The sequence below is a fragment of the Pseudomonas sp. PDM21 genome, assembly GCF_014852505.2.
Lineage (GTDB): Bacteria > Pseudomonadota > Gammaproteobacteria > Pseudomonadales > Pseudomonadaceae > Pseudomonas.
In genome coordinates this window covers 5318742-5430839 of the sequence record NZ_CM181223.1, presented here as the reverse complement: position 1 = coordinate 5430839, position 112098 = coordinate 5318742, and the positions used below count along the sequence as shown (strand labels likewise).

104 protein-coding genes (2 of these 104 running past the window's edge) are annotated in these 112098 nt (G+C 66.0%); 52 read left to right on the top strand and 52 right to left on the bottom strand.

From position 1 onward, the window contains the following. The 4 genes from IB275_RS25050 to IB275_RS25035 all read left to right on the top strand — a co-directional run. Positions 1-377, top strand: partial view of a fatty acid--CoA ligase gene (locus IB275_RS25050; protein WP_192292104.1) — the 3' end only. Its footprint begins 1306 nt before the window's first position; the window shows 377 of its 1683 coding nt (coding positions 1307-1683); its start codon lies off the left edge, out of view; the stop codon is at positions 375-377. A gap of 207 nt (positions 378-584) precedes the next feature. Then, positions 585-2507 (top strand): DUF1302 domain-containing protein, encoded by a 1923-nt coding sequence (locus tag IB275_RS25045; protein ID WP_138216048.1) that lies wholly within the window; start codon positions 585-587, stop codon positions 2505-2507. Positions 2508-2673: 166 nt separating this feature from the next. Beyond that, complete coding sequence (locus IB275_RS25040) at positions 2674-4041, top strand: DUF1329 domain-containing protein (protein ID WP_192292101.1); 1368 nt, start codon at positions 2674-2676, stop codon at positions 4039-4041. A 232-nt stretch (positions 4042-4273) separates the two neighbouring features. Further along, positions 4274-7000, top strand: a complete 2727-nt coding sequence (locus tag IB275_RS25035) for a winged helix-turn-helix domain-containing protein (protein ID WP_192292099.1) — start codon at positions 4274-4276, stop codon at positions 6998-7000. Positions 7001-7130: 130 nt separating this feature from the next. Here IB275_RS25035 and IB275_RS25030 read toward each other — a convergent pair whose 3' ends face one another. Next, the gene (locus IB275_RS25030) at positions 7131-8003 is read right to left on the bottom strand and encodes a hypothetical protein (protein ID WP_138216051.1); all 873 of its coding nucleotides are present in this window, start codon (positions 8001-8003) and stop codon (positions 7131-7133) included. A gap of 163 nt (positions 8004-8166) precedes the next feature. Between IB275_RS25030 and IB275_RS25025 the strand changes: the two genes are divergently transcribed. Beyond that, positions 8167-9105 (top strand): alpha/beta fold hydrolase, encoded by a 939-nt coding sequence (locus IB275_RS25025; protein WP_192292096.1) that lies wholly within the window; start codon positions 8167-8169, stop codon positions 9103-9105. 314 nt (positions 9106-9419) lie between these two features. Here the strand turns inward: IB275_RS25025 and IB275_RS25020 are convergent, their stop codons facing one another. Beyond that, positions 9420-10259 (bottom strand): metal-dependent hydrolase, encoded by an 840-nt coding sequence (locus IB275_RS25020; protein ID WP_081516440.1) that lies wholly within the window; start codon positions 10257-10259, stop codon positions 9420-9422. Positions 10260-10380: 121 nt separating this feature from the next. Here IB275_RS25020 and IB275_RS25015 point away from each other — a divergent pair, with 121 nt between their 5' ends. Beyond that, on the top strand, positions 10381-11397 hold the full coding sequence (locus IB275_RS25015) for an AraC family transcriptional regulator (RefSeq protein ID WP_192292094.1): 1017 nt from the start codon (positions 10381-10383) through the stop codon (positions 11395-11397). A gap of 60 nt (positions 11398-11457) precedes the next feature. Here the strand turns inward: IB275_RS25015 and IB275_RS25010 are convergent, their stop codons facing one another. The 4 genes from IB275_RS25010 to IB275_RS24995 all read right to left on the bottom strand — a co-directional run bounded on the left by IB275_RS25010 (position 11458) and on the right by IB275_RS24995 (position 16191). Continuing rightward, on the bottom strand, positions 11458-12780 hold the full coding sequence (locus IB275_RS25010) for an alginate export family protein (RefSeq protein ID WP_192292091.1): 1323 nt from the start codon (positions 12778-12780) through the stop codon (positions 11458-11460). A 109-nt stretch (positions 12781-12889) separates the two neighbouring features. Continuing rightward, a complete protein-coding gene (locus tag IB275_RS25005; RefSeq protein WP_192292088.1) occupies positions 12890-14068 on the bottom strand; it encodes an MFS transporter in 1179 nt (392 codons plus the stop codon). Beyond that, positions 14065-15195, bottom strand: coding sequence for a class II histone deacetylase (locus IB275_RS25000; RefSeq protein ID WP_192292085.1), 1131 nt, complete (start codon positions 15193-15195; stop codon positions 14065-14067). The genes IB275_RS25005 and IB275_RS25000 overlap by 4 nt, the downstream gene beginning before the upstream one ends. Positions 15196-15378: 183 nt before the next feature. Next, on the bottom strand, positions 15379-16191 hold the full coding sequence (locus tag IB275_RS24995; protein ID WP_192292082.1) for a LuxR C-terminal-related transcriptional regulator: 813 nt from the start codon (positions 16189-16191) through the stop codon (positions 15379-15381). A gap of 119 nt (positions 16192-16310) precedes the next feature. Between IB275_RS24995 and IB275_RS24990 the strand changes: the two genes are divergently transcribed. Together IB275_RS24990 and IB275_RS24985 are read left to right on the top strand one after the other, a co-directional pair. Further along, positions 16311-16952, top strand: a complete 642-nt coding sequence (locus IB275_RS24990) for an MBL fold metallo-hydrolase (RefSeq protein WP_192292079.1) — start codon at positions 16311-16313, stop codon at positions 16950-16952. A gap of 85 nt (positions 16953-17037) precedes the next feature. Further along, positions 17038-17751 (top strand): YiaD family glycine zipper/OmpA-like lipoprotein, encoded by a 714-nt coding sequence (locus tag IB275_RS24985; RefSeq protein ID WP_081516270.1) that lies wholly within the window; start codon positions 17038-17040, stop codon positions 17749-17751. A gap of 65 nt (positions 17752-17816) precedes the next feature. Here the strand turns inward: IB275_RS24985 and yihG are convergent, their stop codons facing one another. The 4 genes from yihG to IB275_RS24965 form a co-directional block, all read right to left on the bottom strand. After that, on the bottom strand, positions 17817-18725 hold the full coding sequence (gene yihG, locus IB275_RS24980) for a 1-acylglycerol-3-phosphate O-acyltransferase, YihG family (RefSeq protein WP_192292076.1): 909 nt from the start codon (positions 18723-18725) through the stop codon (positions 17817-17819). 81 nt (positions 18726-18806) lie between these two features. After that, positions 18807-20933 (bottom strand): phosphate acetyltransferase, encoded by a 2127-nt coding sequence (gene pta, locus IB275_RS24975; protein WP_192292074.1) that lies wholly within the window; start codon positions 20931-20933, stop codon positions 18807-18809. A gap of 61 nt (positions 20934-20994) precedes the next feature. Then, positions 20995-22185 carry an acetate kinase gene (locus tag IB275_RS24970; protein ID WP_081516267.1) on the bottom strand — a complete coding sequence of 397 codons (1191 nt, stop codon included), beginning with the start codon at positions 22183-22185 and terminating at the stop codon, positions 20995-20997. A gap of 2 nt (positions 22186-22187) precedes the next feature. After that, positions 22188-22520: a DUF3565 domain-containing protein gene (locus tag IB275_RS24965; RefSeq protein WP_192292071.1), complete on the bottom strand. Its 333-nt coding sequence runs from the start codon at positions 22518-22520 to the stop codon at positions 22188-22190. Here IB275_RS24965 and IB275_RS24960 point away from each other — a divergent pair. From IB275_RS24960 to IB275_RS24950, 3 genes are all read left to right on the top strand, one after another. Beyond that, a complete protein-coding gene (locus IB275_RS24960; protein WP_192292068.1) occupies positions 22489-22974 on the top strand; it encodes an FKBP-type peptidyl-prolyl cis-trans isomerase in 486 nt (161 codons plus the stop codon). The genes IB275_RS24965 and IB275_RS24960 overlap by 32 nt on opposite strands. 218 nt (positions 22975-23192) lie before the next feature. Then, positions 23193-23678, top strand: coding sequence for a glutathione peroxidase (locus IB275_RS24955; protein WP_081516265.1), 486 nt, complete (start codon positions 23193-23195; stop codon positions 23676-23678). A 112-nt stretch (positions 23679-23790) separates the two neighbouring features. Beyond that, a complete protein-coding gene (locus IB275_RS24950; RefSeq protein WP_192292065.1) occupies positions 23791-24531 on the top strand; it encodes a nitroreductase family protein in 741 nt (246 codons plus the stop codon). Here IB275_RS24950 and IB275_RS24945 read toward each other — a convergent pair. After that, entirely contained in the window at positions 24518-24925 is a 408-nt protein-coding gene (locus tag IB275_RS24945) for a tautomerase family protein (RefSeq protein ID WP_192292062.1), read from the bottom strand. The two genes, IB275_RS24950 and IB275_RS24945, sit on opposite strands and share 14 nt — an antisense overlap. Positions 24926-25032: 107 nt before the next feature. Here IB275_RS24945 and IB275_RS24940 point away from each other — a divergent pair, with 107 nt between their 5' ends. The 4 genes from IB275_RS24940 (at position 25033) to IB275_RS24925 (ending at position 28975) form a co-directional block, all read left to right on the top strand. Further along, the gene (locus tag IB275_RS24940) at positions 25033-25923 is read left to right on the top strand and encodes a LysR substrate-binding domain-containing protein (protein ID WP_192292059.1); all 891 of its coding nucleotides are present in this window, start codon (positions 25033-25035) and stop codon (positions 25921-25923) included. A gap of 74 nt (positions 25924-25997) precedes the next feature. Continuing rightward, positions 25998-26588 (top strand): TetR/AcrR family transcriptional regulator, encoded by a 591-nt coding sequence (locus tag IB275_RS24935; protein WP_192292056.1) that lies wholly within the window; start codon positions 25998-26000, stop codon positions 26586-26588. 69 nt (positions 26589-26657) lie between these two features. Continuing rightward, positions 26658-27770, top strand: a complete 1113-nt coding sequence (locus IB275_RS24930; protein WP_192292053.1) for an NADH:flavin oxidoreductase — start codon at positions 26658-26660, stop codon at positions 27768-27770. A gap of 245 nt (positions 27771-28015) precedes the next feature. Next, positions 28016-28975 (top strand): DegV family protein, encoded by a 960-nt coding sequence (locus tag IB275_RS24925; protein WP_081516259.1) that lies wholly within the window; start codon positions 28016-28018, stop codon positions 28973-28975. 2 nt (positions 28976-28977) lie between these two features. Here the strand turns inward: IB275_RS24925 and IB275_RS24920 are convergent, their stop codons facing one another. From IB275_RS24920 to IB275_RS24910, 3 genes are all read right to left on the bottom strand, one after another. Beyond that, positions 28978-30174 carry a glycosyltransferase family 4 protein gene (locus IB275_RS24920; RefSeq protein ID WP_192292050.1) on the bottom strand — a complete coding sequence of 399 codons (1197 nt, stop codon included), beginning with the start codon at positions 30172-30174 and terminating at the stop codon, positions 28978-28980. 83 nt (positions 30175-30257) lie between these two features. Further along, complete coding sequence (gene cysZ / locus IB275_RS24915; RefSeq protein ID WP_192292047.1) at positions 30258-30998, bottom strand: sulfate transporter CysZ; 741 nt, start codon at positions 30996-30998, stop codon at positions 30258-30260. 97 nt (positions 30999-31095) lie between these two features. Then, on the bottom strand, positions 31096-33027 hold the full coding sequence (locus IB275_RS24910) for a sensor domain-containing diguanylate cyclase (RefSeq protein WP_192292044.1): 1932 nt from the start codon (positions 33025-33027) through the stop codon (positions 31096-31098). 420 nt (positions 33028-33447) lie between these two features. On the opposite strand from IB275_RS24910, the gene trxB reads away from it, so the two are divergent. Then, positions 33448-34392 carry a thioredoxin-disulfide reductase gene (gene trxB, locus IB275_RS24905; protein WP_192292027.1) on the top strand — a complete coding sequence of 315 codons (945 nt, stop codon included), beginning with the start codon at positions 33448-33450 and terminating at the stop codon, positions 34390-34392. 179 nt (positions 34393-34571) lie between these two features. Here the strand turns inward: trxB and IB275_RS24900 are convergent, their stop codons facing one another. From IB275_RS24900 to folM, 5 genes are all read right to left on the bottom strand, one after another. Beyond that, on the bottom strand, positions 34572-34910 hold the full coding sequence (locus tag IB275_RS24900) for a HopJ type III effector protein (RefSeq protein WP_081516253.1): 339 nt from the start codon (positions 34908-34910) through the stop codon (positions 34572-34574). Positions 34911-34922: 12 nt separating this feature from the next. Beyond that, the gene (locus tag IB275_RS24895; protein ID WP_081516252.1) at positions 34923-35234 is read right to left on the bottom strand and encodes a DUF1244 domain-containing protein; all 312 of its coding nucleotides are present in this window, start codon (positions 35232-35234) and stop codon (positions 34923-34925) included. A 125-nt stretch (positions 35235-35359) separates the two neighbouring features. Continuing rightward, positions 35360-35731, bottom strand: coding sequence for a dihydroneopterin triphosphate 2'-epimerase (gene folX / locus IB275_RS24890; RefSeq protein WP_081516251.1), 372 nt, complete (start codon positions 35729-35731; stop codon positions 35360-35362). 1 nt (position 35732) lies between these two features. After that, complete coding sequence (gene folE / locus IB275_RS24885) at positions 35733-36293, bottom strand: GTP cyclohydrolase I FolE (RefSeq protein WP_081516250.1); 561 nt, start codon at positions 36291-36293, stop codon at positions 35733-35735. Between the two features lie 32 nt (positions 36294-36325). Next, complete coding sequence (gene folM, locus IB275_RS24880; RefSeq protein ID WP_192292024.1) at positions 36326-37051, bottom strand: dihydromonapterin reductase; 726 nt, start codon at positions 37049-37051, stop codon at positions 36326-36328. A gap of 145 nt (positions 37052-37196) precedes the next feature. Between folM and IB275_RS24875 the strand changes: the two genes are divergently transcribed. Together IB275_RS24875 and IB275_RS24870 are read left to right on the top strand one after the other, a co-directional pair. Then, positions 37197-37652 carry a flavodoxin gene (locus IB275_RS24875; protein WP_081516248.1) on the top strand — a complete coding sequence of 152 codons (456 nt, stop codon included), beginning with the start codon at positions 37197-37199 and terminating at the stop codon, positions 37650-37652. Next, positions 37652-38122, top strand: a complete 471-nt coding sequence (locus IB275_RS24870; protein ID WP_192292021.1) for a cupin domain-containing protein — start codon at positions 37652-37654, stop codon at positions 38120-38122. Before IB275_RS24875 ends, IB275_RS24870 begins: the two co-directional genes overlap by 1 nt. 146 nt (positions 38123-38268) lie before the next feature. Here IB275_RS24870 and IB275_RS24865 read toward each other — a convergent pair whose 3' ends face one another. Then, positions 38269-39165, bottom strand: coding sequence for a LysR family transcriptional regulator (locus IB275_RS24865; RefSeq protein WP_151188225.1), 897 nt, complete (start codon positions 39163-39165; stop codon positions 38269-38271). 113 nt (positions 39166-39278) lie between these two features. Here IB275_RS24865 and IB275_RS24860 point away from each other — a divergent pair, with 113 nt between their 5' ends. Further along, positions 39279-39656, top strand: a complete 378-nt coding sequence (locus IB275_RS24860; protein ID WP_192292018.1) for a CidA/LrgA family protein — start codon at positions 39279-39281, stop codon at positions 39654-39656. Next, entirely contained in the window at positions 39643-40329 is a 687-nt protein-coding gene (locus IB275_RS24855) for an LrgB family protein (RefSeq protein WP_192292015.1), read from the top strand. Before IB275_RS24860 ends, IB275_RS24855 begins: the two co-directional genes overlap by 14 nt. 7 nt (positions 40330-40336) lie before the next feature. Here IB275_RS24855 and IB275_RS24850 read toward each other — a convergent pair whose 3' ends face one another. Beyond that, positions 40337-41050, bottom strand: a complete 714-nt coding sequence (locus IB275_RS24850) for a WbqC family protein (protein ID WP_285886880.1) — start codon at positions 41048-41050, stop codon at positions 40337-40339. A 421-nt stretch (positions 41051-41471) separates the two neighbouring features. Between IB275_RS24850 and IB275_RS24845 the strand changes: the two genes are divergently transcribed. The 5 genes from IB275_RS24845 to IB275_RS24825 all read left to right on the top strand — a co-directional run bounded on the left by IB275_RS24845 (position 41472) and on the right by IB275_RS24825 (position 45445). Further along, the gene (locus tag IB275_RS24845) at positions 41472-42254 is read left to right on the top strand and encodes a class II aldolase/adducin family protein (protein WP_192292012.1); all 783 of its coding nucleotides are present in this window, start codon (positions 41472-41474) and stop codon (positions 42252-42254) included. Then, entirely contained in the window at positions 42254-43135 is an 882-nt protein-coding gene (locus IB275_RS24840) for an alpha/beta fold hydrolase (RefSeq protein ID WP_192292009.1), read from the top strand. Before IB275_RS24845 ends, IB275_RS24840 begins: the two co-directional genes overlap by 1 nt. 99 nt (positions 43136-43234) lie before the next feature. Next, a complete protein-coding gene (locus IB275_RS24835; RefSeq protein ID WP_192292006.1) occupies positions 43235-43528 on the top strand; it encodes a hypothetical protein in 294 nt (97 codons plus the stop codon). Positions 43529-43640: 112 nt separating this feature from the next. Next, positions 43641-44552, top strand: a complete 912-nt coding sequence (locus tag IB275_RS24830; RefSeq protein ID WP_081516240.1) for an SDR family oxidoreductase — start codon at positions 43641-43643, stop codon at positions 44550-44552. A 125-nt stretch (positions 44553-44677) separates the two neighbouring features. Beyond that, positions 44678-45445, top strand: a complete 768-nt coding sequence (locus IB275_RS24825; RefSeq protein WP_192292004.1) for a crotonase/enoyl-CoA hydratase family protein — start codon at positions 44678-44680, stop codon at positions 45443-45445. 41 nt (positions 45446-45486) lie between these two features. Here the strand turns inward: IB275_RS24825 and IB275_RS24820 are convergent, their stop codons facing one another. From IB275_RS24820 to IB275_RS24810, 3 genes are all read right to left on the bottom strand, one after another. Continuing rightward, entirely contained in the window at positions 45487-45834 is a 348-nt protein-coding gene (locus IB275_RS24820; protein ID WP_081516238.1) for a cupin domain-containing protein, read from the bottom strand. Between the two features lie 74 nt (positions 45835-45908). Further along, complete coding sequence (locus IB275_RS24815) at positions 45909-47330, bottom strand: NAD(P)/FAD-dependent oxidoreductase (RefSeq protein WP_192292001.1); 1422 nt, start codon at positions 47328-47330, stop codon at positions 45909-45911. A gap of 113 nt (positions 47331-47443) precedes the next feature. Further along, positions 47444-48259, bottom strand: a complete 816-nt coding sequence (locus IB275_RS24810) for an AraC family transcriptional regulator (RefSeq protein ID WP_192291998.1) — start codon at positions 48257-48259, stop codon at positions 47444-47446. A 241-nt stretch (positions 48260-48500) separates the two neighbouring features. On the opposite strand from IB275_RS24810, the gene IB275_RS24805 reads away from it, so the two are divergent. The 3 genes from IB275_RS24805 (at position 48501) to IB275_RS24795 (ending at position 54426) form a co-directional block, all read left to right on the top strand. Beyond that, a complete protein-coding gene (locus IB275_RS24805; RefSeq protein WP_192291995.1) occupies positions 48501-50294 on the top strand; it encodes a DUF1302 domain-containing protein in 1794 nt (597 codons plus the stop codon). 22 nt (positions 50295-50316) lie between these two features. Next, positions 50317-51687, top strand: coding sequence for a DUF1329 domain-containing protein (locus IB275_RS24800; protein WP_081516234.1), 1371 nt, complete (start codon positions 50317-50319; stop codon positions 51685-51687). Positions 51688-51882: 195 nt separating this feature from the next. After that, a complete protein-coding gene (locus tag IB275_RS24795; protein WP_192291992.1) occupies positions 51883-54426 on the top strand; it encodes a LuxR C-terminal-related transcriptional regulator in 2544 nt (847 codons plus the stop codon). Between the two features lie 10 nt (positions 54427-54436). Here the strand turns inward: IB275_RS24795 and IB275_RS24790 are convergent, their stop codons facing one another. Further along, positions 54437-55246, bottom strand: coding sequence for a SirB1 family protein (locus IB275_RS24790; RefSeq protein ID WP_192291989.1), 810 nt, complete (start codon positions 55244-55246; stop codon positions 54437-54439). Positions 55247-55401: 155 nt separating this feature from the next. On the opposite strand from IB275_RS24790, the gene IB275_RS24785 reads away from it, so the two are divergent. Beyond that, a complete protein-coding gene (locus tag IB275_RS24785) occupies positions 55402-56436 on the top strand; it encodes a Leu/Phe/Val dehydrogenase (RefSeq protein WP_192291986.1) in 1035 nt (344 codons plus the stop codon). A gap of 60 nt (positions 56437-56496) precedes the next feature. Here the strand turns inward: IB275_RS24785 and IB275_RS24780 are convergent, their stop codons facing one another. Together IB275_RS24780 and IB275_RS24775 are read right to left on the bottom strand one after the other, a co-directional pair. Beyond that, the gene (locus tag IB275_RS24780; RefSeq protein ID WP_081516223.1) at positions 56497-56763 is read right to left on the bottom strand and encodes a YebG family protein; all 267 of its coding nucleotides are present in this window, start codon (positions 56761-56763) and stop codon (positions 56497-56499) included. A 270-nt stretch (positions 56764-57033) separates the two neighbouring features. Continuing rightward, a complete protein-coding gene (locus IB275_RS24775) occupies positions 57034-57315 on the bottom strand; it encodes a DUF3509 domain-containing protein (RefSeq protein ID WP_138216095.1) in 282 nt (93 codons plus the stop codon). Positions 57316-57484: 169 nt separating this feature from the next. Between IB275_RS24775 and IB275_RS24770 the strand changes: the two genes are divergently transcribed. The 5 genes from IB275_RS24770 (at position 57485) to IB275_RS24750 (ending at position 62165) form a co-directional block, all read left to right on the top strand. Continuing rightward, the gene (locus IB275_RS24770; protein ID WP_192291983.1) at positions 57485-57964 is read left to right on the top strand and encodes a phosphate-starvation-inducible protein PsiE; all 480 of its coding nucleotides are present in this window, start codon (positions 57485-57487) and stop codon (positions 57962-57964) included. An 85-nt stretch (positions 57965-58049) separates the two neighbouring features. Further along, positions 58050-59021 (top strand): HlyD family secretion protein, encoded by a 972-nt coding sequence (locus IB275_RS24765; RefSeq protein ID WP_192291980.1) that lies wholly within the window; start codon positions 58050-58052, stop codon positions 59019-59021. Beyond that, positions 59003-60175, top strand: coding sequence for an ABC transporter permease (locus tag IB275_RS24760; protein WP_192291977.1), 1173 nt, complete (start codon positions 59003-59005; stop codon positions 60173-60175). The genes IB275_RS24765 and IB275_RS24760 overlap by 19 nt, the downstream gene beginning before the upstream one ends. A 9-nt stretch (positions 60176-60184) precedes the next feature. Next, entirely contained in the window at positions 60185-61318 is a 1134-nt protein-coding gene (locus tag IB275_RS24755; protein WP_192291975.1) for an ABC transporter permease, read from the top strand. 61 nt (positions 61319-61379) lie between these two features. Continuing rightward, positions 61380-62165 (top strand): 3-hydroxybutyrate dehydrogenase, encoded by a 786-nt coding sequence (locus IB275_RS24750; protein WP_192291972.1) that lies wholly within the window; start codon positions 61380-61382, stop codon positions 62163-62165. A 448-nt stretch (positions 62166-62613) separates the two neighbouring features. Here IB275_RS24750 and IB275_RS24745 read toward each other — a convergent pair whose 3' ends face one another. Next, on the bottom strand, positions 62614-64995 hold the full coding sequence (locus tag IB275_RS24745; protein WP_494514419.1) for an SNF2-related protein: 2382 nt from the start codon (positions 64993-64995) through the stop codon (positions 62614-62616). 90 nt (positions 64996-65085) lie between these two features. Then, positions 65086-65973 (bottom strand): DMT family transporter, encoded by an 888-nt coding sequence (locus IB275_RS24740; protein WP_192291969.1) that lies wholly within the window; start codon positions 65971-65973, stop codon positions 65086-65088. A 137-nt stretch (positions 65974-66110) separates the two neighbouring features. On the opposite strand from IB275_RS24740, the gene IB275_RS24735 reads away from it, so the two are divergent. From IB275_RS24735 to IB275_RS24715, 5 genes are all read left to right on the top strand, one after another. After that, the gene (locus IB275_RS24735; protein WP_192291966.1) at positions 66111-67508 is read left to right on the top strand and encodes an aminotransferase-like domain-containing protein; all 1398 of its coding nucleotides are present in this window, start codon (positions 66111-66113) and stop codon (positions 67506-67508) included. A 295-nt stretch (positions 67509-67803) separates the two neighbouring features. Beyond that, positions 67804-68391, top strand: coding sequence for a hypothetical protein (locus tag IB275_RS24730; RefSeq protein ID WP_192291963.1), 588 nt, complete (start codon positions 67804-67806; stop codon positions 68389-68391). Between the two features lie 131 nt (positions 68392-68522). After that, positions 68523-68810, top strand: coding sequence for a DUF3649 domain-containing protein (locus tag IB275_RS24725; protein WP_192291961.1), 288 nt, complete (start codon positions 68523-68525; stop codon positions 68808-68810). Then, a complete protein-coding gene (locus IB275_RS24720) occupies positions 68807-70330 on the top strand; it encodes a PepSY-associated TM helix domain-containing protein (RefSeq protein ID WP_192291958.1) in 1524 nt (507 codons plus the stop codon). Before IB275_RS24725 ends, IB275_RS24720 begins: the two co-directional genes overlap by 4 nt. Then, on the top strand, positions 70330-70653 hold the full coding sequence (locus tag IB275_RS24715; protein ID WP_192291955.1) for a DUF3325 domain-containing protein: 324 nt from the start codon (positions 70330-70332) through the stop codon (positions 70651-70653). The genes IB275_RS24720 and IB275_RS24715 overlap by 1 nt, the downstream gene beginning before the upstream one ends. Before the next feature lie 295 nt (positions 70654-70948). Here the strand turns inward: IB275_RS24715 and IB275_RS24710 are convergent, their stop codons facing one another. Continuing rightward, complete coding sequence (locus IB275_RS24710; RefSeq protein ID WP_081516207.1) at positions 70949-71824, bottom strand: helix-turn-helix domain-containing protein; 876 nt, start codon at positions 71822-71824, stop codon at positions 70949-70951. 137 nt (positions 71825-71961) lie between these two features. On the opposite strand from IB275_RS24710, the gene IB275_RS24705 reads away from it, so the two are divergent. Then, positions 71962-72855, top strand: a complete 894-nt coding sequence (locus IB275_RS24705) for a DMT family transporter (RefSeq protein ID WP_081516206.1) — start codon at positions 71962-71964, stop codon at positions 72853-72855. 132 nt (positions 72856-72987) lie between these two features. Here IB275_RS24705 and IB275_RS24700 read toward each other — a convergent pair whose 3' ends face one another. Further along, positions 72988-73962 (bottom strand): 2-hydroxyacid dehydrogenase, encoded by a 975-nt coding sequence (locus IB275_RS24700; RefSeq protein ID WP_192291952.1) that lies wholly within the window; start codon positions 73960-73962, stop codon positions 72988-72990. Positions 73963-74168: 206 nt separating this feature from the next. Further along, positions 74169-75104: a LysR family transcriptional regulator gene (locus IB275_RS24695; RefSeq protein ID WP_081516204.1), complete on the bottom strand. Its 936-nt coding sequence runs from the start codon at positions 75102-75104 to the stop codon at positions 74169-74171. Positions 75105-75414: 310 nt separating this feature from the next. Here IB275_RS24695 and IB275_RS24690 point away from each other — a divergent pair, with 310 nt between their 5' ends. From IB275_RS24690 to IB275_RS24675, 4 genes are read left to right on the top strand one after another with little or no spacing between them, the layout of a single operon-like run. Next, positions 75415-76908, top strand: coding sequence for an efflux transporter outer membrane subunit (locus IB275_RS24690; RefSeq protein ID WP_192291949.1), 1494 nt, complete (start codon positions 75415-75417; stop codon positions 76906-76908). Between the two features lies 1 nt (position 76909). Continuing rightward, the gene (locus tag IB275_RS24685; protein ID WP_192291946.1) at positions 76910-79111 is read left to right on the top strand and encodes an FUSC family protein; all 2202 of its coding nucleotides are present in this window, start codon (positions 76910-76912) and stop codon (positions 79109-79111) included. Between the two features lies 1 nt (position 79112). Continuing rightward, on the top strand, positions 79113-79313 hold the full coding sequence (locus IB275_RS24680; RefSeq protein WP_081516439.1) for a DUF1656 domain-containing protein: 201 nt from the start codon (positions 79113-79115) through the stop codon (positions 79311-79313). Between the two features lie 13 nt (positions 79314-79326). Next, entirely contained in the window at positions 79327-80232 is a 906-nt protein-coding gene (locus tag IB275_RS24675; RefSeq protein WP_192291942.1) for an efflux RND transporter periplasmic adaptor subunit, read from the top strand. 60 nt (positions 80233-80292) lie between these two features. Here IB275_RS24675 and IB275_RS24670 read toward each other — a convergent pair whose 3' ends face one another. From IB275_RS24670 to yaaA, 20 genes are all read right to left on the bottom strand, one after another. Next, positions 80293-81981, bottom strand: coding sequence for a SulP family inorganic anion transporter (locus IB275_RS24670; RefSeq protein WP_192291939.1), 1689 nt, complete (start codon positions 81979-81981; stop codon positions 80293-80295). A 102-nt stretch (positions 81982-82083) separates the two neighbouring features. Then, positions 82084-82329, bottom strand: coding sequence for a hypothetical protein (locus tag IB275_RS24665; protein ID WP_192291936.1), 246 nt, complete (start codon positions 82327-82329; stop codon positions 82084-82086). 31 nt (positions 82330-82360) lie between these two features. Then, complete coding sequence (locus IB275_RS24660) at positions 82361-83248, bottom strand: TIGR01459 family HAD-type hydrolase (protein ID WP_192291933.1); 888 nt, start codon at positions 83246-83248, stop codon at positions 82361-82363. Between the two features lie 74 nt (positions 83249-83322). Continuing rightward, positions 83323-83979 carry a tyrosine-protein phosphatase gene (locus tag IB275_RS24655; RefSeq protein WP_192291930.1) on the bottom strand — a complete coding sequence of 219 codons (657 nt, stop codon included), beginning with the start codon at positions 83977-83979 and terminating at the stop codon, positions 83323-83325. An 85-nt stretch (positions 83980-84064) separates the two neighbouring features. Then, positions 84065-84451, bottom strand: coding sequence for a hypothetical protein (locus IB275_RS24650; protein WP_192291927.1), 387 nt, complete (start codon positions 84449-84451; stop codon positions 84065-84067). After that, complete coding sequence (locus IB275_RS24645; RefSeq protein WP_192291924.1) at positions 84451-85281, bottom strand: SDR family oxidoreductase; 831 nt, start codon at positions 85279-85281, stop codon at positions 84451-84453. The genes IB275_RS24650 and IB275_RS24645 overlap by 1 nt, the downstream gene beginning before the upstream one ends. 63 nt (positions 85282-85344) lie before the next feature. Then, positions 85345-85809, bottom strand: a complete 465-nt coding sequence (locus IB275_RS24640) for a multidrug transporter (RefSeq protein ID WP_192291921.1) — start codon at positions 85807-85809, stop codon at positions 85345-85347. A 266-nt stretch (positions 85810-86075) separates the two neighbouring features. Beyond that, positions 86076-87518, bottom strand: a complete 1443-nt coding sequence (locus tag IB275_RS24635; RefSeq protein ID WP_192291916.1) for a mannose-1-phosphate guanylyltransferase/mannose-6-phosphate isomerase — start codon at positions 87516-87518, stop codon at positions 86076-86078. A 325-nt stretch (positions 87519-87843) separates the two neighbouring features. Continuing rightward, complete coding sequence (algF, locus tag IB275_RS24630) at positions 87844-88494, bottom strand: alginate O-acetyltransferase AlgF (RefSeq protein WP_192291913.1); 651 nt, start codon at positions 88492-88494, stop codon at positions 87844-87846. Between the two features lie 80 nt (positions 88495-88574). Continuing rightward, on the bottom strand, positions 88575-89765 hold the full coding sequence (locus IB275_RS24625; protein WP_192291909.1) for an alginate O-acetyltransferase: 1191 nt from the start codon (positions 89763-89765) through the stop codon (positions 88575-88577). Positions 89766-89776: 11 nt separating this feature from the next. After that, positions 89777-91339 carry an MBOAT family O-acyltransferase gene (locus tag IB275_RS24620; RefSeq protein ID WP_192291905.1) on the bottom strand — a complete coding sequence of 521 codons (1563 nt, stop codon included), beginning with the start codon at positions 91337-91339 and terminating at the stop codon, positions 89777-89779. Between the two features lie 343 nt (positions 91340-91682). Further along, positions 91683-92798, bottom strand: coding sequence for a mannuronate-specific alginate lyase (locus IB275_RS24615; protein WP_192224501.1), 1116 nt, complete (start codon positions 92796-92798; stop codon positions 91683-91685). Positions 92799-92834: 36 nt separating this feature from the next. Continuing rightward, a complete protein-coding gene (locus tag IB275_RS24610) occupies positions 92835-94247 on the bottom strand; it encodes an alginate O-acetyltransferase (RefSeq protein ID WP_192291901.1) in 1413 nt (470 codons plus the stop codon). Positions 94248-94257: 10 nt separating this feature from the next. Continuing rightward, entirely contained in the window at positions 94258-95940 is a 1683-nt protein-coding gene (gene algG, locus IB275_RS24605) for a mannuronan 5-epimerase AlgG (RefSeq protein ID WP_192291897.1), read from the bottom strand. A 104-nt stretch (positions 95941-96044) separates the two neighbouring features. Continuing rightward, a complete protein-coding gene (locus tag IB275_RS24600; protein ID WP_192292545.1) occupies positions 96045-97478 on the bottom strand; it encodes an alginate export family protein in 1434 nt (477 codons plus the stop codon). Between the two features lie 101 nt (positions 97479-97579). Next, entirely contained in the window at positions 97580-98989 is a 1410-nt protein-coding gene (algK, locus tag IB275_RS24595) for an alginate biosynthesis TPR repeat lipoprotein AlgK (RefSeq protein ID WP_192291894.1), read from the bottom strand. Positions 98990-99002: 13 nt separating this feature from the next. Beyond that, positions 99003-100175, bottom strand: coding sequence for an alginate biosynthesis protein Alg44 (locus IB275_RS24590; RefSeq protein WP_192291891.1), 1173 nt, complete (start codon positions 100173-100175; stop codon positions 99003-99005). 49 nt (positions 100176-100224) lie between these two features. Then, positions 100225-101706, bottom strand: a complete 1482-nt coding sequence (gene alg8, locus IB275_RS24585) for a mannuronan synthase (protein ID WP_192291888.1) — start codon at positions 101704-101706, stop codon at positions 100225-100227. Between the two features lie 213 nt (positions 101707-101919). Beyond that, on the bottom strand, positions 101920-103230 hold the full coding sequence (gene algD, locus IB275_RS24580) for a GDP-mannose 6-dehydrogenase (protein WP_081516164.1): 1311 nt from the start codon (positions 103228-103230) through the stop codon (positions 101920-101922). Positions 103231-104417: 1187 nt separating this feature from the next. Continuing rightward, positions 104418-105197 carry a peroxide stress protein YaaA gene (yaaA, locus tag IB275_RS24575; RefSeq protein ID WP_192291885.1) on the bottom strand — a complete coding sequence of 260 codons (780 nt, stop codon included), beginning with the start codon at positions 105195-105197 and terminating at the stop codon, positions 104418-104420. 506 nt (positions 105198-105703) lie between these two features. Between yaaA and IB275_RS24570 the strand changes: the two genes are divergently transcribed. From IB275_RS24570 to IB275_RS24535, 8 genes are all read left to right on the top strand, one after another. Then, positions 105704-107095, top strand: coding sequence for a PhoH family protein (locus IB275_RS24570; protein ID WP_192291882.1), 1392 nt, complete (start codon positions 105704-105706; stop codon positions 107093-107095). A gap of 156 nt (positions 107096-107251) precedes the next feature. After that, positions 107252-107743: a cyclic pyranopterin monophosphate synthase MoaC gene (gene moaC / locus IB275_RS24565; protein WP_192291879.1), complete on the top strand. Its 492-nt coding sequence runs from the start codon at positions 107252-107254 to the stop codon at positions 107741-107743. Beyond that, a complete protein-coding gene (locus IB275_RS24560; protein ID WP_138216131.1) occupies positions 107740-107988 on the top strand; it encodes a MoaD/ThiS family protein in 249 nt (82 codons plus the stop codon). Before moaC ends, IB275_RS24560 begins: the two co-directional genes overlap by 4 nt. A gap of 4 nt (positions 107989-107992) precedes the next feature. Further along, positions 107993-108445 (top strand): molybdopterin synthase catalytic subunit MoaE, encoded by a 453-nt coding sequence (gene moaE, locus IB275_RS24555; RefSeq protein WP_192291876.1) that lies wholly within the window; start codon positions 107993-107995, stop codon positions 108443-108445. 227 nt (positions 108446-108672) lie between these two features. Beyond that, positions 108673-109227: a molybdenum cofactor biosynthesis protein B gene (moaB, locus tag IB275_RS24550; protein ID WP_081516155.1), complete on the top strand. Its 555-nt coding sequence runs from the start codon at positions 108673-108675 to the stop codon at positions 109225-109227. Next, positions 109224-110459 carry a molybdopterin molybdotransferase MoeA gene (locus IB275_RS24545; RefSeq protein ID WP_192291873.1) on the top strand — a complete coding sequence of 412 codons (1236 nt, stop codon included), beginning with the start codon at positions 109224-109226 and terminating at the stop codon, positions 110457-110459. Before moaB ends, IB275_RS24545 begins: the two co-directional genes overlap by 4 nt. 55 nt (positions 110460-110514) lie before the next feature. Then, positions 110515-111510: a ubiquinone anaerobic biosynthesis protein UbiU gene (gene ubiU / locus IB275_RS24540; RefSeq protein WP_138216134.1), complete on the top strand. Its 996-nt coding sequence runs from the start codon at positions 110515-110517 to the stop codon at positions 111508-111510. A gap of 10 nt (positions 111511-111520) precedes the next feature. Next, positions 111521-112098, top strand: partial view of a U32 family peptidase gene (locus tag IB275_RS24535; protein ID WP_192291870.1) — the 5' portion only. 313 nt of this gene lie beyond the right edge of the window; 578 of the gene's 891 nt are visible here — the first part of the coding sequence; its start codon is at positions 111521-111523; the stop codon falls past the right edge of the window.

Below are 112098 nucleotides of genomic sequence, written 5' to 3'. Positions count from 1 at the left end.
ATATCCGCGACCGTATCAAGGATGTGATCAAGACCGGCGGCGAGTGGCTGTCGTCCCTGGAGCTGGAAGACCTCATCAGCCGCCACCCGGCGGTGCGCGAGGTGGCCGTGGTTGGCGTGCCCGACCCGCAGTGGGGCGAGCGCCCGTTCGCCCTGCTGGTGCTGCGCGACGGCCAGGCGCTGGACGCCAGGGCGCTGCGCGAACACCTCAAGCCTTTCGTCGAGCAGGGCCACATCAACAAGTGGGCCATTCCCTCGCAGATCGCCGTTGTTACTGAAGTTCCCAAGACCAGTGTCGGCAAGCTTGACAAGAAGCGTATCCGGGTAGACATCGCCCAATGGCAGGAGGCTGGCAGCGCTTTCCTCTCCACGGTGTGACCGACGACCGGCAAGTCACGGTTTTCGGGCGCCGTGCCAAGCAAGCGCTTGGCACGGCGCAGCCCAGTGAACACGCCACCTCGGGGCCTGCGCAAGCGTCTAGTCAGGGCCTTTGTAAGACAAATCACACTTTAGAGCGATCAAGTGCCTTAGGACGCTGGATATAGTCGCCGCTACTCATAACAAAAAACACATGGAGTAGCGTCGATGAAAACCATGCAACATATCTGGCGCCTGGCACGGTTGCCGCTGGCAGTGAGCCTGGCATCCACGCTGGCGACGCCGGCTTCCGCCGTCAGCTTCAACATCGGGGAAATCGAAGGTTCGTTCGACTCGACGCTGTCCGTGGGGGCCAGCTGGTCGACGCAGAATCCGAACAGCAACCTCATCGGCATCAACAACGGCGGCAAGGGCCTGTCCCAGACCTCCGACGATGGCCACCTGAACTACAAGGCCGGCAAGACCTTCTCGAAGATCTTCAAGGGCATCCACGACCTCGAACTGAAATACCAGGACACCGGCGTCTTCGTCCGCGGCAAGTACTGGTATGACTTCGAGCAGAAGGACGAGAACACCGAGTTCAAGCCGCTCTCCGACCACAACCGCAAGGAAGCCGCCCAGGCCTCCGGCGCGGAAATCCTCGACGCCTTCATCTACCACAACTACAACATCGCCGACCTGCCGGGCACCGTGCGCCTGGGCAAGCAGGTGGTGAACTGGGGCGAGAGCACCTTCATCCAGAACGGCATCAGCGTAATCAACCCGTTCGACGTCACCGCCTTCCGCCGCCCGGGTTCCGAGATCAAGGAAGCCCTGGTGCCGGTGAACATGTTCTACCTGTCGCAGAACCTCACCGAGAACCTCTCCGCCGAAGGTTTCTACCAGCTGGAGTGGGACCAGACGGTAGTCGACAACTGCGGCACCTTCTTCTCCCAGCCGGACGTCGTGGCTGACGGCTGTACCCAGAACCTGGCGGTGCTGACCAATAACGCCGCTTCGATCCGCACTCTGAACGGCCTGCTCGGCCCGAACCTGGCGGTGACCCCGTCGCCGTGGAACGAAGGCCTGGTCGTACAGCGCGGCCCGGACCGCGACGCCCGCGACAGCGGCCAGTACGGCTTCTCCCTGAAGTACTTCGCCGACAGCCTGAACACCGAGTTCGGCGGCTACTACATGAACTACCACAGCCGCCTGCCGATCTTCTCCGGCCGTGGCGCCGATGCCTCCAAGGTTGCGCAGATCAACCAGCTGATCACCAACATCGCGGCGATCAGCCCGTCCCTGGCGGCCCAGGCCGGCGCGGCGGCGATGGCGGGCAACTCCAGCTACTTCATCGAGTACCCCGAAGACATCCGCCTGTACGGCCTGAGCTTCTCCACCACGCTGCCCACCGGCACCGCCTGGCAGGGCGAGATCAGCTACCGCCCGAACGCCCCGGTGCAGTTGAACACCACCGACATCCTGTATTCCGGCCTGGACCCGGTCTCCATCGGCGGCAACCACGTCTACGACAACGCCTCCGTGCTGACCGGCACCGCGGGTGAAGACCTGCACGGCTACCGCCGCAAGGAAGTCACCCAGCTGCAGACCACCTTCACCCACTTCTTCGACCAGGTCATGGGCGCCGAGCGTCTGACCCTGGTGGGCGAAGTCGGCTGGACCCACGTCGGCGGCCTGGAAAGCCAGAACAAGGCGCGCTATGGCCGCGACCCGATCTTCGGCCCCGGCCCGCTGAACGGCACCCTCAACGGCGCGCCGACCTGCCAGGCGCTCAACACTTCCACCCTGGGCACTGCCAACGCCAACAACGTCAGCCGCAACTGCGAAAGCGATGGCTTCACCACCGCTGACTCCTGGGGCTACCGCGCCCGTGCGATCTGGGACTACAACGACGTGTTCGCCGGCGTGAACCTGAAGCCCAACGTGGCCTGGTCCCACGACGTGGACGGCTACTCCCCCGGCCCCGGCGGCAACTTCGAGGAAGGCCGCAAGGCGGTCAGCCTGGGTGTCGATGCCGACTACCTGAACACCTACACCGCAAGCCTGGCCTACACCAACTACTTCGACGGCAAGTACTCCACCGTCGATGACCGTGACTTCGTCAGCTTGAGCTTCGGGGTGACCTTCTAAGCCGGCCGTTCAACCGGCAAGCGGCCCGCTCACGCGGCGGGCCATCCGCGCGGCCGGGTGACCCGGCCGCGCGGGGCAGCAGACAAAACCGCGCCCCGTCTTGGCGAAAGCATCCGGCAAGGGCGGCCAGCGCGGTGGGCAAAGACTCAACGAGGACGATAAACGAATGAGAACAACAAAGATCCTGCTGCACACGGGCGCCCTGGCGCTCAGCCTCATCGCCTCCCAGGTGATGGCGGCCGTCTCTGCCGATGAAGCGGCGAAGCTGGGCTCCACCCTGACTCCCATGGGCGCGGAAAAGGCCGGCAACGCCGACGGCAGCATTCCGGCCTGGACCGGTGGCCTGGCGAAGAACGCCGGCACCGCTGACAGCAAGGGCTTCCTCAGCGATCCGTTCGCCAGCGAGAAGCCGCTGTTCACCATCACCGCGCAGAACATGGACCAGTACAAGGACAAGCTGACCCCCGGCCAGCAGGCGATGTTCAAGCGCTACCCCGACACCTACAAGATGCCGGTCTACACCACCCACCGCACCGCCACCGTGCCGGAAAACGTGCTGGAGGCGACCAAGAAGAACGCCACCACGACCAAGCTGCTGCAGGGCGGCAACGGCCTGGAGAACTTCCAGGTAGCCAACCCCTTCCCGATTCCGAAGGACGGCCTGGAAGTCATCTGGAACCACATCACCCGCTACCGCGGCGGCCACGTGCGCCGTCTGGTGACCCAGGCGACCCCGCAGGTCAACGGCTCCTACTCGCTGGTGTACTTCCAGGACGAGTTCGTCTTCCGTACCGACCTGAAGGACTACGATGCCAGCAAGCCGAGCAACGTACTGTTCTACTTCAAGCAGCGTGTAACCGCTCCGGCGCGTCTGGCCGGTAACGTGCTGCTGGTGCACGAGACCCTCGACCAGGTGAAGGAACCGCGCCTGGCGTGGCTCTACAACGCCGGCCAGCGCCGCGTTCGCCGTGCTCCGCAGGTTTCCTACGACGGCCCGGGTACCGCCGCCGACGGCCTGCGCACCTCCGACAACCTGGACATGTACAACGGCGCGCCGGACCGCTACGACTGGAAGCTGGTGGGCAAGCAGGAGCTGTACATCCCGTACAACAACTACAAGATGGATGATCCGAAGCTGAAGTATTCGGACATCATCAAGCCCGGCCACCTGAACCAGGACCTGGCCCGCTACGAGCTGCACCGCGTGTGGCACGTGACCGCCACCCTGAAGCCGGGCGAGCGTCACATCTACGCCAAGCGTGACTTCTTCATCGACGAGGACACCTGGCAGGCCGTGGAGATCGACCACTACGACGGTCGTGGCACCCTGTGGCGCGTCGCCGAGGCGTTCAACCAGTACTACTACAACTACCAGGTACCGTGGTACACCGCGGAAACCCTGTATGACCTGCTGTCCGGCCGCTACCTGGTGCTGGGTCTGAAGAACGAGGAGAAATCCGCCTACGACTTCAACTACAGCGCTTCGGAAAGCGACTTCACCCCGGCAGCGCTTCGCCAGGAAGGCGTGCGCTGATCCCCCGATCCCCACGGGTGGTTCCGCGGTGAAAAAAGACCGGCCTTCGGGCCGGTTTTTTTATGGGAGATCATCTGTCAGATGAATGGAAGCCTGAATGTAGGACGCCTTCCGGTCATGTTGTGAGCAAAGGTAACAAAAACGACTTCTATTCCCGACCACGAGCGGCTAGGCTCGGACGGCAGTGTGACCTTCGTTGACCGCTATAAGAGCTAGAGCAAGAGCCAGGCCGATGACCGACTTCTCGACTCTGCCAAGTCTGACCGATGTACCCCCCAGCTCGGCCGGCAGCCGCTTCTTCCGACCGCCGCTGCCGCATGGCCACGTCGCCCGTTCGCGGCTGTGCCAGCGCATGGCCGCGGGGCTGCAGGGACGGCTGATACTGGTATCCGCCCCGGCCGGGTTCGGCAAGAGCTCGCTGGCCATCGAATTCTGTCAGACGCTGGAAGATCACTGGCGCAGCCTGTGGCTGGGGCTCAGTGCCAGGGACAGCGACCCCGGACGTTTCCTCGAACGCCTGCTCGAAGGCCTGCGCCTGCATTTCCCCACCCTCGGTGAGGAAGCCCTGGCCCTGCTGAAGATGCGCCAGCGCCATCAGCCGTTCGCCTTCGAAGCCTGGCTCGACGACCTGCTCGATGAGCTGGTGGACAGCCTGTCGGTCGACCGCCCGCTGCTGCTGGTGCTGGACGACTACCACCTGGCCCAGGGCGCGGTGCTCGACCGTTGCCTGCAATTCCTGCTCAATCACCAGCCCGCCGGCCTGGTCGTGCTGGTCACCAGCCGCCAGCGCCCGGACTGGCACCTGGCGCGCCTGCGCCTGTCGCGGCAACTGCTGGAGTTCACCGAACAGGACCTGCGCCTGACCGTCGAGGAAACCGCGCAGCTGGTCAGCGCCAACGGCGCGCAACTCGACGACAACGCCCTCGACAACCTGGTCGAGCGCAGCGAAGGCTGGATTGCCGGGCTGCGCCTGTGGCTGCTGGCCCATGGTGACGAGCTGGCGGCCAACGTGCCCGATCTGTCGGTGCATGGCGCCGAAGAGCTGATCCGCGACTACCTGCTGGAAGAGGTGATCGACAAGCAGTCGCCGGAGGTCCAGATGTTCCTGGCCCAGACCGCGCGCTTCGAACGCTTCTCCGCCCAACTGTGCGATGCGCTGCGCGATGCGCACGACAGCGCCTCGATCCTGCGGCACCTGCAGCAGCACCAGGTGTTCCTCGTGCCGCTGGACGAGCAGGGCCAGTGGTTCCGCTATCACCACCTGTTTTCCGACCTGCTGCTGGCGCGCCCACTGCCCGGCTCCGGGCCTTCGGCGGCGGCGCTGCACCTGCGCGCCTGCCGCTGGTTCAGCGCCCAGGGCCTGTTCGACGACGCGGTGGAGCAGGCCTTGCGCGCCGGCCACCCGGAGGTCGCGGCGAGCCTGGTGCAGAGCCTGTCCGAGGAACAACTGCTGGCCGAGCAGAACGTCGCCACGCTGCTGCGCTGGAAGATGGACCTGCCCGACAGCCTGCTGGCCAGCACGCCGCGTCTGATCGTGCTGTACAGCTGGGCGCTGGCGCTGGCCTGTCAGCTGGATGCAGCCGAAGAGCTGGCGGCGCAGCTGTCGCGCTTCCTGCCCGCCGCCGATGCCACCGCCCAGCGTGACCTGCTCGCGCAGTGGCAGGCGCTGGCGGGCGTGATCGCCCGTGGCCGCGGCGAGATCGAAGCGGCCGAGCGGCACTGCGAGGAAGCCATGCACGGCCTCGGCCCGGAGCGCTTCGGCCCGCGCCTGCTGTGCCTGTCGACCCTGAGCAACCTGGCCATCGTGCGCGACGACCTGTGGCGCGCCCGCGGGCTCAATCGCGAAGCCCTGGAACTGGCGCAGCGATTCGGTAATCCGCTGTTCGAAGCCATGGTGCATTACGACCGTGCCCGCGTTCTGCAGGCTCGCGGCGAGGTGCTGCGCGCCGAAGAAGAAGTGCGCCAGGGCCTGGCACGGCTGTCCGGCCTGTCTTCCCAGCGCCGCTATGCGGTACGTGGTCGCCTGATGCTTTACCAGGGCTACCTGCGCAGCCTCGCGCTGCAGCCCGACGAGGCGCGCAAATGCCTCAAGGCCGGCATCGAGGAAGCTCGCGCCTGTCGCGACATCAGCCTGGTGATCGGCTTCTGCGTGCTGGCCAGCCTGGAAGGGCGGCTGGGCAATTACACCCGCGCCTTCGCCCACCTCGCCGAGGTCGAGCGGATGATGCACGTGTGGGACGTGCCGCCGGTCTACTACCTGTCGGCCATTACCCTGATCAAGTGCGAACTCTGGCTCGGTCAGGGCCAGGTAGAACTGGCCACTGCGTGGCTGGAGCGTCTGCGTGAGACTTACACCGGGGACGAACCGGCCACTCCGCCGGAGTGCTCGCCGCAGCTGCCGCGCAACGTGGAGATGCTGCAGTCTCTGCTGGAGCGCCGCGAAGGCCGCATGGCCGACGCCGAGGTGCGGCTACGTACCGTGGCCAGCGGCGCCCTGCAAGGCGGTGCGCAGTTGCAGGCGCGCTTCGCCCAGGGACAGCTGGTCGCCCTGCTGCTGCAGGACGGTCGCGATCGCGAAGCTTCCTTCGAGCTGGGCGAGTGCCTGAACGGCCTGGCGGTCGGCCTGTTGATCCCATTGCAGGAAGTGCTTCTGCAGCATCCGGAATGGTTGCGCGAGCAGTTGGCCGTGCGGGCGTCAGCGCCGGCCATCGAAGCCCTGCGCGAACGCCTGCCGGCCGCGCCGGAGCGCGGGGTGGTGCTCAATGATTGCCTGAGCGGGCGCGAGCTGGCGGTGCTGGAACTGATCGCCCAGGGTTGCTCCAACCAGGAAATCAGCGAGCGCCTGTTCATCTCCCTGCACACCGTGAAGAGCCATGCCCGCCACATCAATGACAAGCTCGGCGTCGAACGCCGCACCCAGGCGGTGGCGCGGGCGAAAGAGATGGGGTTGTTGCGCTAGGGCGCTGGCGCGAATTTCAGATCGTAGGGCGGATCACGCGCCAGCGTTATCCGCCGCGAGGCAATCGGCGGATAACCCGTTCCGGGTTATGCGCCCTACGGTCCTGCAATCCTCTCGACTGGCGCCAGGATCACATCCCTTTCTTCTTCTCCGCCTCCGGCGGCGCACTCAGGTCCAGCCCCTTGGGCACAGGCTGTCCCTTGGCCGGGGCGGCCAGCTGCTTCTGCACGTCCGCCTGGATCGCCTGCAGCACCGGCAGCAGGTCGCGCATGTTCTCGCGGACTTCCGGGTAGGCGTGCTTCTGCGACAGCTCATCCACGCGCATCAGCAGTTGCACGCGCACTTCCGGCGGCAGGTGGATGAAGAGTTCGGGCAACTGCTTGGCCAGTTCGGCGCTGTAGAGCACCAGGTCCTGGCGGTCGAACTGCGCGGTGAGGCCGAGGTAGTCCAGCGCGCTGCTGGTCAGCATCGAGGCGGCGGCCTTGGCTTCCTGCATGCCCTGCAGGCGCACCGGGTTGCGCTGCTCGCTCTGCGCCAGGGTCATCCAGAATTCCACCGTCAGGTTGAACAGGATCGCCTGTTCGCGCAGCGAGTAGCTCATCAGGCCCAGCGCCTCGGCGCCGTAGGGTTGCTTGGCGGCGCGGAAGTTGAAGTACAGACGCATCAGCTCCTTGAGCTTGAACAGCACCTCGCGCGCCTCGTTCTGCCGCAGCTCCAGCGGGGCGTAGATGTTCAGCTGCGGGCGGAAGTTCTCCTCGCTGACCATGCGCTGGTAGATCGGCCCGGTGAACTCGCCGCTGCGGCGGGGCAGGCCGTTGACCTGGGTTTCGTCGATCTTCTTCAGTGCGTCGATCAGCACCTGGTAGTCGGCGCTGGTCCAGTTGCGCTGGATGTCGGGAATCTTCTGGCCCAGGTAATACAGGTCGGCGGACAGGGCAGGGCGGCACAGGAGCAGCAACAGCACGGCCAGCGGCCACAGCGAACGGCGAATGAGGATCGGCACGAACGGGCTTTCCTTGCGCGAGGGCGGGTCGGGCTAGGTTAACGGGGCGAAAGGTCTGCGTCATCCCGTGACGAGCCTCGACACTACCTAGGTTGGGCGCGGCGGCGCGGGCGCTGTGGTGTGATTCGGGCTTTAGAACAACAAGCACGGGAGTCACTCGTCCATGACCGCCACATTGTCTGTGCAACCGCCGCTGGCCGAGGGCCTGGCCCGCTATGGGTTCGGCCCCCTGCCGCTGGCCGCACTGAAGGCCCGCTACGCCTCGCCCGAATCCGGCTCGAAGTTCATCCACGTCGACGGTTTCGACATCCACTACCGCGACGAAGGCAGCCCGGACAAGCCGGTGCTGGTGATGGTCCACGGCGTGATGGCGTCGCTGCACACCTGGGACGGCTGGGTCGCCGAACTGTCCCGGCACTTCCGCATCATCCGCCTCGATGTGCCCGGCTTCGGCCTCACCGGCGGCGGCCAGGACCGCGAGTACGACGGCGAGCGCCTGGTCAAGGTGTTCGGCCTGTTCCTCGATCGCCTGGACCTCAAGCAGGTGTCCATCGCCGGCAACTCACTGGGCGGCTACATCGCCTGGAACTACGCGCTGGTCAACGCCCACCGTGTCGAGCGGCTGATCCTCATCGATCCGGCCGGCTACTACATGCAGAAGGTGCCGCTGATGATCGCCAGCGCGGTGCTGCCCGGCGCCGGCATCATGATGCCGATGTGGATGCCGCGCGCCCTGGTGGCCCAGGGCATCAAGGAAGTCTACGGCGATGCGCGCAACATCAAGCCGGGGGTGATCGACCGCTACTACGACATCAGCCGCCGGCCGGGTAACCGCCGCGCGATGATCGATATCTTCCGTGTCCTGGTGAAAGCCAACCGCGAGGAACTGCCCACCACGCCCAATCGAGTTGCCGCGCTGAAGGTGCCGACGATGCTGATGTGGGGCGAGCGCGACCGCTGGATTTCGCCGCGCCACGTGCCGATGTGGCAGCGTGACGTGCCGGGCATCGAGGTGAAGGTCTATCCGGGCGTGGGGCATATTCCGATGGAAGAAATCCCCGAGGAGTCGGCGGCGGATGCGTTGCGCTTCCTGCATGCTTGATTGCTCATCGCGCCACAAAAAAGCCCGGCCAAGCGCCGGGCTTTTTCATGGGCGTAAGAGCGGACTCCGTCCGCGATGGTTTTCCGTCGGCACGTCCTCCATCTGGGCGATGCCTATCGCGGATGAATCCGCTCCTACGTGAAGTCCCGCGCGGAGGCCTGCCCTCTCCCTAACCCTCTCCCTGAAGGGAGAGGGTTAGGGAGAGGGAAAGTCCAGGCACGGATTTTCAGAAGAAGACAGTTGCTCGCTCCTACAGGGGGACGGAAACGAAACCGCCCCGACAGAGCGGGGCGGTGTTCGAAGCGCAGCGCGAATCAGCCGGCGTGAGCCATCGGCTGCGCGTCGTACTCCTTGCGCACCTCGTAGAGCACATCGAGGTTGTTGTGCTGCCAGGGGTGGAAGTCGGACTTGAAGAAGTCCATGTACTCGCGCAGCAGCGGGCGGAACACGCCGTGCTTGCCCCAGGTCCACTTGATGCCGTCGCGCCAGACGCGCCAGTTCCATAGCAGGCCGTCGACCTTGAGCATGTGTACCAACCCGCGGAAGGTATCCAGCACGAAGAAGAAGGTCGCCATGCGCATCGCCCGGCGCAGCAGCTTGCGGCTGCCGCAGACCTGGTTGTAGACGTCGAAGGCCACCGCCTTGTGCTCGGTTTCCTCCAGCGCGTGCCAGCGCCACAGGCGCTGCATCACCGGGTCGGCGCCTTCCATGGTGCGCGGGTCGGTCAGCAGCCCGTTGGCCATGATCGCGGTGATGTGCTCCAGCGCGGCGGTCGCGGCCAGTTGGCGCTTGGCCGGGAATTTCTTCTGGGTGAAACGGATGCGCGCCTGGGCGCGCTTCTCGATGGCGGTGATGTCGTAGCCCTGGTCGCGCAGACGCTGGCTGTAGGTCAGGTGCTCGCGGCTGTGGTGGCCTTCTTGGCCGATGAAGCCACGGATCTGTTCCTTGAGCACCGGGTCGCTGATCTGGTCGCGGAACTGCCGCACCGAGTCGATGAAGAAGCGCTCGCCGTCGGGGAACAGCACCGACATGGCGTCGAACAGATGGGACTTGAAGGCGTCTCCACTGTGCCAATGACGTGGCAGCGGATCGGGCAGATCGAAGTCCATGTGCCGGGGCTTGATCTCCAGTCCTGCGGGGGTGGTGCTGGCCATGGCGGCTCCATTGTTGTGGTTGTCCATGGTCATTACTCTGGGCTTGTAGGGAAAGCGTCACAAGGTTATTGTCTGCCAACTTTCCGGTCATATCCGGCCAGCGGTCACTATAAGAAGAATGATGAAACAACCGCTCAATTTCACCGCCGAACTGGTGCCCGTCGCCTATGCGCAGGCGCTCCTGGACCTCGCCGAAGAGCTGGGCGTGCCGCGTGTGCGCCTGTTCGAACTGGCCCGCGTGCGCCCCGAGGTGCTGCAGAGCCCCAACGGCCGCCTGTCCTTCATTGACTTCCATCAGCTCTCCAGCACCGCCCTGGTGTACTGCAACGAGCCGGCTTTCGGCCTGTTGCTGGGGCAGCGGCTGAACGTCTCCACCCACGGCATCCTCGGCTATGCGGTGCTGTCCAGCGCCAACCTCGGGCGCGCTATCGGCTTCGCCCTGAAGTACTACCGCGTGCTCGGCCTGGCCTATGACCTGGAAATGGTGGAAGACGGCGGCGTGTCCTACCTGCGCGCCAGCGAGTCGATTCCGCTGGGCCCCACCAGCCGCTTCGCCGCCGAAGGCCTGATGACCAGCCTGCACACCATCGCCCGCTTCCTGGTGGGCGAACCCTTGCAGGGTGTCAGCGTCGGCTTCGCCCATGCCGAGCCGGATTACGCCGAACGCTACGCCGAGGTGTTTGGCTGCGAGGTGCTGTTCGACCAGCCGTTCCACTTCATCGGCCTGCCCAGCGAGTACCTGGCGCGGCCCATGGCACTGGCCAACCCGGCCACGGTGCAGATGTGCGAGCAGCAGTGCGAGGCGCTGCTGGCTACGCTGGACGTGCAGGAAGGCCTGCTGACCCGCATCCGCCGCCTGCTGCTGGCGCGCCCCGGCGAGTTCCCCGACCTGGAAAGCGTCGCCGCCGACCTGCACACCAGCGGGCGCAGCCTGCGCCGGCATCTCTCGAACCTGGGCACCACCTACCAGGAAGTGCTCGACGACGTGCGCAAGCGCCTGGCCTTGCAGTACCTCACCACGACCCACCTGCCGCTCTACGAGATCGCGCTGCTGCTGGGCTTCAACGACCCGTCGAACTTCCGCCGGGCGTTCCGCAAGTGGACCGGCAAGCTGCCCACCGACTACCGCGAGGATTGACCCCGGGACCGGCGCAGCTGCCGCCCGGCAGCTGCGCTGACCACTGGGGCTGCGTCGGCTTCAGAAGCGATAGCCGACGTAAAGTTGCAGGGCATCGAAGGTATCGTTGCCGAACACTTCGCGAGCGGCGGCCTTGGGTTTCACCCAGTTGTACGAGAGTGTCGCGAATAGCTGGCTGCTCGCCGCCCAGTCCAGGTACACCGCCGCCTCGTCGGCGAAGCGCCGGTCGCTGACCGGCTGGCCGTAATAGTTCTCCTCATCCAGCGAGAACTGGTAGTAGACCGTGCCCGCGCTCAGGCCGGGCGCGACCTGCCCGACCAGTCGCCACATGTGCACACGCTCGTTGCTGTCGTTGAGCAGGTAGTTGCCGACCACATCACCGATCACCCAGGAGCCGCGCTCGGTGTAGGCCTTGCTCAGCGGGTCCCAGCTCTTGCGGCGGTCGTCACTCGGGTCGTCGTCACCGGAGAACAGTGCATAACGGTAGGTCAGTTTCGGCTGAAGGGGCAGGTCGGCGAAGCCATAGTCCAGACGCACATACCAGGCGTGGCCGGAAAAGCTCACCTGTTCGCCCTCGCCGGTCTGCAGGCCGTATTCGGCGCTGATCGAAAGCTCCGGCAGGGCTTCGAAGCCGCCGTCCAGCCAGCGCAGGTTGTACACCTGCATGCCATTGCGCGGCGCTATCTGGTTGGCCTGGCTACCGACGTCGCTGACTTTCAGCGCCATCAGGCCGAGTTGGCCGCGCAGGAAGGGATAGTCGAGGTTGGCACCACTGAAGCGGGCACCGCCAAGGTCGTCGTCGTTGCGCACGCTGAACGCCTGGCCAGACAGTGCGCCGCCGCGATAGGCAAGGATGGCTCCATCGCGGAAGGCGGTGCGTGGGCCGGACCAGTACGCCCCTTCGCCGAGCAGGTCGAGGTTGCCGTCGGCGAGGATGAAGCCCGTGCCGACGCGGAAGTTCTGGTTGCCCAGCGTCAGGCGCCAGGGGCCACGCTCAATGCCGGCATAGAGTTCTTCCAGTGAGGTCTTGCCGTCCGAGTTGCGCGTGTAACCGCCGGCGTCGCCGTCGCCGAAGGTATGCGCGGCGACCAGCGAGGCGCCGCCGACCAGGCGCAGGTCCTGGTCCAGGGTGTAGCGGAAGCTGGCTTCCGGTTTGAGGAAGGCTTCCTGCCAGACGGCCCGCTCGCCCTTCACCTCGCCGCTGCGATAGTCGCGCTGGCCGGCGCCGAAGTTGACGTTGTGGCTGTCGATGAAAGTGGCGCCGCTGCTCAGGCTGAAGTCCGCCTGCAGGTCGCCGTTCTCGTAGTGACTGTCGGCGTGGGCGAGGCTCGTCAGGGAGGCGAGCAGGAGCGTGGATAAGGAACCCAGGTTCTGGTTGTTCATGTGGGAGCTCTGCGCTGTTGTTATTGGGATGGCAGGAGTTCAGGGCGCAACCGCTCGCGGCGTGCCCGAAGGCACACCGGAGGGAGGCGCGAGGTTGCGGTGGAGCGGGTCAGGCGCGGCGGCGGGCCAGTGGCAGGATCGCCAGGAACGACAGGGCGCAGATGGCTGCGGAGACCTGCAACAACAGGCTGAAGTTCTCCGTCTCGCCGAGCAGCCAGGCCGCCAGCGAAGGACCGACGGCGAGCCCGCCGCAGATCGCCAGGTTGGCCAGCACCACCAGCTTGCCGCCCTGGCGGTCGTAGTCGCTGATGGCTGCGAGGAGGAACGGCAGTGCGAAGGTCCAGGCGAACTTGAAGGCGCAGGCCGCCAGTACGTAGCGCAGCAGCGAGACGTCTCCCAGCAGGCCGATCAGGCTGGACGCCATGGCCAGGTAGCCCAGCGCGAGCAGCCACTCACGCCGGCCACGGATGCCGATCCAGCTGGCCAGCGAAGCGCCGACCACGCCCAGCAGGGAGGCGCTGGCCAGGGCGCTGGAGCTGTCCGTGGCGCTGATGCCCTGAGTCCGCGCCAGCTCGCCGACGAAGGTCCAGATGCCGGCGAGGCTGAGGTAGAACAGGAAGATCGCGCTCATGCCCAGGGCGATCTTCCCCAGCGCGGCGCGCGCCTGGCTGGGCGGCAGGGCTTCGGCCTGATTGTCGCTGCCCGCAGGCAGGGAGCGGATCAACGGCAGGCACGCGGCGGTGAACAAGGCGATCAGCAGGAAGAAGCTGGCGACGCGCCAATGGCTGAACAGCCACGGCATGAACTGCAGGCTCAGGGCTGCCAGCACCAGCTGGCCGGTGACCCACAGGCCGAATGCCCGCGCCGCGTTCGGCAAGGTGCCGGCGGTGCCCAGGCACACCAGCACCAGCGCCGCCTCGGAGAACGCGGTGAGGAAGCGCAGCGCTACCAGCAAGGGATAGGACGGTGCCGCCGTGCTCATCAGCACGGCGCTGAGCAGGTTGCCGAGAAGGAACACGGCAGCGGCGATCGCGGCGATCCGGCGCCAGTTGTAGCGGCGCATCCAGAAGTAGGTGGGGAGGGTGGAGATCGCCATGGCCCCCAGTTCCATGCTGAACAGGAAGCCGACCTGGCGGTTGTCCAGGCCCAGTTCGGCGATATAGCGACTGGCCAGGGCCGGTGCGGTGAGCAGCACCAGCGGGCCGATGGCGGAGAACAGCACCACCGCCAGCAGGCGCAGGCGTTGCTGCACCGGATTGAGCACCAGGGGAGCGGTGAGGGTGTTCATGCTTCCACCTTTTGCCGGCTGGCCGGGAGCAAGGGGCTGTCGTAGCGGGCGCGCAGGCTGGCGATCCACTGCCGCTGGTGCGCAGCCAGGGGCTGCCCGGAGAGGGCGCGCATCGCCTCCAGGTGCGGGTCCCGGATGTCAGTGGCAATGCCGCTGAGCGTCTCGATCACGGCCAGGCCGAAGTAGGGCACCGAGTTGGGCTCGTAGCCGCCTTCGTGGCACAGCACCAGACGGCCATCGCAGAGCTGGTCGGCCAGCGCCATCAACCTGGCGGTCAGCGCGCGGTAGGCATCGCCGTGGAGCATCATCCGCCCCAGCGGGTCGTGGGCGCCGGCGTCGAAGCCGCAGGGCACCAGGATCAGTTGCGGGCGATGGGCGCGCAGGGCCGGCAGCACGATCTCGTCGAAGGCATGCAGGTAGGCGCCTTCGCCACAGCCGGGCGGCAGCGGCACGTTGAGGTTGAAGCCGCGGCCGGCTCCAGCGCCCTGTTCGTCGACGAAGCCCGAGTCCTGGGGATAGTTGCCTTCCTGGTGCAGGGAGATGGTCAGCACGCGCGGGTCTTCCCAGAAAATGCTCTGCGAGCCGTTGCCGTGGTGCACGTCCCAGTCGACCACCGCGATGCGTTCCAGGCCGTGTTCGGCCATCGCCACATGGGCGGCCAGGGCGGCGTTGGCCAGCAGGCAGAAGCCGCGGCCGCGGTCCGCTTCGGCGTGATGGCCCGGCGGCCGCACCAGGGCATAGGCGTTGCGCGCGTCGCCGCGCAGCACGTGCTTGACCGCCTGGATCACACCGCCAGCGGACAGCCGGGCGATGTCGTAGCTGCCGTGGCCGAAAGGCGTGTTGTCGCCGGCGTCACCGCCACGCCCGGCGCTGAGTTCCTGCAGTTGCGCGAGGTAGCCGGGGGTGTGTACCCGCAGCAGTTGCTCCTCGGTCGCCGCCAGCGGCTTGACCGCCAGCAGGCGTTCGCCGAGGCCGCTGACGTCCAGCAGGTTTTTCAGCCGGCGCTTGGTTTCGGCGTTCTCGAAATGCAGGCCGGGCTGGATCCCCAGGCCGGGAGTGAACAGACCGGCGTAGTTGCCGGTGTCATGCCACATGTAGTGTTCGTGCCAGACGAATGCCGTGGTCATTGGCTTGATCCTTGTTGTTGTTCGGGATGTTGCAGCGTGCGCAGCGGGACTGGGCAAGGCACGGCGAGAGTAGGAAGGGGCCGGGGGAGGGTAAATACACCCGTGGGGGTAGGGCCCCCGCCGGACAGCAGGCAGCCGTGTTCCCGGCGGGAACACGGCTGATGTGGGGTGGGTAGGGGCGGATCAGCGCGGCAAGGGCAGCAGGCCGTTGGCGGAGTGGCGCAGGAACAGGTCGCAGAGTTGCAGTTCGGAGCGCACGCCGAGTCGCGTATAGAGATTGCGCCGATGCACCTTGACGGTGGCCTGGCTGATGTTCAGCTGGCGGGCGATCAGTTTGCTGGAGTTGCCCTGCAGCATCAGCCGGGCGATTTCCTGCTCGCGCGGCGTCAGCAGGCCGCCCGCGAAGGACGCCAGGGCCCGCGCGAGGCTGTCTTGCTCTTCCGGTTGGACGAGGGTTTCGCGGCTCTGTGCGAAGCCTCCCAGCAGGTACCGCAACAGCGGGTAGAGGTTGCGCAGGGCGCGCAGTTCGGCGGTGCTGGCGAGGTGGCGCTGGCGTCGGCCAATGGACATCACCAGCACGGTGTCGTCGCAGTCGTCGAAGAGAATGTCGATCTCGTCGTCCAGGCGCAGTTCGCGGTAGTAGTGCTTGTAGTAGTCGCTGCCGTGCAACTGGCTGGTGCGCTGGTTGATGCGCAGGATGCCGCTGCTCATGCCCTCGCGAATCGAGTTCGACACCGGGTCCAGGCGATACATGCCGTCGAGGTAGCGCTCGATGTACTCGGCGTGGAGCTGGTCCGGGTAGTCCTCGTAGAGAATGCGCGGGCAGCCGTCGCCGCGGTACGCCTTGATGATCACGTTGTCATGGGCCAGGACCGGTTGCAGGCTGTGCGACAGCAGCACCGGGAAATCCGGGTGGCCCTTGTGCTCCAGTAGCCGAGCCAGGTTCTGGTTCCAGTTGGCACTGGCCTGGGTCGCCAGCAGGTTGCTCAGTTGCATCGGCGTGCTCTCTGCATTCGATCTTGTTCTTTTCCGGGTGAGTTGCTGCAATATGGGTGCCATTCGGCCGCCGACTGCCATGCCGGCTTCGCTGGCCGCTCAACGCTCCGGAGTAACCGATGACCGATCAGCCTACCCTCATCCGCGAAACCTTCCCCGTCGGCCCCCTGCAATGCAACTGCAGCATCATCGGCGACCCGCTGACGAAGAAGGCCATCGTCGTCGATCCGGGCGGCGACCATGAGCTCATCCTGCAGCGTCTCGACGCGCTGGGGCTGAAGGTGGTCAGCATCATCCACACCCACGCGCACCTGGACCACTTCCTCGCTTCCGGGCAGATGAAGGAGAAGACCGGCGCGACCCTGCACCTGCACAAGGACGACCAGTTCCTCTGGGATAACTTGGAGATGCAATGCCGCATGTTCGGCGTCCCTTATACTCCGGTGCCTTCGCCGGACCAGTGGCTGGCCGATGACGAGGAACTGGCCTGCGGTTGCGGCGTGGCGCTGCACACGCCGGGGCACACGCCGGGCTCGATGAGCTTCTGGTTCCCCAGGGACAAGTTGCTGATCGCCGGCGACACGCTGTTCCGTCGCAGCATCGGCCGCACCGACCTGTGGGGCGGCGACTACGCCACCATCGAGCGCTCGATTCGCGAGCGCCTGTACTCGCTGGACGAAGACGCGACCGTGGTCACCGGCCACGGCCCGGATACCAACCTGGGCGACGAGATGAGGGAGAATCCCTTCATCCGAGCTTAAGGTTGCTACGGAATTATTTGCACGACCTAAGCTCTAACCTGCCGCCCGCTAATGGGTGTTTCGCTATTTCGAGGAGTCATCCGACATGTTCACCGCACGTAGTCTGTCCATGGTTGCGGCTGCCACCGCCTTTGCCCTCATGGCCGGTTGCGCCTCCCAGAACCCCTATGACCCCAACACCCAGGCCCCGCCGGCCGAAGGCGGCATGAGCAAGACTGCCAAGTACGGTGCGCTGGGCGCGCTGGCCGGTGCCGTCGCCGGTGCCGCGATCAACCATGACAACCGTGGCAAGGGCGCAATGATTGGCGCCGCCGCCATCGGTGCCGCCGCTGCCGGCTACGGCTACTACGCCGACAAGCAGGAAGCCAAGCTGCGCCAGCAGATGCAGGGCACCGGCGTGCAGGTCGAGCGCCAGGGTGATGACATCAAGCTGATCATGCCGGGCAACATCACCTTCGCCACCGATTCGGCGAACATCGCGCCGTCCTTCTACACCCCGCTGAACAACCTGGCCAACTCCTTCAAGGAGTTCAACCAGAACAGCGTCGAGATCGTCGGCTACACCGACAGCACTGGCAGTCGCCAGCACAACATGGACCTGTCCCAGCGCCGTGCGCAGTCCGTGGCCGCCTACCTGACCTCCCAGGGCGTCGACGCTTCCCGCGTCAGCACCCGTGGCATGGGTCCGGACCAGCCGATCGCGTCCAACGCCGACGTCAACGGCCGCGCGCAGAATCGTCGCGTGGAAGTGAACCTGAAGGCCCTGCCCAACGCGCAGACCCAGCAGTACCAGCAGTAAGCACTGCCCATGAAAAAGCCCGCCGATTGGCGGGCTTTTTCGTTCTTGCTGTTCTGCAAGGGCGGTCAGGCCTTGGCGGGGAATTCCCGGTGCAACTGGGTCAGCAACTGGTCCTTGCGTTCCCACAGCTGGTTCACCCACAGCTGGAACTCGGCGCGGTAGCCCTCGTCCTGGTCGTAGCTCTTGCCGATGAACTGGCGCGGGATTTCCAGCTCCTCGAAGCGCACCACCACCGAGCGCAGGCGTCCGGACAGCAGGCACCAGAAGGTCGGACGGCCGTCGGGGTAATGGATGGTCACGTTGACCAGGGTACGCAACTGCTCGCCCATGGCGTCGAGGACGAAGGCGATGCCGCCGGCCTTGGGCTTGAGCAGGTGCTGGAACTGCGAGTTCTGCTCGTCATGCTTGGCGGGGGTGAAGCGGGTGCCTTCGAGGAAGTTGAAGATCGCCACCGGGATGCGGCTGAACTTGGCGCACGCCTTGCGGGTGGTTTCCAGGTCCTTGCCTTTCTTCTCCGGGTGCTTGGCGAGGTAGGCCTTGGTGTAGCGCTTCATGAAGGGGAAATCGAGCGCCCACCAGCACAGGCCGATCACCGGGACCCAGATCAGCTCCTGCTTGAGGAAGAAGCGCAGCAGCGGAATGCGGCGGTTGAGCTGGTACTGCAGGACGAGGATGTCCACCCAGCTCTGGTGGTTGCTGGTGACCAGGTAGGAGTGGTCGTAGTGCAGGCCCTGCAGGCCCTGCACGTTCCAGCCGGTGTTGCGGACCAGGTCCATCCAGCCCTTGTTGCAGGTGATCCAGCTTTCGGCGATCACGCTCATGATCTTGCTCAGCGCCAGCTGCGCTGCCTTGAAGGGCAGCAGCAGCTTGATGATCGACATGCCCAGTAGCGGAATGCACCAGCACAGCGTGCTCGTCACCAGGATCAGGGTGGCGAGGATGCCGCGCAGGGTGTGCGGGAGGAAACTCAACATCGAGGAATGGTCCTTGTACGTAGGCGCCCGGTCGGCCGGGCGCGTGATGCGTTCTTGGGCACATCCCTCGTGCCGTGTCAGTCAGCCATCCTTGCTGCTGTCTGCCTGAATCGCCGTCAGCGCGATGGTATAGACGATGTCGTCCACCAGCGCCCCGCGCGACAGGTCGTTCACCGGTTTGCGCAGGCCCTGCAGCATCGGCCCGATGCTGACGCAGTCGGCACTGCGCTGGACCGCCTTGTAGGTGGTGTTCCCGGTGTTCAGGTCGGGGAACACATACACGTTGGCGCGTCCGGCCACCGGGCTGTCGGGCGCCTTCTGGCGGCCCACGCTGGCGATGGCGGCGGCATCATACTGCAAGGGGCCGTCAATCAACAGATCGGGGCGTTTTTCCTGCGCGATGCGCGTAGCTTCGCGGACTTTCTCGACATCTGCGCCGGTTCCGGAGTCGCCTGTGGAGTAGCTGATCATCGCCACCCGCGGGGTGATGCCGAAGGCCTGCGCCGAGGCGGCACTCTGCAGGGCGATTTCCGCCAGGTCACTGGCCGAAGGATCGGGATTCACCGCGCAGTCGCCATAGACCACCACCTGGTCGGGCAGCAGCATGAAGAACACCGAGGACACCAGGTTGTAGCCGGGCGCCGTCTTGATCAGCTGCAGGGCCGGGCGGATGGTGTTGGCGGTGGTGTGGATGGCGCCGGAGACCAGCCCGTCCACTTCGTCCAGGGCGAGCATCATGGTGCCCAGCACCACGTTGTCTTCCAGCTGCTGCTCGGCCATCGGCGCGTTCAGGCTCTTGCCCTTGCGCAGTTCCACCATGGGTTCGACGTAGCGGCTGCGCACCAGGTCCGGGTCGACCACTTCCAGGTCCTCGGGCAGCACGATGCCCAGCATCTGCGCCACGGCCTGTACGTCGTCGGGCTTGGCCAGCAGCACGCAGCGGGCGATGCCGCGGGCGTGGCAGATGGCGGCGGCCTGCACGGTGCGCGGCTCGCTGCCTTCGGGCAGGACGATGCGCTTGTCGGCGCGGTTGGCGCGCTGGGTCAGCTGGTAGCGGAATACCGGCGGCGACAGGCGCAGCTCATGGGGGGAGCCGCAGCGGTCCTTGAGCCACTCGAAGTCGATGTGTTCGGCGACGAACTCGGTGACGCGCTCGGCGCGCTCGCGGTCGTCCACCGGGATTTCCTTGTTCATCCGCGACAGGTCGCCGGCGGTGTCGAAGGAGCCGGTCTTCACCGTCAGCACCGGCAGGCCGCTCTGCAGCGCACTGCGGCACAGCTCCATGATCCGCGCGTCCGGCATCAGGCCCGAGCACAGCAGCAGGCCAGCCAGCGGCACGCCGTTCATGGCGGCCAGGCAGGCGGCGAGGATGATGTCGTCGCGGTCGCCCGGCACCACCACCAGCACGCCGGGTTTGAGCAGGTGCACGGTGTTGGGCGCCGAGGGTGCGCAGAGGATGATCTTCTGCACGCGGCGTTGTTCGTAGTCGCCGGCGTTGAGCACGCTGGCGTCCAGCAGGTCGGCCACGTCGCGGGTGCGCGGGGCGTTCATCTCGTCCTGCCAGGGGATGCAGCCGAGCAGGCGCACGTCGCCATCGCGCAGCAGCGGGGAATGCTCCTTCAGGCGTTCGCCGAACAGCCGTGCGGCTTCTTCGGCGTCACGCGGCAGGTCGTCGCTTTCGCCGCCGCGTACCTTGTTCACGATCAGGCCGGCCAGGTGCGGGTCGCGCGGGCCGCCGAACAGCTGGGCAAGGATCTCGATGCGGTCGGACAGCTCGCTCACCGTCTCGTTGTCCGGTGCGGAGACGAGGATCACCTCGGCGTCCACGCTGCGCGCCAGATGGCCGTTGATGCGCGCGGCGTAGCTGGCGTGCTTGGTCGGCACCATGCCCTCGACGATCATCACGTCCTTGTCGACGGCGGCGCTGTTGTACATCCCGACGATGTCCTCGAGCAGTTCGTCGAGCAGGCCGTCGCCGAGCATGCGTTCGACCTTGGACAGCGACAGCGGGGTAGGCGCGTTGAGGCCGTGGGTGCGCGCGACCAGTTCGCTGGAGCGCTCCGGGCCGTCATCCCCGGCGTGGGGCTGGGCGATGGGCTTGAAGAAGCCGACTTTCAGGCCGGCGCGTTGCAGGGCGCGGATCAGGCCCAGGCTGGTGGACGTCAGGCCGACACCGAAACCAGTGGGTGCGAGGAAGAAAGTGTGCATCCGGGCTCCTTAAGCCGTGCGGGAGTGGTCTGTGCCCTTGTGGGGCGCAACCGATGAATCTTCAGTCGAGCACGGCCAGGGTGTCGAGTGCGATCTGCTTTTCCTCGTTGGTGGGGATCACCAGCACGCGGGGGTGGCCGGGCAGGTGGATCGGCCCGCCGACGCCGCGCACGCAGCGGGCGTTGGCTTCGCCGTCGAGTTCGAGATTGAGCACGTGCAGGTGCTTGACCGTGAGGTTGCGCACCAGCGCGGAGTTCTCGCCGATGCCACCGGTGAAGATGATGCCGTCCAGGCGCGGCAGCGCACAGGTCAGCGAGGCCAGGGACTTGGCCAATCGGTAACAGAATACTTCGATGGCCAGCGCCGCATTGGCGTGGCCCTGCTCGCGGGCGTTCTCCAGGGTGCGCATGTCGTTGGACAGCCCCGACAGGCCGAGCAGGCCGCTGTCGTGGTTGAGCATGTGGTCGATCTTCTCCAGGCTCCAGCCCAGCGTGCGCGCCAGGTGGCTGTGCAGGTTAGGGTCGACGTCGCCGGAGCGGGTGCCCATCATCAGTCCTTCCAGCGGGGTCAGGCCCATGCTGGTGTCGCGGCTCTGGCCGTTGGCGATGGCGCAGGTGGAGCTGCCGTTGCCCAGGTGCGCGGACAGCCAGTAGCTGTCGCCCACGGCCAGCCCGCTCATTTCCGCGGCCTTGTGGCTGACGTAGCGGTGGCTGGTGCCGTGGAAGCCGTAGCGGCGCACGTGCTGCTCGCGGTACAGCGGCTCGGGGATGGCGTAACGGTAGGCGCGCTCGGGCAGGCTCTGGTGGAAGGCGGTGTCGAACACCGCGATGTGCGGCAGGTCCGGGTACAGCGCCATGGCGGCGTCGATGCCGACCAGGTTCGCCGGATTGTGCAGCGGCGCCAGGGGCGAGGTCTCGCGGATGGCGCTGAGCACTTCTTCGGTCAGGCGCGAGGCCTGGGTGAAACGCTCGCCGCCGTGCACCACGCGGTGGCCGATGGCGTGCAGTTCGCCCTGCGCGGCCTGGGCCACCAGCGGCAGAAGACGGGCGAGGGCGGCCTTGTGGTCGGCGCCGGGCAGCTCCAGAGTCTGTGGTTGCTCGTCGGTCTCGCCCTGCCAGCGCAGGCTGGCGCCGTTGGCGCCGAGGCGTTCGGCCAGGCCGTGGAGGATGAAATCATCGCGCCCCTCTCGAACCAGAGCGAACTTGATCGACGAACTACCGCAGTTGATCACCAGGATATTGCGAGCCGGCATGCCTACTCCTTGTTGCTGTCGGAATCCTTGGCGCACCAGCCGCAGGGGAACCAGCGGCCGATCTGCGCCATGCGCTGCTGCGGGTCCAGCACCCAGGGCCGCGACTGCCAGGGCGGCTGGTGGCGCAGGTGCTGGGTGTGACCGCAGGACAAGACTGCCACCCAGTGGCCGTCTTCGTCCTGATGAAAGTCAAGCAGGCGCGGCGAGACCGCGTGATCCCGTCCGTCCGTCTTCGGGTCGCATTCGGGGGCGTCGCCGCGTAAACTTACGCGCTCAACTTCTATATCAGATAGGTTTCGAACCATGCAGATCGCGGCCAACAAGGCGGTTTCCATCGACTATACCCTGACCAACGACGCGGGTGAGGTCATCGACAGCTCCGCCGGCGGCGCTCCGCTGGTCTACCTGCACGGTGCCCACAACATCATCGGCGGCCTGGAAAAGGCCCTGGAAGGCAAGCAGGTCGGTGACGAGCTGGACGTGACTGTCGAGCCGGCCGATGCCTACGGCGAATACAGCGCCGAGCTGGTTGCCACCCTGACCCGCGAAATGTTCGAAGGCGTGGACGAGCTGGAAGTCGGCATGCAGTTCCACGCTTCCGCTCCGGACGGCGGCATGCAGATCGTCACCATCCGCGACATCGAAGGCGATGACGTGATCGTCGACGGCAACCACCCGCTGGCCGGCCAGCGCCTGAACTTCAAGGTGAAAGTGGTCGACATCCGCGACGCTTCCTCCGAAGAAGTTGCCCATGGCCACGTCCATGGCGAAGGTGGTCACCACCACTGATTGTCGTCACCCGGTCGCCATCGACCGGGTGCAGCCATCATTGAGCTGCTACGCTCAATCGTGAAAGGCGCCTTCGGGCGCCTTTCTCATGCAAGTCGCTGTAACTGCAAAGAATGCCAGGGCATTTTTCCCGTATCGACTGGGATTGCGCAGCACGACGGACAGGTTGTCCGCTCCCTGCGCGGGCACTTTGTGCCTACCTCTTCAAGGAGCAAGCAATGAGCGCTTTTCACGATCTGACGCTGCATGGTCTCGACGGCCAGGATCTGCCGCTGGCCCCGCTCAAGGGCAAGGTCGTGCTGGTGGTCAACGTCGCCTCGAAATGCGGCCTGACTCCGCAGTACACCGGTCTGGAGCAGCTCTACCAGCAATACAAGGATCAGGGTTTCGTGGTACTGGGCCTGCCGTGCAACCAGTTCGCCGGGCAGGAGCCGGGCAGCGAATCCGAGATCCAGTCGTTCTGCTCGCTGAACTACGGGGTGAGCTTCCCGATGTCGGGCAAGCTCGAGGTCAACGGCTCCGAGCGCCACCCGCTGTACCGCTTGCTGGCGGGCGAGGGCGCCGAGTTCCCCGGCGACATCACCTGGAACTTCGAGAAGTTCCTCCTCGGCCCGGATGGCCGCGTGCTGGCCCGCTTCAGCCCGCGCACCACGCCGGATGATCCGGCGCTGATCCAGGCCATCGAGAAGGCGCTGGGCGCCTGATCCTGCCGGCGGGAGAGGGCGCAAGCGCCAATCCCGCCGGCATTTCTCCCTTTCGTCTTGCTCCACGCCAGGGGTGACGGCTTAATCGGGCGACCTGCTTCCGGAGCCCGCCATGAGCCGTTTCGCCGCTGAGTCCGCCTGTCTGCCCGCCACCCCCGATGCCTTGCGCGCCCTGATCGAACAGCGCCGCGCGGTGCGGCGATTCCTCGATGAGCCGGTGCCGGAAAGTGTGCTGCGCGACTGCCTGGAGCAGGCGGTGCTGGCGCCCAATGCGTGCAACCTGCAGCCGTGGAGCTTCCAGGTGATCCGCGACGCCGAACTGCGCCGCCAACTGACGCCGGTGTGCCTGGGGCAGAATGCGGCGCGCACGGCACCGGTGCTGATTGCCGTGCTGGCGCGGCCGGATACCTGGCGCGAGTCCTGCGCGGCCGTCCTCGACCAGTGGCCCGAGCCGCAGGTGCCGGAGAAGGTGCGCGACTTCTACCAGCGCACCGCGCCCTTCCAGTACAACCAGGGGGCGTTCGGCCTGCGCGGGCTGTTCAAGCGCGCGCTGTACGCGGTGGTCGGCCGTCGTCGCGCGCTGATGCGTCAGCCCAACAGCCACGCCGAGATGCGCCTGTGGGCGGTGAAGTCCACCGCGTTGGCGGCGCAGAACCTGATGCTCGCCCTGCAGAGCCACGGCTACGCCACCTGCCCCATGGAAGGCTTCGACGAGGTGCGGCTGCGCAAGGTGCTGCAGATTCCCCGTGGCGCGGTACCGATCATGCTGCTGGCCGCCGGGCGGGCTGCCGACAACGGCGTCTACAACCCGCGCCTGCGTTTCCCGCTGGAGCAGCGCGTCAGCTGGCACTGACCGCATCGGGACGCGTCAGCACACCCATGCGCCCGCCGCCGAAGGACCAGTCGTCTGCGTCGCTGTTGGTGATCTGCACCATCACGTCCTCGCTGGCTATGCCCAGCCGCTCGCCCAGCAGCACATTCAGCCGGCGGTAGAACGCCTGTCGGGTCTGCGAGTCCCGTGGCCGGCCGATGGTGATGGCGATCAGCACGAAGTCGTCGCTGCGCGGCCCGCCCAGGTAGTGGCGGTTGAAGACGAACTCTTCTGTCTCGTGCTGGTGGATCATCACGAACTGGTCGCCCTCCGGCACGTTGAAGGCCTCGTGCATGGCGTCGTAGACGGTGTTGGCGAGTTCGCGCAGGTACTCGGGTTGCTTGCCCTTGAGCAGGGAGATGCGGACGGTAGGCATGGCGCCGTTCCTCGGTGAGTGATTGACGAGTTCAGGCTAGCCCGGCAATTTTATTCGGAAAATCGGGAAATATTTGACCGATAGTTCGATTAATAAGGATGGTTGCCATGGCCCGCATCAATTTCGACCTGGACGTGCTGCGCACCTTCGTCACCGGCATCGAGCTGGGCAGCTTCGCCCGCGCGGCGGATCGCCTGGGGCGTTCCACTTCAGCCATCAGCGCGCAGTTGAAGAAGCTGGAAGAGCAGGCCGGCATCCCGGTGCTGCGCCGTGAAGGGCGCGGCATGGCGCTGACCGAGGCGGGCGAGACGCTGCTGGCCTACGCCCGCCGCCTGCTGGAGTTGAATGACGAAGCGGCAGGTGCCTTGCGCGGCGGCGTGCTGGAAGGTCGGGTGCGCCTCGGCCTGCAGGAAGACTTCGGCGAAACCCTGCTGCCGGCTGTGCTGGCGCGCTTCGCCCGCGCCCACCCCAAGGTGCGCATCGAGGTACGCACGGCACGCAATCAGCAGCTCATCGAAGGTGTGCGCAACGGTGAACTGGACCTGGCGCTGGCCTGGGAAACCGGCGAACGCACGCCGCACATGGAGCGCATCGGCGCCGTGACGCAATGCTGGATCGGTGCGCCGGACGCACTCCCATCTCCCGGTACGGAACCCTTGCCACTGGTGATGCTGGAGGCGCCGTGCCTGCTGCGCAGCGCGGCAACGGCGGCGCTGGATCGCGCCGGTATCCCCTGGCGCGTGGCATTCACCAGTGCCGGGTTGTCCGGAATCTGGGCGGCGGTCGGCGCGGGGCTGGGCGTCGGCCTGCGCACGCCGATCGGCCTGCCGGCCAGCGTCGAACGACTGGACGCCGAGCGCGCCGGGCTGCCGGTGATGGCGCCGCTGGGCCTGTGCCTGCACCGCAGCGAAGCCGAGCCGGAAGCAGTGGTGGAGCGCCTGCGCGAACTGCTGCAGGAAGGCGTGGCGGGGCTGCTGGAAAGCCCGGCGATTCGCTGATCTGCTTGTAGAGGAAAATCACTGCGATCAATGGTGCTGGAAAAAGCGAGACGACCGGTCATATTCTTGCGCCCATGAACAGCATCCGACTCGACAAGCGCGACCTGATCCTCGCCAAGGGCTCCCTGGCGATGACCCGCAGCGGCTACCACGGCACCGGCGTGCAGGACATCGTCCAGGCCGCCGGCATCCCCAAGGGTTCCTTCTATCACTATTTCGAGAGCAAGGAAGACTTCGCCCTGCAGGCCCTTGAGCACCTGTACGCACCGCGCCTGGCCCGTTACGCCGAAGCGCTGGGCAACCCGGCGCTGGGTCCGCGTGCGCGCATCCTCACCTATTACCGCGAACTGCTGGCGCACTTCGCCCGCCAGGAGAAGCTCGAATACCACTGCTTCATCGGCAGCCTGAGCTTCGAGATGGCCGAGCTGTCGCCGGCCATCGCCGAGCGCGTCGACGGCATCCTCCAGCAGTCCATCGACACCCTGCAGGGTTGCCTGGTCGACGCCCAGCGCGCCGGGGAGCTGCCGGCAGCGGAAGACGCCGAATCCCTCGCCGAGTTCATCGGCAACGCCTGGCAGGGCGTGCTGGCACGGATGAAAGTCAGTGCCTCGCTCAAACCGGTGGAGCGCTTTATCGAACGCCTGGAGCACCTGCTTCAGGCCTGATCTGCCTGAGTCATCATTTTCCTTTCCAAAAACGAGACGACCGGTCGCCTGGTCGTCATGGAGATCTCAATGACCGCATCCGTAGACACCCTGTTCTCGCCCTTCCGCCTGGGCGGCCTGGAACTGCCCACGCGCATCGTGATGGCGCCGATGACCCGCAACTTCACCCCGGGCGGCGTACCCCACGCCCAGGTGGTCGAGTACTACCGTCGCCGCGCCGCTGCTGGCGTCGGCCTGATCGTCACCGAAGGAACCACGGTCAACCACAAGGCTGCCAACGGCTACCCGAACGTGCCGCGCTTCTACGGTGAGGATGCCCTGGCTGGCTGGAAGCAGGTGGTCGACGCCGTGCACGCCGAAGGCGGCAAGATCGTCCCGCAACTGTGGCACGTCGGCGCCGTGCGCCGCCTGGGCACCGAGCCGGATGCCAGCGTTCCGGGCTATGGCCCCAGCGGCAAGGAAAAGGACGGCACCGTGCTGGTCCATGAGATGACCAAGCAGGACATCCAGGACGTCATCGCCGCCTTCGCCCAGGCCGCCGTCGACGCGAAGGCCATCGGCATGGACGGCGTGGAAATCCACGGCGCCCACGGCTACCTGATCGACCAGTTCTTCTGGGACGGCAGCAACAAGCGCACCGACGAATACGGTGGCAGCCTGGCCAACCGTTCGCGCTTCGCCATCGAGCTGATCCAGGCCGTGCGCGCGGCCGTCGGCCCCGACTACCCGATCATCTTCCGCTTCTCCCAGTGGAAGCAGCAGGACTACAGCGCCCGCCTGGTGCAGACCGCCGAAGAGCTGGAAGCCTTCCTCAAGCCGCTGTCGGATGCCGGCGTGGACATCTTCCACTGCTCCACCCGCCGCTTCTGGATTCCGGAATTCGAAGGCTCCGACCTCAACCTGGCCGGCTGGACCCGCCAGCTCACCGGCAAGCCGACCATCACCGTCGGCAACGTCGGCCTGGATGGCAGCGAGTTCCTCGCCTTCTTCGGCAACACCGAGGAAGTCGCGCAGCCGTCGGGTATCGACGGGTTGCTGGAGCGCCTGAACAAGGAAGAGTTCGACCTGGTAGCCGTCGGCCGCGCCCTGCTGGTCGACCCGGACTGGGCAGTGAAAGTGCGTGACGGCCGCCTGGAGGACATCAAGCCCTTCAGCCGCGATGCGCTGATGTCGCTGGCCTGATCCGCGCTTCGTTGAAATGAAAAGCCCCTGGCGCCGACGGTGCCAGGGGCTTTTTTGCTTTTCGCAGGAGCGTCTCGGTTATGGCGGGGTATTGATGGCCTGAATGGTCTGAAAGCACCGTCCTAGGCGTTTACAAATCTTTTCCGAGACCCACCTTTCCGCATGCTGACTTCCCAGTCCGAAACGGGCAGAGTATGACGGCGTTCACACAAAAATAGGCCGGGATACGGCCATAGGAGTAAGACATGCGGATCGGCTTGGTGGTCGATGCAACCTGTGACCTTCCCCCGGAATTCCTTGCTGCCAACAACATTCGCGTACTGCCCATCGGCATCCGTGTGGGCGAGCGGCGCATCGTCGATGACCGCGATCCCGATACCACCCTCAAATTCTATTCCCAGGACCTGCCCAAGGTTGGCCCGGAGGACGGCAGCGAACCGCTGACGCCGGCGCAGACCCACGACTGGTTCCTGGAGCAGTTGGTCACCGACTTCGACTACGTGATCTGCCTGACCGTGACCAGCCAGCGCAGCCCGATCTTCGAGCACGCCACCCAGGCCTCCTTCAGCCTGCTGCAGAGCTACAAAGAGCGCCGCGCCGCCGCCGGCATCGCCGGGCCGTTCGCGTTGCGGGTGATCGACAGCCAGACCGTGTTCGCCGGCCTTGCCGTGCTGGCCGCCGAAGGCGTGCGCCTGCTCGGTGAAGATCAGCATCCCAATGCCGTACGTACCCGCCTGGAACAGCTCAGCCAGCAGATGAACACCTTCCTGGTCGCCAGCGACCTGGGGCATATCCGTCGCCGGGGCTTCCAGAAGGGCGACCGCAGCAGCATCGGCGACCGCCTGCGCGGTGCCTTCCTCGGCCTGGGCTCGATGCTCGACATGAAACCGGTGCTGAGCCTGGTACAGGGCGAGGACAAGCCGGTATCGGTGTCGCCGAACTACGAGAAGTCCGCCGAGCGCCTGCTCAACTTCGCCCGTGCGCGGGTCGAGGCGGGCGAGCTGCTGGCGCCGCAGATGTGCCTGAGCTACGCCGGCGATCCTTCCGCCCTGCGCGACCTGCCCGGATTCGCGGCGCTGGAGGATGCCTGCGAGGCAAAAGGCATCCAGGTACACCTGGCGATGCTCAGCCCCACGGGTGGCATCAACCTCGGCGCGGGCGCCATGAGCCTGTCCTTCGCCGCCGAGCCCAAGCCCTTCACCTGATCCTATTTGTGGATTTCAGGGTGCCCCAGACCGCCGGGGTTCTTCCCCGGCAAGGCTGTGCGGCAGGCTGCCTGCAGATAGCCCTCGAAACGCTCGACCACCGTGTCCCACGCCTGATGGATGGCGTGGTGACGCGCATTGAGGCGCACCCGGCGCAGGCGCTCCGGGTCGCCCAGCAACCAGCTCGCTGCTTCGAAGAAGCTCTGGTCTTCCCCTGGCACGCCGAGTACGCCGTTGTGCCCGTGGCGAATGTGCTGGCCGGCGGCTGCCTGGTCGAAAGCCACCACACCCAGCCCTGACGCCAAGGCTTCCAGGACCACGTTGCCGAAGGTTTCCGACAGGCTGGGAAACAGGAACAGGTCGCCACTGGCGTAGTGCCGGGCCAGTTCTTCGCCGCGTTGCAGGCCGCAGAACACCGCTTCGGGCAATTCCTTCTGCAGCTGTGCGCGCTGTGGGCCGTCGCCGACTATCACCAGGCGCAGCTTGAGCTGCGGGTGCGCCGCGCACAGCGCGCGGAAGCTGCTGCCCAGCAGCGACAGATTCTTCTCCGCCGCCAGCCGTCCGACGTGCAGCACGGCGATGTCGCGTTCGCTCAAACCCCACTCGCGGCGCAACGATTCATCGCGCCGGGCGGGGTCGAACAGTTTGCTGTCGACACCGCGCGCTAGCTGCGCCAGGCGCTCGAAACCGCGCCGTTGCAGCTCCACGGACTGGCTGGCGCTGGGCACCAGGGTCTGCTGAGTGCGGTTGTGGAACCAGCGCAGGTACAGCGTCACCAGGCGCATCAGCGGGCCGAAGCCATAGTGCGCGCTGTACTGCTGGAAATTGGTGTGGAAGCCGCTGATCACCGGAATCCGCAGGCGCCGTGCGGCACGCAGGGCGGCGAGGCCGAGCGGGCCTTCGGTGGCGATGTAGAGCACGTCCGGGCGGGTACTGTTCCAGTGGCGCAGCAGCTTGTGCAGGCATGACTGGCCCCATTGCAGGCCGGGGTAGCCGGGCAGCGGCCAGCCCCGGGTGAGCACGAGGTCGCCATCGCTGTGACGGCCTTCATCGCCCTGCTGGCGCGGGCGCACGACCTGGATCTGGTGTCCGAGGCGCAACAGCCCCGAGGCCAACCGGCCAAGGGTGTTGGCAACGCCGTTGATTTCCGGCGGAAAGGTTTCGCTGATCAGCGCGATGCGCAGGGGAGTCGTGGTCATGCTTGCAGTGTCCCGGCGCGCGGTGGCGCGCCGATGACAGCGCGATGATCGATAGGTGACAGCGGCTCAGGCGGCGCCGGTGATTACTTCACCAGTGCCTGATCGCCGCCTTCACGCACCCAGAACAGCACCGCACCCGCCACGGCGGCGGGCATGATCACCAGGTTGACCACCGGAATCAGCAGCGCCAGGTAGGTGATGCCGCCAAAGCCCATGCACGCCCAGCGCTTGCTGCGCAGCCAGGCGAGCATCTCGTTCCAGCCCAGCTTGTGGTTGTCCGCGGGGTAGTCGATGTACTGCACGGCCATCATCCATACGCCGAAAATCAGCCACAGCGGCGCGGCAATCAGGTTCAGCCCGGGGATCAGGCTGAGGATGAACAGCGCGATGGCGCGCGGCAGGAAGTAGCCGAGCTTGCGCAGCTCGCGGCCGATGGTGCGCGGCACCATGGCCATCAGTTCGCCCCAGCTGAATTCGGGGAAGTCGTCGGTGCCTCGCACCACCACCTCGACCTTCTCCGCGAGGAAGCCGTTGAAGGGCGCGGCGATGATGTTGGCGATCATGGTGAAGGTAAAGAATACGATCAGCAGCACCAGTGCCACGAACAGCGGCCAGAGGATGAACTGCAGGAAGCTGAGCCAGTCCGGCAGGCTGGGCATCAGGGCATCGACCCAGTGGCTGAACTGGTTGATGGCGAAGCCGATCAGGCCGACGAACAGCAGGATGTTGATGCTCAGGGGCAGCAGGACGAACAGTCGCAGGCCGGGGCGCATCATCAGTTTCAGGCCTTCGCTGAGGTATTGCGGGCCGCTCAGGGTGGACATCGGATTCTCCAGGGTTGAACCGTAGGCGACCTTAGCAGACCGGGCGAACGGCCGGCGAGCCGTCTGTTTTGCCGGGTATGTGTTCGCGGGCCGGCGCTCAGGCTGCCGTGTAGCGATAGCAGCGGTTGCGTTCCTGCTTGGCCTGGTACATGGCGATGTCGGCGGCGCGGGTGAGGGCGTCGGCGTCACCGGCATCCTGCGGGTAGAAGGCGATGCCGATGCTGGGGGTGACGAAGTCGATCACCTGGCCGCCCAGGTCGTACTCGGCGCCCAGCACCGCCAGCAGGCGCAAGCCCAGGGCTTCGGCCTGATCCGGCTCGGCGTTCTCCAGCAGCACGGCGAATTCGTCGCCGCCCAGGCGGAAGGCCTGGTCCGGCTGGCGCAGGCTGCCGCGCATACGCTCGCCGACCGTGCTGAGCAGGGCATCGCCGAGGGCGTGGCCGAAGCGGTCGTTGACCTGCTTGAAGCGGTCCAGGTCGATGTACAGCAACGCGACCCGGTTGCTGTGCACGACGGCCTGCTGCAACTGTTCGTTGAACGCCTTGCGGTTGCCCAGCTCGGTGAGGGTGTCGCGGTAGGCCAGGTCGATCAACTGCTTCTGGTAGGCGACCTGGTCGCTGATGTCGCGCAGGATGCCGCGGAATCCCTGGAACTCGCCCTGGCCGTCGCGGATCGCCGAGAGCCGCGTCTCGCAGCTCACCAGCCGGCCGTCGCGGCGCTTGAAGGGCGCGGAGAAGGTAGTTTCCTGCTCGTCGTCGCGGGCCTGCTGGTAGAGGCTGCGAGCGCGGAGCAGGTCCTGCTCCTGCAGCAGGATGCTGAAGTGCTGGCCGCTGAGCTGCTCGGCGTCATAGCCGAGCATTCGGCACAGCGCCGGGTTGAGCGTGCGGATGATGCCCTGGGTGTCCATCTCGAAGTAGCCGTCGCGGATCGCGTCGAGGATCGCCCGGTCGCGCGCTTCACTCTGTTCCAGGCGGTCGAGGGTGCGGTTCATCTCGTTCGCCAGTTGGCCCAGTTCGTCCGTGCCCTGGGGGCTCAGGCGCGAGGGCGTGTCGTCCTGGCCGATGACCGCGACCTCGCGGTTCATGCTGGTGACGCGGCGGATGATGCGGAATTCCAGTGCCACGTAGGCCAGCAGGATGGCGCCGCCGAGCAGTGCCAGCGTCAGGTAGAGGAACAGCCGCACGGACTGCTGGCCCTGCTGGTAAAGCGGCCGCGGGCTGGTGAGCTCCAGGCGCAGTTGCGGCTTGCCGAGGGAGTCGAGGTAGAGCAGGGACATCTGCTGGCTGTTCTCGTCCAGCAGGCGTCGCGGGCTGAGCAGGGTGGCGCCGCGCCCTGTAGGGATGTTCAGGGTACGCCAGTCGTTGCCTTTCACCTCGTCCTGCACCAGGCGCAGGGTCGCGCCCATCTGGGTCTGCAGGTTGGACATGCGCGCATTGTCGAGCAGCACGCCGGCGATGACCGCGCCGGCCGGCTCGGCGGTGCCGGAGGTGTTGCTGATCGGGTAGCTGAGCAACAGCTGCGGGATGCCCTCTACCTGCAGCAACTGGTCGAGGCTGTGACGTGGGTCGCCGTCGATGTGCAGCGCGCCCAGGCGCAGCGCGGTGCTGAGAATGCTCTGGCGCAACTGGGCGGGGGCCGGTACCTGCTGGCCGGGGAAGCGCTGGGCCAGTTCGTCGAGCTTCCACTGCTGGGCGAGAATGCGCCCGTCGCGGTCGACGTAGAGCACGTAGTCGAAGCCGAGGATGCCGAGCAGGTCCTGATCCAGGTTGTCCTCGACGAAGCGTGTCTGCGGCAGGCGCATGAACTGGTAGCTGGCGTCCCACCAGGCATAGCTGTGGACGATATCGAGGTTGCGCTGCTTCTCGTAGGCGATGCGGTTGTGGACGATTCGCACCTCGTCGGCCAGGCGCTGGCGGTCCCCGCGGTCGAAGCGGTCGAGCAGGATCAAGTCCGACAGCAGCCAGACCCCGGCAAGGCTCGCGATGAACAGGGGCAGGCACAGCCATAGCAGGCGGGCGCGAAGGTTCATGGTGATACGGGTGACCTTTGGTTTCTTGAGTCTAGCCATCCAGGCAATGGGTGCCCGCTGCATAGGGGCAGCCTATGGAGGGCATTGATATTGGACATTTCAGCAGGACGCAGCGGCGGCGGTAAGCTGCGCGCCATCTGCTATCGAACAAGTTCGAGGGTCGATCCGCCGCTCCCTGACTTATCTCAAGGCGTTCGGGGCGACTGCGGAAATCCCTGACTTATCTCAAGGGATTCCCAGCGTTCTGCAGGACAATGCGAATTGTGACTTGGGTCACACCGCATTGCCCACGGTCTCCGGGCCATGCGGATCGCGCAAGAAACTTTTACGTGGAGCTGCCGCCCTCCCAACCTTCCCCCTGGTGCTTTGGCAGCTCCCTTTTCTTTGCCCGACTCATTCACCTGTGCACTGGAGGCTGTCATGTCCGATCGTCATGCGCGCGTCATCATTCTGGGTTCCGGGCCCGCCGGCTACAGCGCCGCGGTCTATGCCGCCCGTGCCAACCTCAAGCCGCTGCTGATCACCGGTATGCAGGCCGGCGGCCAGCTGACCACCACCACCGAGGTCGACAACTGGCCGGGCGACCCCCATGGCCTGACCGGCCCGGCGTTGATGCAGCGCATGCAGGAGCACGCCGAGCGCTTCGAGACCGAGATCGTCTTCGATCACATCCACGGCGTGGACCTGGCCGGCAAGCCCTTCGTGCTCAAGGGTGACAGCGGCACCTATACCGCCGATGCACTGATCATCGCCACCGGCGCCAGCGCGCGTTATCTGGGGTTGCCGTCGGAAGAGAGCTTCATGGGCAAAGGTGTGTCCGCCTGCGCCACCTGCGATGGTTTCTTTTACCGCAACCGCGAAGTGGCGGTGGTCGGCGGCGGCAACACTGCCGTGGAAGAGGCCCTGTACCTGGCCAACATCGCCAGCAAGGTGACCCTCGTGCACCGCCGCGAAAGCTTCCGCGCCGAGAAGATCCTGCAGGACAAGCTGCGTGCGCGCATCGCCGAAGGCAAGATCGAACTGCGCCTGAATGCCCAGGTGGAGGAAGTGCTGGGCGACGACATGGGCGTCACCGGTGTGCGCCTGCGCCACAACGACGGCGAGGATTCCGAACTGAAAGTGGATGGCCTGTTCGTCGCCATCGGCCACACGCCCAACACCTCGCTGTTCGAAGGCCAGCTTGCGCTGAAGGACGGCTACCTGGTGGTGAGCGGCAGCCGCGATGGCAATGCCACCGCGACCAGTATTCCCGGTGTCTTTGCTGCCGGCGACGTGGCTGACCACGTCTACCGCCAGGCGATCACCTCCGCCGGCGCCGGCTGCATGGCCGCGCTGGATGTGGAGCGTTACCTGGATTCCCTGTAACGGCCCGAAGAGCCGGCGTGCAGGAAGGGGCCCCGCTTGCGGGGCCTTTTTCTTGCCCACTCGGCGAGGTGGGCATTCTTCGTAGGGTGGATAAGGCGTCAGCGTTATCCGCCGTCGAGCATGATGCTCCATAAAAAAGCCCCGCTGATGCGGGGCTTTTTTTATGGAGCCGGATAACCTCAGCCGCGGCGCGACAGCGGCTGGCGCTCGAAGTTGACGCCGGCCAGGCCAGTGGTCTGCAGCGCACGGATGTTGGCGTGGTCGGTGCCTTCGGGATGCTCGCGCACGGCGCGGTAGTGCTCGCCGAATGCCAGCAGCGACTCTTCCTGGCTCAAACCTTCGAGGATCGCGAAACCCAGGGTCTTGCAGGAGCCTTCGTTCTGCCCGGCGGGGTTTTCCACGCTGCCGTTGGTGAAGGCGCTGGGGGTGTAGCTGTAGTGCTCGGCGATGTACGCCAGGGTATCGGTGAACAGGTGCTGTTCGCTGCGCAGGCGCGAGCGGAAATCAGTGAGGGTCATCAAGGCAAACTCTTAGTGTTTCTTCGCGTGGTCGAAGGCCGCCTGTTGCTCGGGCGAGGCTTCCGTCTGGTACTTGGCCTTCCATTCGGCGTAAGGCATGCCGTAGATCTCTTCGCGGGCCTGATCCGGGCTGACCGGCAGGCCCATGTCGTCCGCCGCGGCCTTGTACCACTTGGACAGGCAGTTGCGGCAGAACCCGGCAAGATTCATCAGATCGATGTTCTGCACGTCCTTGCGGGTACGCAGGTGCTGCACCAGGGTGCGGAACGCGGCGGCTTCGAGTTCGGTACGCTGCTCGTCGGTCAGGTTCATCGGCTCGGTCATGGCAGGTCTCTCAACTAAGGCGCATCGGAGGCGCATGGCGGGGCTGGCGAGATTCTAAGAGGCGGGCGATCTGCCAGCAACGCCCGTTGGCCGACTGGCACGCGCGTGCAAGTGCAGAGCGCGGCTCAGCGCTGGGCGGCCAGGGCGATCGATACCGACTCGGCGAAGCGCAGTGCGTGGGGTTTGTCCACTTCCACCTCGGCGTAGTGCACCGCCGGGTTGGCCATCACCAGGTCGAGCAGTTCCTGGGTCAGGCGCTCGAGCAGGGCGAAGCGGTTTTCCTCGACGTGGGCAATGATCGCCTTGGTGATGGTGCGGTAGTTCAGCGCGTGGTCGATGTCGTTGACCTGCACCGCATCACCGGCGGGGTAGAGGATGGTGAGGTTGATCAGCACATCCTGCTTGTTGAGGATTTCCTCTTCCTTGATGCCGATGTAGGTGCGCACGCGCAGGTCCTTGACCCGGATTCGCGCCATGCCCGGCTGCAATTGCGTCATTTCACTTGCTCCGTCCGATCAGTTGCAGGAATTCCTGGCGGGTATTGGTGGACGCGCGGAAGGCGCCAAGCATCACCGAGGTGTTCATCACCGAGTTCTGCTTCTCCACCCCGCGCATCATCATGCACATGTGCTGCGCCTCGATCACCACCGCCACGCCGGCGGCGCTGGTGACCTGCTGGACCGCCTCGGCGATCTGCCGGGTCAGGCTTTCCTGGATCTGCAGGCGCCGCGCGAACATGTCGACGATGCGCGCGACCTTCGACAGGCCCAGCACCTTGCCGGTGGGAATGTACGCCACATGGGCCTTGCCGATGAAGGGCAGCAGGTGATGTTCGCACAGCGAGTAGAGCTCGATGTCCTTCACGATCACCATTTCGTCATTGTCCGAGGCGAACAGCGCGCCGTTGACGATCTCGTCCAGCGTCTGCCCGTAGCCGTGGCAGAGGTACTGCATGGCCTTGGCCGCGCGCTTGGGGGTGTCCAGCAGGCCTTCTCGGGTCGGGTCTTCGCCGATCCCCTGGAGAATCTCACGGTAGTGGTGAGACAGGTCTTCGATCATGGTGGGAGTTCCTCGCGCCCGCGCCGGGCGGGTCATTTGAGGTGCCGGCCGCCGTTGACGGTCAGGGTAGTGCCGGTCACGTAGGGACTGTCGAGCAGGTAGCGCACGCTCTGGTAGATCACGTCCGGGCCGGGCTCGATGCCCATGGCGGATTTCGCCAGGGTGCGGGCGCGGTAGGCGTCGTCGTCGCCTTCGTTGAACAGGATCAGTGCCGGCGCGATGCCGTTGACCTTGATGCGCGGCGCGAGGCTCGCGGCGAAGGACAGGGTGAGGTTGTCCAGGCCGGCCTTGCTGGCGCAGTAGGCGATGCGGTTGGCGCTGCCCTTGCGGGCGACGTCGTCGGAGAGATGGATGATGTCCGCCGGGGCGCCGCGCTCGGCGGCGTCGCGCTCGAGCAGGGGCGTGCAGCGCAGGTTGATCAGGTAGGGCGCGAGCATGTGCAGGCGGAACAGCGATTCGAAGGCCTGGGCTTCCTCGCCGGGGGTGTCGCCGATCCACGCCGAGGCGTTGTGGATGATCGCGCGCAGCCGGTCGGTGCGGGACCTCAGTTCGTCGACGAAGGCCAGGATGCCGGTTTCATCGGCCAGTTCGGCGTGCAGGCAGGTGGCGCCCAGTTCGCGCAATTCGGCGATGCCGGGCTTGTCCTGGCGATGGGTCACGATGACCGGCTGGCCTTCGAGCAGCAGGCGTTTCGCGCAGTGCAGGCCGATGCGCTGGCTGGCGCCGGTGATCAGGATGGGGGCTGGGGTCTGGCCCATGCGCGCCTCGCGAAAATCCACTTCAGGGAGCGCCGCGGCGGACAATGTCCTAGCGGCCGGGTAGGGCAAAACTATACCAGCCCCGGCGCGGTGCGGCACGGATGGGGCATAATGGGCGGCCTTGTCTTGCCTTGTGGGAGTGAACATGAAAGTCGCCATCGTGTCCGGTTCGGTCTACGGCACCGCCGAAGAAGTCGCGCGCCACGCCAAGCGCCTGCTCGAAGCCGCCGGCTTCGAAGCCTGGTATGACCCGCGTGCCACCCTGGACGCCATGCTCGAGTTCGCTCCCGAGGCCTTCCTGGTAGTGACCGCCACCACCGGCATGGGCGACCTGCCGGACAGCTTCCAGCCCCTGTTCCATGCCATCCGCGACCGCCTGCCGGGAGAGTGGCGCGGTCGTCCGGGCGCCGTGCTGGCGCTGGGCGATTCCAGCTACGGCGATACCTACTGCGGTGGCGGCGAGCAGGTGCGCGAGCTGTACGCCGAGCTGGGCGTGCAGGAAGTGGTGCCGATGCTGCGCCTGGACGGCAGCGAGACGGTGGACCAGGAGACCGACTCCGAGCCGTGGCTGGCTGATTTCATCGCCGCGCTGAAGGCCTGATGCATCCCCGCGCCCGCTACCTGATCGACACCCTGCAGCTTGCCCCGCACCCCGAGGGCGGCTTCTATCGCCGGGTGTTCGAATCGAGACTGGTGGGCGCCGATGGCCGGCCGCAGTCGTCGGCCATCCTTTTCCTCCTGCCCGCCGGCACCGTCAGCCGCTGGCACCGCGTGGACGCCGACGAGCTCTGGCACTTTCACGAGGGCAGCGCGCTGGAGCTGCTGGTCGCCGAACGGCCGGATGCCGAGGTGCGCCGCGAGGTCCTCGGCCCGGTGGGCGAGGACAGCCTGCCGCAACGTGCCGTGCCGGCCCACGCCTGGCAGGCTGCACGTTGCCTGGGGGATTACGTGCTGGTGGGCTGCACCGTGTCGCCGGCTTTCGAATTCGCCGGCTTCCGGCTGCTGGCGGATGACAGAGAGGCGCAGCTGCAGTGGCCGCGGCTCGTCAGCGAGTTTCCTGTGCTGCTCTGAAAGGCTTCGTGCCGAGCTCTGGTAGGGCGAATAACGCGCCAGCGTTGTCCGCCGCCAAGTTGCCGTCGGATAACCCGTTCCGGGATATGCGCCCTACGATCTTGGTGGAATCGAGGGACGCCTGGCCCTTGCTCGCGAGCCTTGCTTCACTCCGCACCTTCTGGATGCAGCGGCATTTCCACCATCAGCGCCAGCCAGGCCTTCGCGGCATTCGACAGATAGGCGTCGCGCCGCCAGATGAAGCTGATGTCCCAGCGCAGGTCCGGCTGGCTCAGCAGCACGCGGACCAGTCCCGGCCGCTCCAGGTCCTTTGCCACCACCCGCGGCAGCAGCACCGCGCCTTGGCCGGCGGCGACCAGCGCGCCGAGGAAATCCGCCTGGCCGCTGCGGCCGCCTTCCTTCGGCTCGAAACCGGCCTCGCGGCAGGCGCGCAGCAGGCGGTCGTTGAGGGTGAAGCTCTGCTGGTAGAGCAGGAACGGCGTGTCCGAGAGTTCCGCCAGCTCCAGGCTGCCGCGCCCGGCCAGCGGGTGCGCGGCGGGCAGCAGAACGTCCAGCGGCTCGTTGCAGAAGGGCTGCCAGTCGAAGCCGGGGTCGTCCGGCGTGAGGCCTCCGCCCAGCTCCAGCTCGCCGCTGTGGACCATCTCTTCCATGGTCTTGCTGCCGCCCTCGATCAGGTGCACGTCGATGTTCGGGTAGCGCCGCCTGTATTCGGCGAAGCGCCCGGCGAACAGCGCATCCGCGCCCAGCAGCGGCAGGCCCAGGCGCAGTTCGCCGCGGTGCAGCTGGGTAAGGTCGTCCAGTTCGGTATGCAGCTCGCGGCGCAGGCGCAGCATGTCCTCGGCGCGGCGTAGCACCACCTCGCCCGCGGCGGTCAGGCGAATATGCGGGCCGCTGCGCTCCAGCAGCTGCACGCGCAGGCTCTGCTCCAGCTGCGCGACCTGCTTGCTCACTGCCGACTGGCTGGCGTTCAGGTACACCGCCGCCTGGGTGAAACTACCGTGGCGCACGACTTCGGCGAAGGTGCGCAGTTGCTTGAATTCCATTATGGAATGGCTCCGATTCGATCTATTCGCTTTGGGGATGATAGGCGTGGGAGTAGGCTTTGCGCCATTCCCAACCGATTCCCTCACCCGCCTAACGCATCGAGATCGCCGCCATGTTCCGCCGTGCCGCCCGCCTGACTTTCGAACTCGCCGTCCTCGCCGCCTTCTGGTGGGTGGGCGGCTGGATCGCCACCCTCACCGGGCTGCCGGTGCCGGGTAGCGTCGTCGGGCTGGCGCTGCTGCTGGTGCTGTTCGCCTGCGGGGTGATCCGCCCGGCCCTGCTGCAGGGCGGCGCCGGCCTGCTGCTGGCGGAGATGCTGCTGTTCTTCATCCCTGCGCTGATGAGCCTGCTCGACTATGGCCCGCTGCTGCGCAGCGAAGGCTGGAAGATTCTGCTGGTGATCACTGCCAGCACCGTACTGGTGATGCTCTCCACCGCCCTGGCGGTGGAGTGGATGTGCCGCTGGAGATCGCGCCATGAGCCTCGATAAGCAAGCCCTGTTCTGGTTGGCCGTGACCCTGGGCGGTTACCTGCTCAGCCGTACCCTCTACCGCCGGTTCCAGCAGTACTGGCTCTCGCCCATCGTCTTCGTGCCGGTGCTGCTGTTCGCCCTGGCGATCCCGTTGCAGGCCCGCTACGCCGACTACGCCCGTGACACCAGCTGGCTGGTGGCGCTGCTCGGCCCGGCCACTGTGGCCTTCGCCATCCCGATCTGGCAGCAGCGCGCCTTGCTCGCCCGCCACTGGCCGGCGCTGCTGACCGGCATGCTGGCCGGTTCGGGCATGGCCATCGGCAGCTCCTGGGCGCTGGCCCACGCGCTGGCGCTGGACGGCCAGGTGACCTTGTCGCTGATCCCGCGCTCGATCACCACCCCGTTCGCCATGGAAATGTCCCATGACCTGGGCGGCGTGCCGGCGCTGACGGCGGCCTTCGTGATGATCACCGGGGTATTCGGCGCCCTGATCGGCGGCGTGCTGATGAAGATGCTGCCACTGCGCTCCGCCCTGGCCCGTGGCGCACTGCTGGGTGTCGGCGCCCATGGGGCGGGGACCAGCCGGGCCTACGAGTTCGGTGGTGAAGAGGGTTCGGCGGCCGGCCTGCTGATGGTCCTGACCGGGCTGTTCAACCTGCTGCTGGCGCCGGTTCTGGTCTGGTGCCTGTAACGGGCATTCAGCTCAGCTCATAGGCATCGAGCATCTGTGAGGTATCGGCGGGGGAGTTGAACATCATCACGTCGATGATCGACAAGCCCGCCTCGAAGGTCGGGCGCTTCTGTTCATAGGGCGTGAGCTTCGGCTCCTGGAAGCGCAGCGTCAGCCCGGCGGCCTCGTACTTTCCACGGTCGAAGAAGCTCTGCCCGCCCGGCGGATTCCAGTACTCCTCCACGCCGCCCAGTGCCTTGCAGATGTTCAGCGCCCATTCGTCCGGCGCGGTGGGCCGCTCCATAGGCAGTTCCATGTGCGACAGCACCGGCATCTTCCGGGGGAAGCCGAGGTAGGCGCAGGTGGCCTCCAGGGTGGTCTTGTTCACCGAGACGATGTCCTCGAACGGATGGTCCAGGGACGCGGCGATCATTTCCCGCACGTCGCGGTAATAGGGCGCGACCTTGCGGTACACGTCCAGCTGGGAGAACAGGCTGCGCCGCCAGTCCTGGCGGTTGTCCAGGCGCACGTCCTTGATCAGCGTCTGGCGGTGGTGCTTGACCCGCGGCACGCGGATGTACGACCAGCCGGCCTGGTGATTGAGGATGCGGTTGCGCTCGATCCAGCCGTGGTGGATGTACTGCACGGTATCGAACAGGACGAACAGGTCGGTGTGCTTGATCAGGCTGAAGTAGCCCAGGTACGGAAAGAAGTAGGGCTGCATGATGGCGGTTCGTTTCACGTCGGCTGCCTCGTTGGCCGAACTGGAGTCTCCTCCCGACTCCCGGGTACTACTGAGGAATGTTGCGAAAGATATTGCGAAATGTTTCCAGATGACTCGGAGACGTCGCAAAGGACGCCGGGGCAGGGATGGAAATCGGGCACGCTTCCGCCAGCCCTGACGTGCGAGCTGGCTGCCGCACTGTCTGGATAGCGCTTTCGGAGGGAGTCGCCGGGCGCCGGGTCGATCAGGCGCCGCTGGTAGCGACTACCGCCACTATAGGTGGGCAAACCGCTGACGCAAGCTGAGTTATCCGCCTGCGCTTATAGGGGAACATTCGCCAGACGCTGCCAGATGAAACTGTCAGTTCCGTGACAGTCGCCAGGTTGCCGCGCTGACTAGACTGCGCCATCGAACAACAACAACGAAGAGGCTACCGACCATGCACGCCGCTCATCCGCTGCCCACCGTGAACGTCAAGGACCAGGTCTCCGCCGCCGAGTGGCAGACCCGCGTCGACCTCGCCGCCTGTTACCGGCTGATTGCCCTGCAGGGTTGGGACGACCTGATCTTCACCCACATCTCGGCCAAGGTCCCCGGCACCGAGGACTTCCTGATCAACCCCTACGGCATGATGTTCCACGAGATCACGGCGTCGAGCCTGGTGAAAGTGGACGCCTCGGGCAAGAAGCTGATGGACAGCCCCTATGACATCAACCCGGCGGGCTACACCATCCACAGCGCGATCCACGACGTGCGCCACGACGTCGAGTGCGTGCTGCACACCCACACCGCCGCCGGCATCGCCGTCTCCGCGCAGAAGCAGGGCCTGCTGCCGATTTCCCAGCAGTCGCTGTTCGTCCTCTCCAGCCTGGCCTACCACGGCTACGAGGGCGTGGCGCTGAACCATGACGAGAAGGCGCGCCTGCAGGCGGACCTGGGTGAAGCCAACTTCATGATCCTGCCCAACCACGGCCTGCTGACCTGCTCGGGCACCATCGCCGACACCTTCCTGATGATGTTCACCCTGCAGCGCGCCTGCGAGATCCAGGTGCTGGCCCAGGGCGGCGGCGCCGAACTGATCCTGATCCCGCAGCCGATCCTCGATGGCGCCCGCGCCATGGCTGCCGCCGTGACCAAGAGCAAGCAGGGCATGGGCGGCGCGCTGGCGTGGCCGGCGCTGCTGCGCAAGCTGGACTTGCAGAACCCCGGCTACCGCGACTGATGGCGCTGGCCGGCATCGCCCTGCGCGACTGGCGCGCGCGGGGCAGTGACTTCACCTTCCGTGGCCACGCAGTACGTTACTGGAGCGCCGGCAGCGGCGCTCCGTTGCTGCTGGTCCACGGTTTCCCCACCGCATCCTGGGACTGGCACTACCTCTGGCAACCGCTGGCCGAGCGCTACCGGCTGATCGCCTGCGATATGCTCGGCTTTGGCGATTCCGCCAAACCCAGGGGCCACGACTACCGCATTCTCGAACAGGCCGACCTGCAACAGGCGCTGCTGGAGCACCTGGGCGTGCGCGAGCCGGTGCACCTGCTGGTGCACGACTACGGCAACAGCGTTGGCCAGGAGCTGCTCGCGCGGCACGAGGAGGGCGGTTTCGCCCTGGCCTCGCTGGCCTTCCTCAACGGCGGGCTGTTCCCGGAGACCCACCGCGCGGTGCTTTCGCAGAAGCTGCTGCTGCTCGGCCCGTTCGGTTCCCTGTTCGGCCGGCTGTTCGACCGCAAGCGCCTGGCACAGAACTTCGCCAAGGTGTTCGGCCCGCAGACCCAGCCGTCCGAAGCAGAACTGGATGCCTTCTGGGAACTAATCCGCCACAACGACGGGCCGCGCGTCATGCACCGGCTGATCCACTACATCCTCGACCGTCGCCAGCATCGCGAACGCTGGGTCGGCACTATGCAGCGCACGGTGGTGCCGCTGCGCCTGATCGACGGGCCGGAAGACCCGATCTCCGGTGCGCACATGGTGGTGCGCTACCGGGAGCTGATCCCCCAACCGGACACCGTCGAACTGCCCGGCATCGGCCACTACCCGCAGGTCGAGGCGCCGGAACAGGTGCTACAGCACTATCTGGCGTTCCGACAGGAAAGAGTGTCGTAGCTACGGACCGATCTGGGCGAAGATTCGGAACTGACTGATAGATTGGCCCTGCGTGGCAGCGGTAGCTTCCCCGGCTTTGTCCAGCCGGAGGTCGCTGCCATGCCACTCAGATCCGTCATTCCCGTCCGCCAGCCGCAAGGGTCGCTGCTGTACCGGGCGCTGCTGCACCTGCGCCGTGACTTCGTCTTCGTCGCCATTCCGGTGCTGCTGGTACTGGGCGGAATCTGCGCGGCCGGCGGCTATTACGCCTGGCTTACCCAGGACTGGGTGCCCGCTGCCTTCGGCGCGCTGGCGCTGCTGCCGGCCTTCGGCCTGCTGCTGTTCTGGAGCGAGTACGACTGGTGGCTGTTCAAGCTCGGCCCGCGCTCGGAGCTGAACCTGCCGATGCGCTGACCGATCATCCCCTGGCCTTATCGAGCACCATTCAGCCTGGGTCGTCTTGGTTGTGACCGGATCGTGACTGCCGGACACTCGACGAAAAACCATCCTGCCTGGAGCCCCAATCATGAGTGATGCCCTGCGTTTCGACGGAAAAGTCGTGATCGTTACCGGAGCCGGTGGCGGTATCGGCCGCGCCCACGCCCTGCTGTTCGCCAAGCACGGCGCCAAGGTGGTGGTGAACGACCTGGGCGGCAGCACCCATGGCGAAGGCGCCAATGCCTCGGCTGCCGACCGCGTGGTCGCGGAAATCCGCGAAGCCGGCGGAACCGCCATCGCCAACCATGACTCGGTGACCGACGGCGAGAAGATCGTCCGCCAGGCCGTCGAGGAATTCGGTCGCATCGATGTGGTGGTGAACAACGCCGGCATCCTGCGCGACAAGACCTTCCACAAGATGGAAGATGCCGACTGGGACCTGGTCTACAAGGTCCACGTCGAAGGCGCCTACAAGGTGACCCGCGCCGCGTGGCCGTTCATGCGCGAGCAGGGCTACGGCCGGGTGATCTTCACCTCGTCCACCTCCGGCATCTACGGCAACTTTGGCCAGAGCAACTACGGCATGGCCAAGCTGGGCCTCTACGGCCTGACCCGCAACCTCGCCATCGAAGGCCGCAAGAACAACATCTTCGTCAACGCCATCGCCCCCACCGGCGGCACCCGCATGACCGAAGGCCTGATTCCGCCGCAGGTGTTCGAGGCGCTCAAGCCCGAACTGGTCAGCCCGCTGGTGGTGTACCTGGGCAGCGAAGCCTGCCAGGAAACCTCCGGCCTGTTCGAAGTCGGCGGCGGCTGGATCGGCAAGGTGCGCTGGGAGCGCAGCCTGGGCGTGGGCTTTGACCCGCGCGAAGGCTTCAGCGTTGAGGACGTGGCGGCCAACTTTGCGCAGATCTGCGACTTCGAGAACGCTGCACACCCCAAGGACAACGTCGAAGCGCTGCGCGAGATGATGGCCAACCTGCAGAAATACGCCGGTTGATCCGGCCAGCCTGACCGGTGGAACGGCCAGCAGGGCTGTTCCACGGCGGCGAACGCAGTAAGGTGAAAGGGCCGGCTCAATGCCGGCCCTTTTGCTTTTCCGCTTCCAGGCCCAAGGAGTTCGCCATGAGCGTGATAATCCAGAAGAACGGACCGGTGACCACCCTGGTCATCGCCCGACCTGCGGTGCGCAACGCCGTGGACTTGCCGACCGCCCAGGCGCTGGCCGATGCCCTGCGTGACTTCGAGCAGGACGAGGAAGCCCGTGTCGCCGTGCTCACCGGCGCCGGCGGGACCTTCTGCGCGGGCGCCGATCTGGCGGCGGTGGCCGAGGATGGCGAGCGGCGCAACCGTCTGGAAATGGAAGGCGATGGGCCCATGGGGCCGAGCCGTATGCAGCTGTCCAAACCACTGATCGCCGCCATCGAGGGCTATGCCGTGGCCGGCGGGCTGGAACTGGCGCTGCTGGCGGATCTGCGGGTGATGGCCGAGGACGCGGTTTGCGGGGTGTTCTGCCGTCGCTTCGGCGTGCCGCTGATCGACGGCGGCACCGTGCGCTTGCCGCGCATCGTCGGTCAGGGACGGGCGCTGGACCTGATCCTCACCGGTCGCCCGGTGGGCGCGCAGGAGGCATTGGCCATGGGCCTGGCCAATCGCGTGGTGCCCAGCGGGCAGGCGCTGGAGTCAGCGGAGGAGCTGGCGCGGGAGATTGCCGAGTTTCCGCAACGCTGCATGCTGGCCGATCGTGACAGTGTGTTCGCGCAGTGGAACCTGTCGTTCGACGTGGCGCTGGCCAACGAATTCCAGGGCGGGATGGCGGTGATCGAAAGCGGCGAGACGGTGGACGGGGCGAAGCGTTTCGCTGGCGGGGAAGGGCGGCACGGCCGCTTCTAGAAAGAGAAAAGCGGAGGCCTTGCGCCTCCGCTTTGCTTTGATCAGTCGCGCTCGATGATCACATAGGTCTTGCGCGTGGTTTCCTGGATGTCCCAGATGCCCAGGCTGTTCTGCGGCAGCAGGAAGGCGTCGCCTGCCTGGAAGGCGATCGGCTCGCCGCCGTCCGGAGTGAAGGTGCCGCGACCGGCGATGAAGTGGCAGAACTCCTGCTCGACGATCTGGCGGCGCCAGCGGCCGGGGGTGCATTCCCAGATGCCGGTTTCCACGCGGTCGGTGCGCTCGATGGATTCCACGCGGGTTTCCGAAATCGGCTCGCCCAGGGGCACGGCAACCGGGTTGGCTTCACCGAGTTCGGCGTGCAGGGTGTTCTTCAGGTGGGTCAGTTTCATACGGGGGGCTCCAGTGGGCTTTCTATTCGGGGCTGACTGTTCGGGGGCTGACTGTTCGCAAGCAGGTCAGCGTGTCAGCCGACCTTCCAGGTCATCAGGTTTTCCATGCTGGCGGCGACTTTCTCGGCCAGGCGGCGGCGCCAGGGCGCGCTGTGGGGGTTGGCCAGCACATCGTCCTCGTGCACGAAGCTGCGGATGATGGCGTTGTAGCCCAGCCAGCGGCAGGGTTCGGGTTCCCAGCCGCGCAGGCCGTCCTGCACGCTGCGATCATTGATGACCCAGGGCTGGCGGGTGAGGGCGCTGTCCTGGCCGAGGATCAGGTCGGCGAGGGTGCGGCCGCCCAGGTTGGTGGCGCCGACGCCTTCGCCACCGTAGCCGCCCGCGAGGGCGATGCCGTTGCGGCGGTCGATCAGCATGTGCGGGTGGAAGCGCCGCGACATGCCCAGGTTGCCGCCCCAGGTGTGGGTGATGCGCACGTCCTTGAGCTGCGGGAACAGTTCGCTGAACAGGTAGCGGCGCAGGCCGACTTCATCCTCGGTCAGGCTGAAGTCGTTACGCAGCTTGCCGCCGAAGCGGTAGCCGCCGCGGGCGCCGAAGGCCAGGCGGTTGTCCGGGGTGCGCTGGCCGTAGGTGACCTGGCGGCTGAATTCGCTGAAGGCCTGGCCCTTGTCGAGGCCGATTTCGGCCCACACCGATTCGGGTAGCGGCTCGGTGGCCACCAGCAGGCTCTGTACCGGCAGTTGGTAATTGCCCAGCGGCGGCAGGTCGGCGGCGTAGCCTTCGATGGCCGGCACCACCCAGTGAGCCTTCAGCTCTCCCCGGTCGGTGCGCAGCAGGCCGGGCGCCCAGTGGGTGACGCGGCTCTTCTCGAAAATCTGCGTACCCTGGCCTTCCACCGCGCGGGCCAGGCCACGGACCAGCTTGGCCGGGTCGATGGTGGCGCAGTGCGGGGTGTGGATGGCGCCCAGCGAGCTGGGAATGCGCAGCTGCTCGTCCAGCTCGCTCTTGCTCAGCCAGCGGTAGTCGTCCTCGGTCAGGCCTTCGGCGTGCAGGTGGGCGAGGTACTCGCGCAGGCGGGCTTCCTGCTCCGGGTAGCGCGCGGCGGTGTAGAGCACGCCGGCCTTGCGGTAGTCGCAGTCGATGCCTTCGCGGTCGAGCACGCGGGCCACTTCATCGGGGATGTCGTGCAGCAGGTCGTAGGACGCGCGGCGCTGATCGGGCGACACGCCGGCGAGCAGGCGATCCTCGCCGAGCATGTTGCCCATCAGCCAGCCGCCGTTGCGGCCCGAAGCGCCGAAGCCGGCGGTCTCGGCCTCGACGATGGCGATCTTCAGCTGCGGTGCGCGCAGCTTCAGGTAATAGGCGGTCCACAGGCCGGTGTAACCGGCGCCGGCGATGGCCACATCGACGTCCAGGGTGCCCTGCAGGGACGGCCGCGGGACGAGATCATCGTCCAGCTGGTTCATCCACAGACTGATATGACGCCATGCCGACATAGACGACTCCGAAAGGAAGAAGGGGGAATGTCGGCAAGCCTAGATTTGGCGCGGGGTTCTGTCGTGCGCGCGGGTACGCGAGGATTGCTCGCGTACCCGCCGGCAGGGGCGCATCAGGCCTCCTGCTGTTCCTCGCGCAGGCGCTTGAGGTACTCGCGGGGAGACTGGCCGGTCTGTTGGCGGAAGCAGCGATAGAAGGCCGACAGCGAGTTGAAGCCGGCGGAGAAGGCCAGTTCGTCGATGCGCGAAGGCAGCGGCGGGCGCAGCTGGCTGAGCAGGTGGGTCAGGCGCGTCTGGTTGACGTACTGGTAGAAGCTCAGCCCCATCACCTGGTTGAGCAGGTAGGAAATCTGGTTGCGCGTGTAGCCGGTGGCGGTGGCTACCTGGGTCAGGTCCAGGTCCGGCGCAAGGTAAGGCTGGCTCTTGCTGAAGTAGTCTTCCAGGTCGCTGGCCAGCTGGCTGAGCTGGCGTGGCGAGAGGCCCAGGCGGCTGGTGGCCGGTCGCGGGTCGATGGCCTGCGGGCGGCTTTCACCGCCTTCGCGGACCACCGAGGCGTACTCGTTGATGCGCCAGATCAGGCCTTCGCGCACGGTGATCGCTTCGCTGGAATGGAAGGTCGCCAGGCGGCCGCTCAAGGTGACCGCGATGCGGTACTGGATGAAGGCGGTGTCGCCGTCCACGCGGATGCGGTCGATGTGGTCGAGGAACTCTTCCGGGCGACTGGGCATGGTGCCCTGCACGTAGTCGCGCAGGTCGGTATAGCCCAGTGTGCGGTTCTGGAAGAAGTCGTTGTACTGCACCTGCGGATGATACAGCGCGAGCACCGCTTCGAGGTCGCGTTGCTTCCAGCACTGGTGGTAGCGCAGCACCACCTCGCGGGTCTGCTCGGTCAGGTGACTGTCGGTCGGGCGTTGGTCGATGGCTTGCATAGGAAGCTAAGGATGCCCCAGACAGCGCTTCTCGGGTAGTGGCAAAGCACCTGTCGGGCGCAAGGCACTATCCATCGTCTCGATGATCCGTCATCGCCTGCACCAATATCGCCCGCCAGAGCCCGTTCCAGAGGGGGGATTCACTCTTTCGGGCGACACGCCAAATACCACCTTGGAGCGCTTACTCCCTGTCAGGTCGCTCAGTAGGGTAAGGCCACCTAGACACCGTCAGGAGAGCCGCATGACAACAAAAACAAGGCGCGGATTCTTCCAACCGCAACTTCTCGCCACTGCTGTCGCCCTGGGATGCGCCACCCAGGCTCAGGCAATCAACTTCAATATCGGGGAGATCGAAGGGCAGTTCGATTCCAGCCTGTCCGTGGGGGCCAGCTGGAGTACCCAGAGTCCGAAAGAGGATCTGATCGGCGCCGCCAACGGCGGCCACGGCATGACCCAGACCAACGACGACGGCCGGCTGAACTTCCGCAAGGGGCATACCTTTTCGAAGATCTTCAAGGGCATCCACGACCTGGAGCTGAAGTATGGGGACTTCGGCGTCTTCACCCGTGGCAAGTACTGGTACGACTTCCGCCTGAAGGACGAGAGCACCGAGTGGAAGCAGATTTCCGACGATGGCCGCAAGGAAGGCGCCAAGTCCTCCGGCGCCCAGTTGCTGGATGCCTTCGGTTACTACAACTACTCCATCGCCGAACTGCCAGGTACCGTGCGTCTGGGCAAGCAGGTGGTGAGCTGGGGTGAAAGCACCTTCATCGGCAACAGCATCAACACCATCAACCCCATCGACGTATCCGCCTTCCGCCGGCCCGGTTCGGAAATCAAGGAAGGCCTGATCCCGGTGAACATGGTCTACCTGTCGCAGAGCGTCACCGATGCGCTGTCCGTGGAGGGCTTCTACCAGCTGGAGTGGGACCAGACGGTGCTCGACAACTGCGGCACCTTCTTCTCCACCACCGACGTCGCCGCCGACGGTTGCAACACCAACTACAACATCCTCGATCCGGCCACCATCAATACGCTGAACTCGCCGGGCATCCACTCGCTGCTCAACTCCATGGGAGTCACCGTCACCCAGGAAGGCCTGATGGTGCCGCGTGGCGCCGACCGCGATGCCCGCGACTCCGGTCAGTGGGGCCTGGCCCTGCGCTGGCTGGGCGACGATGTGGAATACGGCGCCTATGCCATGAATTACCACAGCCGTACGCCGATCGTGAGCATGAAGAATGCCGGCAGCGCCGACATCATCAACGCGCTGCGCGTCTCGGCGCTGGCCCAGCCAATCCTGCTGGGACGTGGCAACTACTTCCTCGAATACCCCGAGGACATCCGCCTGTATGGTCTGAGCTTCTCCACCACCCTGCCCACCGGCACTGCGTGGAACGGCGAGATCAGCTACCGGCCGAACATGCCGCTGCAGCTCAACACCACCGACCTTACCCCGCTGCTCGCCACCACCGTGGCCGGTGGGTACGCCAGCGGTGGGGTCGCGGGCGCGCTGGCCCAGGCCAACCAGATCAACCATGGCTACATCCGCAAGGAAGTGACCCAGGCGCAGACTACCTTCACTCACTTCTTCGACCAGACCATGGGCGCGGACCGCGTCACCCTGGTGGGTGAAGTCGGTGTGACCTACGTCGGTGGCATGACCAACGAGGTCGGCGAGCGTTACGGCCGTGACTCGGTGTACGGCGTGCCGGAGAACGCCACTGCCGACGCCGAGTACGGCGACGGCGGCTTCTACACCTCGTCCTCCTGGGGTTACCGCGCCCGCGCGATCTGGGACTACAACAACGTTTTCGCCGGGGTGAACCTCAAGCCGAACCTGGCCTGGTCCCACGACGTGCACGGCTACGGCCCGGTCTTCAACGAAGGCAGCAAGGCCGCCAGCATTGGTCTGGATGCGGAGTACCAGAACACCTACACCGCGAGCCTGAACTACACGAACTTCTTCGGCGGCGACTACAACACCATCGTTGACCGTGACTTCGTTTCGCTCAGCTTCGGCGTGAACTTCTGACCTGCCTGCTCAAGGAATCGACATGAGAACGACAAGAATCCTCCAATGCGGCGCGCTGGCCCTGAGCCTGCTGTCCTGCGGCGTAATGGCGGCGGTGTCCGCCGACGAAGTGGCCAAGCTGGGCACCAGCCTGACGCCCATGGGCTCGCAGAAGGAAGGCAACGCCGACGGCAGCATCCCGGCCTGGACCGGCGGTATCTCCCGCACCGCCGGCAAGCTGGACGCCAAGGGCTTCCTCTCCAACCCGTTCGCCGACGAGAAGCCGCTGTTCACCATCACCGCGCAGAACGTCGACCAGTACAAGGACAAGCTCTCCGCCGGCCAGCTGGCGATGTTCAAGCGCTACCCGGATACCTACAAGATTCCGGTGTACAAGACCCACCGCACCTTCGCGCTGCCTGACGACATCTACGCCGCCATCAAGCGCAGCGCCGAGTTTGTCCAGCCGATCAACGACGGCAACGGCCTGGAGAACTTCGAGAAGAGCCGCTACTACGCCTTCCCGCTGCCCCAGAACGGTGTGCAGGCGCTGTGGAACCACCTGACCCGCTACCACGGCGGCAACATCTCCCGCTCGGTGGTGCAGGTCGTGCCGCAGACCAACGGCAGCTACACGCCGATCCGCTTCGAGGAATCGATCGCGGTGCCGCAGAACATGGGTGACCAGGATGTCAGCAAGACCGGCAACATCCTCACCTACTTCAAGCAGCAGGTAACGGCTCCGGCGCGCCTGGCCGGTAACGTCCTGCTGGTGCACGAGACCCTGGATCAGGTGAAGGAGCCGCGCCTGGCGTGGATCTACAACGCCGGCCAGCGTCGCGTGCGCCGTGCCCCGCAGGTTGCGTACGACGGCCCGGGCACCGCTTCGGATGGCCTGCGCACCTCGGACAACTACGACATGTTCTCCGGCGCCCCGGACCGTTACGACTGGAAACTGGTGGGCAAGCGCGAGATGTATATCCCGTACAACAGCTACCACCTGAACTCGCCGGAGCTCAAGTACGACGACATCGTCAAGCCGGGCCACATCAACCAGGACCTGACTCGTTACGAACTGCACCGCGTGTGGGAAGTGGTGGGCACCCTGAAGTCCGGCGAGCGCAATATCTACGGCCAGCGCCACTTCTACCTCGACGAGGACAGCTGGCAGATCGCGGTGTCCGAGCTGTATGACGGTCGCGGCCAACTGTGGCGCGTCGGCGAAGGCCACGAGATGACCTTCTACACCGAACTCGCCACCGGCTACGCCGCCGAGTCGCTGTACGACATCCTCGCCGGCCGCTACGTGACCTTCGGCCTGAACAACGAAGAGAAGCGTGGCTACCAGTTCGGCAACAAGGCCAGCATGGCCGATTTCACCCCGGCAGCACTGCGCAACACCGGCGTGCGCTGAAGCAACACTCCGCTCCTTGGCCCCGGCATCCCTCGTGGATGCCGGGTTTCTTTTTTTTCGCCGTCGGCAAGGCGTGCAGCCTCTGTTCCGGCCCGGGGGCGGCCTGCGCTATACCGTCCCATGAATCTGGCTGATGGTCCTTTGCCCGCTTCGCCCGGCGGCATAGTCTGGCCTGCAAATGGCCGGAAGAAGCCCATGTCGACAATCGCCCTGCACAGTCTTACAGAGCACGGTGCGGCGCTGCCTCGCCTGCCCCGCCAGCACCTGCCTCGCGAACGGCTGCATGCCAGCCTGAGCGCCACCGAGTGCCGCCTGCGCCTGCTGGTGGCGCCGCCTGGTTGCGGCAAGACGGTGCTGATGAGCGAGTGCGCGCGGCTGGCGCCAGCCGGCACCCGCGTGGTCTGGTTGGGCCTGGGCGGTCGGGCGCTAGAACCCGAACAGTTCTGCGAACGCCTCGGCGAGGCGCTGGGCGTGCCCTGGTCAGGCGAAGCGGCGCTGGCGGCCTGGCTGGAGAGCGCCAGCGAGCCGGTCTGGCTGATGCTCGACGACTATCCCCGTGCCCCCGATCCCGCCCTCGACGACTGCTTCGATCGCCTGCTCGCCGTAGCCTCGCCGCAGATCGGCTGGTGGCTGGCCAGCCGCCGTCGCCCTGCCTGCAACCTCACCCGCCTGCTGCTCGAAGGCGAACTGCTGGAGCTGGCCGCCAGCACCCTGGCGCTGACCCAGTGCGAGCTGGATGCCTACCTGCAGACCGCCGGCCTGGAATGGCCGCAGGCCCAGCGCCAGGCCCTGCAGGACGCCACCCATGGCTGGTTCGCCGGCGTGCGCCTGCGCCTGCTCAGCCTGGGCAGCGAGCCCGTCGCACCCTGCGCCACCCAGGTGGCCGAGACCGGCAATGGCCTGCTGCAGGACTACCTGCAACGCGAAGTCCTGGCGAGCCTGCCGGCGGAGCTGGCGGAAACCCTCTGCGGTCTGGCACAGATCGCCCGCTTTAACCGCGAACTCTGTGATTACCTGTTCGACGAACCCGGCCTTGGCCTGGATGGCCTGCAGGCCTGGGGCGTGTTGATCGAAGCGGTGGACAACACCCAGCACTGGTTCCAGGTGGCGCCGATGCTTGCGGCGGCGCTGGCGAGCCTGTCGCGCTGGCCAGCGGCGACCTTGCACCGGCGCGCCTGCCAGTGGTTCACCCAGTGCGGGGAAATCCACTCGGCTTTCGAACATTCCCTGTACGCCGAGCAGCCGGACGTGTCCGCCAGCCTGCTGCAACGCCTGACGGAGGAGCAGTTGCTGCACGGGCGCAATGTCGAGCGTGTACTGCAACTGCGCGAGTCGCTGCCCGAGGAGCTGCTGTGCAGCACACCACGCCTGCTCATCCTCAATGCCTGGACGCTGTTGTTCGTCGGCCGCCTGGATGACGTGGAAGCGCTGCTGACCGGCTTCGACCGCTTCCTGCCGATGCCCGGCGAACACCGCCAGCGCGCGCTGATCGCCCAGTGGCAAGGGCTGAACGGCATGCTCACTCACGCGCGCGGCCTGCCCGGCTCCCGCGAGCAGCTACGCGAGGCCTTGCAGCACCTGCCGGAGGAAGCCTGGTCGCAGACGCTGATCTGCCTGTCCGCGCTGACCCAGCAGGCCCAGGCCGAGGGGCGCCTGGCCGAGGCTCGACTGATTAACCGTGAAGCGCTGCGGCGCGCTCGCCTGCAAGGTAGCACCACCTTCGAAGCGCTGCTGGAACTGGACCGTGCCCAGTGGCTGGAGCAGCGCGGCGAATTGCAGCGCGCCGATGCGCTGCTGGCGCGGGTGCAGGAATACCTCGACGAGATGCGCATCACCTGCAATGCCATGGCCGGCCGCGTCGCGCTTCGTCGTGGCTGGCTATGCCTGCGCCAGGGACGTGACGAGGAGGCCCGCGAGCTGTTCATCGCCGGCCTCAACGAAACCCGCCGCAGCCACGACCCGAGCCTGATCTACGGTTTCACCGGCATGGCTTGGCTGGATGCGCTGGACGGCGATACGGACGGCGCCTTCAGCCGCCTGCTGGAAGTCGAGCGGCTCATGCAGCTGCAGCATGTGCCCGAGCCGATCTACCGGGGGCCTCTGCTGCTGGCCAGCGGCGCGCTGAACCTGCGCCAGAATCGGGCGGGGCCGGCGCGGGAAGTCCTGCAGCGCGTGGCCTCGCGCTATCGCGTTGACCGTCTCAGCCCGCCCGCGGCGGCGCCGGACCAGATACTGCGCGTCGAACATCACCTGGCCCTGGCCGAACTCTATGACGGGGACGTTGACGCCGCCCTGCAGCGCTTGCTGGCGATGCTGCCGGACCTGCTGCGCCAGGGCCGCAACACCCTGGCCTGCGACGTCTGGCTGGCCCTGGCCGAGGCGCACTTCATCGATGGCAGCCTGGACGAAGCGCGCAGCGCGCTGGATGAGGGGGTATCCCTGGCCCAGCGCTTCGGGCTGCTCTCGACGCTGCGCGACACCCAGCGCCGCCAGCCCGGCCTGTTCGGCCTGCGCCCGCATGCCGGCGAGATGGCGCCGCACAACCTGCTGAGCCTGCGCGAACTCTCGGTGCTGGAACTGATCGCCCGTGGCTGTTCCAACCTGGAAATCGGCGAGCGGCTGTACATCTCCCTGCACACGGTGAAGACCCACGCACGCCGGATCAACGGCAAGCTCGGCGTGGAGCGGCGGACCCAGGCGGTCGCGCGGGCAAAAGAACTGGGCCTGCTGAAAGTCTGAACCGTGAGTATCAGTGCAGCGCCTTGGGCGGCAGACTGATCTCCGCCAGGCGCTGGGCCAGGCGCAGTTGCTCGGCGGCGTCGTCGCTGAGCAGCATGGCGCGCTCCAGGTCGTAGCGCTCCGCCTGCGGGCAATCCAGCACATGGTAGAGGTCGGCGCGGGCGAGGTGATCGCTGGCATTGGGCGGTCCCAGTTCCAGCACGCGCTGAGCATCCTTGAGCGCCCCCAGCGGTTCCCCGGCGGCCAGGTGCAGCTGGCGCAGATTGCGCGACAGGCGCTGCAGCATGTCGGCGGCGCTGGCGGTGCGCAGGTGCTCGGCGGACAGCTCGGCGCTGGCGCCCATCTGGCGCGCCAGCAGGTCGCGGCAGTCGCGTGTATAGAGGCGGCGGCCGGTGGCGGGGTCAAGCAGGTGGTCGGCGCCGGGTACGCGCAGCAGGAAGCGTCCGGGGAAGTTCACCCCGACCAGAGTGATGCCGTTGCGCCGTGCCATCTCCAGGGCGATCAGCGCCAGCGACAGCGGCTGGCCATGGCGGCGCTGCAGTACCTGGGGGAGCAGTGCGGCGCGCGGGTGCAGCGGGTATTCGTCGTCCTCGGCGAAGCCCAGCTCGCTCAGTCGGCGCAGCAGGAACTGCGCGCGCTCCGCATCGCCCGTGCCTTGCGGAAGGGCCACCGCGACCTGGTGCGCGAGCGAGTCGAACAAGCGCAGCGTCTGGTCCGGCGGCAGGTGCGGTTCGTGCTCGGCGGCGATCCACAGGGCCGCTTCGAACAGGGCGGGCGGGTCCTGGGCAAGACAGGCAAGACAGGCTTGACGCGGGTCCATGGCGTTCTCCGGCTGACTCTGCGGTTGTAACCGGAGCGCCGGGCGCTCGTCCAGTGGTGCAGTCGTCGCCCGTGAAGGTGTTGTGACAGGCGCTGCCTATACTGAAGAGGGTCCGCCTTCGGACCGCCGTCCACCCCCAGCAAGGGAGCGCCGCCATGTTCGACATGATGGAAGCCACCCGGCTCGAGTCGCTGCATCTCTTCCAGGACCCGGCCACGGGACTCAAGGCCATTATCGCCATCCACAATTCCCGGCTTGGCCCTGCACTGGGTGGTTGCCGCTACCTTCCGTACCCCAGCGACGATGCCGCGCTGCGCGATGCCTCGCGTCTGGCCCAGGGCATGAGCTACAAGGCGGCGCTGGCGGGACTGCGCCAGGGCGGCGGCAAGGCTGTGATCCTGCGCGCCCCGCACGTCAACAACCGTGGCGAACTCTTCGAAGCCTTCGGTCGTGCGATCGATTCTCTGGGCGGCGCGTACATTACGGCGGTAGACAGCGGTACCTCCAGCGCCGACATGGACTGTATCGCCCAGTTCACCCGCCATGTCACCAGCACCACCAGTGGCGGCGATCCTTCACCGCACACCGCTCTGGGGGTGTTCTCCGGTATCCGCGCCAGCGCTCAGGCACGCCTGGGCAGCGATGATCTCGATGGCTTGCGTGTGGCGGTCCAGGGACTGGGCAATGTGGGCTATGCGCTGGCCGAACACCTGTCGGCCGCAGGGGCGGAATTGCTGGTCAGTGATATCGATGCCGGCAAGGTGCAACTCGCCGTCGAGCAACTGGGCGCCCGCCCCGTGCCCAACGAAGCGCTGCTCACTACGCCTTGCGACATCCTTGCGCCCTGCGGGCTGGGCGGTGTGCTGACCTCGCACGTGGTCGGCCACCTGCGCTGTGCCGCTGTCGCCGGGGCGGCCAATAATCAGTTGGCGCATCCGGAGGTCGCCGATGAGCTGGAGGGGAGGGGCATCCTTTATGCCCCGGACTACGTGATCAACTCCGGCGGGTTGATCTACGTCGCCCTGCAGCACCAGGGCGAGGCGCTGCCGATCATCACTGCGCACCTGTCACGCATCGCCGAGCGGCTGACCGAGGTCTACGCCCACGCCCAGGCCGATCACCTGTCGCCGGCGCGGGTCGCCGACAAGCTTGCCGAGCGAATTCTCTACGGCGAGTATTCGGGGCACTGACGCTGTTGCATCTTGCAGGAGCGAGCCATGGCGTGCCCCTGCATGCCTGGCCGCCGGGTGTCACTCCTCGGCGGCAGGCTCGCTGAAGATATCGCTCAACGCATCGGGCTGGTTCTTGAAGGCGCGGGCGAACGCATCGCGGTTCCTGGCCATGAAGATACCGATCTCCTCGACCTGATCCTCCTTCAGCGAAGGCACCGCCTTCTGCAGCACGTCGGCCAGCGTTTCCGCCAGCTCCAGCATCTTGTCGTGCCGGTCGGCTTCTGCCTTATCCATGAACAGGCGCTCCGGATCGCGGCTGCTGCGGTACACCACTTCGACGGCCATTCATCACCTCTGTGCCTTCTCTTTGATTGGGGGAGTTCGATATTACTGTTTATTTATACAGTAAAATGATTGCGCAATGCTACTGCTGCTGCGCGAATCGTTGCCAGCAGCGTAGACGCCGGAAAGGGATGTGCCTGTAGATGGCCAGTATGGGTGGCGGCCCAAAGCAGTGCGCGCGCCCCGTCGGCGCGCGCAACGCAGCCACGTGACTGGCGCAATGAATTGTCAGTCAGATGGCTCTGTAGGAAGGAATTCTTGCGGAGGGTGGCGTCAGGACGCGATCGGCAGGCCGTTTTCGCCGCGCGTCATGGCAGCCAGCAGCTGCGGCGCCGTGCCGCCTTGCTCGATGGCGATGCCGAAGCGGATGCTCTGGATGAAGCGCTGCAGCTGTTCCGGGTCCTGCAGCTGGGTATTGCGGATCAGACGGCGCGCGGCGACGCCTGCCTCGGTGGAGAGGGTCAGGACAATGCTGCCGTCGGGCCGTTCAAGGCTGAAATTGACGCGGTACTGGTCCTGGAAGGCGTCGGTCAGCTTCTGAAAGGGACTTTCCATCACTCGTTCCTGCCTGTTTTGTGGCATGCCCCTGAATGGACTCGGGGCTGGCCGAAAAAGTTCGCAGTCATATTCGCGCAGCCCATCTGTGCCATGACTGCGCAAGATCAATGGCGTAGCACTTGCAGGCTTCACGCCAACAAAGCCTTGTATTGCGGAGAACCGACGAATGAAACAGAACTGGGCCGAGCGCCTGAGCGAGCGGATGCACGGCTGTGCCGAATCCCTGGGCAACCTGCTGGTGGAGGGCTTCCACTATCTGGCGCTGTTCGCCATCGGCGGCACGGTGTTCTGGTCGGCGGCGGTGGCTTTCGGCGAGATGGTGAGCAAGGGACACGCGAGCATCGACGACATCCTGCTGCTGTTCATCTACCTCGAGCTGGGCGCCATGGTCGGTATCTACTTCAAGACCAACCACATGCCGGTGCGCTTCCTGATCTACGTGGCGATGACCGCGTTGACCCGTCTGATGATCGCCGACATCCAGCACAACCACGTGCCCGACGACGGCATCATCCTCGTCTCGGTGGCCCTGTTGCTGCTGGCGCTGGCGATCCTGGTGGTGCGCTACGCCTCCTCGCGCTTCCCTTCGCCGAGCTCGCCGCAGCGTGGCAGCGAGCGCGACCTGATCAGCGACGACGAGCGCTGATCGCCCGGCGGCTTTGATCCAGAGCCGCCGCTTGGCCAGCGGATGCACTACCATCGGTGCATCCGCTGCCTGAGAAGACCGCTCCATGAAGGGATGGAAACTGTTCGCACCCCTGCTGATCCTGGTGATCATCGCCGTCACCCTTTACCTGCGCCTGCACACCCAGCCGCTGTTGCTGCAGGGTGAGGCGGACGCCACCAACGTCATCGTCGCGTCCAAGGCCAAGGGCCGGGTCGAAGTGTTGCACGTGCGGCGCGGCGACGACGTAAAGCAGGGCCAGGTGCTCATATCCCTCAGCAGCCCCGAGCTGCAGGCCCAGCTGGACTCCCTGCGCGCCGCGCGCAACCAGGTGCAGGCGAACCTCGACGAATCCCTGCATGGCACCCGCGAGGAAACCTTGCGCGCCCTGCAGGCCAGTCTGTCCCAGGCCCAGGCCGAGCTGCGCAACGCCGAGCTGGAGTACCAGCGCAACGAGGAACTGGCTGGCCGTGGCTTCGTGTCCCAGGCGCAGTTGGATCTGTCCCGCCGTGGTCGCGACGTGGCGCGCAACCGCGTCGCCGAGGCTCAGGCCAACCTCGATGAAGGCACCCAGGGCGACCGCGAGGAACGCCGCCGCGCGCTGGAAGCCGCCGTGCGCCGGGCCGATGCACAGATACTCGAACTCCAGGCGCAGACCGACGATCTCAACGTGGTCGCGCCGGTGGACGGCGAGGTCGGGCCGATCCCGGCAGAGCAGGGCGAGCTGGTCAACGCCTACAGCCCATTACTGACGCTGGTGCGGCTGTCCGACGCCTACTTCGTGTTCAACCTGCGCGAAGATATCCTCGCCGACGTGAAGAAGGGCGACGAAGTCTCCATCCAGGTGCCGGCGCTCAAGGGCGCTGAAGTGAAGTCCCGAGTCGCGTACATCGCGCCGCTCGGCGACTTCGCCACCAAGCGCGCCACCCGCGCCACCGGCGATTTCGACCTGAAGACCTTCGAGGTACGCCTGTATCCGGACCAGCCGGTGCAAGGCCTGCGCCCCGGCATGAGCGCGCTGTGGCAGTGGAAGCAGTAAGGCGCAACCTGCTGCGTTTCGCCCAGGCCTTCGGCAGCGAAACGCGGGTCGCCCTGCGCAGCTGGACCATCCACTGGCTCGGCTGGCTCTGGCCGTTGCTGTTGTTTGTGGTGATCAGTGGCGTCTACCAGGCTGGTACGCTGCTGGACATGCCGGTGGCCGTGGTCGATGCCGACCACAGCAGCCTGTCGCGGCGCATCGTCCGCGAGCTGGACGCCGGCTCCCACGCCAAGGTCGAGGTGCTCGGCGGCGGTCTGCAGGAGGGCTTGCGCCGCCTGCGCATGGCCGATGACTATGCGTTGCTCTACATCCCGCGTGACTTCGAGGCGGACGCGCTGTCCGGCCGCCAGCCGGTCGCCGAGCTGTACTACAACTCGCTGTTCTATTCCGCCGGCTTCTACTCGACCCAGGATTTCAGCGGCCTGATGAGTTCGCTCAACGCCGAGCTGCGCCCGCGCCTGGCCACCGGCATGGACCGCGCCGTGCCGGCGCTGGCCAGCATCAGCGTGTCCTATGAAAGCCTGTTCAATGCCAGCGGCAACTACATCTACTTCCAGCAGTTCGCCGCCATCGTGCACCTGCTGCAATTGTTCGTGATCGTCGCCACCGTGCATGTGCTGGCACGCGAAGCGCCGGAGCTGCGTGCGTCGTCGCCGCACATCCTGCGCGCCCAGGCCCTCGGTGCGCGGCTGCTGGGCAAGCTGGCGCCCTACACGTTGCTGTTCAGCACGCTGCTGATGGTCGAGCTGTTCCTGCTGGTGGAGCTCAATGGCGCGCGGATCAACGGCAATTCGTGGTGGATGCTGGCGATCACCGTCTGCTACGTAGCGGCGGCGCAGAGTGTCGGGCTGATGCTGTTCATCTTCACTGCCAACCGCTACAGCGCCTATTCCCTGATCGGCCTGCTGATCGGTGTGGCGCAGACTTATTCCGGTGTGCTGCTGCCGGAACTGGCGATGCCGCAGATCGCCCGGATCATCTCTGAAGCCGAACCGTTGACCCACACCCTGCACGGTCTGTTCGACCAGTTCCTGCGCCGGGCGCCGGCCGAGTCCGGGCTCTACACCTGCTGTAAGCTGCTGCTCTATCCGCTGATCGCCTACATGATCGCCAAGATGCGCCTGCGCCGGCGTCTCGACCTGAGTCCGGCGTAAGGAGCCGCCATGGAGAATTTCTGGAAGGTCTTCCGCGAGTCCCTCAGCAGCATGCTCGGCAAGCCGATGTGGTTGCTGATGGTGCTGTCCGTGGCGTTGACTACGTTGCCCTACGCCCATCGCACCATGGACGACCTGCCAGTGGCGGTGATCGACATGGACCACAGTGCGGTATCCCGCGAACTGGTGCGTCAGCTGGATGCCGCGCCGAAGATCGCCACCGTTGGCTACGACCAGTTGCCCGATGCCCAGCACGACCTGGCCTGGCGCAAGCTGTTCGCCATCGTGGTGATTCCGCTGGACTTCGAGAAGCGCGTGCTGCGCGGTGAGGCGGTGACCGTGCCGATCTTCGGCGACGCCACCAACCGCATGGCCAACGGGCAGATCCAGCAGGACATCAGTGCTACCTACACCGAGCTTTCACTGCGCTACAACCGCGAGCGGCTGATGCGCGGCGGCTTCTCCGAGGTGCAGGCGAACGTGTTGCTGCAGCCGGCCATCGGCCAACTGACTGATCTGTTCAACCCCGGCACCAGCTTCGCCGCCATCGTCCTGCCGGGGCTGGTTACGCTGATCCTGCAGCACAGCCTGCTGCTCTCCTGCACGCGGGTTAACCTCAACCTGCGCGGCGGCACTCCGCGCTCGCTGCGCCAGCCTACCTCCACGCGCTTCGGTCGTTACGCCGCGCAATTGTTGATCTGGACGGCGCTGGCGATGCTCTTCTACGTGATCTGGCCGTGGATCATGGGCTACCGGCAGACGGCCTCGTTCTTCATGCTGATGGGCCTGGTGCTGCCCTTCCTGCTGGCGGTGATCGCCATGAGCGAGTTCATCGCCGAGCTGCTGCCCTCGGAAGAGGCGGTGTACCTGACGATGACCTTCATCACCCTGCCGCTGTTCTACATGGCCGGCTTCACCTGGCCGCCCCAGGCCATGCCGCAGTGGGTGCAACTGTTGGCCGACGCGATTCCGTCCACCTGGGCGATCCGCGCGGTGGTGGAGATGAACCAGATGAACCTGCCGCTTTCCGCCGTGGCTGACCGCATCCTGATCCTTTTCGCCATGGCGGCAGCCTATGGACTGCTGGGTACGCTGATCTACCAGTACCGCAACTGGCGCTGGGACCAGCTCAAGGGCTGGTGACCGCGGCGCTCGGCTCCGGGCCGTCTAGAGTGAGAGTTCCAACTTCCCCGGGAGCTCTCTGATGAACGCATTGAACGGCAAGGTCGCGGTGGTCACCGGTGCGGCCAGCGGCATCGGCAAACAGATTGCCCTGACCCTGGCGCAGGCCGGTGCCGCAGTGGCCATCACCGACCTGCAGCAGGACGCCGCCCAGCGCGTGGTGGCCGAGATCGAAGCCGCCGGCGGCAAGGCGCTGGCGGTGGCCATGGACGTGACCGACGAGCAGGCCGTGGACCGCGGCATTGAGCAAGTAATCGCCACCTTCGGCGGGCTCGACATCCTCGTCTCCAACGCTGGCATCCAGATCGTCAATCCATTGCAGGACTATGCCTTCGCCGACTGGAAGAAGATGCTCGCCATCCACCTCGACGGCGCTTTCCTCACTACCCGCGCAGCGCTACGCCACCTGTACCCGGCCGGGCGCGGCGGCGTGGTGATCTACATGGGCTCGGTGCACTCCCACGAAGCCTCGCCGCTCAAATCCGCCTACGTCACTGCCAAGCACGGCTTGCTCGGCTTGGCCCGTACCCTGGCCAAGGAAGGCGGGGCGTACGGCGTGCGCTCCCATGTGGTGTGCCCCGGTTTCGTGCGCACGCCCCTGGTGGAAAAGCAGATTCCCGAGCAGGCGAAGGAGCTGGGCATCAGCGAGGAGGCAGTGGTGAAGCAGGTGATGCTCGGCGGGACGGTGGATGGGGAGTTCACCACCGTGGAAGACGTGGCGCAGACGGTGCTGTTCCTGGCCAGTTTTCCCTCGGCGGCGCTCACCGGGCAGTCGGTGCTGGTCAGCCATGGCTGGGGCATGCGCTGACAAGGCGGCGCAAGAACAACGACCCCGTCTCGTAAGGGGACGAGCGGGGTCATTGGGTCGACTTGCTTGCGCCGGCTGGGGCCCCGGTGTGCCCGGGGCGTCTGCCTCTGCCGGGTCCGGGCTCGTTGCGTCGGTGCAGGGGTAGATTCCTACATGCCAGTGCTTGGCGATGTAGTGGATTTCCCCTTCGTGGTGTCAGGTGCTTCTTCAATGTCGGAACAACTGTCTTTTCTCGGCGACTGATCTCTGGCACCCATAGGGCGAATAACCCGGAACCGGTTATCCGCCAGGACGGCAGATAACGCCGCGGGCGTTATGCGCCGTACACGGGATATCGAGGCATGGAGCTATTGTAGGGACGGGCCAAGCGGGTGATCGCCAGCATGGCCCGTACTTCGCAGTCAGGTGTGTTCGCGAGCAAGCTCGCTCCTACAGGGAGCGCGGCGGGTCAGACCGCCTTCGGCAGCGGCGCGAACAGCGCGTCGATATCCGCGTCGTCGAGCTGCCAGTCGCTGCCCGAGCCGTCGAGGATGCCGGCGGCCAGGGCGGCCTTGTCGCGCTGCAGCAGCTGGATCTTCTCTTCCACCGTGCCGCGGGCGATCAGCTTGTAGACGAACACCGGCTTGTCCTGGCCGATACGATAGGCGCGGTCGCTGGCCTGGTTCTCGGCGGCCGGGTTCCACCAGGGGTCGTAGTGGATCACGGTGTCGGCGGCGGTGAGGTTCAGGCCTACGCCACCGGCCTTGAGGCTGATCAGGAACAGCGGCACGCGGCCTTCCTGGAAATCCTTCACCGGTGCGCGGCGGTCGCGGGTCTCACCGGTGAGCAGGGCGTACTCCAGGTTGCGCTCGGCCAGCGCCTCGCCGATCAGCGCGAGCATCGAGGTGAACTGCGAGAACACCAGCACCCGGCGGCCTTCGGAGAGCAGCTCTTCGAGCATGTCGAGCAGGTAGACCAGCTTGCCCGAGGTCACCGCACGCGCGGATTTGCCGGTGGGCGGCGGGGCTTCCTTGTTCACCAGGCGGATGTCGCAGCAGACCTGGCGCAGCTTGAGCAGCGCCTCGAGGATGATGATCCGGCTGCGCGCCAGGCCACGGCGGGCGATCTCGTCGCGCACCTTGCGGTCCAGCGCCAGGCGCACGGTCTCGTAGAGGTCTCGCTGTGCCTCGCTGAGCTCGATATGCTGGATGAACTCGCTCTTGGGTGGCAGTTCCGAGGCCACCTGCTCCTTGGTGCGACGCAGCAGGAACGGGCGGATGCGCGCGGCCAGGTGTGCCAGGCGGCCCTGGGCGCCATGGCGTTCGATGGGGGTCCGGTAGTCCACGGCGAACTGCCGCGCATCGCCCAGCCAGCCCGGCAGCAGGAAGTGGAACAGCGACCACAGCTCGCCCAGGTGATTCTCCAGCGGCGTGCCGGTCAGGCACAACCGGTGGCGCGCCCGGAGGTGGCGCGCGGCCTGGGCGGCCTTGGTGGTGGCGTTCTTGATGTTCTGTGCCTCGTCGAGGATCAGCAGGTGATACTCGTGCTGCGCGAGCTTCTCGGCATCGCGCGGCAACAGGGCGTAGGTGGTGAGGATCAGGTCGTGCTCGGCAATCTTCGCAAATGCCTTGCGCCGCCCGGCGCCATGCAGGGCGAGCACGCGCAGGTCGGGCGTGAAGCGCTCGGCCTCGTCCAGCCAGTTGGGAATGAGGCTGGTGGGCATGATCACCAGGGCCGGGCTGGTCAGGCGCCCGGCCTGCTTTTCCAGCAGTACGTGGGCAAGGGACTGCAGCGTCTTGCCCAGCCCCATGTCGTCGGCGAGGATGCCGCTGGCGTCGACTTCGCGCAGGGTCTGCATCCAGCTCAGGCCTTCGTGCTGGTAGCCGCGCAACTCGGCGTTGAGGCCGGCGGGGATCTGCGCCGGCTGGGCGCGGTAGTCGCGCAAGCGATGGGCGATCTCGCGCAGCTGCTCGCCGCCCTGCCAGGTCAGCGGCAGTTCTTCCAGCTCGGTGAGGCGCGCAGCGTCCGGTGCGCCCATGCGCAGTCGGCGTACCGGCGGCTGTTCACCGATGTAGAACTCGGAGAGCGTGCCCAGCATTGGCTTGAGCTTGCCGAACGGCAGCGAGACGCGCAGCGGACGGTCGGAGGCGGTCTGCCAGGTGTGGACTGGGTTGCGCCCGGCATCCAGGCGCAGCACCAGTTGTTCATCGTCGGCATGGCGGGCGAGGGCGACCGGGTCGAGCAGCGCCGGCATGCGCCGGATCAGTTCGATCAGCGCTGGCAGCAGGCTGATGCGCCGGCCCTCCACTTCGATGCCCAGCTCCAGGTCGAACCACTGGCGGTCGTCGGTTTCCTCGATCTCGGCGTACCAGTTCTCCACTGGCGTGAGGTCGAAGACGAATTCGGGACGGATGTCGATTTCCCAACCCTGTTCGCGCAGGTGCGGCAGGCCTTCGCGCATGAACTCCTGCCAGGCACTGTCGTCAGGCAGTTCGAACATTTCCCCGGCACTGTCTTCCAGCGCGTCGCTACGGCGCATCGCCGGCTTGAAGCCCAACTCGCGAAGGTCCAGGCGCCAGGCGTGTTCCAGTTCGAGCTCACGGCTGACGCGGACGATCTGGTCATCGCGGAACACCCGGATCTCGCGGCCCGAGCGCGGCGTGACGCTGCCCGAGACCGGCATGTCCCCATACAGGAACGCCAGCGCGGCGCGGTGCCGGGAGATGTTCTGCATGCGCCCGCTGCGCAGGTCGAAGCCGCTATGCACGTGGCTGCCCAGGGTCAGCCGTGGCCGGGGCGCGAGTTCGTCGCGCTCCACGACGGGCAGTGGAGATTCGGCGGGTGGCTTCATCCGAGTGTCCTTCCGGCAGTCCAGCCGAGTACGCAAACGCCCGATCATACCGCGATTTTTCTCGGGCGGGACGCGGAAGGAAGCCGGCGGTCAGCGGGCGAAGCGTTTTGCCCCCGCGACGCACAGCACGACAGCGACGGTGGCGCCGGCCATCAGCGGGCTGATCTGCTCGTGGAGCAGAAGGCCGGCCAGCGCCAGGCCAAAGAATGGCTGCAGCAGTTGCAACTGGCCGACCGCGGCGATGCCGCCCGTGGCCAGGCCGTGGTACCAGAAGAAGAAGCCGATCAGCATGCTGAACAGCGAGACGTAGCCCAGGCTGATCCAGGCCGGCCAGCTGGCGCCGCTGAAGGTTTCCGGCTGGGTGTACCACGCCAGCGGCAGCATCAGCGGCAGGGACAGCACCAGCACCCAGCAGATTACCTGCCAACTGCCCAGGTGGCGTGCGATGCGCCCGCCTTCGGCGTAGCCCAGGCCGCAGACCGCCACGGCGGCGAGCATCAGCAGGTCGCCGGTGAAGTTGCCCGCACCGCTCTGCGACAGGGCGAAGCCGGCGACGACGGTGCTGCCCAGCAGCGAGCAGATCCAGAACGCCGGACGCGGCTGTTCGCCGGCGCGGACCACGCCGAACAGCGCGGTGGCCAGCGGCAGCAGGCCGACGAAGACGATGGCGTGGGCCGAGTTGACGTGCTTGAGCGCCAGCGCGGTGAGCAGCGGGAAGCCCACCACCACGCCACCGGCGACCACCAGCAGGGGGATCAGGTCCCTGCGCGCCGGCAGCTTCTGCCGCAGCACGATGAGGATTGCCGCCGCCAGCAGGCCGGCGATGCTGGCGCGGGCCAGGGTGAGAAAGGTCGGGTCGAAGTCGGCCACTGCTACCCGCGTCGCCGGCAGCGAGCCACTGAAGATGAGTACGCCGAGGAAGCCACTGAGCCAGCCACCGAGGTGGCTGTTCGTGGTCAGGGTGTGGGTGTTGTTCATGGTGGGCATCCGGTACGAGAGCGAGCTTGCAGATTGCGCGTGGAGCCGCCGGACGGCCAGTGACAGGAAGGTACAATTTGAGCAAACTGTCCGTAAATTATATCGGTACACCTTATCCGGTCGCAGGCGAGGGCAGCATGGGCAGACCAAGGAGCACACGGGTCGATTCGGTGATGCACCACGTGCGCGAACGACTGGCTGCGCGGGCGCTGGTGCCCGGTGAACGGTTGCCGTCGATTCGCCAGTTGGCCGAGCAGCTGGAAGTGTCCAAGACCACCGTCGTGGAAGCCTATGACCGGCTGGCCGCCGACGGAGTGATCGCCGCACGCCGGGGCTCCGGCTTCTATGTCGCCGGTCATGCGCCGCCGCTGTCGCTGGCGGATGTCGGCCCGGCGCTGGACCGCAGCATCGATCCGCTGTGGATATCCCGGCAGTCGCTGGAAGCCGCGGATACTTCGCTCAAGCCCGGCTGCGGCTGGCTGCCGCCGTCCTGGCTGCCGGAGGAAGAGTTGCGCCGCGCGCTGCGGCAGATTGCCCGCGCGCCACAATCGAGCCTGCTGGAATACGGTCGCCCCTATGGCCACATCGGTCTGCGCGAACAGCTCGCACGCCGGCTGGCGGACTACGGCGTGCCGGTCGGCCCGCAACAGGTGGTACTTACCGACAACGGTACTCAGGCGATCGACCTGGTCTGTCGCTTCCTGCTGGAGCCGGGCGACTGCGTGCTGGTGGACGACCCCGGCTACTTCAACTTCCAGGCGCTGCTGCGTGCGCACCGCGTGCAGGTTGTGGGTGTGCCCTACACGCCGACCGGGCCGGACGTCGCCGCCATGGCAACCCTGCTGGAGCAGCACCGGCCGCGGCTGTACATCACCAATTCGGCCTTCCATAACCCCACCGGCGCAGTGCTCTCGCCGCTGGTTGCCCATCGCCTGCTGAAGCTCGCCGAGGCCCATGACCTGCTGATCGTCGAGGACGACATCTTCGGTGACTTCGAACACGAGAGCGCGCCGCGCCTGTCGGCCTTCGACGGGCTGGAGCGGGTGATCCAGGTCGGCAGCTTTTCCAAGACGCTGTCGGCTTCGGTGCGCTGTGGCTACATTGCCACCAGGCCCGAATGGTGTGAGCGCCTGGTGGATCTGAAGCTGGCCACCAGCTTCGGCAACAGCCCGTTCAGCGCGGAGATGCTCTACGAACTGCTGCGCAAGGGCAGCTATCGCCGCCACCTGGACAGCCTGCGCGGGCGTCTGGCGGACGCCATGGGCGAGACGCTGCTGCGCCTGCGCGCGCTGGATATCCAGCCCTGGCTGGAGCCGCGTGGCGGGGTGTTCGTCTGGGCCTGCCTGCCCGGTGGGCTGGATGCCGCCGAAGTCTCGCGGGCGGCGTTGGCGGACAATCTGGTGCTGGCGCCCGGCAATGTCTTCAGCCTGAGCCAGAGTGCCGCCGGCTACCTGCGCTTCAACGTCGCCCAGTGCCTGTCGCCGCGCATTTACGAGGGGTTGGAACGGGCCATGGGGCAGGCGCGCGGGCGCTGACAGAAAACAAGCTCAGAAATGACCGGCTTTTCGTTTTCTTCACGTGAATCCAGTGCGTTTCCCTCTCCTGGAACCGTCAGAAAAAGGGGAGGGAAGGACAATAAGCCCTGAGCCGACTGAAAAGCCTGCGGAAAGTTGAACAGCTGTACAACGCGATCTGAAAAATACCACCTCACGGTCGAAAAGGTAGGGCGAACCGCTCACAGGCCAAGCCTCTAGGATTATCGATTCAGCACCTCAGGCTCGCGACAAGTGATGCGAGGTGAATCGTTGGATCAGAAGAAGAGGACACTCTATGGCCGAGCCGTGCCAGCTGTACCTGAAGGTTTCCATCAGTCGTTCCAGACTCGAGGACTTTCTCTCCCGGGAGGCGGGTTCCGCCGCCTGCTTCAGGGATCTCGAACAGTGGCTGGACGGCAATCATCATCGACGAGGCGGCCTGACCTGGGGCGAACTGTGCGAATTGGGGCAGGGCACTACTGCGGCGGCCTGGGTGGCGGGCTGGAGCCAGCATCTGCGCTCGCCGGCCTGGAACCACTACGACGAGACAAGCCAGACCTGGAGCCTTGGCGTGCTGGAGTTCACCGAAAGCCGCGACTGGATACTGGGGTCGATCAACGTGCTGCGGCGCATCGCCGAATTCAAGGACAGGCCTGGTACGGACTACCTGTTGATCTACGAATACCTGTTCGGCAAGGGCAATGTAGTGGCTGCCGTCGAACTGACCTCCGGCGCTTCCCGCATCCTCGAGGAGCAACCGCCCCCGCGGGTTACGGCCGAGGCGGACCTGATGATGAACAGCTTGCTGCGCGCCATGGATGTGAGCGCTACCTATGCCGTTCAGCGAATTTACGACACAGATACTCACAAACGGCGTTGCTGAGTTCTTTTAATTGAGAATTAATATCATATAATTCCGCTTTTCAATCGCGTGCCTGGGCGATGCCCGGGCCGCCTCGCAGGACTCAACTCGATGTGCGTTTCCCCGCGCCAGATCCAACCGAGAGCCGACGCATGAGCGCGACCCAAGCCGGCGCCCTTGTGGCCCGCATCCTGAGTGCCGTGGTCGGCGGCTATGCGCTGGCCTACACGGCGACTGCGTTTCTCAGCGTCTACCTGCCGATGTCACGGCCGGACCGCGTCTCGCTGTCGAGCCTCGCCTGCTTCATCGTCTGGGTCGCGGCGATCATCTACGCCTTCGGCGCGAAGAGCCCTTGGCGTGCGGTCTGGATCCCGGTGGCAGTGAGTGTCGTGCTTGGCGTCGCGGCCTTCCTGCCGAGCGGCTACGGAGTGCGTCCATGAGCCTGCGTCAATCGATGTCCGGCCTGCACACCTGGGCCGGGCTTCTGGTCAGCTGGATTCTCTTCGTCGTGCTGTTCTCCGGCACCGTCGCGGTGTTCGACAAGGAGCTCACCCGCTGGATGACCCCGCAGTTGCACAAGCTGGAGCGGGTCAAGGTGGGCGCCGACCAGGTGCGCGAGCTGATCGTTGAGCGTGCGCCCAAGGCCCACGGCTACTGGATGCACCCGCCCACCGAGCGCATGCCCTACTGGACGGCGGGCTGGGAGCCGGCGGACTTCAGCGAGTTCCAGTCCTTCCTGGTGGATGCCCAGAGCGGCGAGGTGCTGCCCAAGACCGTCGGTGGCAACTTCTTCCTCGAACTGCATTACGAACTCCACGGCGGCATCCTCGGCCTTTACGTGGTCGGCGTGGCCGGCGTGTTCATGCTGGTGGCGCTGGTCAGCGGGGTGATCGTCCACCGACGCATCTTCAAGGATTTCTTCACCCTGCGCCCGCAGGCGGCCAAGCAGCGGGCCTGGCTGGACGCGCACAACGTGCTGGGCGTCCTTGGCCTGCCGTTCCACCTGCTGATGGCCTACACCGGCCTGGCAATCTTCATCACGTTCTACATGACCGCCGGCATCAAGGTGGCCTACAAGAACGACATGGAGCACTTCTTCCATGACGTGCAGGGCGCCTTCGAGCGCGAGGCGCTGGGCAAGCCGGCCAAGGCGACCAAATCCATCGACAACATGATCCTCAAGGCGCGCGAGGCCTGGGGAGACGACAGTCAGGTGGGCTGGATCAACATCGAGAACCCCGGCGATGCCGCGGCGATGGTGCAGATCCGCAGGGCGGTGGACAAGAGCATGGTCAACGACCAGCGCACCGTGTCCTTCGATTCCGGTACGGGGGCGCTGATCCACCTGCAGAAGCCCTACAGGCCGGGTTACAAGACCTACGCCTGGCTGACCGGCCTGCACATGGCGCAGTTCGGCAACGACCTGCTGCGGGTGATGTATTTCGTCCTCGGCCTGGTGGGTTGCGTGATGGTGTTCGGCGGCCTGCAGGTCTGGGTCAGCAAGCGTGAAACGCGCGGCCACCGTGGCGTGGCGCTGGTGCGAACACTCAACGGCGCGGTCTGCGGCGGTCTGCCGATTGCTTCCCTCGGTCTGCTGGCGGCGTCGCGCCTGCTGCCGGCCGACCTGCTCCAGCGCACCCGCTGGGAAGCCACGGCCTTCGTGGTCATCTGGCTGCTGGCGCTGGCCCACGCGCTGTTGCGTCGTGGCAGCCGTGCCATGGCTCGCGAGCAGTTCATCGCGCTGGCGGCACTGGCGCTGCTGCTGCCGGTGCTGAGCTTGTTCGGCCCCGAGCCGGGCCGGGTGACGACGCATGTCGCCAATGGCGACTGGATGATGGTCGGTATCGATCTCGGCTTGCTGCTGATCGGCGGTCTCTGCGTATTCTTCGGCTGGCGCCTGGGACAGGAGCGTGCCGAGCCGGCTCGCGCCCGTCGCGTCCGTAACGAGGAGTATGCCTGATGCTGCTGGTGTTCGGTCTCAACCTGCTGGCGCTGGCGGCGGCCTGTCTGTCGCTGTCCCGTCATCATCGCGATCTGTTCGGCAGCGCGCCCTCGCCGTCGCGGGTGCGTCTGCTGCGAGTCGCTGCGCTGGTGGATGGTGCGCTGGCGCTGGCGTTCTCGATTCACCGCATCGGCATCGAACTGGGCATCGTCTACTGGGCGTGCCTGCTGATGATTGCCTGTACTGTGCTGGTCCTGCTGCTGGCCTGGCGGCCGCGCTGGGCGTTGCCGACAGCGGCGGCGATGCCGGTGATCGGTGGCGTGCTGGCGGTGCTGGGCTGAGGCTCCGGTAGGAGTCGTTCGGTCCTTGCTCGCGAACCATCCCGGCGCCGCGCCTGTGCTTTTGTCGGAGTGGCCCTGATCCAAGATCGGGGTTTCCATCCACATCGACATCACGGCGAAGCACGAACGTAGGATGGCGTGGAGCGCAGCGATACCTATCGATGGCGACGCGCAGGACAGCATGGGTATCGCAAGCTCCACCCATCCTACAAAGAGCTCGCTGAGGCGGGCGGCAGAATGCGGTGATGCGAGTCGCGAGCTAGCTCGTTCCTGCGAAGAAATGCCCCAGCTCTGGCTACTCCTCGAACGCCTGCCGGTATTCCCCCGGCGTCCCGCCTACCACTGACCTGAAGCGGTTGGCGAAGTGGCTGGCGCTGGAGAACCCGCAGGCCAGGGCAACCTGGCTCAGCGGCTGGCGGGTGTCGCGCAGCAGGCGCTGCGCCAGTGCCACGCGGCGGGCTAGTACGTACTGGTGCGGCGGCATGCCGAAGCTTTCGCGGAACATCCGCGCGAAGTGGTATTCCGACAGCGCTGTCTGCATCGCCAGCTCGCCCAGCGACAGCGGCTGGTCGAGGCGCTGCTCGATGTAGTCGGCCACGCGCCGGCGCATGGTCGGCGCCAGTCCGCCCTTGAGCTTCAGGCCTTCGCGCATACCCACCTGGTTCAGCAGCAGGTGGTCGATCAGGTCATGGGCCAGTGTGCTGGTGCGGATACGTTCACCGGGCTCGTGCCAGTCGAGCTTCACCAGTTGGCGGAAGCGCGCGGCCTGCTGCGGGTCGTCGAGGAAGGTGCGTTCGTGCAGCTGCAGTTCGCGCGGCTCGCGGTCGAGCAGGCGGATGCAGCCGAGGGAGAACTGTTCCTGGCCGATGTAGAGGTGCGCCAGGCGAATGTCGCCGTTGACGATCCAGGCCGACTCGGCGCCGGCTGGCATCACGCAGAGCTTGTCCGGCGCGCCGGTGGTGCCGGGGGCGCCACGGCGGAAGGTGCCGGTGCCGTCGTTCAGGTAGCAGGACAGTGTGTGGTGGCTCGGCGCGTGGTAGTCGCGGGCGTCGTGGCTGTTGCTCCAGATCGCCGCGGACAGCCCGTCGCCCAGCTCCGCGCAACGCTCCAGGCGGGCGTTGGGCGAGGCGTTCATCGACTGAAAGACTTCGAGCTGCGAAATGGCTGACATGGGTGTTCCTCTGTTGCCTTCACTCTACCCGCGCGGGCGCGCCTTGCCAGCCCGGTTGTCGCAATAAGCGCAAGAATCTGCAAGCCGGCGCCGGGGGCGGGCGGGAGACTGTTTGCGTAGGATTTCCGGAGACCGCCATGAACCTCTCGCTCTACCTGCTCACCGTGCTCATCTGGGGCACGACCTGGATCGCCATCAAGTTGCAGGTCGGCGTGGTCGCCATTCCGCTGTCCATCGCCTATCGCTTCAGCCTGGCGGCGCTGGTGCTGTTCGCCCTGCTGCTGGTTTCGCGCCGGTTGCAGCCGCTGGGACGGCGTGGGCAGGCGATCTGCTTCGCCCAGGGACTGTGCCTGTTCTGCGTGAACTTCCTATGCTTCTACACCGCCAGCCAGTGGATCCCCAGCGGGCTGGTCGCCGTGGTGTTCTCCACCGCGACGCTGTGGAACGCGCTGAATGCACGGGTTTTCTTCGGCCAGCGAATTGCACCCAACGTCCTGGGCGGCGGCGCATTCGGTCTGGCGGGGTTGGCGCTGCTGTTCTGGCCGGAGCTGTCCGGGCATCAGGCCTCGCGGGAAACCTTCTACGGCCTGGGGTTGGCGCTGCTCGGCACGCTGTGTTTCTCGGCGGGTAACCTGCTGTCGAGCCTGCAACAGAAAGCCGGGCTGCGGCCGCTGTCGACCAACGCCTGGGGCATGCTCTATGGCTCGCTGATCCTGCTGGTGATCTGTCTGGTGCAGGGTGTGCCACTGACTTTCGACAGCAGCCCGCAGTACGTCTGGTCGCTGCTGTACCTGGCGATCCCCGGCTCGGTGATCGGCTTCACCGCCTACCTGACGCTGGTCGGGCGCATGGGGCCGGAGCGCGCTGCCTACTGCACCGTGCTGTTCCCGGTGGTGGCGCTGAACGTCTCGGCCTTCGCCGAGGGCTACCAGTGGAGCCTGCCAGCGCTGGCCGGGCTTGGGCTGGTGATGGTGGGCAACGTGCTGGTGTTCCGCAAGCCCAGGCCGGTGTTGCAGCCGGCGCGGGCGTGAAGGTCCTTGTGGGAGCGAGTTTGCTCGCGAACCGCCCCGCAGCTATGTAGGGCGAATAACGCGCCAGCGTTATCCGCCGCCGAGATGCCGGCGGATAACCTGTTCCGGGTTATGCGCCCAAAGAAAAGTGCGTCAGGCTTTCCAGGTCTGCGGGTTGACCAGGTTCTTTGGCCGCTCGCCGCGCAGGGCGGCTTCGAAGTTGTCCAGCGCGCACTCGGCCATGGCCTGGCGGGTTTCGTGGGTGGCCGAGCCGATGTGCGGCAGGGTCACGGCGTTGGGCAGGGCGAACAGCGGCGACTCGGCCAGCGGTTCCTTCTCGTAGACGTCCAGGCCGGCGGCGAGGATGCGCTTCTCCTGCAGCGCTTCCACCAGCGCGGCTTCGTCGATCACCTGGCCGCGGGCGATATTCACCAGGATGCCGGTGGGCTTCATCAGCTCCAGCTCGCGCTTGCCGATCAGCTTGCGGGTCTTGTCCGACAGCGGCACCACCACACAGACGAAATCCGCCTCGCCCAGCAGTTCCTCGAAGCCGCAGAAGCGCGCGCCGAACTCCTGTTCCAGCTCCGGCTTGCGGCTGTTGCCGTGGTAGAGGATGTCCATGTTGAAGCCGAAGTGGCCGCGACGGGCGATGGCCGCGCCGATGCGGCCCAGGCCGAGGATGCCGAGCTTCTTGCCGTGCACGTCGACGCCGAAGTGCTGGGCATCCACGGTGCGCTTCCACTGCCCGGCCCTGGTCCAGGCATCCAGCTCGGCGGTGCGCCGGGCGGCAGCCATGATCAGGGCGAAGCCCAGGTCGGCGGTGGTTTCGGTCAGCACGTCCGGGGTATTGGTCAGCGGGATGCCGCGCTGGTTCAGGTAGTTCAGGTCGTAGTTGTCGTAGCCGACCGAAACGCTGGAGATGACCTCCAACTGGGTGGCCTGGGCCAGTTGCTTCTCGCTCAGCGGGCGGCCGACGCCGATCATGCCGTGGGTGGTCGGCAGGGCGGCGGCCAGCTGCGCTTCGACATCGCCCTGCTTGGGGTCGAGCACGGTAACGTTGAACTGGCTGCGCAGGCGGTCGAGGTGTTCCGCGGCAAGGCGGCTGAAGACGAACACATTCTTTTTCATGGCTCTCGGACGGCAGGGAGGCGGAGGGGGCTTAACCCTACCATTGCCGAGCCAGAGCGGCGCAAGGCCTGCGTGCGCGCCGGGCGATTATCGAACGTGGGGTGGTGTGCGGCGGGGAAGAAGATGGGTTCGCGGGCAAGCTCACTGAACACCGGGGTAAGGAGTTACACAGTGAGCTTGCCCGCGAAACACGACGAAAAGGGTGGTCAGGGTCCCACATCGGCGAGCCCGGCGCCATCGGCCTGGAGCACACCGGGGAGATTTTCTCGCAGGTACGCGACCCAGGTCTTGATCTTTGCGTCCAGGTACTGGCGAGACGGATACAGCGCGTAGACGTTGAGGATCTGCAGTTTGTAGTGCGGCAGCACGCGCACCAGCGAGCCGTCGCGCAGGCCGTCGATGGCCGAGTAGACGGGCAGGGCGCTGATACCCATGCCCGAGCCGATGGCCTCGGTCATGGCGTCGCCGACGTTCACCTGGAAGGGCGAGGGGCCGAGGGTGATCATTTCCTGGCCGTTGGGGCCGTCGAACAGCCACTTGTCCAGCGGCAGCACCGGGCTGATCAGGCGCAGGCAATCGTGGTCCATCAGCTCCGTCGGGGTTTTCGGCGTGCCGCGCCGGGCCAGGTAGTCGGGCGAGGCGCAGAGGATGCTGTAGGTCTCGCCGATGCGCTGGGATACCAGGCCCGAGTCGGGCAGTTCGGAGGCGACTACGATGGCCACGTCGAAACCTTCGTCGAGCAGGTCCGGCACGCGGTTGGCCATGGTCAGCTCGAAGGTCACGTCCGGGTGCAACTGGCGGTAGTTGGCGATGGCGCGGATCACGTAGTGCTGGCCGATGCCGGTCATCGAGTGTACGCGCAGGCGGCCGGCGGGGCGGGCATGGGCGTCGCTGGCCTCGGCTTCGGCTTCCTCGACGTAGGCGAGAATCTGCTCGCAGCGCAGCAGGTAGCGCTGGCCGGCCTCGGTGAGGGCGATCCGCCGGGTAGTGCGGTTGAGCAGGCGGGTCCGCAGGTGGGACTCCAGATTGGCGACCGCGCGGGATACGTAGGCGGTGGTGGTGTTCAGCTGCTGCGCGGCGGCGGTGAAACTGCCGGTTTCCGCAACGCAGGCGAACGCACGCATGGTCTGCAGTGTGTCCATTAGGGCCTCGTCAGTGGGGCGTCTGTCCCGGGTGGCGACGCCAGTGAAGCGATACGTCGTCGCCGGCGGCATGTCCTTGATGGGTGGCAATGCGCGGAGCAGAGCGGGGGCGGCCTATTGTCACATGGATGGCGACACACATTGTTTCATTATCGGTAATAAACAATCACAAATCAGCCGGCTTATCCGTTCCCTTCCCCATCCCTAGAATCCAATCGCCGCCATTGGCTTTGCCGGCATCTCCACGCTTAAAAGCCCCACGCTGAAAAGCTAGACCACTTCCAGGACCTCCACCGTGTCGCGTCACCTCATGAAAGGACTGACGTTCGTCGGCTCCTTTGTCATTTTTTCAACAATCGCCGGATGTATCAGCACCAACGGCATCGCCCCGCAGGAACAACGCCTGGGCGACACCGAGCTGGCCACCGACGCCGCCATCGCGCACGCCAACCAGGAAGCTGGCTGGCCGGCCGAGCAGTGGTGGCGCGCCTATGGCGATCCGCAGTTGAATGCCTGGGTGCAGACCGCGCTGGAGGGCAGCCCGACCCTGGCCCAGGCCGAGGCGCGGGTGCGCATGGCCATGGCCATGGCCGGCATAGCCGAGTCCGCCGAGTCGCCGCAGATCGGCGTGGACGCCTCGCTGACCCGCCACCGCTGGCCGACCGACTACTTCTACGGTCCGGGCGACCTGGCCGACAGCACCACGTTCAACAACAACGCCGCCCTGGGCTTCAATTATTCGCTGGACCTCTGGGGCCGCGAGCGCAGCAACACCGAGCGCTACGTGAACATCGCCAAGATGACTGCCGCCGAGGCGCGCATGGCCCAGCTGGAGCTGGAGGGCAATATCGTCCGCGCCTACATCCAGCTGTCGCTGCAGTACGCCAAGCTGGACATCGGCAAGGCCATGCTGGCGCAGCAGCAGGGCATCCTGGCCCTGGCCCAGCGCCGCCTCGACGGTGGCATCGGCACGCACTTCGAAGTCAGCCAGGCGGAAGTCCCGCTGCCGGAAACCGAACGCAAGATCGAGGCGGTGGACGAGGAAATCCAGCTTACCCGTAACCAGATCGCTGCCCTGGCCGGCAAGGGCCCCGGCGCCGGTGCCTCGATCCAGCGGCCGAGCCTGAAGCTCGCCGAAGGGCCGGGGCTGCCCAGCAAGCTGCCGATGGAATTGCTCGGCCACCGCCCGGACGTGGTCGCCAGCCGCTGGAAAGTCGCCGCGCAAGCCAAGGGTGTGGATGTCGCCCGCGCCGAGTTCTACCCCAACGTCGACCTGGTCGCGAGCATCGGCTACAGCGCCGTCGGTGGCGGCGTGCTGGAGTTCCTCAACGCCGAGAAATTCACCTACGGCGTCGGCCCGGCCATCTCCCTGCCGATCTTCGACGGGGGCCGCCGCCGTTCGCAGCTGAGCCAGGAATCCGCCGGCTACGACGCCGCCGTGGCGCAGTACAACCAGACCCTGGTCAATGCCCTCAAGGGCATCTCCGACCAACTGATCCGCATGCACTCCATGGAGCTGCAGGAAGGTTTCGCCGCCAAGTCCGTGGCCTCGGCCCAGCGCACCTACGACATCGCCACCAAGGCCTATCGTGGCGGCCTGACCGACTACCTCAACGTGCTCAACGCGCAGACCCGGCTGTTCCAGCAGCAGTTGGTGGAGCAGCAGGTGCGCGCCGCGCGCCTGGCTACCCATGCCGGCCTCGTCGTCGCCCTGGGCGGCGGTCTGATGGACAAGCAGGAAGGCCCGAAAGAGGCGAAGATGGTCCCCGAGACCGTCGACGTCCGCGCGGCCAGCGAGCGCTGAGATGGCCGGCGACTCCTTCAACGGCAGCACCGCCACCCGCCAGCTGGCGCCGCTGGACGCCCTGCGTCGCGCGCTGCTGGAGTGGGGCCGCAGTGACGGCGTCACCTGGGTGTACATCGCCAAGGTGCTGCTCGCCGCGCTGCTGACCCTGTGGCTGGCGATGCGCCTGGAACTGCCGCAGCCGAGCACGGCGACCATCACCGTGTTCATCGTCATGCAGCCGCAGAGCGGCCAGGTGTTCGCCAAGAGCTTCTACCGGATTCTCGGCAGCCTGGTCGGGCTGACCGTGATGGTCGCGCTGATCGCCATCTTCGCCCAGCAGCGTGAGCTGTTCCTGCTCGTCTCGGCGCTGTGGATCGGCCTGTGCACCGTCGGCGCTGCGCGCTACCGAGACTTTCGCTCCTACGCCTGTGTCCTCGCCGGCTACACCGCCACGCTGATCGGCCTGCCAGCCACCCTGCACCCGGAAGCTGCCTTCATGTCGGCCATCTGGCGTGTGCTGGAAATCAGCCTCGGCATCCTCTGTTCCATGGTGGTCAGCGCCACGCTGTTCCCGCAGACCTCCAGCACCGCCATGCGCAGTGCGCTGTACCAGCGTTTCGGCGCTTTCGCCGGATTCGTCCTGGACAACCTCGGCGGCGGCGAGCGGCCGAAGTTCGAGGCCGCCAACGTGGCCTTCGCCGCCCAGGCCGTTGGTCTGGAAGCGCTGCGCAGCGTTACCCGTTTCGAAGACCCGCACATGCGCCTGCGCTCCGGCCGCCTGTCGCGGCTGAACAACGAGTTCATGGTCCTCACCACCCGCTACCACGCGCTGCACCAGTTGCTTTCGCGCCTGCGCGCGCAGGAAGCCGAGGCCGTGTTGCGTGCGCTGCAGCCGTGCCTGGACGAACTCGCCCAGGTGCTCGCTCCGTGGCGTGGCCAGTCGGTCACCGACCGCGACGCCGAACGCCTCGCCGCCCAGCTGGAAAGCCACCGCACGCGGATGATGCAACGCATACGCTCCGGTCGTGCGCAACTGTTGGATGAACAGGACGATCCGTCCGCGCTGCTGGACTACAACACCGCCGGCGAACTGCTCTACCGCCTGGCCGACGATCTCTACAACTACGCCCTGACCCACGCTTCCCTGGCCGCGCACAAGCACGAGCGGGAGAACTGGAAGCACGGCTTCTCGCCCAAGGCCAACCTGGTCGCCTCGCTGGTGGCCGGCGGGCGCACCGCGTTGATGGTGCTGGTGTTCGGCATCTTCTGGATCGAGACCGCCTGGCCCAGTGGCAGCACCTTCGTGCTCAACGCCGCCGCCGTCGCCGCTCTCGTATCGGCCGCGCCGGACCCGGCGAAGATGGCCATGCAGATGGCCGTGGGCACCTTCTTCGCCGCCATCCTCGGCTTCTCGGAAACCTTCTTCGTGTTCCCGCACCTGGACGGCTTCCCCCTGCTGGCCTTCGCCCTGGCGCCGGTGTTCGCGGTGGGCGCGTTCTTCTCGATCAAGCCCAAGTACGCCGGCTACGGCCTGGGCCTGCTGGTGTTCTTCAGCTTCGGCGCAATTCCGGCAAACCTCACCGTCTACGATCCGGGCCGTATGCTCAACGAGTACATCGCCCTGGTGATCTCGCAGAGCCTCGCGGCCGTGGTCGCCGCGGTGATCATGCCGCCCACCAGCGCCTGGCTGTGGCGTCGCCTGGAAAAGGACCTGCGCCTGCGCGTGGTGGAAGCCATCAGCGGCAAGCTCGACGGCCTGGTCTCGTCCTTCGAGAGCGGCACCCGCGACCTGCTCAACCAGGCTTACGGCGTCGCCGCGCGCAGCCCGCAGATGCAACGCCGCCTGCTGCGCTGGACCTTCGTGGTGCTGGAGATCGGCCATTCGATCATCGAGTTGCGCGTCGAGCAGGAGAACCTGCCGAACGAGCCCTGCTACGCGCAATCGTCGCCCTGGCGGCAGTCGATCCGCGCCATGGGGCGCGCGCTGATCCGCCTGTTCGTCAAACCCGGGCAGGCCAACCGCGAGCGCGCCCTGGCCGCGGTGGAGCAGGCCATCGACTGCGTCAAGACCACCGACGAGCCTCGCGCCCCGGACTTCGAAAGCTCGCCGCTGCGCCGCGTGCTCAGCTACCTGCACTTCATCCGCAGCAGCCTGCTCGATGCGCAGTCGCCGCTGCGCGATGGCGAAACCTCTTCTGGAAGATCGACCCATGTTGCCTGACCTGCCCCGCGAGATTGCGTTCCACGGGGTCTACATGCCGACCCTGACCCTGATGTTCCTCGTTGCCGCGGTGATCTGCTGGGGCATCGACCGCATCTTCGCCTCCATCGGCCTGTACCGCTTCACCTGGCACCCGGCGCTGTTCCGCGTGTGCCTGTTCGCCTGCCTGTTCGGCGGCCTGTCTCTCACTATCTACAAGTAACGAGCGTGCACCCATGACTCTCAAATCCATCATCAGCCTGCTGGCGACCCTGATCATCCTGGCGGTCGCCGCGTTGATCGGCCGCGCCCTCTGGGTGAACTACATGGATACGCCCTGGACCCGCGACGGCCGGGTGCGCGCCGACATCATCAACGTCGCTGCCGACGTCTCCGGCGTGGTGGTCGACGTGCCGGTGCGCGACAACCAGCAGGTGAAGAAGGGCGACCTGCTGATGCAGATCGACCCGGACCACTACCAGATCGCCGTGAAGCAGGCCCAGGCCCTGGTCGACTCGCGCAAGGCCACCCTGCAGATGCGCCTGCTCAACGCCAAACGCCGCCGCGCCATGGACGAGGAAGTCGTCTCCCGCGAGAGCCTGGACGACGCCAGCAACACCGCAGCCGCCTCCGAGGCCGACTACCAGCAGGCTCTGGCCGCGCTGGACGCGGCCAAGCTGAACCTGGAACGCACCCAGGTGCGCGCCTCGGTGGACGGCTACGTGACCAACCTCAACGTGCACCGTGGCGACTACGCCCGCGTGGGCGAGGCGAAGATGGCCGTGGTCGACGAGAACTCCTACTGGATCTACGGCTACTTCGAAGAGACCAAGCTGCCGCACATCCGCGTCGGTGACCCGGCCGAGCTGCAACTGATGAGCGGCGAGCGCCTGAAGGGCCATGTCGAAAGCATCGCCCGCGCCATCTACGACCGCGACAACCCGGAAAGCCGCGAGCTGGTGGCCGACGTCAATCCGACCTTCAACTGGGTACGCCTGGCCCAGCGCGTGCCGGTGCGCATCCATATCGACGACGTGCCGGAAGGCGTGCTGCTGGCGGCAGGCATCACCGCTACCGTGATCGTCAACCCGCAGAGCCGCAACGCGGAACACTCCGACGGCGCGGCTGCGACGGCGCAGTGATCGGAGCGGGTGAATAAAGAACGGGAGCTGCGGCTCCCGTTTTCATTTCCCGAGGTGGCCTCAGCGTGGGCCTGTGGATTCTTCCTGCGGTGCAACGCCAGTGAGTGCCAGAGCTTCATGCAGTGTCGGCAGCAGATAGCGAGACTCGACGACCTGATCGATGGCGTGCCTGGCCATGTCCGCGCGCAGGTAGCTATTGACCCGCCCGAACAGCAATTGCACACCCTGCTGCGAAAGGTTGCGATACAGCTCCAGCAAGGTGCGCGCAGCGGAGTAGTCCAGGCTGGTGATGGCGCCAGCATCCACCACGAACCAGCGCAGCCCGGCTGGCGCCTGGCTGGCCAGCTGCGCTACCTGGCTGGCGAAGAATGTGTCGTTGGCATAGAACAGGTCGGCGCCGAAACGAAACACGATCAGCCCCGGCGCCGTCTCCCGGCCCGGCTGCACGGCCAGGGGCTGCCAGCGGCCGCCGGCGTCCGGCGCCAGCATCAGGGTGTGCGGACGGTAACTATGGCGAACGTGGTGCAGCAGCGAGAGAGCCATGGCCAGCAGGATGCCCTGCTCCACGCCCACCAGCAGCACGGTGAGGGTGGTGGCCAGCGCCATGCGGAACTCCATCGGGCTTTCCTGGCGCATGGCCCGCAGGGTCTTTACGTCCACTAGCCCGATGGCGATGGCGAACACCACCGCCGCCAACACGCAGTGCGGCAGGTACTGCAGCCACTGGCAGAGGAACAGCAGCACCAGCGCCACCACCAGGACGAATGCCAGCTGGGCGAACTGGCTGCGCGCGCCGGCCTGCTCGGCCATGGCGGTCTGGGTCGGGCTGCCGTTGACCACGAAGGCGCCGCTGAAGGCCGCCGCCGCGTTGGCCGTCGACAGGCCGAGGATATTGGCGTTCTGGTCATCGTGCTCATGGTGGCGGTCGGCGTAGATGCGGCTGGCCGCGGAGCTCTGGGCGATGATCATGACGAAACAGGCGCCGGCGGTCGGCAGCAGGGCGACGATGTCCTGCCAGCCAAGCCGGGGCAGAGTCAGCGATGGCAGACCGCCGGCCACCGGGCCGAGCACCTGGATTCCTTTTCCGGCGAAGTCGAACAGGGCACTGGCGGCGATGCAGCCGACCAGCACCAGCAGCGGAACGGGCAGACGCGGTGCCCAGCGCCTGGCGGCGAACAGTACCAGCAGCAACGACAGCGCCAGCGTGGCGGTCAGCACGTGGACCTGCGGCAGGTGACCGAGCATGTAAAGCAGTTTGCCCACCGAGGTGCGAGCGTCGACCGCAAGACCCAGCAGATCGCCGGACATCGCCAGTGCGACCTGCACGCCAACACCCGCGAGGAAACCGGTCAGCGCTGTGCGCGACAGAAAGTCGGCGAGGAAGCCCAGCCGCAGCAGGCGTGCAATCAACAGCAGCACGGCCGTGAGCAGCGCCACGGTGCCGGCGAGGGAGACGTACTCCGGGCTGCCGAGGCTGGCCATGCCGGACAACTGGCTGGAGAAGATGGTGGCGGTGGCCGAATCCGCCGCCACCACCAGATGCCGTGAGGCGCCGAAGAAGGCGAAGGCCAGCAGCGGCAGCAGCGCGGTGTAGAGCCCGGTGACTGCCGGCATGCCGGCGATGCGTGCGTATCCGAGCAACTGGGGGATGTCCATCGCCGCCAGCGAGACGCCGGCCAGCGCATCGCGCAGCGCGCCTTTGTGGGTGATGGGGCGAATGCCCTGGAGGAGTTTTACGGGAGACGCCATGGGTGCTCTGCCTTGAATGTGGTAGGGCATTCGAGCAATGGCGCCGGCCGGCGAACAGCGGGCGACTTCCCAAGGGCCTATCGGAGTCTTCGCGGCAATCCGTCAGGCGTCACCGCGCTGGCGGTTCTTGTAGCTGCCGCGAATGTTCATCGCCGCCAGGCACAACTGCAGCAGCACCAGCGCGTAGGCCTTGGCCGGAATGCCCCAGGCGATCCACAGCGCATTGCTGGCGAGAAAGACCCAGAAACCGATCTCTCGCCGTTTGCGCGCACGCGAGCCGACCAGCCAGGCGGCGAGGACGGTAACCAGCATGGCTGGCCATTGCAGCAGGTCGATCAGCTCGTTCATCGGCGGTCGGGCTCAGAAGGGTGTCCTGAACTCAGACCAGCCCCGGCGCGGCAAAGTGCGGACGAACTGGGTAGCCATCGAGCAGTGCGTTGGTTTTTTCCGGGTCCAGTTCGCCGTTGAAGGCCACGCCCAGCGCCTGGCGATGGATACCGGTGGACGCCAGCCACAGGGTATCGATACGCGCGGCCAGTGCGCCGGGCACGTCGGTCACCAGCGAATCGCCGACGAACAGGATGTGCTTCGCGCCGCGCGCTTCCAGTTGCCGCTGGGCGATGCGGAAGGCCGACGGATCGGGTTTGCCGTACCAATGGACGCTGCCACCTTCCTCGGCGAAGGCTTCGGCCAGGCAACCGGCGCCGAATACCGTCTTGCCGCCGGACACCACCACGCGGTCCGGGTTGGCGCAGAGGAAGGGTTTGTCAGTGGCGCTGCGCAACGGGGCAAAGCGCTCTTCCAGCTCATCCTGCGGAAAGCTGCCGACGCCGAGGATCAGTGAAGCGGCGTGGATGTCGTCGCAGAAGCGCTCGCGGATCTCCGCCGGCCAGGTGGTCAGTGCATCGCCGACGCCGACGGTGTAGATGCCGCCGCGCTGGAATTCCCGCTCATGGGTGAAGGCGTCGATGGCCAACTGGCCGGAGGTGGTGATGCCGGCGAACAGCTCGCGGGAGACGCCCAGCCGCACCAGGGTGTCGGCCATTTCCGGGACGCTACGCGAGGCATTGCTGAGAAACCACACCGGCTTGCCTTCGGCGGCGCGGCGGGCAAGCCAGTCGAGGGCGCCGGGGAAAACGTCGACGCCGTCGATCAGCACGCCCCAGAGGTCGAGCAGGAAACCGTCGTAGTCGGCGCAGAAGGCATCCAGGCCGGCGTGGTCGATGTAGCGGGTGTGGGTGACGGCACTGAAGCGGGAGGTGGTCATGGCTTGCCTGTAAAGCGGTGGGAGTGCGCCCACGTTAGCGCACTCTCGCCATGACGGTGTGACAGATACGCCGATCAGTGCGCCGGGTGCGGCGGACGGTCCTCGCCGAAGGTGTCCGCCAGCCAGCCCTTGAGCTGGCAACCGGCGAAGGCCGAGGTGCTGCACTCGCCGCTGGCCAGGGCCTGTTGCAGCTTGCCGATGTCGGCCTTCTGTACGTAGGCAATAGCGTCCGTCATGTCGTCTTCGGCGCCGTAGCCGCCCTGGACCATCTCCTTGAGCGCGTCTTCCTTGCTCCAGCCCTGGATCACCGTGCGGTACATCGCGGCGAACAGGCCGGTGCGGTCGCGCCCGTGCTTGCAGTGCATCAGCACCGGGCCGTTCTGTTCGGCCTGCTGCAGGAGGCGCAGGACCTTCAGCACGTCGGCATCATCGACGCGGTCGGCGTGGGTCGGGAAGCTCATTGCCTGCATGTCGTGCTGGTCGATCCATTCGCGGTCGTCGTCCTTGATGAAGCTCACCACAGTCTTCACCTGCAGGCGCTGCAACTCGGGCAGGTTGGCGCTGCCGGGCAGGGCGCTGCGGTAGAGGGTCGGCGACATCTGGTAAAGGTTGAACGATTTGTCCACCGGCTTGGCCCAGTCGGTCGGCGTCTCGCCAGCGGCCAGGGCAAGCGGGCCGAAGGTCAGGAGGGCGGCAGCGATGGCGCCACGGAAAATCGAAGGCAGGGACATGGGGACTCCTCTAAGGTCCGCGTCACCTTAGGTGGGGTCCGGTTGTGCCCGGATGAAAAGCAGGTGAAGAAAGCGTGAATACCCGTCAGCGTGAGCCGCTTGGCAGGAAGCGCACGAGCACGCCGGGGCGGAAGAACCACCAGACGCACAGCGGGTAGCACAGGTAGTTCAGCGCGTAGATCAGCAGCGCTGCCGGGCTCGGGGTGTTCTTCCACGCGGCCATTCCGACAAGGATGGCGTAGAGCACTGCCAGCCCACCGCCGTACAGCGCAGTCAGCCGCCAGCGCTCGCCGGTTTCCGCCAGCCGCTCGTGCCGGCGGGCGAACCAGAAGGCCATGGCGGCGGCGATTACCGCGGCGACCAGCAAGGTCGCCGGAACACCGCCGACCCGTAGCAGGCCGCGTGCCACCACGTTGAGGAAGAAGGCGGCGAGGATGCCGGCGAGAGCGAGGTAGCGGACCTGGTAGGTCATCAGAGTTGCCCGTCGAGGCCGAAGCGCTTCTTCAGCACCTTGTCCAGCAGGCCGGTGGGCAGCCAGCGCGAGAGCAGCGGCAGGGCCCGGCTGCCGTTGCCGATGCGCAGCAGGCGCGGACGCGGGGATTTCTGCGCGGCGGCCAGCAGTTCGCGGGCGAAGTCGCTGGCCGGCGTGGGTTTGTCCTGGGAGGCCGCGGCGCGCGCCTGGATGAATTTACGCAACGGCCACCAGGCGGAGTCTTCGCTGACCACCGCGGCCATCTCGCGGCTGGCGTTGGCGCCGAAGTTGGAGGCGATGGCGCCGGGCTGCACCTCCATCACCCCGATGCCGAAGGGCGCCAGTTCCAGGCGCAAAGCGTCGTTGAGCGCGTGCACCGCCGCTTTCGATGCGCAGTAGGCACCGGCGAAGGGCGTGACCAGCACTCCGGACACGCTGCCGATGTTCACCACCAGCCCGCGCCGCGCGCGCAGCGCGGGGAACAGCGCGCGGGTGACGCCGACCACGGCGAACACGTTGGTTTCGAACTGACGGCGGATCGCCTGGCTGCCGCCGTCCAGCAGCGGGCCCATGGCGCCGTAGCCGGCGTTGTTGATCAGCACATCGAGGCCGCCGGCTTCGCGCTGCAGCAGCTCGGCGAGACGCTCGACGGCGGGCTCGTCGTTGACGTCCAGCAGCACGCCACGCAATCCCGCCTGGCCGAGGGCGGCGACGTCTTCATCGCGGCGGGCGGTGGCCCAGACCTGGTAGCCGGCGGCCTGGAAGGCATCGGCGAGGGCGCGGCCGATACCGCTGGAGCAACCGGTGATGAGGGCGACGGGTTGGGGCATGGTCTGGCAGTCCTTTGGGCTATGAGCGCGGACTACCGTACCGGATTGTGCGGGGCAGGTGAATCAGTTGCCGAAACGGCCGCTCACCCGTTCAGCGCGGAATTCCAGGGTGCTGGCGCGGTAGCCGGGGCGCACCGGCGGCAGCGGCAGGCAGTCGCTCCAGCTGTCGCCGGCGAGCAGCGCGCCGGGGCCGCGGTAACGCGGGGCTTCGTAAAGGTTTTCGGCGAGGTCGGTGGTATCGCCGGGACGGTAGGCGGCGACTTTCCAGCGCAGTTCCAGCAGAGGTCGGGAGGCGCCGTTCTTCAGGCTGACGGCCAATGGGCGGCCGGGCTGGCACTGGTCGGGCTGGTAAGTGATGCGCAGTTCCAGGTGCTGGAGTTGGCGGGCGTCGCTGTTGTCCTGCCAGATGGCGATGGCGATCACCGAGGCCAGCCCGACCAGCCCGGCGCCGGAGATCGGCAGGGCACGGGAGGGGTAGCGGATCAGCAGGATGATCCAGGTGACGATCAGCAGGATGCCGTACAGCATGGAGCGCTCCGCGCAGGGTATCGGGCATTACCTTAGCAGGCGGCGGGGTGGGGCGGGTTGATGTAGCGCGGGGAGCTTACTCGCGAACAGACCGTGGGGCGGACAACGCGTCAGCGTTATCCGCCGTCAGGGCATCGGCGGATAACCCGTTCCGGGTTATCCGCCCTACGCAGGTACCTCGGCAGGCGACCATAAAAAAGCCCCCGCACCGAAAGGTGCGGGGGCATTGGCGCTGATGGGGGGAAGCGCCGGATCCTCGCGTGGAATCAGCGCACGACCGCGCGCAGCTCCACGTTCTCGGTGGTACGGCCGTAGACGTCTTCCAGACGCTCGATGTCGTCTTCGCCCAGATAGCTGCCCGATTGCACTTCGATGATCTCCAGCGGAATCTTGCCTGGGTTGGCCAGGCGGTGGACCGAGGCGATCGGGATGTAGGTGGACTGGTTCTCGGTGAGGAGGAAGGTATTGTCGTCACAGGTCACCTGGGCGGTGCCGGAGACGACGATCCAGTGCTCGGCGCGATGGTGGTGCATCTGCAGCGACAGGCGAGCGCCCGGCTTGACGGTGATGTGCTTGACCTGGAAACGGCCGCCCATGTCCACCGAGTCGTAGGAGCCCCACGGACGGTAGACCTGGCAGTGGTTCTGGGTCTCGCTGCGGCCAGCGGCGTCGAGCTGGTTGACCACCTTCTTGACGTCCTGCACGCGGTCCTTGTGGGCGATCATCATGGCGTCCTTGGTTTCGACCACCACGATGTCCTCCAGGCCGACCACAGAGACCAGCTTGCCGTTGCCGTGCACCAGGCAGTTGTGGCTGTCGTGCACCACCACGTCACCCATGGTGACGTTGCCGTCGGCGTCCTTTTCGTGGACTTCCCAGATCGAGGACCAGCTGCCCACGTCGTTCCAGCCGGCGGCCAGGGGCACCACGCAGGCGCGGCGGGTCTTTTCCATCACGGCGTAGTCGATGGAGTTGTCCGGGCAGCACTCGAAGGTGGCGGCGTCGATGTTGATCAGCTCACCGTCGTGCTGGCTACGCTCCAGGGCCAGCAGGCAGGTGTCGTAGATGTCGGCGTCGTGCTTCTTCAGTTCTTCCAGGAAGCGGCTGGCGCGGAACAGGAACATGCCGCTGTTCCAGAAGTAGCCGCCTTCCTCGACGAACTGCTGGGCGCGTGCTTCATCGGGTTTCTCGACGAAGCGCTCGACGCGGATGACGCCATCCGGCAGGCCGCGCTCGTCACCGGACTTGATGTAGCCGTAGCCGGTTTCCGGGCGGTCGGCGGGGATGCCGAAGAGCACCATCTCGCCCTTTTCGGCGGCGTTGGTGGCCAGTGCCAGGGCGCGCTGGAAGGCGCGCTGGTCTTCGATCACGTGGTCGGCCGGGAGGATCAGCAGCAGTTCGTCACGGCCTTCGGACATGAGCTTCATGGCGGCGATGGCGACCGCCGGGGCGGTGTTGCGGCCAAAGGGTTCGAGCAGGATCGACTGGGTCTTCAGGCTCAGCGCTTCGAGCTGTTCCTGGACGATGAAACGGTGTTCCTGGTTGCTCACCACCACCGGCGGCTCCATGCCTTCGAACACCAGGCGCTCCAGGGTCTGTTGGAACAGGGTGTGTTCGCCGGTCAGGGCCAGGAACTGCTTGGGATACTGTTTGCGCGAAAGAGGCCAGAGTCGCGAGCCGCTACCACCGGAAAGGATTACTGGGATCATCGGGTTTCTCCTAAAGCGTTTGCGTTCTGTCGGCCGGACCACGTCATGCGGGCCGGCGTGCGGTTTGGGTGACCTCTCCTGTGCTTGCCGTCGTTGCGGCGCACGGGTCTTGCTGCCGGTGTGGGGCCGGTCTTGTTGTTTTGCATATTTGTTTGGGAGCGGGGTGTAGCACCCTCTCCCCAGCCCTCTCCCTGAAGGGAGAGGGAGTTGTTCGTGCCGGCTGATGCCATGGTTTCCACCTGCGCCAATCCAGTCCCATCTCCCTTCAGGGAGAGGGTTAGGGAGAGGGCGAGTGGTACGCGTTGGCACGTCATCGTTGACTGACTCAGTCCGCCTTGACCGGGCGCTTGACCCACACCGGGTTCAGCTTGCCGCCGTCGCCGGTGACGTAGAGGCAGACCACTTCGCCGCGTTCGAGGGTGACGGGCTTGAGGTCGCTGACCTTCTTAGCGCCGTCGAACAGCGCCAGGTTCACCTTCACCGGGTTGATCTCGCGGTCGCCGTGGCTTTGCGGGGCGACGTTGCTGACCACTTCGGTCTTGCCGTCGGCGGTCTTCAGGGTGAGGGCCTTGCCGCTGAGGTTCTGTACGCGGACGAGGGCTTTCTGCTTGTTCTTGAACGGCGGCTCGGGCACCAGGCGCGGCTGGCCGCCGGGCTGGCTGACGAGGGTGTAGTAGGCGTCCGGATCGAGTTTCACCGGCAGGCTCTGGGTACCGACCTTGGCGGTGTAGTTGCCCGGCGGAAGGAACTTGAAGTCGCTGGAGCCCAGCGGCGAGATGTCGTTGAGGGTGGCGTTGCCGACGCTGACGGACAGCTCGCCGCTGCCGGCGTTGTAGGCCCGCACGAAGGTGGAGCCCTTGGGAGCCTGCGGGCCGTACAGCGCGCCTTCACCGCCGGCGAAGGCGCCGAAGGATGCGGCGCCCAGAGCCAGTGCGAGGGCGGACGACTTCAGGGTGCGAATGGTCAGTCGGTTCATGGGGTGTACCTCCGTCTACTTTCTCTTGTGGGCACGGGTGGTGCCCCGTTCAGCGCTCGGTGCGCCGTGGGTTCGTTGGATCAGTGTGCTGCGGCCTGGTTGGAAGCCAGGCGTTCGTCGCGGCTGCCCGCTGCCCGCAATTGCGCCACCCAGTCCGGGTTGAACTGGCTCAGGTCGCTGTGCATCGGCAGGTAGCGTTCGGGAAATTCCCAGACCAGCAGTTGTGCCGGCTTCTGCTTGAAGCCCTCGTCCTGCAGGAGTTCGAGCATCGGTTCCAGGGGGCCCTTGCCCTCCTTGGCGTAGTTGATGACATCCGCCGAGAGCGCCTGCTTGAGGGCGCCGGCGAAGTTCCAGCGCGCATTGGCGCTGTAGCTGGTGCCGACCAGGGCGACCTGCGGCTGGGCGCTGTCGCCGAACAGGTCGCCGCCACCGCTGTTGTCAGCGGAGCCGGCAGCGTCCTCGGCCGGATGGGTCTGGCGCTGCTGCAACTGGTCTTCTTCGGGCAGCAGGTTGGTGAACAGCGGGTCCAGGGGCAGGAAGGTCAGCAGGTCGCCCTTGTGCGCTCCGCTCTTGCCGGCTTCGGTGACGAAGCTCTGGGTCGGCAGGTCGGCACCCTGGCCGGCGCGGATGCTTTCGCCCAGTCGCTGGGCCACGGCTTCGGCGCCCAGCGGGGTCCAGTGGGTGTCGGTGCGCAGGAAGACCTGACCGTTGTCCTTGGCCTTTTCCATCGTCTCCAGCAGCTCGGGCGCGGCCATGCCGGCCTGGCGGGCGCGCTGCAGGAAGTCGGTGTAGAGCGAGGCGTGCAGGGCAGCCGGTTGCTCCTTGCCGACGTATTCGGGATACAGACGGGTCTTGGCCGGGATGATCGCCAGCACCAGCTTCACACCACGGCGCTCCAGCTCCTGCTGCACGCCGCGCACCAGCGCCCAGTTGTCTTCCAGTTGCTGCTGGGTGGGCGCGGGCTTGAACTCTTCATCGGTGAACAGCCAGCCGTCCTTGCCGATCACCACGCCGGGCCGGCCTTCGTCGAAGACGGTGTAGTCCAATGCGGCCCAGAGGTTGGTGCCCAGGCGCTTGATGGGGAATTCGTCGTCGTAGTGGCCTTCGAAGGCGTGGGCCAGCTTGCCGTTGAGTACGGTAGTACCCTCGGCGGCGGAGAAGCTGGGGAAGGCCTTCAGCGACCAGCCGGCGAGGCCCAGCAGCATCCCGCCGAAGGCGGCGATGTAGGCGTACTGGAGGGGCCTGGCGATTCTCTTGGTATCAACTGACATGATTGCCTCGCTCAGAACTGGAAGTAGAGGAACGGCGAGTAGCTCTGCGCCGAGAGCTTGAGCACCGAGGCGGCGAACAGCAGGAGCAGGGCGACGCGGGTGGCCACTACCGGCAGCTGGGTCATCCAGTGCGGCTGGTAGACGGCGGCGCCGCTGGGCGAATAGGCGATCGCCGCCGGGTCCTGCTGGGCCATGGCCGGGGTGCGCGGCTGGGCGCTGGCCGGGCCGTCGGCGTCGACCTGTTCGGTCTTCGCGGCGGCCTTGGGCGCCTTGCTCTGCATCGGCTGGTTGTAGAACTGGCGCAGGCCGAAGAAGGCGAGCACGAGGTAGGCGATCACCAGGGTGCCGACCTGCAGGCCGGTGAGGCTGGCGCGGTTGAGCTCGGAGAGCTTCCAGTCGCCGAAGCTGAACATGGCTTCGTACATGCGCCAGGCCACGTGCAGGTTCTCGGCGCGGAAGATCACCCAGCCGACGATCACCAGCAGGAAGGTGAACACCCACTTCAGCGGATTGAGCACGCGGGGTGCGGCGTTCACGCCCAGGGCGCGCTCGATGGCCAGCCACACGCCATGCCAGGCGCCCCAGATGATGTAGGTGACGTTGGCGCCGTGCCACAGGCCGCCCAGCAGCATGGTGAGGATCAGGTTGCGATAGGTCTGGAAGGTGGTGCCGCGGTTACCGCCCAGGCTGATGTACAGGTAGTCGCGTAGCCAGGTGGACAGGCTGATGTGCCAGCGCCGCCAGAACTCGGTGATGGACTGGCTGATGTAGGGCTGGTTGAAGTTCTCCATGAAGCGGAAGCCCATCATCAGGCCGAGGCCGATGGCCATGTCGCTGTAGCCGGAGAAGTCGAAGTACAGCTGCGCGGTGTAGGCCAGCGCGCCGAGCCAGGCATCGCCGGTGGTCGGGTCCTGCAGGGCGAAGCAGTGGTCGGCCACCGCCGCCAGGGTGTCGGCGATGAACACTTTCTTGACGAAGCCCTGCATGAAGCGGGTGCAGCCTTCGGCGAACTTGTCGACGGTGTGGGTGCGGTGGTTGAACTGGTCGACCAGGTCCTTGAAGCGCAGCACGGGGCCGGCGATCAGGTGCGGGAAGATCGCCACGAACGCCGCGAAGTCGATCAGGTTGTGCGTGGCCGGGGTGTCGCCGCGGTACACGTCGATGATGTAGCTGATCGATTCGAAGGTGTAGAAGCTGATGCCGATGGGCAGCAGGATGTGGGTCAGCACGAAGGGCTGCATGCCGAACGAGGTGATGATCTCGTTGAGGCTTTCCACGCCGAAGTTGGCGTACTTGAAGTAGCCCAGCACACACAGGTCGACCACCACGCCGAGCAGCAGCCAGCGCTGGGCAGCCTTGGTCCGGACACCGGCGGCGCCGATGCGCAGGCCGATCCAGTAGTTGAAGACGGTCACGCCGGCGAACAGCAGGAGGAAGTCCACCCGCCACCAGGCGTAGAAGATGTAGCTGGCGACCAGCAACAGGAGGTTCCGGTAGCGGTTCCCGCTCAGGTAGTACAGGCCGAGGAAGACCGGCAGGAACAGGAACAGGAACACGTTGGAAGAAAAGACCATTCCGCGTCTCTCTCTGGAGCTTCAAACCTTGAGTGGCTCCGGACCTTCCGGCGTCTTCGCGACGCCCTGAGGAAAGGCCGGGGCAACCCGCCAATTCCTCCCCATGTGATGCTCAATCTGTTGCGCCCGCCCGCGTCTTTATTGCGTGGGTCGGGTGGTGTTCATGCCGAAGGTTCGGCGTTGGGAGAACCCTCTCCCTAGCCCTCTCCCTGAAGGGAGAGGGGACATCCGTGCCGGCTGTTGTTTTCGTGCAAGCCGGCTGACTCAGTGCTTCCCGAACACTCGGAAAGCTCCCTCTCCCTTCAGGGAGAGGGCGGGGGAGAGGGGCTCTTGCCTTTCGGCTTCAGCTCCCCGCCCCCTGACGGTTGAAAACCTTGGTCACTTCACCCCCCAGGCGGAAGCTGTTGAACGGCTCCATCTTCTTCTTCCAGTCCTGGGTCTTCGGCGCGCAGCTGTAGAGCGCGCAGTAGGGTTCCAGCCAGGCGAACTTGCTGTTCTCCTTCAGGTCGCCCATGTCCTGGTCGTTGCCGGTCTTCTCGTCGAACGCGTCCTGGTCGTCCACGCCTTGCATCACGCGGTTGGCCAGGCGCTGCAGGGCGCCGTTGTTTTCCTGGCGCAGGTCGACGCCGTTCACCTGGGCGAAGGCGGCGATCATGGTCAGCGGCGGCAGCGAGTAGTTGTGGTACGACAGGGCGCGCTGACGGCGCTTGAGTTCGTTGGGCAGGTAGCCGTCGTTGTCCACCTGGTTGGCGGCGACCTTGAACTCCTGCACGGACCAGTCGAACAGGTCGCGGCGGTTGGTCACCACGGCGGTGGACATCACCGACCAGGCGGCCCAGTAGGAGTGGTTGTTGATCTTCTTCAGTGGCAGGTCGCTCCAGTCGCGCACCACCTGGCTGCCCAGGGTGCTGAACCAGTTCTCGATCTCCTTCGACTGCTCGGAGTAGGAGGCCAGCGGGCGGCTGCTGGAGAATTTCAGGCGCATGTAGGAGGACGACAGGCTGCCCAGTGCCCATTTGCGCATGGACTTGCCGGTGTGGTTGTAGTCGCTGCTCTCCAGCGCACCCGCCTTGGCCCAGCTATCCAGCCAGCTCATGGCGCAGTCCAGGTCGCCCTTGTTGCCGCTGCGCATGTACTGGGTGATGAGCTTGGTGGCGCCGCGCTCCATGTCGGTGATGTCCTTGATCTGGCTGCGGAACTCTTTCTCCGCATCCGCATTCAGGGTGGAGCGTGCCGAGTCCGAGCCCTTGTACTTGCTGGTGAACTGCAGGCTGCCGGTGTACGGCGTCGGTGCGGTGGGGCAGCGGTCGGCGTCCTTCTTGCTGCCCTTGTCGCCGACGGCGGAGAAGTAGCCCGGTGGCGGCATCAGGTCGGCCGCGTAGGTGGCGCTCTCGCCGCCGAACAGGGCGCCGAGCACGGCGATGGTCAGGCCGATGCGGGCGACCACGGGGGTCTTGATCTTGCGTAGGCTGGGCATGGAATTCACTCCCTCGCGTCAGTTGGCGGCCACGTCGGCCGACTTGGCTTTGGGCGTCTGACAGAGCTTGGCCTCGACTTCCAGGCCCGCCGGCATGTCGTCCGGCGCCTCGATCTCCAGGGAGAGGAACTGCTGGTTCGACCAGTCCTCGTCGTTGCGCAGTTCGAAGACGTAGCGTCCGCCGGTATCCACGGCCTTGGACTGCTCGATCTTCAGCTGCTCGCGACGACCGTTCATGTACCAGATGGTGTTCTTGAGCTCGTGCACGCCGGGGTCGGAATAGGTGACGTCGGCGGTGTAGCTGCCCGAACGGATCGGCAGGGCGCCGCTGTTGAGCAGCACCTCGTTGCTGCCCGCGTGCAGCTTGACCTTGCGACTGATGGCCGGCTTGCCGTCGGCGCAGCCGTTGTCCACCAGTGGCATGGCCTGGCGGTAGAAACTCTTCTGCGCCATGTCGTAGTGGGTGGCGAACTCCCAGACGAGGATCTTCGGCGGCTTGTCGTGGAATTCCTTGCTGGTCATGTAGGCCAGCAGGGAGCTGTCGAAGCCGCCGCCGGACACGGCGTTGTTGAGGATGTCGACCTTGCCGTACTGCTCCAGGAAGCCGGCGAAGTTGTAGGCCGGGCCGCTGTTGGAGGTGCCCACCAGCGCAACCTGGGCGTCGCCGCCCTCACCGAACAGGTCGCCGCCGCCGGAGTCGCCCACCGGCTCGGTCTCGAAGCGGTCGACGTACTGCGGTGCGTAGCTGCTGCCGCACAGTTGCGCGGCAGCCTTGTGGAAGGTGCCCAGCTTGGACAACAGGCCCACGCGCTTGCTCTCGAATTCCTTCTTGGGAATGTCGTTGTAGGCGGGGATCTCCTTCAGGGTCTCGGCGACGATCTTCGCGCTGCGCATGGCGCCGTACGGCGTCCAGTGGTGGTCGCCCTTGAAGTAGTACGGGTGCTCTTCCTTCTCGTCGAACAGCGGCGAGAAGTCCGGGGTGTAGATGCCGGCCTTGCGGAACTGGGCGATGGTCGCCTGGTAGTTCTGCTTGGCCAGGTCAAAGTTGAAGCTGGCCTTCTCCTGCGGGTTGAGCTTCTCGCGGTTCACCAGGCCACGGGTGGGCTGGTAGACGACGACCAGGTCGATGCCCTTGCGCTTGAGTTCGTCGCGCAGTTGCTTGAGCTCGCGCCAGCCTTCGGCGCTGGTGCCGAAGTCGGTGCGCAGGTCGTAGGTGGTACGGAACAGCCAGTCTTCCTGGGCCGGCACCAGATGGGTGAAGAAGCCCAGGTACTTGGTGTTGTACGCCGCGTTGTTGGCGGCGGTCGGGCACAGCCCGGCAGCCGGCTGCGCGGAGTAGCTCGGCGCGTCGGCGGCGCTGGCCTGGTGGGCGAGCAGCAGGGCGGCAGTGAGGCCCGACAGGCGCAGCAGGTTGATGGTCAGTTTGTTCATGTGTCGGTCCTCAATTCTGCAGTTCGGCCTGGCTTTCGACGGGGTCGATCAGCACCGCGCGTTGCTGGCGCACCAGCAGGTCCAGGATCTGGTCCTGCTTCTCGCCGAGCACGCCGTTGAAGGAGATGCCGGAGGATTTGGTCGGGCCGAGCATGGCCACCTTGTAGAGCTCCAGCGACAGCGGTGAATCCACCGACAGCGGGCCCGAGCCGTTGCCGGCCAGCTTGCCGCCGACCACGATCAGCGAGACCTTGGTGTCGAAGGGATCGAGGTCGATGTTGCGGTCGGTGTCGGACAGATCCTTGATGTGGCCGTAGACGCCGATCAGCTTGTTGCCGGCCGCGAGGTTCTCGTACAGGCGGATGTTCACGCTGTTACGGATGCGGATGCCGTGGCGCAGGTTGGCCAGCACCTGGTTGCCGTAGATGAGGTTGTCGCCCGACTCGTAGAGGGTGATGCCGTCGGAGTGGTTGCGATAAACCTCGTTGTAGGCCACCAGGTTGCGCTCGGAATTACGGTCGAGGACGATCCCGGAGAGGTGGTTGTCGTAGGTCTTGTTGTGGATGATCCAGCTGTCGTTGACCTCACGGGAAACGATGATGCCGTGCTTCTTCTTCGTCCCGTAGACGGTGTTCTCGGCGATGATCAGGCGATGCGAACGGTCATGCGGGTCGATGCCGTAGACGATGTTGTTCTTGTAGGTGTTGCCGCGCACCACCAGGTCGTCGGCCTCGTAGCAGTAGAAGCCGTACCAGGCGTCCTCGAAGGTCGAGCCGATCACCCAGCCTTTGGGGCGCGGGCGCTTCATGGTCTTGTCCATGCCCGGGCTGTACTGCGAGATGGAGATGCCGTAGGCCTTGGAGGCGTTGTAACCGAAGCTGGTGAAATGGCTGTTCACCAGGTAGGCCTCGGCGCCCCCCCAGGAGATCAGGAAGGGGCGGAACTCGTTGGGCGTCTTGTACCAGGCCGGTTCCTTCTTCGCCTCGTTCCAGGCGGTGACCTTGGTGTCACGCACGAACAGCTTGCCGTCGTTGACCAGGAACGCGCCGCGGTCCTGGGACAGGCGCAGTTCCTTGACCTTGCCGTCGATCTCCAGGGTCGCGCCCTGGCTGACAACGATGGGCAGGCGGGCGATGTAGACGCCCGGTTCGACCTGCTCCAGCGCGGTCTTGGGCAGCTTGCCGGCCAGCTCCGCGAGGTCGACGTAGCCGCCGTCGATGAAGATCGCCTGGGGCATCTGGCGCTGGCGCTTCACCCACTCGGCGAGACGGTTCTTGCCGCCGGTGAATTCCTTCAGCGGCTGCTGCTGGACCATGCGCTGGACCTGCGCCTTGCCGCGCTTGTTGCGCTCGATCTTCTTCTCCACCGCCTCGGCGGTGTAGCCGGTGAGGTCGGGCAGCTTGGGCGGCTCCAGGTGCAGCGGCTCGCTGGGAGCAGCGGTCACGGTGTAGTTGCCGGACTCCTTCAGCGTCTGGGTATGGCCCGGCTCGTTGCCCGGTTGTTCTGCCGGTGCCTTTTCGCCCTCGGCGGTCTTGCCGGCTTCGGCTTTCGCGGCGTCGGCCTTCTTCGCATGGGCAGCGCTGGTTTCGGCTTTGGCCGCGGGTTGCGCCGCCCAGGCCGGTGCGCTGGCGCTGAGCAGGCCGCCGAGCAGCAGGGCGGTCAGCGGCAGGGCGTGTATCGGGTGGCGGTTCATGGCCGTGTCTCCTTGCGCGCGGGCCCCCACCGGATACCCGGCCACGCAGCGAGTGCGGCGCAAGGCGAGCTTGGGAATCGGGTGGAGGGTCATCGCTACAGTCCTCAGAAGTGCCAGATCACATCGACGAAGGCGTGGTGCATGGTCGAGTCGACGTGGCTGCCGTAGGCGTCGCCAGGCTTGAACACGCCGCCGCGGAAGCGGATCAGCGCCGACGGTTCGTCGATCGCCTGGCTCATGGAGGCCGGCAGCAGGCCCTGCTTGAAGTACTTGGTGACGACGAGGTCGACTTCCTGGCCGATGTCCTTGGAATCGTTGACCAGCGGAGCGGTGATGCCGCTGCTGCCGATGTCCGAGTCGCTGTCCACGCGGCGGAACTTGTTGTAGATGACGCTGGCGTCGTAGTCGTCGCGTAGCTGCCAGGAGCCGAACAGGGTGGCGGCCTCGAGGTTCGACAGCTCGCCACGGAATGCCTCGCCGAAGCGGTGCGCGCGGGCGCGGGTGCCAGTGAAGTTGGAGCGGTTGCTCTCAAGGCCGGTCTGTTCGAACTGGTCTTCACCGTTCTTGCCGCCGCCACTGCCTCGGGCATAGGCGCCGCCGACGCGCCATTGCTCGTCGATGTTCCAGCGCAGGCCGAGGTCGGCGCCGTAGGCATCCACGTCGCCACTCTGCTTGCCGGCAGCGACCCGCTCGCCGTTCACCGGGACGGTGGTCAGGCGGTCACGGTTGCCGGTCAGCCAGGTGGCGCTGGCCCAGTAGTTGATGGGCATCTGCGAGCGCCAGTTGTAGCCGTCGCCGTTGGCCTCGATGCCGACCCAGGTGAGGTCGCCGGTGGAACGCTTGTCCAGCGAGTCGACGGTGTCGCCCGGGTCCGGCAGGCTGCCGCTGTCGTCGGAGTGGTGCAGGCGCAGGCCGACCCAGTGCTGAGGCATCCACTGCGTGGAGATATCGCCGAACACATGGGTGCGGTCCTTGTCCTCCGGCGCGAGGTCGGTGATGTCGGTGCGGTAGTCGGAGAAGCGTTGGGCGGCGCCGAGGTGGGCACGCAGCAGGGTGGTGTCGAAGGTCCAGTTCAGCGCTTCGATGTTGGTGTCCTGCCACATCCCGCTGTCTTCGCGCAGGCGCTGGCGACCGAAGCGCAGGTGCTCGCCGGGGTACTGGGTGAGGCCGGCGTAGTCCACCCAGAACTCGCGCAGGGCGAGGTAGGCATCGTCGGGCTCACGCTTGTTGTCGTTGCCGCCGCTGCTGGTGTTGTTGACGTCGTCGTTCTGCAGGGTGTCGGTCTGGATGGTGTCGGTGGCGGCGACTGCCTGGCCCATCACGTAGGCGCTCCAGTCGCCCCACTGGCCGAAGGCCCAGGGGCGCACGTCCAGGCCGATACCGTTGAGGTCGCCGCCGCGGGCGGTGCCCAGGTCGCGGTCGTCCTCGGATTCTGCGGTCACCTTGATGTCGAGGCCGAAGTTCTTCGGTGGCTCTTCCGCCGCGTGGGCGAGGCTGCCGAACAGGGTGCCGGCGAGGCTCAGGCCAACGCCGAGCATGGCGGGGAACAGGCGGGCGCGGCGGACAGCGGAAGCCAGAGCGCGCGGCTGAACTCCATCGACGAGAGCAAACAGCGGGGTGGTCATCGGGTCGGTGCGCTTCATAGATTTTCTTGTTCCTGGTTGTTCTGCAGAAGGCTGACGGTGGCTTGCCAGTTGGCGCCGCGAGCCTGTTCTTCACGCTTGAGCAACTGCTGGGCCGCACTGCGGTCGGCCGGCTGGATCTGCGGTTCGATCTGCGCCATCAGGTCGCTGGCGGTGGGCACCTGCTGGCGCTGCGCGAGCTCGCCGAAGACGTAGGCATTGACCAGGTTCGGGCGGATGCCGCGACCCTGCGAATAGAGCTGGGCGAGGGCCATGTCGGCGCTGGCCTGGCCGGCGCGGGCGGCGATGATCAGGTGGTCCACGGCCTTCTGCGGGTAGACCTGGCCGAGGAAGCCGCGGCGGTAGATCTGGCCCAGGTAGTAGTGCGCCTGGGGTTCGGTGGCGGCGGCCTTGAGCAGGTGCTGCTCGGCCTTCTGCGGCTCCTGCGGGGCCCACTTGCCGTCGTAGTAGAGGCGCCCGAGCAGCAGCTCGGCGCGGGGCTGGGCGGCGTCCTGGGCTTTCTTCAGGTAGTCGAGCATCTGGTCGAGGTCGCCCAGGTCGGGATTGTCGTACTGCAGCTTGGCGAGGCTGACCCAGGCGGCCGGATAGGTCGGCGCGATCTCGTTGAGCAGCGTCTGTGCGGCCTGCGGGTCGGCGGTGCCGATGTTCGGGTCGGCCAGCACGCCGGCCACCGATTCGACGCGCTCGGACGGTACGCGGCCGGCCTTCCAGCCTGCCTTGAGCGCTTCGAGGTGGGCCTTCTGCTTATCCGCGTTGCCCTGCTTCTGGTACACGGTGGCCAGTTCCATCCAGCACACGTCCATGCGGTTCAGCCAACGCTGGCAGACCTGCTCGACTTCGGTGAGGTGCTGGTCGTAGGTGCCCTGGGTGCGGTACAGGATGATCTGCGCCAGGTCCGCCTGCGGCAGGCCCTGGGCGCGCCACTGGTCGATGCGCTGCTGCGGATTCACGTTCGGCCAGGCCTGCGGGTACTGCAGGTAGAGGACGATCAGCGGAACCAGCGCGCTGTCCTCGCCTTCGTCGAAGGCGCGGGTCAGCAGCTGCTCGGCTTCGCGGTGCTCGGCGTCGGTGCCGCCGGGCTTGGCCGCCAGCCATTTGCCCAGGCGGGCGCGGGCGCGCGGGGAGCTCTCGGCCGCCTCGCGGTAGAGCTTTTCGGCGCGGGCCTGTTCATCGGGGTCGCCGGTGGCGGCCTGCATGTCGGCCAGTCCGACCTGTGCGTCGGCGTAACCCAGGGTGGCCAGGGCCTGGAAGTTGGCCTGGGCGGTGGCGATGTCACCGCGGTCCAGGGCCTCCTGGGCCAGGCGCTGGTCAGGCAGGCCGGCGCAACCGGCCGCTGCAGCGATGGCCAGTGCCAATCCAATGTGTCGGCCGAGGTGCGGGGCGTGTCGCAGGACAGGTCGATTCATGCGGGCGGTCCTCTTAGCGGGCGGTGGCCAGGGCCATCGCCTTGTTCAGCAGGGTGCGGCCCGGCAGGCCGCCGATGCTGACTTCAGTCGGGCGGCCAGCCATCTGGCTGTCGAGCGGCTGGTCGGGGGTGATCTGCACACGGATTTCCGAGGACAGGTCACCGTCCACCGGTGCAGTGCGCAGGATGCGGCCGCCGCGCACTTCACTGTCGCCGGCGACCTGGAAGTTCACGTGGGTGCCGGGGGAAAGCTCGGCGGCGTTGCGGTAGGGGAAGCGCGCCTCAACGGTGGCGGTGCTGTCGCGCGGGGTCAGGGTGAAGATCACGTCGCCCTTGTTGGCGAACTGGCCGTTGGCGACGCGCTGCTCGACCACACGGCAGTCGCACGGACTGGTCAGGGTGCCCTTCATCTGGTGGCCGAAGAGCTTCTCGATGTTGCTCGGATTGAGCTGCTCTTCGGTCAGGTTGCCCTTGAGCAGGTCCAGCAGGTTGGCGGAGAAGGACGCGATCGGCGCGCCCTTGGCGACTTCCGCGCCCGGCTCCACCAGGCTTTCCACGGTGCCCTCGCGGGGCATGGTGATCTGCTGGTTGGCCACGCTGACCACGCCCGAGTCGGCGTGGGTGACGAAGTACAGGTTGTAGATCTGGTTGAGGATCACCGCGAAGGCGCCGACGCCGACCACGAAGATCGCGGTGCTCACGGTGACCGCGCGGAAGCGGCCGAAGAAGCCCATACCGCCAGAGCCTGCACCGTGCTTGCGGGCCTTGGTGAAGTTCTCGCGCTGCAGGGTGTTGAGCATGTCGCCAACGCTCACCACTTCACCGGCCAGGTAGGAGGTGATCAGGTAGCGCAGGGCGGCGATCTCGCGCGGCTTCAGGTGCTGGAATTCGCAGCCGACGCGGGCGCTTTCGCGGTCATAGGAGCGCACCTGGAATTCCACTTCGAGGGAGAAGCTGATGCTGTCGATCTGGAACAGCAGCTTGCCCTTGTGCAGGTCGCCGACCTGCACCGGCGTGTTGTTGGCGGAAGTGAACGCGAAGCCGCCGGCGGACAGGTCCAGCAGGCGGGCGTCGACGCCCTCGCGGTGGGATCCGATGTAGCGGATACGGGCGGGCAGCTTGACCCGGGCGTGCTGGCGCTGGGCTTCGGATTCATGCACGACATTGACGTTGACGGCGGTATTCATGAGGTCGAGTCCTGTTCGTAATTGGGAGATGCTTTGCCCAAGAGAGTCTTCAGACGATGGTCAGCAGTACGGCGACGAAAACGCTGGCCGCGGAAAAGGTCATGGCTCGCGAAGACCAGGTGTTGAACCAGCGCTGGAAGCTGGCTAGGCCGCGGTCGAGCTTGGTGTTCTGGCGGGTCCACGACTGCTGGTCGAGGCGGAAGAACACGTAGATTTTCACCAGGGCACCGACGATCTGGTTGTAATAGAGGATCGCGGGGTAGGCCGGCCCGATGTGGTGGCCCGAGAGCGACAGCAGAAGGGTCAGCACGAAGCGGGTGATGCCGATCCACAGCAGGTAGATGAGCAGGAAGGCAATGCTGTACTTGATGCTGGCGATGATCGCGGCGACCAGGCCGAGCAGGCAGGTCCACATCGACAGGCGCTGGTCGAACAGCACCACGCTGGTGAACCAGCCCAGGCGTTGCGGGCCCAGGGCGAGGGCGCGGGAGTTCTGCCGCAGGTTGTTGCCGTACCAGCGGAACATTAGTTTGCGGCTGGCCTTGATGAAGCTCTTCTCCGGCGGGTGCTCGACCGTGTTGATCGCCGCGTCGGGCACGTAGAAGGTGTCGTAGCCCAGGCGCATCAGGCTGTACCAGCTGGACTTGTCGTCACCGGTGAGGAACTGGAAGCGGCCCAGGCGCCAGTGGTCCAGGTGGTCGCTTTCCACGTCGGTGATGAAGTCCGGGTCGGTGACCACGGCGGCGCGGAACACCGACATGCGCCCGGTCATGGTCAGCACGCGCTTGGACAGGGCCATGGAGCACATGTTGATGTGGCGCTGGGCGAAGCGCAGCTTGTGCCACTCGCTCATCACGTAGCTGCCCTGCACTTCGCAGAATTCGTTGGTGGTCAGGCCGCCGACGTTGGGGAAGAGCTTGAACCAGGGCACGGTCTTTCTCACCACGCCCGGTTCGAGCACGGTGTCGCCATCGATCACCGCGACCACGGCGTCTTCGTCCGGGAGGTGGCGGGAGATGGCGCGGAAGCCGTGGGCCAGGCCGTCGCGCTTGCCGGTGCCGGGGATGCGCACGAAGTCGAGTTCGACGTGTTCTGGCGGGTTGAGCTTCTGCCACTGCTGCTTGATCAGCACCTCGTCGGACATCTCGACGATGGAGCAGACCACGGTGGTGGGGTAGCCGCAGGCAATGGCTTCTTCGATGACCGAGCGATAGACCATCGAGGTGGTCAGCGCGTCGATACGGAAACTGGTGACCATCAGGTACACGTGGGACGGGTCGGCCGCGTCGCCGAGCTTGCGCATCCTGCGGCGGTAGTGCGGGTAGACCACGTAGAGGAACAGCATGCCGCGCAGGAAGTGCAGGCCGCCCATGGAATAGCGCCAGATGCCGACCGCGCCGATGAGCAGCAGGAAGTCCTTGGATTCGGCGTCGAATACGGTCGGCGGCACGAGCAGTGCCAGCAGCATCAGCAGGCCGAGAAAGACCAGCCAGCCGGTGGCCTCACCGATGATTCGTTTGTAGGTTTCCATCGTCGTCTATCCGTCTGGTTGGGCTTGGTCATCGGCCCGCCTGGGCGGGCCGGTGACCGGCGCTTTTAGGGTCTGAAGGCATGGACTCGATTGAGCGAGCTAGAGTCCGGTTAGGCGGAGAGGGACGAGGAAGCGGAGTTCACTGAAGTGAATGAGCATTTCCGAGTTCCTCTCCAACGACACCGGGCCGACGCGCAGCCAATCGAAACCCAATTACCAGCAGATGCCTTCGGCGCGCTCGTCTGTGACGCTCGGCATGAAGCCGATCAGGTCGACGACCTTCTTGCCTTCGGGCGCCTGCTTCACCACGTCGACGAACAGCTCGTCACCGTTGCCCAGGACCAGGACATCGGAGGACTTCACGACGGCGTCGAGGTCCGAGACCAGCAGCGAGGAGACGTGCGGGATCTTCGATTCGATGTACTCCTTGTTCGCGCCATGGACGCGGGCGTACTCGACGTTGCGGTCGAAGATCTGCAGCTCGTAGCCCTTGCCGATGAGCATCTCGGCCAGTTCCACCAGCGGGCTTTCGCGCAGGTCGTCGGTGCCGGACTTGAACGACAGGCCGAGCAGGCCGACCTTGCGGCTGCCGTGGGCGGCGATGATGTCGAAGGCCTTCTGCACCTGGTGCTGGTTGCTGCGCATGATCGAGCCGAGCATCGGGTGCTCGATGTCCAGCTGGCTGGCGCGGTAGGTGAGGGCGCGCACGTCCTTGGGCAGGCAGGAGCCGCCGAAGGCGAAGCCGGGCTTCATGTAGTAGCGCGACAGGTTCAGCTTGCGGTCCTGGCAGATCACGTCCATCACTTCGCGGCCGTCGACGCCGACGGCCTTGGCGATGTTGCCGATCTCGTTGGCGAAGGTGACCTTGGCAGCGTGCCAGACGTTGCAGGTGTACTTGATCATCTCGGCGACCTCGATGGTCTTGCGGATGATCGGCGCGTCCAGCTCGCGGTAGATCTCTTCCAGCAGGTCGCCGGTCTGGGCGTCCAGCTCACCGATGACGGTCATCGGCGGGAAGTCGTAGTCCTTGATCGCGGTGGATTCGCGCAGGAACTCAGGATTAGTACCCACGCCGAAGTCGGCGCCGGCTTTCTTGCCTGAGCAGTCTTCGATGATCGGGATCACCACGTTGTTCACGGTGCCCGGCAGCACGGTGCTGCGCACCACCACGGTGTGGCGCTCTTTCTTCTCGCGGATGGCGTAGCCGATCTCGCGGCAGACGGACTCGATGTAGCCCAGGTCCAGGTCGCCGTTCTTCTTGCTCGGGGTGCCGACGCAGATGAACGACACGTCGGTGTCCAGTACGGCCTTCTTGAAGTCGGTGGTGCCCGACAGGCGACCGGTGCGGATGCCCTGCTGCAGCAGAGGCTCCAGGCCCGGCTCGACGATGGGCGATTTCCCGTTGTTGATCAGATCGATCTTGGTGGTGGACACGTCCACCCCAACGACTTCATGGCCCCGTGCGGACAGGCAGCCGGCACATACTGCGCCAACATACCCAAGACCAAAGATGCTGATACGCATCGCATTCACCTCTTCAATGGTCGAACTGTTTAAAGTTGCCCGGTAGGGCGATTTATTCAGGTTGCAAGAGTCCCCGGAGTTCACTGTCAGAGTGTTCTCCGTACTTCCTTCCAGGCAGGCATGGGAATCGAGTGCTAAACTTTCGAGCACGGTATTGGCGCAAACTTTGGATGTTTGCCCTGTTATGTTTCAGGCAGATTGCAAAGTTGGTGCAGTGTCTGCCTGGCGTGCTCCAGTCTGGTTAGATGATTGCCTCGTCATCTGAAAAGTTCAGTTATTTCATTGGGTTGCGTTTCAAGGGTGAATCGACAAGAACTGATCGAAATAACCTTGGAAGCAAAACTCCAATTTCCATCGGGGCATTTCTGTTTTGCCAACGATGGTCGTTGCGCAAATAGGATTTATCCGAAATGCGGTTAGTTCCTTCCGCCCATCCCGCCCCTGAAAGAATGTGAAATATCCAATTGATATCACTTGATGCTGAGTTAATGGCAAATTGCACGGCGCTTTGCTTAGTGCAAAGTGCATGATTGAATAAAGTTCCATTGAATTTTTCGTTAAAAACGACCGTGTATCGTCGTCAAGACATTCGTTCAGCTGCCGTTCAGCTTTCTCTCTTGCAAAGTGCAATCGTGAAATGCATGTCATGGCCAAAGGCTGTTAATGGCCAATGGATTACAACGGAGAGGGCGAATCAGGACGATTTCCATCCTTCCGACCGGTCCGGGCGGTCGAAAAATTTTCTCACGATTAATCCTGAAGCAGACGAACGGTCATTTTGTCCCTTTGGCAAGTGTGGTCTTCAGGGGGCGTTTTGGGCAGGAAACGTACAGATCCGCCACCCGTGACCGGGTAGTTCCATGGTCAATGGCTTACAGGCCACTTGGAATCAGCGGTGATTTTGGGACGAAACAGAGGCGAAGCGGTGCGGTTAATCGCCCCCTGTAGGAGCGGGCCGCGCCCGCGAACCGTCGGCAGGGCTGCCAGTTGCACCGGCTTCGGTCTTGCAGGGGCTTTCGTAGGAGCGAGCTTGCTTGCGAACCGCCCAACGCCGGACGTCCCGGCAGGACGAGCGGGGCGCCTGGCCCATGCCCGCAACCGCACCCATGGGGCGTTCCCGCAGGTTCTGCGCGGAAACGAAAACGGGAGCCCTCAGGGCTCCCGTTTGGTGCAGCAGAAAAGGCGATTCAGTCTTCGGCGTGGTCGCGCAGGAACACCAGCTGGTCAGCTTTGGAGTGCTCCGCGCTATACGCGTAGCCCGCGTAGTTGAAGTCCTTCAGGCCCTCGGGGTTGGTCAGGCGCTCCTTGATCACGTAGCGCGCCATCATCCCGCGGGCCTTCTTGGCGTAGAAGCTGATGATCTTGTACTGGCCGTTCTTCAGGTCCTTGAACTCGGTGTCGATCACCCGTGCGTTCAAGGCCTTGCGTTTGACTGCGCCGAAGTACTCGTTGGAGGCCAGGTTCAGCAGTACGTCGTCGCCCTGCTCGGCCAGGGATTCGTTCAGCCAGGCGCTGATGCGCTCGCCCCAGAAGGCATAGAGGTCCTTGCCACGGGTGTTGGCCAGCTTGGTGCCCATTTCCAGTCGGTACGGCTGCATCAGGTCCAGCGGGCGCAGCACGCCGTAGAGGCCGGAGAGCATGCGCAGGTGGCGCTGGGCGAAATCGAAGTCGTCTTCGCTGAAGTCCTCGGCCTGCATACCGGTGTAGACGTCGCCCTTGAAGGCCAGCAGTGCCTGCTTGGCGTTGGCGGGGGTGAAGTCCGGGTGCCAGCTCCCGAAGCGCGCGGCGTTGAGGCCGGCCAGCTTGTCCGACAGGTGCATCAGCTCGGCGATCTGCGCCGGGGCCAGTTCCCGCAGGATGCCGATCAGCTCCTGGGCGTCGTCCAGGTGCTCGGGCAGGGTAAAGCGCTGCGTCACCGGCGCGGTGTCGTAGTCCAGGGTCTTGGCGGGCGAAATCACCATCAGCATCGTGCGGTCTCCTACAAGCGAGCGGCGATTGTAAGGAGTCGCGGGCGTTGGCTCCACCTATGGGGACGATTAGCGTCGGGCCAGTGGCACAGGCGACATCTATATAGGCAGGCGAGGAAGCGGTGGCAGTCGGCGGCGAGTGCCGGTGCAGATGCGGCGTGCAGGGCTAAGGGACTGATCCTGCGAAAAAAGCGGAGGGCGTTACGAGGGGTAGGACTCCTAAAACTAGCGCTGTCCGGAGCCCCCGCCAAGGTATTTCGTCGTACGACGAAAAAAACTTTCGTAGGAAGGAAAAAGACTTTTTATCGTCATGTTTTTTCCTGTATTTGTTGAGTCGTAGACCGCCGAACCCTGCAGACAGGTGGCGGCCCCGGCCCGGCCAGTCCCTTGTATGCAGTGCTCTCGAATCCTGCCAATCCCAGGAATCCGAGAGCCGGTGGCTCACCGCACGGCGGAGCGCTGTAAAGGCATTCCGTCGTAACGCTCCTACAAGAGGTGACCTGCGTATGGATGACCACGGACGCTCCCGCCCCACCCAGCCCACCCTGTACGTCCTCGACACCAACGTCCTGATCCACGATCCCAACGCCTTGCTGAACTTCCAGGAGCACCACGTCGCGATACCGATGACGGTGCTGGAGGAACTGGACAAGCTCAAGACCGGAAAACACACCGTGGCTGCGGAATGCCGCCAGGCAATCCGCCTCATCGACCAGGTGCTGGGTGAGGCCTCGCCCGAGCAGGTAGAGGATGGCGTGCCCATCCAGCGCGGCAAGAGCGGGCCGTGCGGCAGCCTGTCGATCCTCATGAGCAAGCGCGCCGAGCCGATCACCTGGCTGCCCGAGCACCTCAACGACAACAAGATCATCAACCAGTTGGTGGAGCTGAAGAGTCGCCATAGCAGCAAGCGTGTGGTGCTGGTCACCAAGGACATCAACATGCGCCTGAAGGCGCGTGCCTGCGGGGTATTCGCCGAGGATTACCACACCGACCAGCTGGTCGATGACATCAACCTGCTGTCGCGTGGTTATCACTCGCTGAGCGGATCGTTCTGGGACCGCGTCAGCAAGGTGGAGACCCGCCAGGACCGCGGTCGCACCTGGCACCGCGTGCAACTCACCGACAACCTGCCGGCGGTGCACATCAACGAGTTCATCGTCGATGAGCAGGGTTTCGTCGGCTGGATCAAGGGCATCGACCAGGACGAGCTGACCATCCTCGACCTGCACCAGGAACCGCTGCTGCACCAGGAAGCCTGGGGCCTGCGTCCGCGTGACGTGTACCAGTCGCTGGCGCTGTACGCGCTGCTGGACCCGGACATCCACCTGGTCAACCTGTCCGGCGCCGCTGGTTCGGGCAAGACCATCCTCGCCCTGGCTGCCGCCATCGAGCAGACCATGGTCACCAAACGCTACAAACGCATCATCGCCACCCGCAGCGTGCAGGGCCTGGACGAGGACATCGGCTTCCTGCCCGGTACCGAGGCGGAGAAGATGGAGCCCTGGCTTGGCGCGATCACCGACAACCTCGAAGCGCTGCATTCGGATGATGAGTGTACCCATGGCAGCGTCGACTACATCCTCAGCAAGGTGCCGCTGCAGTTCAAATCGCTGAACTACATCCGCGGCCGCAGCTTCCAGCAGAGCCTGATCCTGATCGACGAGTGCCAGAACCTCACCCCGCACCAGATGAAGACCATCATCACCCGCGCGGGCAACGGTTCGAAGGTGGTCTGCCTGGGCAACCTGGCGCAGATCGATACCCCCTACCTGTCGGCCACCAGCTCCGGCCTGACCTACCTGACCGAACGCTTCAAGGACTTCCCCCACGGCGTGCACGTGACCCTGCAAGGGGTGCCGCGCTCGGTGCTGGCGGAGTTCGCCGAAGCCCACATGTAACACCAGCCAAGGCCCGCCATCCGGCGGGCCTTTTCTTTGCGCCCCGTCTACCTCTTCTTGTATACAATCCCCCCTCCAATGCGCCGTCCGCCGGCCTGCCGGCTGCGCGCACCGGGAGTACACTGTTCCCCCTGATCCACCGGAGAGTTCCCAGCCGTGCTGACCCATCTCGATTCTCAGGGCCGCGCCAACATGGTCGATGTCACCGAAAAAGCGGTGACGTCCCGTGAGGCCGTGGCCGAAGCCCGGGTGCGCATGCTCCCGTCCACCCTGCAACTGATCCAGGACGGCGGCCACCCTAAGGGTGACGTGTTCGCCGTGGCGCGCATCGCCGGCATCCAGGCGGCGAAGAAGACCCATGATCTGATCCCGCTTTGCCACCCGTTGCTGCTCACCAGTGTGAAGGTCGAGCTGGCCGCCGAGGGTGAAGACACCGTGCACATCGTCGCCCGTTGCAAACTGGCCGGGCAGACCGGTGTGGAGATGGAAGCCCTGACCGCCGCCAGCGTCGCCGCGCTGACCATCTACGACATGTGCAAGGCCGTGGACCGTGGCATGACCATCGACAGCGTGCGCGTGCTGGAGAAGCTCGGCGGCAAGAGCGGTCATTACATTGCTGCAGAAGGCGTAGCAGGAGACACCCCATGATCCGCGTGCAGTACTTCGCCCGCTACCGTGAAGCCCTCGGCCTGGATGGTGAGCAGCTGAACTGGAGCCAGTCTCTGGCCAGCCTGGACGACCTGCGGCGCCTGCTGCTGGAGCGCGGCGGCGTCTGGGACGTGCTCGGCGAGCAGAACCTGATGTGCGCGCGCAACCAGGAGCTGTGCTCCCTGGACGAGCCCCTCGCCGACGGCGACGAGGTGGCGTTCTTCCCCACCGTTACCGGAGGCTGAGCCCATGACGATCCGCGTCCAGCCGGCGGCGTTCGATCCGGGTGCCGAACTCAACGCGATGCACGCCGCCAACGTCGGCGTCGGCGCGGTGGTCGGCTTCGTCGGCTACGTGCGTGATTTCAACGATGGCCGCGAAGTGGGCGGCATGTTCCTCGAGCACTACGCCGGCATGACCGAGAAGGCGCTGGCGAAGATCGAGGTCGAGGCCAATGAGCGCTGGCCGCTGCTGCGCCTGGAAATCCTCCACCGCATCGGCCGCCTGGAACCGGGCGAGCCCATCGTCTTCGTCGGTGCTGCCAGTGCACACCGCCAGGCGGCGTTCGATGCCTGCAACTTCGTCATGGACTACCTGAAGACCCGCGCGCCGTTCTGGAAGAAGGAAGACACCACCGAAGGTCCGCGCTGGGTCGAAGGGCGCTGCAGCGACCAGGCAGCCGCCGACCGCTGGAAGGGCTGATCCCCCCATTCACGGGATGGCGCATAACGCCGTAGGCGTTATGCGCCCTACGGGGTGTGCCAACGCTCAGCATAGGGCGCATAAAGCGGAACGCTTTATCCGCCGCCCCTGCAGAGCAGCGATGCCCCGCTCGCGCCGGGGCAGTACCTCCTAGGAGGAATGGGCGGTAGAGGGGAAGGGGCGCAGGCTGGCGCCAGCCCTTTTTGCTCCGAATCGGAGAGCCCCTCATGAGCCATCTCAGCACCCCGGAATTCCTGCCGCTGGAGATCGCTGTCCTCACCGTCAGCGATACCCGCAGCCTGCACAACGACACCTCCGGCCAGGCCCTGGTGACCTCGCTGCAACGCGCCGGCCACGCCCTCGCCGAACGCCAGCTGGTGATCGACGACATCTACCAGATCCGCGCCGTGGTTTCGGCCTGGATCGCCGACCCCAAGGTCCAGGTTGGCCTGATCACCGGCGGCACCGGCTTCACCGCCCGCGACAACACCCCGCAAGCCGTCGCTCCGTTGCTCGAACGCACCGTGGATGGCTTCGGCGAGCTGTTCCGGCAGATTTCCCGAGAGGAAATCGGCACCTCCACCATCCAGTCCCGCGCCATCGCCGGCATCACCAACGGCACGCTGATCTGCTGCCTGCCCGGTTCCACCGGCGCCTGCCTCACCGCCTGGGAAAAGATCCTCCTGCAACAGCTCGACAGCCGCACCAAGCCGTGCAATTTCGTTCCCCATCTCAAGCGCCTGCCCGAGCGCCCGGTGCTGGCCTGCGGTACGCGCTCATGAGCGCCTGCGGCTGTTCCGGCTCCGGCCTGCGTCCGGTGGACGAAGCCATTGCCGCGTTGATGGACTTCGTTCCGCTGGCGCCGCCGACCGTGCGCGTCGATCTGGAGGACGCCCTGGGCCGCATTCTGGCCGAGGACATCCATTCACCCATCGACCTGCCGCTGTGGGACAACAGCGCGATGGACGGCTACACGCTTCGCAGTGCCGACATGGGACCGGCGGGCGCACGGTTGCGAATCGCCGGCTATATCGCCGCCGGCGATGCCGCCCAGGTCGAACTGCAGCCTGGCCAGGCGATGCGCATCTTCACCGGCGCGCCGTTGCCGCCGGGGGCGGACAGCGTGATCGCTCAGGAAGACTGCGAGGTCGATGGCGACTGGCTGCAGGTGCCCGTGGTCGGGCATGGCAGCCATGTGCGTCGGCGCGGTGAAGAGCTGTGCGAAGGTGATGCCTTGCTCAGTGCCGGGAAGAAACTGCGCGCCCAGGACCTCGGCCTGCTCGCCAGTGTCGGCCTGGACCGCGTCAGTGTCTATCGCCCGCTGCGTGTCTGTCTGCTGAGCAGCGGCGACGAGCTGCGCGAGCCCGGTGAGCCCCTGGCTCCGGGGCAGATCTACAACGCCAACCGCTTCAGCGTCGGCGCTTTGCTGCGCGGCTGGGGCATCGAAGTCCACGACTACGGCGTGCTCGCCGACACTCTGGCAGCCAGCCGCGATGCGCTGAGCCTCGCCGCGTCCGAATGGGACGTGCTGATCACCAGCGGCGGCGTGTCGGTGGGCGACCGCGACTACCTCAAGCAGGCGATCCGCGAACTGGGTGAGCTGCACTTGTGGAAGCTGAAGATGCAGCCGGGCAAGCCGCTGGCGTTCGGCAGCATCGCCGGCAAGCCGTGGATCGGCCTGCCGGGCAACCCGGCCGCCGCGCTGGTCACTGCACTGGTGGTGGCGCGGCCGTTCCTCTGGCGCGCCCAGGGGCGCAGCTCGGTCGAAACCTTGCCGGCCATGCTGCCGGCGGGCTTCGACTGGCCCACGGCCAACTCGCGGCGCCAGTACCTGCGCGCGCGCCTGGAGCTGGACAGCAGCGGCGTCGCCCGCATCTGTCTGCATCCGCAGCAGGGCTCGGCCATGCTGCGCGCAGCGAGCTGGGCCGATGGCCTGGCGGTGGTGGAGGCCGGGCGTACTCTGCACGCCGGCGAACCGCTGCCCTTCCTGTCTTTCAGCGAATTCGGCGCCTGACGCCGTTCCCGGCTGCCGGCGGGGGCCGGCAGCCACCGCAATGCCTGGGGGAAGCATGCAACTGGTCTGTCCGGCGGGGAGTCTGCCCGCCCTGAAATCGGCCCTGCGCGAGGGCGCCGACGCCATTTACGTCGGTTTTCGCGATGACACCAATGCCCGGCACTTCGCCGGCCTCAACCTCGATGACCGCCAGTTGCGCCAGGGCGTGGAGCTTATCCACAGCGCCGGCAAACAGATGTACGTGGCGGTCAACACCTATCCCGGCGCGGCCGGCTGGGCCCGCTGGCAACGCGCGGTGGACCACGCCGCCGACCTCGGCGTGGATGCACTGATCGCCGCCGACTGCGCGGTACTCGGCTACGCGGCCAGGCGCCACCCGAACCTCGCCCTGCACCTCTCAGTGCAGGGCTCGGCCACCAACGTCGCGGCGCTGGCCTTCTACCACGAGCGCTATGGCATCCGCCGCGCCGTGCTGCCGCGCGTGCTGTCCCTGGCGCAGGTACGCCAGGTGGCGGCGAACAGCCCGGTGCCCATCGAGGTCTTCGCCTTCGGCAGCCTGTGCATCATGGCCGAGGGGCGCTGTCACCTGTCGTCCTATGTCACCGGCGAGTCGCCCAACCTCTGTGGCGTCTGCTCGCCAGCCAAGGCGGTGCGCTGGAGCGAGGAGCCCGAGGGTCTGACCTCGCGCCTCAACGACGTGCTGATCGACCGTTACGCGCCGGATGAGCCGGCGGGCTACCCGACCCTGTGCAAGGGCCGCTTCGTGGTCAATGGCGAGCGCTTTCACGCCCTGGAAGAACCCACCAGCCTGAACACCATCGACCTGATTCCGCAGCTGGCGGAAATCGGTGTGGCGGCAGTGAAGATCGAGGGCCGGCAACGCAGCCCGGCCTATGTCGAGCAGGTCACCCGCGTCTGGCGCCAGGCGCTGGATGCGTGGCAGCGCGCACCCGAGAATTACCGCGCGCTGACCCAGTGGCAGGACGCCCTGGACAAGCTTTCCGAAGGCCACCAGACGACCCTGGGCGCCTACCATCGCTCCTGGCAGTGAGGACCTCGTGATGAAACTCAGCCTGGGACCGGTGCTGTTCTACTGGGACCGCCGGACACTCCTGGATTTTTATGCGCAGATGGCCGAACAGCCGCTGGACGCCATCTACATCGGCGAGACCGTCTGCTCCAAGCGGCGCGCCATGTCGCTCGACAACTGGCTGGGCCTGGGGCGCGAGCTGCAGCAGCAGAGCGGGGCGCAGATCCTCATCTCGGGCCTCGCGCTGATCGAAGCGGCCTCCGAGCTGTCGTCACTGCGCCGCCTCTGCGCCAACGGCGAGCTGCAGGTTGAAGCCAGTGACATGGGCGCGGTGCAGATTCTCGGCACCCTGGGCGTTGAATTCGTCGGCGGCCCGGCGCTCAACGTCTACAACGGCCACACGCTGGCCGAGCTGCACGCGGCTGGCTTGCGCCGCTGGGTGCCGCCGGTGGAATGCTCCGGCGAGCAGATCCACGCGGTGATCGAGCAGGCGCGCGAGCTGGGCATCAACGACGTGGAGACCGAGGTGTTCGCCTACGGTCATCTGCCGCTGGCCTACTCGGCACGTTGCTTCACCGCTCGGGCGGAGAACCGGCCCAAGGACGACTG

What these genes read in the sequence shown, in the direction of transcription:
- IB275_RS25045 (WP_138216048.1), top strand. Translation starts at nt 585, where the DNA reads ATGAAAACCATGCAACATATCTGGCGCCTGGCACGGTTGCCGCTGGCA.
- IB275_RS25040 (WP_192292101.1), top strand. Translation starts at nt 2,674, where the DNA reads ATGAGAACAACAAAGATCCTGCTGCACACGGGCGCCCTGGCGCTCAGC.
- IB275_RS25035 (WP_192292099.1), top strand. Translation starts at nt 4,274, where the DNA reads ATGACCGACTTCTCGACTCTGCCAAGTCTGACCGATGTACCCCCCAGC.
- IB275_RS25025 (WP_192292096.1), top strand. Translation starts at nt 8,167, where the DNA reads ATGACCGCCACATTGTCTGTGCAACCGCCGCTGGCCGAGGGCCTGGCC.
- IB275_RS25020 (WP_081516440.1), bottom strand. Translation starts at nt 10,259, where the DNA reads ATGGCCAGCACCACCCCCGCAGGACTGGAGATCAAGCCCCGGCACATG.
- IB275_RS25015 (WP_192292094.1), top strand. Translation starts at nt 10,381, where the DNA reads ATGAAACAACCGCTCAATTTCACCGCCGAACTGGTGCCCGTCGCCTAT.
- IB275_RS25010 (WP_192292091.1), bottom strand. Translation starts at nt 12,780, where the DNA reads ATGAACAACCAGAACCTGGGTTCCTTATCCACGCTCCTGCTCGCCTCC.
- IB275_RS25005 (WP_192292088.1), bottom strand. Translation starts at nt 14,068, where the DNA reads ATGAACACCCTCACCGCTCCCCTGGTGCTCAATCCGGTGCAGCAACGC.
- IB275_RS25000 (WP_192292085.1), bottom strand. Translation starts at nt 15,195, where the DNA reads ATGACCACGGCATTCGTCTGGCACGAACACTACATGTGGCATGACACC.
- IB275_RS24995 (WP_192292082.1), bottom strand. Translation starts at nt 16,191, where the DNA reads ATGCAACTGAGCAACCTGCTGGCGACCCAGGCCAGTGCCAACTGGAAC.
- IB275_RS24990 (WP_192292079.1), top strand. Translation starts at nt 16,311, where the DNA reads ATGACCGATCAGCCTACCCTCATCCGCGAAACCTTCCCCGTCGGCCCC.
- IB275_RS24985 (WP_081516270.1), top strand. Translation starts at nt 17,038, where the DNA reads ATGTTCACCGCACGTAGTCTGTCCATGGTTGCGGCTGCCACCGCCTTT.
- yihG (WP_192292076.1), bottom strand. Translation starts at nt 18,725, where the DNA reads ATGTTGAGTTTCCTCCCGCACACCCTGCGCGGCATCCTCGCCACCCTG.
- pta (WP_192292074.1), bottom strand. Translation starts at nt 20,933, where the DNA reads ATGCACACTTTCTTCCTCGCACCCACTGGTTTCGGTGTCGGCCTGACG.
- IB275_RS24970 (WP_081516267.1), bottom strand. Translation starts at nt 22,185, where the DNA reads ATGCCGGCTCGCAATATCCTGGTGATCAACTGCGGTAGTTCGTCGATC.
- IB275_RS24960 (WP_192292068.1), top strand. Translation starts at nt 22,489, where the DNA reads ATGCAGATCGCGGCCAACAAGGCGGTTTCCATCGACTATACCCTGACC.
- IB275_RS24965 (WP_192292071.1), bottom strand. Translation starts at nt 22,520, where the DNA reads ATGGAAACCGCCTTGTTGGCCGCGATCTGCATGGTTCGAAACCTATCT.
- IB275_RS24955 (WP_081516265.1), top strand. Translation starts at nt 23,193, where the DNA reads ATGAGCGCTTTTCACGATCTGACGCTGCATGGTCTCGACGGCCAGGAT.
- IB275_RS24950 (WP_192292065.1), top strand. Translation starts at nt 23,791, where the DNA reads ATGAGCCGTTTCGCCGCTGAGTCCGCCTGTCTGCCCGCCACCCCCGAT.
- IB275_RS24945 (WP_192292062.1), bottom strand. Translation starts at nt 24,925, where the DNA reads ATGCCTACCGTCCGCATCTCCCTGCTCAAGGGCAAGCAACCCGAGTAC.
- IB275_RS24940 (WP_192292059.1), top strand. Translation starts at nt 25,033, where the DNA reads ATGGCCCGCATCAATTTCGACCTGGACGTGCTGCGCACCTTCGTCACC.
- IB275_RS24935 (WP_192292056.1), top strand. Translation starts at nt 25,998, where the DNA reads ATGAACAGCATCCGACTCGACAAGCGCGACCTGATCCTCGCCAAGGGC.
- IB275_RS24930 (WP_192292053.1), top strand. Translation starts at nt 26,658, where the DNA reads ATGACCGCATCCGTAGACACCCTGTTCTCGCCCTTCCGCCTGGGCGGC.
- IB275_RS24925 (WP_081516259.1), top strand. Translation starts at nt 28,016, where the DNA reads ATGCGGATCGGCTTGGTGGTCGATGCAACCTGTGACCTTCCCCCGGAA.
- IB275_RS24920 (WP_192292050.1), bottom strand. Translation starts at nt 30,174, where the DNA reads ATGACCACGACTCCCCTGCGCATCGCGCTGATCAGCGAAACCTTTCCG.
- cysZ (WP_192292047.1), bottom strand. Translation starts at nt 30,998, where the DNA reads ATGTCCACCCTGAGCGGCCCGCAATACCTCAGCGAAGGCCTGAAACTG.
- IB275_RS24910 (WP_192292044.1), bottom strand. Translation starts at nt 33,027, where the DNA reads ATGAACCTTCGCGCCCGCCTGCTATGGCTGTGCCTGCCCCTGTTCATC.
- trxB (WP_192292027.1), top strand. Translation starts at nt 33,448, where the DNA reads ATGTCCGATCGTCATGCGCGCGTCATCATTCTGGGTTCCGGGCCCGCC.
- IB275_RS24900 (WP_081516253.1), bottom strand. Translation starts at nt 34,910, where the DNA reads ATGACCCTCACTGATTTCCGCTCGCGCCTGCGCAGCGAACAGCACCTG.
- IB275_RS24895 (WP_081516252.1), bottom strand. Translation starts at nt 35,234, where the DNA reads ATGACCGAGCCGATGAACCTGACCGACGAGCAGCGTACCGAACTCGAA.
- folX (WP_081516251.1), bottom strand. Translation starts at nt 35,731, where the DNA reads ATGACGCAATTGCAGCCGGGCATGGCGCGAATCCGGGTCAAGGACCTG.
- folE (WP_081516250.1), bottom strand. Translation starts at nt 36,293, where the DNA reads ATGATCGAAGACCTGTCTCACCACTACCGTGAGATTCTCCAGGGGATC.
- folM (WP_192292024.1), bottom strand. Translation starts at nt 37,051, where the DNA reads ATGGGCCAGACCCCAGCCCCCATCCTGATCACCGGCGCCAGCCAGCGC.
- IB275_RS24875 (WP_081516248.1), top strand. Translation starts at nt 37,197, where the DNA reads ATGAAAGTCGCCATCGTGTCCGGTTCGGTCTACGGCACCGCCGAAGAA.
- IB275_RS24870 (WP_192292021.1), top strand. Translation starts at nt 37,652, where the DNA reads ATGCATCCCCGCGCCCGCTACCTGATCGACACCCTGCAGCTTGCCCCG.
- IB275_RS24865 (WP_151188225.1), bottom strand. Translation starts at nt 39,165, where the DNA reads ATGGAATTCAAGCAACTGCGCACCTTCGCCGAAGTCGTGCGCCACGGT.
- IB275_RS24860 (WP_192292018.1), top strand. Translation starts at nt 39,279, where the DNA reads ATGTTCCGCCGTGCCGCCCGCCTGACTTTCGAACTCGCCGTCCTCGCC.
- IB275_RS24855 (WP_192292015.1), top strand. Translation starts at nt 39,643, where the DNA reads ATGAGCCTCGATAAGCAAGCCCTGTTCTGGTTGGCCGTGACCCTGGGC.
- IB275_RS24845 (WP_192292012.1), top strand. Translation starts at nt 41,472, where the DNA reads ATGCACGCCGCTCATCCGCTGCCCACCGTGAACGTCAAGGACCAGGTC.
- IB275_RS24840 (WP_192292009.1), top strand. Translation starts at nt 42,254, where the DNA reads ATGGCGCTGGCCGGCATCGCCCTGCGCGACTGGCGCGCGCGGGGCAGT.
- IB275_RS24835 (WP_192292006.1), top strand. Translation starts at nt 43,235, where the DNA reads ATGCCACTCAGATCCGTCATTCCCGTCCGCCAGCCGCAAGGGTCGCTG.
- IB275_RS24830 (WP_081516240.1), top strand. Translation starts at nt 43,641, where the DNA reads ATGAGTGATGCCCTGCGTTTCGACGGAAAAGTCGTGATCGTTACCGGA.
- IB275_RS24825 (WP_192292004.1), top strand. Translation starts at nt 44,678, where the DNA reads ATGAGCGTGATAATCCAGAAGAACGGACCGGTGACCACCCTGGTCATC.
- IB275_RS24820 (WP_081516238.1), bottom strand. Translation starts at nt 45,834, where the DNA reads ATGAAACTGACCCACCTGAAGAACACCCTGCACGCCGAACTCGGTGAA.
- IB275_RS24815 (WP_192292001.1), bottom strand. Translation starts at nt 47,330, where the DNA reads ATGTCGGCATGGCGTCATATCAGTCTGTGGATGAACCAGCTGGACGAT.
- IB275_RS24810 (WP_192291998.1), bottom strand. Translation starts at nt 48,259, where the DNA reads ATGCAAGCCATCGACCAACGCCCGACCGACAGTCACCTGACCGAGCAG.
- IB275_RS24805 (WP_192291995.1), top strand. Translation starts at nt 48,501, where the DNA reads ATGACAACAAAAACAAGGCGCGGATTCTTCCAACCGCAACTTCTCGCC.
- IB275_RS24800 (WP_081516234.1), top strand. Translation starts at nt 50,317, where the DNA reads ATGAGAACGACAAGAATCCTCCAATGCGGCGCGCTGGCCCTGAGCCTG.
- IB275_RS24795 (WP_192291992.1), top strand. Translation starts at nt 51,883, where the DNA reads ATGTCGACAATCGCCCTGCACAGTCTTACAGAGCACGGTGCGGCGCTG.
- IB275_RS24790 (WP_192291989.1), bottom strand. Translation starts at nt 55,246, where the DNA reads ATGGACCCGCGTCAAGCCTGTCTTGCCTGTCTTGCCCAGGACCCGCCC.
- IB275_RS24785 (WP_192291986.1), top strand. Translation starts at nt 55,402, where the DNA reads ATGTTCGACATGATGGAAGCCACCCGGCTCGAGTCGCTGCATCTCTTC.
- IB275_RS24780 (WP_081516223.1), bottom strand. Translation starts at nt 56,763, where the DNA reads ATGGCCGTCGAAGTGGTGTACCGCAGCAGCCGCGATCCGGAGCGCCTG.
- IB275_RS24775 (WP_138216095.1), bottom strand. Translation starts at nt 57,315, where the DNA reads ATGGAAAGTCCCTTTCAGAAGCTGACCGACGCCTTCCAGGACCAGTAC.
- IB275_RS24770 (WP_192291983.1), top strand. Translation starts at nt 57,485, where the DNA reads ATGAAACAGAACTGGGCCGAGCGCCTGAGCGAGCGGATGCACGGCTGT.
- IB275_RS24765 (WP_192291980.1), top strand. Translation starts at nt 58,050, where the DNA reads ATGAAGGGATGGAAACTGTTCGCACCCCTGCTGATCCTGGTGATCATC.
- IB275_RS24755 (WP_192291975.1), top strand. Translation starts at nt 60,185, where the DNA reads ATGGAGAATTTCTGGAAGGTCTTCCGCGAGTCCCTCAGCAGCATGCTC.
- IB275_RS24750 (WP_192291972.1), top strand. Translation starts at nt 61,380, where the DNA reads ATGAACGCATTGAACGGCAAGGTCGCGGTGGTCACCGGTGCGGCCAGC.
- IB275_RS24745 (WP_494514419.1), bottom strand. Translation starts at nt 64,995, where the DNA reads ATGAAGCCACCCGCCGAATCTCCACTGCCCGTCGTGGAGCGCGACGAA.
- IB275_RS24740 (WP_192291969.1), bottom strand. Translation starts at nt 65,973, where the DNA reads ATGAACAACACCCACACCCTGACCACGAACAGCCACCTCGGTGGCTGG.
- IB275_RS24735 (WP_192291966.1), top strand. Translation starts at nt 66,111, where the DNA reads ATGGGCAGACCAAGGAGCACACGGGTCGATTCGGTGATGCACCACGTG.
- IB275_RS24730 (WP_192291963.1), top strand. Translation starts at nt 67,804, where the DNA reads ATGGCCGAGCCGTGCCAGCTGTACCTGAAGGTTTCCATCAGTCGTTCC.
- IB275_RS24725 (WP_192291961.1), top strand. Translation starts at nt 68,523, where the DNA reads ATGAGCGCGACCCAAGCCGGCGCCCTTGTGGCCCGCATCCTGAGTGCC.
- IB275_RS24720 (WP_192291958.1), top strand. Translation starts at nt 68,807, where the DNA reads ATGAGCCTGCGTCAATCGATGTCCGGCCTGCACACCTGGGCCGGGCTT.
- IB275_RS24715 (WP_192291955.1), top strand. Translation starts at nt 70,330, where the DNA reads ATGCTGCTGGTGTTCGGTCTCAACCTGCTGGCGCTGGCGGCGGCCTGT.
- IB275_RS24710 (WP_081516207.1), bottom strand. Translation starts at nt 71,824, where the DNA reads ATGTCAGCCATTTCGCAGCTCGAAGTCTTTCAGTCGATGAACGCCTCG.
- IB275_RS24705 (WP_081516206.1), top strand. Translation starts at nt 71,962, where the DNA reads ATGAACCTCTCGCTCTACCTGCTCACCGTGCTCATCTGGGGCACGACC.
- IB275_RS24700 (WP_192291952.1), bottom strand. Translation starts at nt 73,962, where the DNA reads ATGAAAAAGAATGTGTTCGTCTTCAGCCGCCTTGCCGCGGAACACCTC.
- IB275_RS24695 (WP_081516204.1), bottom strand. Translation starts at nt 75,104, where the DNA reads ATGGACACACTGCAGACCATGCGTGCGTTCGCCTGCGTTGCGGAAACC.
- IB275_RS24690 (WP_192291949.1), top strand. Translation starts at nt 75,415, where the DNA reads ATGAAAGGACTGACGTTCGTCGGCTCCTTTGTCATTTTTTCAACAATC.
- IB275_RS24685 (WP_192291946.1), top strand. Translation starts at nt 76,910, where the DNA reads ATGGCCGGCGACTCCTTCAACGGCAGCACCGCCACCCGCCAGCTGGCG.
- IB275_RS24675 (WP_192291942.1), top strand. Translation starts at nt 79,327, where the DNA reads ATGACTCTCAAATCCATCATCAGCCTGCTGGCGACCCTGATCATCCTG.
- IB275_RS24670 (WP_192291939.1), bottom strand. Translation starts at nt 81,981, where the DNA reads ATGGCGTCTCCCGTAAAACTCCTCCAGGGCATTCGCCCCATCACCCAC.
- IB275_RS24665 (WP_192291936.1), bottom strand. Translation starts at nt 82,329, where the DNA reads ATGAACGAGCTGATCGACCTGCTGCAATGGCCAGCCATGCTGGTTACC.
- IB275_RS24660 (WP_192291933.1), bottom strand. Translation starts at nt 83,248, where the DNA reads ATGACCACCTCCCGCTTCAGTGCCGTCACCCACACCCGCTACATCGAC.
- IB275_RS24655 (WP_192291930.1), bottom strand. Translation starts at nt 83,979, where the DNA reads ATGTCCCTGCCTTCGATTTTCCGTGGCGCCATCGCTGCCGCCCTCCTG.
- IB275_RS24650 (WP_192291927.1), bottom strand. Translation starts at nt 84,451, where the DNA reads ATGACCTACCAGGTCCGCTACCTCGCTCTCGCCGGCATCCTCGCCGCC.
- IB275_RS24645 (WP_192291924.1), bottom strand. Translation starts at nt 85,281, where the DNA reads ATGCCCCAACCCGTCGCCCTCATCACCGGTTGCTCCAGCGGTATCGGC.
- IB275_RS24640 (WP_192291921.1), bottom strand. Translation starts at nt 85,809, where the DNA reads ATGCTGTACGGCATCCTGCTGATCGTCACCTGGATCATCCTGCTGATC.
- IB275_RS24635 (WP_192291916.1), bottom strand. Translation starts at nt 87,518, where the DNA reads ATGATCCCAGTAATCCTTTCCGGTGGTAGCGGCTCGCGACTCTGGCCT.
- algF (WP_192291913.1), bottom strand. Translation starts at nt 88,494, where the DNA reads ATGAACCGACTGACCATTCGCACCCTGAAGTCGTCCGCCCTCGCACTG.
- IB275_RS24625 (WP_192291909.1), bottom strand. Translation starts at nt 89,765, where the DNA reads ATGTCAGTTGATACCAAGAGAATCGCCAGGCCCCTCCAGTACGCCTAC.
- IB275_RS24620 (WP_192291905.1), bottom strand. Translation starts at nt 91,339, where the DNA reads ATGGTCTTTTCTTCCAACGTGTTCCTGTTCCTGTTCCTGCCGGTCTTC.
- IB275_RS24610 (WP_192291901.1), bottom strand. Translation starts at nt 94,247, where the DNA reads ATGAACAAACTGACCATCAACCTGCTGCGCCTGTCGGGCCTCACTGCC.
- algG (WP_192291897.1), bottom strand. Translation starts at nt 95,940, where the DNA reads ATGAACCGCCACCCGATACACGCCCTGCCGCTGACCGCCCTGCTGCTC.
- IB275_RS24600 (WP_192292545.1), bottom strand. Translation starts at nt 97,478, where the DNA reads ATGCTCGGCGTTGGCCTGAGCCTCGCCGGCACCCTGTTCGGCAGCCTC.
- algK (WP_192291894.1), bottom strand. Translation starts at nt 98,989, where the DNA reads ATGAATCGACCTGTCCTGCGACACGCCCCGCACCTCGGCCGACACATT.
- IB275_RS24590 (WP_192291891.1), bottom strand. Translation starts at nt 100,175, where the DNA reads ATGAATACCGCCGTCAACGTCAATGTCGTGCATGAATCCGAAGCCCAG.
- alg8 (WP_192291888.1), bottom strand. Translation starts at nt 101,706, where the DNA reads ATGGAAACCTACAAACGAATCATCGGTGAGGCCACCGGCTGGCTGGTC.
- algD (WP_081516164.1), bottom strand. Translation starts at nt 103,230, where the DNA reads ATGCGTATCAGCATCTTTGGTCTTGGGTATGTTGGCGCAGTATGTGCC.
- yaaA (WP_192291885.1), bottom strand. Translation starts at nt 105,197, where the DNA reads ATGCTGATGGTGATTTCGCCCGCCAAGACCCTGGACTACGACACCGCG.
- IB275_RS24570 (WP_192291882.1), top strand. Translation starts at nt 105,704, where the DNA reads ATGGATGACCACGGACGCTCCCGCCCCACCCAGCCCACCCTGTACGTC.
- IB275_RS24560 (WP_138216131.1), top strand. Translation starts at nt 107,740, where the DNA reads ATGATCCGCGTGCAGTACTTCGCCCGCTACCGTGAAGCCCTCGGCCTG.
- moaE (WP_192291876.1), top strand. Translation starts at nt 107,993, where the DNA reads ATGACGATCCGCGTCCAGCCGGCGGCGTTCGATCCGGGTGCCGAACTC.
- moaB (WP_081516155.1), top strand. Translation starts at nt 108,673, where the DNA reads ATGAGCCATCTCAGCACCCCGGAATTCCTGCCGCTGGAGATCGCTGTC.
- IB275_RS24545 (WP_192291873.1), top strand. Translation starts at nt 109,224, where the DNA reads ATGAGCGCCTGCGGCTGTTCCGGCTCCGGCCTGCGTCCGGTGGACGAA.
- ubiU (WP_138216134.1), top strand. Translation starts at nt 110,515, where the DNA reads ATGCAACTGGTCTGTCCGGCGGGGAGTCTGCCCGCCCTGAAATCGGCC.